The 115,343-nt window shown below is 49.8% G+C and carries 111 protein-coding genes and 1 riboswitch (2 of these 112 only partly in view); of the genes, 13 read left to right on the top strand and 98 right to left on the bottom strand.

The features are described from left to right. The 7 genes from ACTL32_RS12545 to ACTL32_RS12515 form a co-directional block, all read right to left on the bottom strand. A protein-coding gene (locus tag ACTL32_RS12545) for a response regulator transcription factor (protein WP_204892365.1) crosses the window boundary here: on the bottom strand, nt 1-120 show its 5' end (the start). Its footprint begins 597 nt before the window's first position; 120 of the gene's 717 nt are visible here — the first part of the coding sequence; the start codon lies at nt 118-120; its stop codon lies off the left edge, out of view. Nucleotides 121-317: 197 nt separating this feature from the next. After that, a complete protein-coding gene (gene ccsB / locus ACTL32_RS12540) occupies nt 318-1,502 on the bottom strand; it encodes a c-type cytochrome biogenesis protein CcsB (protein ID WP_441341796.1) in 1,185 nt (394 codons plus the stop codon). Beyond that, nucleotides 1,499-3,154 carry a cytochrome c biogenesis protein ResB gene (gene resB, locus ACTL32_RS12535; protein WP_441341795.1) on the bottom strand — a complete coding sequence of 552 codons (1,656 nt, stop codon included), beginning with the start codon at nt 3,152-3,154 and terminating at the stop codon, nt 1,499-1,501. The genes ccsB and resB overlap by 4 nt, the downstream gene beginning before the upstream one ends. 13 nt (nt 3,155-3,167) lie before the next feature. Continuing rightward, nucleotides 3,168-3,716 carry a thiol-disulfide oxidoreductase ResA gene (gene resA / locus ACTL32_RS12530; protein ID WP_441341794.1) on the bottom strand — a complete coding sequence of 183 codons (549 nt, stop codon included), beginning with the start codon at nt 3,714-3,716 and terminating at the stop codon, nt 3,168-3,170. Between the two features lie 90 nt (nt 3,717-3,806). Beyond that, entirely contained in the window at nt 3,807-4,538 is a 732-nt protein-coding gene (locus ACTL32_RS12525) for a pseudouridine synthase (RefSeq protein WP_204892368.1), read from the bottom strand. A gap of 195 nt (nt 4,539-4,733) precedes the next feature. Beyond that, on the bottom strand, nt 4,734-5,321 hold the full coding sequence (gene scpB / locus ACTL32_RS12520) for an SMC-Scp complex subunit ScpB (RefSeq protein ID WP_441341793.1): 588 nt from the start codon (nt 5,319-5,321) through the stop codon (nt 4,734-4,736). Beyond that, entirely contained in the window at nt 5,299-6,072 is a 774-nt protein-coding gene (locus ACTL32_RS12515) for a segregation/condensation protein A (RefSeq protein WP_441341792.1), read from the bottom strand. The genes scpB and ACTL32_RS12515 overlap by 23 nt, the downstream gene beginning before the upstream one ends. A 79-nt stretch (nt 6,073-6,151) precedes the next feature. On the opposite strand from ACTL32_RS12515, the gene ACTL32_RS12510 reads away from it, so the two are divergent. Then, on the top strand, nt 6,152-6,658 hold the full coding sequence (locus tag ACTL32_RS12510) for a DUF309 domain-containing protein (RefSeq protein ID WP_441341791.1): 507 nt from the start codon (nt 6,152-6,154) through the stop codon (nt 6,656-6,658). A gap of 150 nt (nt 6,659-6,808) precedes the next feature. On the opposite strand, the gene ACTL32_RS12505 is transcribed toward ACTL32_RS12510, so the two are convergent. The 7 genes from ACTL32_RS12505 to ACTL32_RS12475 all read right to left on the bottom strand — a co-directional run bounded on the left by ACTL32_RS12505 (nt 6,809) and on the right by ACTL32_RS12475 (nt 13,583). Next, nucleotides 6,809-7,168 (bottom strand): GNAT family N-acetyltransferase, encoded by a 360-nt coding sequence (locus ACTL32_RS12505; protein WP_441341790.1) that lies wholly within the window; start codon nt 7,166-7,168, stop codon nt 6,809-6,811. Nucleotides 7,169-7,350: 182 nt separating this feature from the next. After that, a complete protein-coding gene (lysA, locus tag ACTL32_RS12500) occupies nt 7,351-8,670 on the bottom strand; it encodes a diaminopimelate decarboxylase (RefSeq protein ID WP_441341789.1) in 1,320 nt (439 codons plus the stop codon). A 78-nt stretch (nt 8,671-8,748) separates the two neighbouring features. Then, nucleotides 8,749-10,053 carry a pyrimidine-nucleoside phosphorylase gene (locus tag ACTL32_RS12495; RefSeq protein ID WP_441341788.1) on the bottom strand — a complete coding sequence of 435 codons (1,305 nt, stop codon included), beginning with the start codon at nt 10,051-10,053 and terminating at the stop codon, nt 8,749-8,751. Between the two features lie 65 nt (nt 10,054-10,118). After that, nucleotides 10,119-11,315 carry a phosphopentomutase gene (gene deoB / locus ACTL32_RS12490; protein WP_441341787.1) on the bottom strand — a complete coding sequence of 399 codons (1,197 nt, stop codon included), beginning with the start codon at nt 11,313-11,315 and terminating at the stop codon, nt 10,119-10,121. 176 nt (nt 11,316-11,491) lie between these two features. Then, complete coding sequence (gene xerD, locus ACTL32_RS12485) at nt 11,492-12,415, bottom strand: site-specific tyrosine recombinase XerD (protein WP_441341786.1); 924 nt, start codon at nt 12,413-12,415, stop codon at nt 11,492-11,494. 52 nt (nt 12,416-12,467) lie between these two features. Then, nucleotides 12,468-12,929 carry a ferric iron uptake transcriptional regulator gene (gene fur / locus ACTL32_RS12480; RefSeq protein WP_441341785.1) on the bottom strand — a complete coding sequence of 154 codons (462 nt, stop codon included), beginning with the start codon at nt 12,927-12,929 and terminating at the stop codon, nt 12,468-12,470. An 84-nt stretch (nt 12,930-13,013) separates the two neighbouring features. After that, complete coding sequence (locus tag ACTL32_RS12475; RefSeq protein ID WP_441341784.1) at nt 13,014-13,583, bottom strand: NUDIX hydrolase; 570 nt, start codon at nt 13,581-13,583, stop codon at nt 13,014-13,016. 79 nt (nt 13,584-13,662) lie between these two features. Here ACTL32_RS12475 and ACTL32_RS12470 point away from each other — a divergent pair, with 79 nt between their 5' ends. Next, a complete protein-coding gene (locus ACTL32_RS12470) occupies nt 13,663-14,565 on the top strand; it encodes an aldo/keto reductase (protein ID WP_441341783.1) in 903 nt (300 codons plus the stop codon). Between the two features lie 308 nt (nt 14,566-14,873). On the opposite strand, the gene ACTL32_RS12465 is transcribed toward ACTL32_RS12470, so the two are convergent. The 3 genes from ACTL32_RS12465 to ACTL32_RS12455 form a co-directional block, all read right to left on the bottom strand. Further along, nucleotides 14,874-16,076, bottom strand: coding sequence for an aminotransferase-like domain-containing protein (locus tag ACTL32_RS12465; RefSeq protein WP_441341782.1), 1,203 nt, complete (start codon nt 16,074-16,076; stop codon nt 14,874-14,876). 108 nt (nt 16,077-16,184) lie between these two features. After that, entirely contained in the window at nt 16,185-17,693 is a 1,509-nt protein-coding gene (locus ACTL32_RS12460; RefSeq protein ID WP_441341781.1) for a DUF1846 domain-containing protein, read from the bottom strand. A 619-nt stretch (nt 17,694-18,312) separates the two neighbouring features. Further along, nucleotides 18,313-18,996: a hypothetical protein gene (locus tag ACTL32_RS12455; RefSeq protein ID WP_441341780.1), complete on the bottom strand. Its 684-nt coding sequence runs from the start codon at nt 18,994-18,996 to the stop codon at nt 18,313-18,315. Between the two features lie 261 nt (nt 18,997-19,257). Here ACTL32_RS12455 and ACTL32_RS12450 point away from each other — a divergent pair, with 261 nt between their 5' ends. The 3 genes from ACTL32_RS12450 to ACTL32_RS12440 all read left to right on the top strand — a co-directional run bounded on the left by ACTL32_RS12450 (nt 19,258) and on the right by ACTL32_RS12440 (nt 21,923). Beyond that, on the top strand, nt 19,258-19,617 hold the full coding sequence (locus tag ACTL32_RS12450) for a hypothetical protein (RefSeq protein WP_441341779.1): 360 nt from the start codon (nt 19,258-19,260) through the stop codon (nt 19,615-19,617). A 524-nt stretch (nt 19,618-20,141) separates the two neighbouring features. Continuing rightward, nucleotides 20,142-20,963 (top strand): alpha/beta fold hydrolase, encoded by an 822-nt coding sequence (locus tag ACTL32_RS12445; protein ID WP_441341778.1) that lies wholly within the window; start codon nt 20,142-20,144, stop codon nt 20,961-20,963. Nucleotides 20,964-21,377: 414 nt separating this feature from the next. Beyond that, complete coding sequence (locus ACTL32_RS12440) at nt 21,378-21,923, top strand: TVP38/TMEM64 family protein (RefSeq protein WP_441341777.1); 546 nt, start codon at nt 21,378-21,380, stop codon at nt 21,921-21,923. Nucleotides 21,924-21,978: 55 nt separating this feature from the next. Here the strand turns inward: ACTL32_RS12440 and ACTL32_RS12435 are convergent, their stop codons facing one another. From ACTL32_RS12435 to ACTL32_RS12415, 5 genes are all read right to left on the bottom strand, one after another. After that, entirely contained in the window at nt 21,979-22,926 is a 948-nt protein-coding gene (locus ACTL32_RS12435; RefSeq protein ID WP_441341776.1) for a cation diffusion facilitator family transporter, read from the bottom strand. Between the two features lie 98 nt (nt 22,927-23,024). Continuing rightward, nucleotides 23,025-24,122 (bottom strand): diguanylate cyclase, encoded by a 1,098-nt coding sequence (locus ACTL32_RS12430; RefSeq protein ID WP_441341775.1) that lies wholly within the window; start codon nt 24,120-24,122, stop codon nt 23,025-23,027. 175 nt (nt 24,123-24,297) lie between these two features. Then, complete coding sequence (locus tag ACTL32_RS12425; protein WP_441341774.1) at nt 24,298-24,888, bottom strand: class I SAM-dependent methyltransferase; 591 nt, start codon at nt 24,886-24,888, stop codon at nt 24,298-24,300. 24 nt (nt 24,889-24,912) lie between these two features. Further along, nucleotides 24,913-25,275 carry a hypothetical protein gene (locus tag ACTL32_RS12420; protein ID WP_441341773.1) on the bottom strand — a complete coding sequence of 121 codons (363 nt, stop codon included), beginning with the start codon at nt 25,273-25,275 and terminating at the stop codon, nt 24,913-24,915. A 104-nt stretch (nt 25,276-25,379) separates the two neighbouring features. Further along, on the bottom strand, nt 25,380-26,204 hold the full coding sequence (locus ACTL32_RS12415) for a hypothetical protein (protein WP_441341772.1): 825 nt from the start codon (nt 26,202-26,204) through the stop codon (nt 25,380-25,382). Nucleotides 26,205-26,353: 149 nt separating this feature from the next. On the opposite strand from ACTL32_RS12415, the gene ACTL32_RS12410 reads away from it, so the two are divergent. Beyond that, nucleotides 26,354-27,538: an MFS transporter gene (locus ACTL32_RS12410; protein ID WP_441341771.1), complete on the top strand. Its 1,185-nt coding sequence runs from the start codon at nt 26,354-26,356 to the stop codon at nt 27,536-27,538. 25 nt (nt 27,539-27,563) lie between these two features. On the opposite strand, the gene ACTL32_RS12405 is transcribed toward ACTL32_RS12410, so the two are convergent. From ACTL32_RS12405 to ACTL32_RS12395, 3 genes are all read right to left on the bottom strand, one after another. Next, complete coding sequence (locus ACTL32_RS12405) at nt 27,564-27,953, bottom strand: DUF4181 domain-containing protein (RefSeq protein WP_441341770.1); 390 nt, start codon at nt 27,951-27,953, stop codon at nt 27,564-27,566. Nucleotides 27,954-28,088: 135 nt separating this feature from the next. Next, complete coding sequence (locus tag ACTL32_RS12400; protein ID WP_441341769.1) at nt 28,089-29,423, bottom strand: FAD-dependent oxidoreductase; 1,335 nt, start codon at nt 29,421-29,423, stop codon at nt 28,089-28,091. 54 nt (nt 29,424-29,477) lie between these two features. Further along, complete coding sequence (locus ACTL32_RS12395; protein ID WP_441341768.1) at nt 29,478-29,924, bottom strand: MarR family winged helix-turn-helix transcriptional regulator; 447 nt, start codon at nt 29,922-29,924, stop codon at nt 29,478-29,480. Between the two features lie 180 nt (nt 29,925-30,104). Between ACTL32_RS12395 and ACTL32_RS12390 the strand changes: the two genes are divergently transcribed. Beyond that, nucleotides 30,105-30,452, top strand: a complete 348-nt coding sequence (locus ACTL32_RS12390) for a rhodanese-like domain-containing protein (RefSeq protein WP_441341767.1) — start codon at nt 30,105-30,107, stop codon at nt 30,450-30,452. Nucleotides 30,453-30,458: 6 nt separating this feature from the next. Here the strand turns inward: ACTL32_RS12390 and ACTL32_RS12385 are convergent, their stop codons facing one another. The 12 genes from ACTL32_RS12385 to ACTL32_RS12330 all read right to left on the bottom strand — a co-directional run bounded on the left by ACTL32_RS12385 (nt 30,459) and on the right by ACTL32_RS12330 (nt 42,525). Then, on the bottom strand, nt 30,459-31,004 hold the full coding sequence (locus ACTL32_RS12385) for a sugar O-acetyltransferase (protein WP_441341766.1): 546 nt from the start codon (nt 31,002-31,004) through the stop codon (nt 30,459-30,461). Further along, nucleotides 31,001-32,566 (bottom strand): AMP-binding protein, encoded by a 1,566-nt coding sequence (locus tag ACTL32_RS12380; protein ID WP_441341765.1) that lies wholly within the window; start codon nt 32,564-32,566, stop codon nt 31,001-31,003. Before ACTL32_RS12380 ends, ACTL32_RS12385 begins: the two co-directional genes overlap by 4 nt. After that, nucleotides 32,553-33,395 carry an SDR family NAD(P)-dependent oxidoreductase gene (locus ACTL32_RS12375; protein WP_441341764.1) on the bottom strand — a complete coding sequence of 281 codons (843 nt, stop codon included), beginning with the start codon at nt 33,393-33,395 and terminating at the stop codon, nt 32,553-32,555. Before ACTL32_RS12375 ends, ACTL32_RS12380 begins: the two co-directional genes overlap by 14 nt. Nucleotides 33,396-33,582: 187 nt before the next feature. Beyond that, nucleotides 33,583-34,542 (bottom strand): hypothetical protein, encoded by a 960-nt coding sequence (locus tag ACTL32_RS12370; protein WP_441341763.1) that lies wholly within the window; start codon nt 34,540-34,542, stop codon nt 33,583-33,585. Continuing rightward, on the bottom strand, nt 34,542-35,768 hold the full coding sequence (locus ACTL32_RS12365) for a glycosyltransferase (RefSeq protein ID WP_441341762.1): 1,227 nt from the start codon (nt 35,766-35,768) through the stop codon (nt 34,542-34,544). The genes ACTL32_RS12370 and ACTL32_RS12365 overlap by 1 nt, the downstream gene beginning before the upstream one ends. Continuing rightward, nucleotides 35,768-36,526, bottom strand: a complete 759-nt coding sequence (locus tag ACTL32_RS12360; protein WP_441341761.1) for a hypothetical protein — start codon at nt 36,524-36,526, stop codon at nt 35,768-35,770. The genes ACTL32_RS12365 and ACTL32_RS12360 overlap by 1 nt, the downstream gene beginning before the upstream one ends. 221 nt (nt 36,527-36,747) lie before the next feature. After that, nucleotides 36,748-38,067 (bottom strand): DUF4179 domain-containing protein, encoded by a 1,320-nt coding sequence (locus ACTL32_RS12355; protein ID WP_441341760.1) that lies wholly within the window; start codon nt 38,065-38,067, stop codon nt 36,748-36,750. Beyond that, a complete protein-coding gene (locus tag ACTL32_RS12350) occupies nt 38,060-38,575 on the bottom strand; it encodes a sigma-70 family RNA polymerase sigma factor (RefSeq protein ID WP_441341759.1) in 516 nt (171 codons plus the stop codon). The genes ACTL32_RS12355 and ACTL32_RS12350 overlap by 8 nt, the downstream gene beginning before the upstream one ends. Before the next feature lie 325 nt (nt 38,576-38,900). Next, the gene (locus ACTL32_RS12345; protein ID WP_441341758.1) at nt 38,901-39,506 is read right to left on the bottom strand and encodes an NADPH-dependent FMN reductase; all 606 of its coding nucleotides are present in this window, start codon (nt 39,504-39,506) and stop codon (nt 38,901-38,903) included. 16 nt (nt 39,507-39,522) lie between these two features. Continuing rightward, nucleotides 39,523-40,506: a ring-cleaving dioxygenase gene (locus tag ACTL32_RS12340; RefSeq protein ID WP_441341757.1), complete on the bottom strand. Its 984-nt coding sequence runs from the start codon at nt 40,504-40,506 to the stop codon at nt 39,523-39,525. Nucleotides 40,507-40,739: 233 nt separating this feature from the next. Beyond that, nucleotides 40,740-41,759: a potassium channel family protein gene (locus ACTL32_RS12335; protein WP_441341756.1), complete on the bottom strand. Its 1,020-nt coding sequence runs from the start codon at nt 41,757-41,759 to the stop codon at nt 40,740-40,742. Nucleotides 41,760-41,982: 223 nt separating this feature from the next. Next, nucleotides 41,983-42,525 carry a GNAT family N-acetyltransferase gene (locus tag ACTL32_RS12330; protein ID WP_441341755.1) on the bottom strand — a complete coding sequence of 181 codons (543 nt, stop codon included), beginning with the start codon at nt 42,523-42,525 and terminating at the stop codon, nt 41,983-41,985. Between the two features lie 152 nt (nt 42,526-42,677). Here ACTL32_RS12330 and ACTL32_RS12325 point away from each other — a divergent pair, with 152 nt between their 5' ends. Both ACTL32_RS12325 and ACTL32_RS12320 read left to right on the top strand, forming a co-directional pair. After that, nucleotides 42,678-43,916 (top strand): serpin family protein, encoded by a 1,239-nt coding sequence (locus ACTL32_RS12325; RefSeq protein ID WP_441341754.1) that lies wholly within the window; start codon nt 42,678-42,680, stop codon nt 43,914-43,916. A gap of 190 nt (nt 43,917-44,106) precedes the next feature. Beyond that, nucleotides 44,107-45,015, top strand: coding sequence for an iron-hydroxamate ABC transporter substrate-binding protein (locus ACTL32_RS12320; RefSeq protein ID WP_441341753.1), 909 nt, complete (start codon nt 44,107-44,109; stop codon nt 45,013-45,015). A 72-nt stretch (nt 45,016-45,087) separates the two neighbouring features. Here ACTL32_RS12320 and thiW read toward each other — a convergent pair whose 3' ends face one another. The 8 genes from thiW to ACTL32_RS12280 form a co-directional block, all read right to left on the bottom strand. Beyond that, nucleotides 45,088-45,576 carry an energy coupling factor transporter S component ThiW gene (gene thiW / locus ACTL32_RS12315; protein ID WP_441341752.1) on the bottom strand — a complete coding sequence of 163 codons (489 nt, stop codon included), beginning with the start codon at nt 45,574-45,576 and terminating at the stop codon, nt 45,088-45,090. Then, nucleotides 45,573-46,220: a thiamine phosphate synthase gene (gene thiE, locus ACTL32_RS12310; RefSeq protein WP_441341751.1), complete on the bottom strand. Its 648-nt coding sequence runs from the start codon at nt 46,218-46,220 to the stop codon at nt 45,573-45,575. The genes thiW and thiE overlap by 4 nt, the downstream gene beginning before the upstream one ends. Then, nucleotides 46,213-47,043, bottom strand: coding sequence for a bifunctional hydroxymethylpyrimidine kinase/phosphomethylpyrimidine kinase (thiD, locus tag ACTL32_RS12305; protein ID WP_441341750.1), 831 nt, complete (start codon nt 47,041-47,043; stop codon nt 46,213-46,215). The genes thiE and thiD overlap by 8 nt, the downstream gene beginning before the upstream one ends. Next, nucleotides 47,030-47,824 (bottom strand): hydroxyethylthiazole kinase, encoded by a 795-nt coding sequence (gene thiM, locus ACTL32_RS12300; RefSeq protein ID WP_441341749.1) that lies wholly within the window; start codon nt 47,822-47,824, stop codon nt 47,030-47,032. Before thiM ends, thiD begins: the two co-directional genes overlap by 14 nt. Continuing rightward, nucleotides 47,814-48,509: a thiaminase II gene (gene tenA, locus ACTL32_RS12295; RefSeq protein WP_441341748.1), complete on the bottom strand. Its 696-nt coding sequence runs from the start codon at nt 48,507-48,509 to the stop codon at nt 47,814-47,816. Before tenA ends, thiM begins: the two co-directional genes overlap by 11 nt. Nucleotides 48,510-48,595: 86 nt before the next feature. Then, nucleotides 48,596-48,698: riboswitch (TPP riboswitch) on the bottom strand. A gap of 109 nt (nt 48,699-48,807) precedes the next feature. Continuing rightward, the gene (locus ACTL32_RS12290; protein ID WP_441341747.1) at nt 48,808-50,343 is read right to left on the bottom strand and encodes a BCCT family transporter; all 1,536 of its coding nucleotides are present in this window, start codon (nt 50,341-50,343) and stop codon (nt 48,808-48,810) included. A gap of 165 nt (nt 50,344-50,508) precedes the next feature. Beyond that, entirely contained in the window at nt 50,509-50,718 is a 210-nt protein-coding gene (locus ACTL32_RS12285; RefSeq protein WP_441341746.1) for a DUF3886 domain-containing protein, read from the bottom strand. Nucleotides 50,719-50,730: 12 nt separating this feature from the next. Continuing rightward, entirely contained in the window at nt 50,731-51,918 is a 1,188-nt protein-coding gene (locus ACTL32_RS12280; protein WP_441341979.1) for an acetyl-CoA C-acetyltransferase, read from the bottom strand. A 77-nt stretch (nt 51,919-51,995) separates the two neighbouring features. On the opposite strand from ACTL32_RS12280, the gene ACTL32_RS12275 reads away from it, so the two are divergent. Both ACTL32_RS12275 and ACTL32_RS12270 read left to right on the top strand, forming a co-directional pair. Then, the gene (locus tag ACTL32_RS12275) at nt 51,996-52,895 is read left to right on the top strand and encodes a hydroxymethylglutaryl-CoA lyase (RefSeq protein WP_441341745.1); all 900 of its coding nucleotides are present in this window, start codon (nt 51,996-51,998) and stop codon (nt 52,893-52,895) included. Between the two features lie 12 nt (nt 52,896-52,907). Continuing rightward, nucleotides 52,908-53,861, top strand: a complete 954-nt coding sequence (locus tag ACTL32_RS12270) for an alpha/beta hydrolase (RefSeq protein ID WP_441341744.1) — start codon at nt 52,908-52,910, stop codon at nt 53,859-53,861. A gap of 319 nt (nt 53,862-54,180) precedes the next feature. Here the strand turns inward: ACTL32_RS12270 and ACTL32_RS12265 are convergent, their stop codons facing one another. The 5 genes from ACTL32_RS12265 to yneA form a co-directional block, all read right to left on the bottom strand. Then, nucleotides 54,181-54,417 (bottom strand): YneF family protein, encoded by a 237-nt coding sequence (locus ACTL32_RS12265; RefSeq protein ID WP_204892433.1) that lies wholly within the window; start codon nt 54,415-54,417, stop codon nt 54,181-54,183. A gap of 132 nt (nt 54,418-54,549) precedes the next feature. Further along, entirely contained in the window at nt 54,550-56,553 is a 2,004-nt protein-coding gene (gene tkt, locus ACTL32_RS12260) for a transketolase (protein WP_441341743.1), read from the bottom strand. A 152-nt stretch (nt 56,554-56,705) separates the two neighbouring features. After that, nucleotides 56,706-56,939 (bottom strand): DUF896 domain-containing protein, encoded by a 234-nt coding sequence (locus ACTL32_RS12255; protein WP_204892435.1) that lies wholly within the window; start codon nt 56,937-56,939, stop codon nt 56,706-56,708. 58 nt (nt 56,940-56,997) lie between these two features. Continuing rightward, nucleotides 56,998-57,651 carry a YneB family resolvase-like protein gene (locus tag ACTL32_RS12250; protein WP_204892436.1) on the bottom strand — a complete coding sequence of 218 codons (654 nt, stop codon included), beginning with the start codon at nt 57,649-57,651 and terminating at the stop codon, nt 56,998-57,000. Further along, complete coding sequence (gene yneA / locus ACTL32_RS12245) at nt 57,648-57,965, bottom strand: cell division suppressor protein YneA (RefSeq protein ID WP_441341742.1); 318 nt, start codon at nt 57,963-57,965, stop codon at nt 57,648-57,650. The genes ACTL32_RS12250 and yneA overlap by 4 nt, the downstream gene beginning before the upstream one ends. Nucleotides 57,966-58,130: 165 nt before the next feature. Between yneA and lexA the strand changes: the two genes are divergently transcribed. Beyond that, nucleotides 58,131-58,751 (top strand): transcriptional repressor LexA, encoded by a 621-nt coding sequence (gene lexA / locus ACTL32_RS12240; protein WP_204892438.1) that lies wholly within the window; start codon nt 58,131-58,133, stop codon nt 58,749-58,751. Between the two features lie 420 nt (nt 58,752-59,171). Here the strand turns inward: lexA and ACTL32_RS12235 are convergent, their stop codons facing one another. The 7 genes from ACTL32_RS12235 to ACTL32_RS12205 all read right to left on the bottom strand — a co-directional run bounded on the left by ACTL32_RS12235 (nt 59,172) and on the right by ACTL32_RS12205 (nt 64,273). After that, on the bottom strand, nt 59,172-59,906 hold the full coding sequence (locus ACTL32_RS12235; RefSeq protein ID WP_441341741.1) for a class I SAM-dependent methyltransferase: 735 nt from the start codon (nt 59,904-59,906) through the stop codon (nt 59,172-59,174). A gap of 72 nt (nt 59,907-59,978) precedes the next feature. Next, nucleotides 59,979-60,176, bottom strand: coding sequence for a hypothetical protein (locus ACTL32_RS12230; protein WP_441341740.1), 198 nt, complete (start codon nt 60,174-60,176; stop codon nt 59,979-59,981). A 55-nt stretch (nt 60,177-60,231) separates the two neighbouring features. After that, entirely contained in the window at nt 60,232-60,657 is a 426-nt protein-coding gene (locus ACTL32_RS12225) for a hypothetical protein (RefSeq protein ID WP_204892441.1), read from the bottom strand. Between the two features lie 139 nt (nt 60,658-60,796). Further along, the gene (locus ACTL32_RS12220) at nt 60,797-60,997 is read right to left on the bottom strand and encodes a hypothetical protein (RefSeq protein ID WP_441341739.1); all 201 of its coding nucleotides are present in this window, start codon (nt 60,995-60,997) and stop codon (nt 60,797-60,799) included. Nucleotides 60,998-61,162: 165 nt separating this feature from the next. Next, nucleotides 61,163-62,497 carry a type I glutamate--ammonia ligase gene (glnA, locus tag ACTL32_RS12215; RefSeq protein WP_204892443.1) on the bottom strand — a complete coding sequence of 445 codons (1,335 nt, stop codon included), beginning with the start codon at nt 62,495-62,497 and terminating at the stop codon, nt 61,163-61,165. A 39-nt stretch (nt 62,498-62,536) separates the two neighbouring features. Continuing rightward, nucleotides 62,537-62,920 carry a MerR family transcriptional regulator gene (locus tag ACTL32_RS12210; RefSeq protein WP_441341738.1) on the bottom strand — a complete coding sequence of 128 codons (384 nt, stop codon included), beginning with the start codon at nt 62,918-62,920 and terminating at the stop codon, nt 62,537-62,539. A gap of 120 nt (nt 62,921-63,040) precedes the next feature. Then, the gene (locus tag ACTL32_RS12205; RefSeq protein ID WP_441341737.1) at nt 63,041-64,273 is read right to left on the bottom strand and encodes a methionine gamma-lyase family protein; all 1,233 of its coding nucleotides are present in this window, start codon (nt 64,271-64,273) and stop codon (nt 63,041-63,043) included. 109 nt (nt 64,274-64,382) lie between these two features. Between ACTL32_RS12205 and ACTL32_RS12200 the strand changes: the two genes are divergently transcribed. Next, complete coding sequence (locus ACTL32_RS12200; RefSeq protein ID WP_441341736.1) at nt 64,383-64,988, top strand: trimeric intracellular cation channel family protein; 606 nt, start codon at nt 64,383-64,385, stop codon at nt 64,986-64,988. A 40-nt stretch (nt 64,989-65,028) separates the two neighbouring features. Here the strand turns inward: ACTL32_RS12200 and ACTL32_RS12195 are convergent, their stop codons facing one another. The 41 genes from ACTL32_RS12195 to ACTL32_RS11995 form a co-directional block, all read right to left on the bottom strand. Beyond that, a complete protein-coding gene (locus ACTL32_RS12195; protein ID WP_204892447.1) occupies nt 65,029-65,328 on the bottom strand; it encodes a rhodanese-like domain-containing protein in 300 nt (99 codons plus the stop codon). Between the two features lie 97 nt (nt 65,329-65,425). Continuing rightward, nucleotides 65,426-65,650 (bottom strand): RNA chaperone Hfq, encoded by a 225-nt coding sequence (gene hfq / locus ACTL32_RS12190; RefSeq protein ID WP_204892448.1) that lies wholly within the window; start codon nt 65,648-65,650, stop codon nt 65,426-65,428. A gap of 20 nt (nt 65,651-65,670) precedes the next feature. Next, nucleotides 65,671-66,618 (bottom strand): tRNA (adenosine(37)-N6)-dimethylallyltransferase MiaA, encoded by a 948-nt coding sequence (gene miaA / locus ACTL32_RS12185; protein WP_441341735.1) that lies wholly within the window; start codon nt 66,616-66,618, stop codon nt 65,671-65,673. After that, nucleotides 66,611-67,528, bottom strand: coding sequence for an alpha/beta fold hydrolase (locus ACTL32_RS12180; RefSeq protein WP_441341734.1), 918 nt, complete (start codon nt 67,526-67,528; stop codon nt 66,611-66,613). The genes miaA and ACTL32_RS12180 overlap by 8 nt, the downstream gene beginning before the upstream one ends. Continuing rightward, the gene (locus ACTL32_RS12175; protein WP_441341733.1) at nt 67,525-69,186 is read right to left on the bottom strand and encodes a glycerol-3-phosphate dehydrogenase/oxidase; all 1,662 of its coding nucleotides are present in this window, start codon (nt 69,184-69,186) and stop codon (nt 67,525-67,527) included. The genes ACTL32_RS12180 and ACTL32_RS12175 overlap by 4 nt, the downstream gene beginning before the upstream one ends. A 61-nt stretch (nt 69,187-69,247) precedes the next feature. After that, complete coding sequence (mutL, locus tag ACTL32_RS12170) at nt 69,248-71,137, bottom strand: DNA mismatch repair endonuclease MutL (protein ID WP_441341732.1); 1,890 nt, start codon at nt 71,135-71,137, stop codon at nt 69,248-69,250. Nucleotides 71,138-71,141: 4 nt separating this feature from the next. Next, a complete protein-coding gene (mutS, locus tag ACTL32_RS12165) occupies nt 71,142-73,667 on the bottom strand; it encodes a DNA mismatch repair protein MutS (RefSeq protein WP_441341731.1) in 2,526 nt (841 codons plus the stop codon). A gap of 106 nt (nt 73,668-73,773) precedes the next feature. Next, entirely contained in the window at nt 73,774-74,199 is a 426-nt protein-coding gene (locus ACTL32_RS12160; protein ID WP_204892454.1) for a RicAFT regulatory complex protein RicA family protein, read from the bottom strand. A 156-nt stretch (nt 74,200-74,355) separates the two neighbouring features. Further along, entirely contained in the window at nt 74,356-75,153 is a 798-nt protein-coding gene (locus tag ACTL32_RS12155; RefSeq protein ID WP_441341730.1) for a TIGR00282 family metallophosphoesterase, read from the bottom strand. 66 nt (nt 75,154-75,219) lie between these two features. Then, the gene (gene rny, locus ACTL32_RS12150; RefSeq protein ID WP_441341729.1) at nt 75,220-76,779 is read right to left on the bottom strand and encodes a ribonuclease Y; all 1,560 of its coding nucleotides are present in this window, start codon (nt 76,777-76,779) and stop codon (nt 75,220-75,222) included. Between the two features lie 692 nt (nt 76,780-77,471). Continuing rightward, complete coding sequence (gene recA / locus ACTL32_RS12145; protein ID WP_204892463.1) at nt 77,472-78,527, bottom strand: recombinase RecA; 1,056 nt, start codon at nt 78,525-78,527, stop codon at nt 77,472-77,474. A 175-nt stretch (nt 78,528-78,702) separates the two neighbouring features. Continuing rightward, on the bottom strand, nt 78,703-79,956 hold the full coding sequence (locus ACTL32_RS12140) for a competence/damage-inducible protein A (RefSeq protein WP_441341728.1): 1,254 nt from the start codon (nt 79,954-79,956) through the stop codon (nt 78,703-78,705). A gap of 293 nt (nt 79,957-80,249) precedes the next feature. Beyond that, nucleotides 80,250-80,828 carry a CDP-diacylglycerol--glycerol-3-phosphate 3-phosphatidyltransferase gene (pgsA, locus tag ACTL32_RS12135; protein ID WP_441341727.1) on the bottom strand — a complete coding sequence of 193 codons (579 nt, stop codon included), beginning with the start codon at nt 80,826-80,828 and terminating at the stop codon, nt 80,250-80,252. A gap of 47 nt (nt 80,829-80,875) precedes the next feature. Continuing rightward, nucleotides 80,876-81,757, bottom strand: a complete 882-nt coding sequence (locus ACTL32_RS12130; protein ID WP_441341726.1) for a helix-turn-helix domain-containing protein — start codon at nt 81,755-81,757, stop codon at nt 80,876-80,878. Nucleotides 81,758-81,765: 8 nt separating this feature from the next. Beyond that, a complete protein-coding gene (locus ACTL32_RS12125; protein WP_204892467.1) occupies nt 81,766-82,563 on the bottom strand; it encodes a YmfK family protein in 798 nt (265 codons plus the stop codon). A 119-nt stretch (nt 82,564-82,682) separates the two neighbouring features. Beyond that, entirely contained in the window at nt 82,683-83,402 is a 720-nt protein-coding gene (gene ymfI, locus ACTL32_RS12120; protein WP_441341725.1) for an elongation factor P 5-aminopentanone reductase, read from the bottom strand. Continuing rightward, nucleotides 83,399-84,700, bottom strand: a complete 1,302-nt coding sequence (yfmH, locus tag ACTL32_RS12115; protein WP_441341724.1) for an EF-P 5-aminopentanol modification-associated protein YfmH — start codon at nt 84,698-84,700, stop codon at nt 83,399-83,401. Before yfmH ends, ymfI begins: the two co-directional genes overlap by 4 nt. Continuing rightward, entirely contained in the window at nt 84,693-85,967 is a 1,275-nt protein-coding gene (gene yfmF, locus ACTL32_RS12110; RefSeq protein ID WP_441341723.1) for an EF-P 5-aminopentanol modification-associated protein YfmF, read from the bottom strand. Before yfmF ends, yfmH begins: the two co-directional genes overlap by 8 nt. Before the next feature lie 172 nt (nt 85,968-86,139). Then, the gene (locus ACTL32_RS12105) at nt 86,140-87,099 is read right to left on the bottom strand and encodes an ABC transporter permease (protein WP_441341722.1); all 960 of its coding nucleotides are present in this window, start codon (nt 87,097-87,099) and stop codon (nt 86,140-86,142) included. Nucleotide 87,100: 1 nt separating this feature from the next. Next, nucleotides 87,101-88,147 carry an ABC transporter permease gene (locus ACTL32_RS12100; protein ID WP_441341721.1) on the bottom strand — a complete coding sequence of 349 codons (1,047 nt, stop codon included), beginning with the start codon at nt 88,145-88,147 and terminating at the stop codon, nt 87,101-87,103. Then, nucleotides 88,137-89,702 (bottom strand): ABC transporter ATP-binding protein, encoded by a 1,566-nt coding sequence (locus tag ACTL32_RS12095; RefSeq protein ID WP_441341720.1) that lies wholly within the window; start codon nt 89,700-89,702, stop codon nt 88,137-88,139. Before ACTL32_RS12095 ends, ACTL32_RS12100 begins: the two co-directional genes overlap by 11 nt. 181 nt (nt 89,703-89,883) lie before the next feature. After that, on the bottom strand, nt 89,884-90,963 hold the full coding sequence (locus tag ACTL32_RS12090) for a BMP family lipoprotein (protein ID WP_441341719.1): 1,080 nt from the start codon (nt 90,961-90,963) through the stop codon (nt 89,884-89,886). A 48-nt stretch (nt 90,964-91,011) separates the two neighbouring features. Further along, entirely contained in the window at nt 91,012-91,740 is a 729-nt protein-coding gene (locus ACTL32_RS12085; protein WP_441341718.1) for a GntR family transcriptional regulator, read from the bottom strand. 175 nt (nt 91,741-91,915) lie between these two features. Further along, nucleotides 91,916-94,186, bottom strand: coding sequence for a DNA translocase FtsK (locus ACTL32_RS12080; protein ID WP_441341978.1), 2,271 nt, complete (start codon nt 94,184-94,186; stop codon nt 91,916-91,918). Then, a complete protein-coding gene (locus tag ACTL32_RS12075; protein WP_441341985.1) occupies nt 94,167-94,319 on the bottom strand; it encodes a hypothetical protein in 153 nt (50 codons plus the stop codon). Before ACTL32_RS12075 ends, ACTL32_RS12080 begins: the two co-directional genes overlap by 20 nt. A gap of 10 nt (nt 94,320-94,329) precedes the next feature. Beyond that, entirely contained in the window at nt 94,330-95,997 is a 1,668-nt protein-coding gene (locus ACTL32_RS12070; protein WP_204892477.1) for a ribonuclease J, read from the bottom strand. A gap of 126 nt (nt 95,998-96,123) precedes the next feature. Next, a complete protein-coding gene (locus tag ACTL32_RS12065) occupies nt 96,124-97,161 on the bottom strand; it encodes an aspartate-semialdehyde dehydrogenase (RefSeq protein ID WP_441341717.1) in 1,038 nt (345 codons plus the stop codon). Nucleotides 97,162-97,364: 203 nt separating this feature from the next. Next, nucleotides 97,365-98,588 (bottom strand): M16 family metallopeptidase, encoded by a 1,224-nt coding sequence (locus ACTL32_RS12060; RefSeq protein ID WP_441341716.1) that lies wholly within the window; start codon nt 98,586-98,588, stop codon nt 97,365-97,367. Nucleotides 98,589-99,004: 416 nt separating this feature from the next. Continuing rightward, nucleotides 99,005-101,119, bottom strand: coding sequence for a polyribonucleotide nucleotidyltransferase (pnp, locus tag ACTL32_RS12055; protein ID WP_441341715.1), 2,115 nt, complete (start codon nt 101,117-101,119; stop codon nt 99,005-99,007). Nucleotides 101,120-101,267: 148 nt separating this feature from the next. Then, a complete protein-coding gene (gene rpsO, locus ACTL32_RS12050; protein ID WP_204892481.1) occupies nt 101,268-101,537 on the bottom strand; it encodes a 30S ribosomal protein S15 in 270 nt (89 codons plus the stop codon). 897 nt (nt 101,538-102,434) lie between these two features. Then, the gene (locus tag ACTL32_RS12045) at nt 102,435-103,397 is read right to left on the bottom strand and encodes a bifunctional riboflavin kinase/FAD synthetase (RefSeq protein WP_441341714.1); all 963 of its coding nucleotides are present in this window, start codon (nt 103,395-103,397) and stop codon (nt 102,435-102,437) included. Between the two features lies 1 nt (nt 103,398). After that, nucleotides 103,399-104,328, bottom strand: a complete 930-nt coding sequence (gene truB / locus ACTL32_RS12040) for a tRNA pseudouridine(55) synthase TruB (RefSeq protein ID WP_441341713.1) — start codon at nt 104,326-104,328, stop codon at nt 103,399-103,401. Nucleotides 104,329-104,404: 76 nt separating this feature from the next. Further along, entirely contained in the window at nt 104,405-104,758 is a 354-nt protein-coding gene (gene rbfA / locus ACTL32_RS12035; protein ID WP_204892483.1) for a 30S ribosome-binding factor RbfA, read from the bottom strand. Between the two features lie 18 nt (nt 104,759-104,776). Further along, on the bottom strand, nt 104,777-105,055 hold the full coding sequence (locus ACTL32_RS12030; RefSeq protein ID WP_441341712.1) for a DUF503 domain-containing protein: 279 nt from the start codon (nt 105,053-105,055) through the stop codon (nt 104,777-104,779). Then, nucleotides 105,052-107,397, bottom strand: coding sequence for a translation initiation factor IF-2 (gene infB, locus ACTL32_RS12025; RefSeq protein WP_441341711.1), 2,346 nt, complete (start codon nt 107,395-107,397; stop codon nt 105,052-105,054). The genes ACTL32_RS12030 and infB overlap by 4 nt, the downstream gene beginning before the upstream one ends. A gap of 4 nt (nt 107,398-107,401) precedes the next feature. Further along, nucleotides 107,402-107,737, bottom strand: a complete 336-nt coding sequence (locus ACTL32_RS12020; protein WP_377339401.1) for a YlxQ family RNA-binding protein — start codon at nt 107,735-107,737, stop codon at nt 107,402-107,404. Further along, nucleotides 107,737-108,018 (bottom strand): RNase P modulator RnpM, encoded by a 282-nt coding sequence (rnpM, locus tag ACTL32_RS12015; protein WP_204892486.1) that lies wholly within the window; start codon nt 108,016-108,018, stop codon nt 107,737-107,739. The genes ACTL32_RS12020 and rnpM overlap by 1 nt, the downstream gene beginning before the upstream one ends. Before the next feature lie 20 nt (nt 108,019-108,038). Continuing rightward, nucleotides 108,039-109,169, bottom strand: a complete 1,131-nt coding sequence (gene nusA / locus ACTL32_RS12010; RefSeq protein WP_204892487.1) for a transcription termination factor NusA — start codon at nt 109,167-109,169, stop codon at nt 108,039-108,041. A gap of 22 nt (nt 109,170-109,191) precedes the next feature. Beyond that, the gene (gene rimP / locus ACTL32_RS12005; protein WP_441341710.1) at nt 109,192-109,677 is read right to left on the bottom strand and encodes a ribosome maturation factor RimP; all 486 of its coding nucleotides are present in this window, start codon (nt 109,675-109,677) and stop codon (nt 109,192-109,194) included. A 124-nt stretch (nt 109,678-109,801) separates the two neighbouring features. After that, the gene (locus tag ACTL32_RS12000; protein ID WP_441341709.1) at nt 109,802-114,115 is read right to left on the bottom strand and encodes a PolC-type DNA polymerase III; all 4,314 of its coding nucleotides are present in this window, start codon (nt 114,113-114,115) and stop codon (nt 109,802-109,804) included. 203 nt (nt 114,116-114,318) lie between these two features. Beyond that, a protein-coding gene (locus tag ACTL32_RS11995) for a proline--tRNA ligase (RefSeq protein ID WP_441341708.1) crosses the window boundary here: on the bottom strand, nt 114,319-115,343 show its 3' portion. Its footprint extends 679 nt past the window's final position; only the last 1,025 of its 1,704 coding nucleotides appear in the window; its start codon lies beyond the right edge, outside the window; the stop codon is at nt 114,319-114,321.

Genomic DNA, 115,343 nt, shown 5'->3' with positions numbered 1-115,343 from the left:
CGCCTGGGTGCCGTTTTCAGCTTCTTCCACCAGGTAGCCTTCGCGTTCTAGATACATTTTCAGCAATCTGCGGATTCTTTCCTCATCGTCCACAACTAGGACTGTGATTTCCTCTGACATCTTAACCCCTCCAACTTTTTCTCTCGGTTTCATTGTACCGTCTACCTACTTAAAAATAAATAAAAAGCCTTTTCCACTAGCTGAAAAGGCTTAGGTTGCATTGACCGGCCCGCAGCTTTTCCGGAATCATCGGAAACTGGCATAACTCGCCTTATAAGGCAAAAGCCCTTTCCGTTTCCGGAAAAGGCTTTTGGAGTTTAAGCGTATGAGTGCAGCCCTGCAATGATCAAGTTGACTGCCACCAGGTTGAACATGATGATCGCGAAGCCGACCACGCCGAGCCAAGCGGATTTCTCCCCCTGCCAGCCTTTCCCAAGGCGCAGATGCAGGTAGGCGGCGTAGAAAAGCCATGTGACCAATGCCCATACTTCTTTCGGATCCCAGCCCCAGAAGCGGGACCAGGCAATCTGTGCCCAGATCATGGCGAAAATCAGCGCCCCCAGTGAAAACAGCGGGAAGCCGATGATGACGGCCCGGTAGCCGATTTCATCCATGAGCTGCAAATTGACGTTTTTGACAAAAGGCTTGAAAATTGCGGCAATCCTTTTGCGCGCCACCAAACGGATCAGCCAGTAGAGCACTGTCCCCACAAGGAAGGACCACGCGACCGTCGTCAGTTTGCTGGCGTTGACAACTGCCGGCGTTTCTGCCAGCGGCGTCATGGTGCCTTCGGTCAATTGAGTGTATTCATTCATGCCGAAGATCGGCGGCATTTTATACGTGATTGCGGCTTCAGCGCCGTCTTTATCCACGTAACTGAATTCGGCTTCATAGCCGGTCGCCGTGAAATACGTGCTGGCGATGACAAAGCCCATCACCACAACAAGCGAGTACATGATGGCTTCAAGCCAGAAGCGCTGCTTCGACTTTTTCGTCATATCCACTTCTTTCAGCAGAAAGGCCAAACCGGCAGCCGCGCTGATGGCGAGGATTCCTTCTGCGATTACGACGGTGCTGACATGGATTGCCAGCCAATTTGATTGGAGCGCCGGGATGAGCGGGCTCACTTCGCTCGGGAACATGCTGGCGAACGCAATGATCAGCAATGCGATCGGCAGGACGATCATTCCCACCACTGGCGTTTTATATAAGGCATAAATGATGATAAATCCGCCGACAAGCGTCATGCCGAATGCCGTCGTGAATTCGAACATATTGCTGAGCGGTGCATGTCCGGTTGCGCCCCAGCGGGTAAAGAAATACCCAAGGTTTGCCAGGAAGCCGAGGACTGTGATCGCATATGCGATTTTCCCCCACCGGCCTTCCGATTTGAACGAACCGGATTTATTGCCTTTTACCGCTCCACCGAAAACGAAAGTCGCAATCAGGTAGGCGATAAAGGCCACGTATAATAAATTCGCGCTAATGTCAGCTAAACTCATGACGTCAGTTCACCTTCCTTTTTCTCCAGTTTTTCCATTGCTTCCTGTTGGTCCCGATAGGCAGGAAGCGCCGCATATTCGGTTACCTGATCCAGGTCTTTCTTCAAGCCGAACCAGTTCTTATTGGTATGTCCGGCGAGCATGATGCCGCCGTCCGCTTTTTGCTGGATCCAGAATCGGCGGTGGTTGAAGTACATCCCTTGTGCGACCCCGATCATGAATATCAGGCCGCCCAAGCCCAAGATCGGCAATGTGCGGTCCTTGCGGATGGTCAAACCGGAAACATCGCGCGTTTCCGCGCTTTGGAAGGCCAGTTTGTACTGGTTATCCCCAAACGGCTCCACTGTGTTCTGGATGGTGATAAAGCTGGTTTCCCCTTCCGGCGTCTCCGGGGTGGTCATTTCCACCAACAGTCCGGGATTGTTCGGAAGCGGCGTAGCCGTCTGCGGTTCACCATTTTCGAAGCCGGAGAAATCCGGATAATAGCCGAGCAATTTGACTTTGCTGCCATTTTCCAATTCATATTCTTTGTCCGGATTGACCAGATCAACCGTCAAATCGCCGAACGTTTCTTCCGTTTCCTTGTTCAACAAAGAAAATGTCATCGATTTCAATTCGTTCTGTTTGAAATCCATCTGATAAACCGCATAGCCGTCGAATTTCAACGGTTCGTTGACGCGGATCGGATACTCTTTCACTTTTTCCATATCCGTTGCCCCAGGCAGGCTGTCTTCAGGCTTTTTATAGAGGACAATGTCCGTCTGGTAGTTTTTCGCGACAGACCCTACGCGGTCCAGCGCTTCACCGAACTTCGCCTCTTCATCTTCGCCTGTGTAATTTTCGACGACAAACCCTTTGTTCTCGAGGGAATAGCCGGGAGCTTCCGGAATCGCACGGGTTTCGCCTTCGCGCAGCCAGAGCGTTTCATCAACATAGAACCCCGGCATCATGCGAAGCATGACACCGAACAGGAAGATGATCAATCCGATATGGTTGACGTAAGGGCCCCAACGGGAAAAGCGGCCCTTCTCTGCAAGAAGCCCGTTTTTATCGGTCGTGACATTGTACTTCAATTCTTTTAATTTTTCTTCAGCCAACTTCATGGTATCCGCTGAAGCGGGCCCTTCCGCGAAGATGCGCTGTTTGTTCATGAAACTGGCATGCCGAAGCACGCGCTGGTTTTTCAATGAACGGTAAAGCGGCACAAAGCGGTCCAAACTTGCGACAATAAGCGAAATCGCGAGCATGCCGACAAGGATAATGAACCACACGGATCCGTAGAGGTCATGGAAGCCAAGGAAATGATAGACTTTCCCGATGCTTCCATAGACATCCGAATAATAAGCTTCAATCGTTTCAGGTGTTCTGACCGGCACATCGACGTATTCTTCCTGCGGCAGAATGGTGCCGATGGCTGCTGCTACGAGAAGCACGATGATAATGCTGACGCCGACTTTTACGCTGGAGAAGAAATTCCAGATCTTGTCGACGATCGATTTGTTATAAGTTTGCGACCTTCTCGCCGTTCCCTCGTAGCGCATATCGACGAGTTTGCTGTTTTGTTCTTTTTCAGTCAAAGACCGCCCGCACGATTCACAAAGAACAGTTCCGGGCGGATTCATATGGCCGCACTTGCATTGCATTTTCTCCATCCGAAAAAACTCCTTATTCAGGTTTGATTGATTCCATATAGCCTTGGATGTCTTGTTCTGTCATCTCACCCGTTATGATGCGTTCGATATTGCCTTCCGGGTTCACGAGAACCGTGGTCGGCAGCGGACGGATGTTATAGGCGGTCATGACGTCTTTGGTCTTATCGATGACGACAGGGAACGTGAGGCCGTACTGGTCGGCGAAACTCTTCACTTCGAAATCCGATTGGGCGATGTTCACGGCAAGCACTTGCACGCCTTTGTCCTTGTAGTCGGCATACTGGCTGGCCATAGCCGGCATCTCTTCCTTGCACGGCTCACACCAAGTGCCCCAGAAATTCAGGAAGACGCCTTGCCCTTTATAATCGGACAATTTGTGCTGGTTCCCTTGCAAATCGGTGAGCGAGAAGTTCGGCGCTTCGTCGCCCGGCTCCAGGATCGTCACGTCTTTAGCCGTGACGCTATTGTAGATGGTATAAACGATCGCCGCAATCAGCACCAATAGAATGGCAGAGCGCATGATCAGACGGTTTTGTTTTTTCTTGTTTTTTTTCTCGTTCAATGTACTTCCTCCTTCGAGGTCTGGATGCAAATCCAATTATAGCAAAGTTTCCGAGGCGAAAAAAAACCACATTTGAAGGGTTTGTGAACGTTAAACCCGCTTCCCGGTTTCAGCCATGACGCGGAGAAGCTTGACTTCATGCGCTGATAATTCCCGCGATTCGCCGGCATTCAGCCCTTTCAAGGTTAAGAAAGCGAACTGCTCGCGGCTCAGTTTCTGCACCGGGAACCCGATGGCATCGAACATTCTGCGCACTTGCCGGTTGCGGCCTTCGTGGATGGTGATCTGGACGATCGCTTTGCCGGTTTTCTTATCGCCCGACAGCAGCTTCACTTTTGCCGGCGCGGTCATGCCGTCTTCCAGTTTGATGCCGCGTTCCAGCTTCTTCAGATCCTCTTTTGTCGGGATCCCTTTCAAGCGGGCCACATACGTCTTGTCGATTTCAAATTTCGGATGCGTCAGCAAATTGGCGAATTCGCCGTCATTGGTCATGATCAACAAGCCCGACGTGTCGTAATCCAGACGGCCGACCGGGTAGATCCGTTTTTCGATATCGCTGAAGAAATCCGTCACCACTTTGCGGTTTTTATCGTCCGTAACGGCCGAAATGACGCCGCGCGGCTTGTAGAGGAGATAATAGACTTTCTGTTCTTTCTCCAATTGGACCCCTTCGACTTCAATCGTATCGTTCTGGGTTACTTTCGTGCCTAGTTCCTTGACCACTTTCCCGTTGACTCTGACTTTCCCATCCAATATTAACTGCTCCGACTTGCGTCGGGATGCTACACCTGCATGCGCAAGCATTTTCTGTAATCTCTCCATAAGTTCACCTCATTGATAGTTTTGCTGGAAAGCAGCAGTACCGCCAAACAGGCAGCTGCTGCCTCCCATAGAAAAGCGGAAGCGCGATTGCTGTAAACATTCTTGTATCCGTTCGTCTCTCTCGGAATTATGTCACATTTTCGCAAAAAGAGAAAGAAGACTGTTTGGCATCCACAGTCTTCTTCCACAGGCTTTTTAAACTTCAACTTCCTCTTTGAATGTTTCCTGGAATTTCGTCATGAACAGATCTGTCTCTTCCTCATCTGCCGCCTCTTCCTCCGGCAACGGCGGAAGTTCGCCCAGATCCTTCAAACCGAAATAGTCTAGGAATTCCATCGTTGTGCCGTAAAGGATGGCGCGTCCGGCGCCTTCCGCCCGGCCGGTTTCCTGGATCAACCCTTTAGCCGCAAGGGTATGAAGCGGCTTTTCGCTCTTCACCCCGCGGAGGTCTTCAACTTCAAGGCGCGTGATCGGCTGCTTGTATGCAACAATCGCCAGCACTTCCAGCGAGGCTTGCGAAAGGGCCTGGGGGGTCGGATTCTCCACCAGCTTCTGGATCGTCTCCGCCATTTCCGGCTTGGTCACCAGCTGATAAACCCCTGCCAATTCCTTCAGCATAATGCCGGTTTCCGGGCTTGAATATTTCTGTGTCAAACTATCGACACTTGCTGATATCTCGTGTGCTTCCGCTTCCGTCAAAAATTGGAGCTGGCTCATTGTCAGCCCGTCATCTCCTGCGACAAACAATAACGCTTCTATTTTACTCGAAAGAGTCGTCATCATAATCCCACGTCTCCTTTTTCAGTTCCACCATCAGGTCGGTGAAATTTTTCTCCTGCTCCACTCCGATCACTTGGCGCTTCATCAGCTCCAGGACCGACAGGAACGACACCACCAACACGGTCCGGTCGTCCGAAGGAAACAGCTCAGTGAATTTCGTTCGCCCTTTATTGGCTTTCAGCCGGCCGACAATGGACGTCATCTGGTCTTTGATCGAAACTTCCTGCCTCGCCACCCGGGCAGCAAGCGGCGCCTTCAGCTGTTTGCGGCGCAGCATCTTCTGGAAGGCGCCGAGCATGTCGTAGGCATTGACCTCCAAGTCAATGTTTTCTGGAGGGGCAGCAGTCTGCAGATCGGTCAAATCCATCGGGGCTTTTGTGTAGATCGCCGAGCGGTGCGATTCCATTTCCTTCAGGGCAAGTGAAGCATCCTTGAATTTGCGGTATTCCACAAGCCGCGATACAAGCTCCTCACGCGGGTCCTGTTCGTCGAATTCGAAGGAGATATCGTCCATATCGCCTTCGTGGACCGGCAGCAGCATTTTGCTCTTGATCGCAAGGAGCGTTGCCGCCATGACGAGGTATTCGCTCGCTTCGTTCAGTTCCAGCACTTGCAGTGCGCGGATATGTTCCATATACTGTGTAGTGATTTGAGAAACCGGTATATCGTAAATATCAATTTCCAAACGGTGTATTAAGTGCAATAATAAATCTAGCGGGCCTTCAAAAGCCTCTACTTTCACTTCGTATGACATGATTCGCCACCTGACTGTATATTTGACTCGCAATCCAAAAAGAAACCATTCACTTTATTATAGTAGAAAGGGGTTCAAAATGCACCCACTCCAACACAAGCTCTTTATCCAATACATTATTCATTTCAATATAGAGAAGGATTATTTTGAATGCCATGAAGTCGGCGAGGAGTATTGGAAGGCACTGGCACCGAAAGACAAGATGCACCCCTTGACCGGCTGGATCCAAGTGGCTGTCGGCATGTATCACTGGAGAAGGAGCAATTATCCGGGGGCACTCCGCTCGTTCATCCGCTCCAAGGCCAAACTGTCGGATGCCGGCATTTGGGTGGAGGGCTTCGACCGCTCGGAACTCATCGATCAGATTTCCTGCGCCATCAAGGCCGTAACCGAACGAAAACCTTTCCAGCCGTTTCAGCTGCCTGTCATTTCCAAGGAACTGCAGGAAAGCGTTGCGGCATATATGCTTGAGCACCCGTTAAAAGAGCAGGACCCGCATTTCATCATGCATAAGCACCGGCTGCGCGACCGCTCTTCGATCATCAATCTGCGCGAGCAGCGGAAAAAGCGCAATTTGGAACTCTAATAAAAAGCCTGCTTCGAAAGTTGCAAAAGCAGCGCCCCTTTTTTCGGGGACGCTGTTTTCTTTTGGCTGCTGCCAACGCAACATCATTATATTTATATAACATAAAAAAGAGTGCCGAAACCCGGCACTCTTTCATAAGTTTTTGCAGGATCAAATTTGCGCTTTTTTCTCTAGGCACTTCTGTATAAACGCCGCTGTTTCATCTGTTGTGCGCATTTCTTTGCCCTGCATAATCTGCTGGATCTTCTCGATCATCGCCTGTCCGACGCCTTCCCCGCGATGGGAAGGGTTGACCGACACATGATGGAGCGTGAAGAAGTCGTCGCCGACTTCCACTCCGAGGAGCCCGACAAAATCATCGTCTGTTTTCCAAAGGAACAATTGCCAATCAGGATTTTCTTCGTAAATATGCATCGTCTGCTGCAATTTTTTCAGCTCTCGCTCTTTAGGCATGAACGAGAGAAGCCCCATTGCGATTTTCTCAAAAGATTTCTTATATCTGAATAACATATTCAATCCCTCATTTTCGTCTTTAAGCGGCTTTTTCCATCCTACTATAGATCGGGAAATAACTCAAGTTTGCCGGAGCCGCCCCTACATCACGTTTTCGGCGAAAAAGAGCCAGTAAACGACGCCCCATCCGATAGCCATTAGCAGCAGAATGATCAGCAGCGTAACATTGACGCGGTTCATCAGCTTTTCACCTGTTTCCGGTAAGACATGTCCTGTCCGATGAGATCTTCAAGCGTTTCACGCTTCACCACCAGCTGATGCCCGCCATCCTCCGCAAACACGACAGCCGGGCGCGCCAAGCGGTTGTAATTGCTCGCCATGGAATAGCCATAGGCGCCGGTGCAGAAGACGCTCAGGATATCCCCGGCTTCCAATCGTGGCAGTTCGGCATCTTCGATGAGTTTATCGCCGGATTCGCAGCATTTGCCGGCAATCGTATAATGCTCGGTCAAAGCTGCCTCCGCTTTGTTGGCGACCAGCGAACTGTATTTCGCCCCGTAAAGCGCTGGACGGATATTGTCCGACATCCCGCCATCTACAGCCGCGTATTTGCGCGTCCCTGGCACTTCCTTCATCGATCCGACGGTATAAAGCGTCGTGCCGGCGTCGCCGACAAGCGACCGGCCCGGTTCAATCCAGATTTCCGGAAGCGGGAACCCGGCTGCTGCTGCGGTTTCCTTGACCGTTTCAATCATCCCTTTGACATACACGGACGGTTCAAGCGGTTCGTCTTCTGCGGTATAGCGGATGCCGAAGCCGCCCCCAAGATTCAGGACCGGGCACAGATAGCCGGTTTCCTGGTGCCATGCCGACATTTTTCCGATCAGCTTTTCCGCTGCCATGCGAAATGCCGCCGTATCGAAAATTTGGGAGCCGATATGGCAATGCAGCCCCAGTAAATTCAGATACTCGTGCTCATGCGTCTGCCCGAAAGCGTCGTCTGCTTGCCCGTTGTTCAAGTCAAAGCCGAATTTCGAATCTTCCTGGCCGGTAGTGATATAGTCGTGGGTATGCGCTTCAATGCCAGGTGTCACGCGCAGCAGGATATTCATCGGTTGTTTCCGGTCTTCGGAAATTTTCTTCAACTGGCCGATTTCATGGAAATTGTCGACCACGATGCAGCCGATCCCTTCTTCGAACGCCATCTCCAGTTCTTCCAAGCTTTTATTGTTGCCGTGGAAATGGATCTTTTCTTTTGGGAAGCCCGCTTTCAACGCAGTATACAATTCTCCCCCTGAAACGACATCGAGCGACAGGTTTTCTTCTGCTGCAACCTGATAGATGGCAATGCTTGAAAACGCTTTGCTTGCGTAAGCGACCTGATAGCCGATGCCGGCTTCTTCGAACGTTTTCTGGAAAGCCTGTGCCCGTTCACGGAACAAGGCGATATCGTAAACAAAAAGCGGCGTGCCGTAGGTTTTAGCTAATTCAACTGCATCCGTTCCGCCGATTTCCAGATGCCCTTGCTCGTTGATTTTCTGAGTGCCATATAAATGCATGATTTCCCTCCTATAGATGACGAACGGCCCGTTCACGGATATAAAAAAACTTGCTGAGAATAAACCCAGCAAGCCATTTTAATCGGTGATCAGCGCTGAAATCAGCGGTGTCTTCTCAACCGGTTCGCTTGTATATTCTATACTATTATATATCATATTTATGCAATCTGCGAGTTCTTCTGTATTGGCATAGATTGTGGCAAGCGTTTCGCCTTCCGCTACATAATCGCCGACTTTCTTGTTCAACACGAGGCCGACAGCCAAGTCGATTTCCGATTCCTTCGTCGCTCTTCCGGCTCCAAGCACCATCGCAGCTGTCCCGATTTCATCCGCTTCCATGAAGGAAATGTAACCGGCCTGCTTCGACGGAATCTCTTTTACGAACTTCGCCTGCGGCAGCAAACTGACATCGTCGACGATTGCGGGATTGCCGCCTTGCGCTTTGATGAATTGCTTCATCACTTCGAGCGCTTTGCCGTTGGCAATGACTTCTTCCAGCATCGCGCGGGCTTCCTCGAGGGTTTCCGCTTTTCCGCCGACAACCACCATCTGGCTGCCGAGCACGAGGCAGAGCTCTGTCAGGTCTTCAGGGCCTTTTCCTTGAAGGGTTTCGATGGCTTCTTTCACTTCCAAGGCATTTCCGATTGCAAAGCCGAGCGGCTGGCTCATATCAGAGATGATTGCCATCGTCTTGCGTCCAGTGGCATTTCCGATGCCGACCATCGCATGGGCCAGCTCTCGTGCATCTTCTTCTGTCTTCATGAATGCGCCTTCCCCGATTTTCACATCCAGGACGATGGCATTCGCACCGGCTGCAATTTTCTTGCTCATGATCGAGCTGGCAATCAACGGAATGCTGTTGACGGTTGCCGTCACATCGCGCAGTGCATAGAGCTTCTTGTCGGCAGGCGTCAAATTGCCGCTTTGGCCGATTACCGCAAGTTTGATGTCATTCACTTGCTTGATAAAATCCTCTGTCGATAATTCCACGTGGAAGCCTTCAATCGCTTCGAGCTTATCGATTGTCCCGCCCGTATGGCCGAGCCCGCGCCCGCTCATTTTCGCTACCGGCACGCCGCACGCTGCAACAAGCGGCCCGAGGACGAGCGTGGTCGTATCGCCGACGCCTCCTGTCGAATGCTTGTCCACTTTGATGCCGTCGATTGCAGACAAATCGATCTGGTCTCCAGAGTTCGCCATCGCCATCGTCAAATCAGCGCGTTCCCGCTCCGTCATGTTCTGGAAATAAACCGCCATCAAAAAAGCACTCATCTGATAATCGGCAATTTCCCCTTTTGTATAGCCGGCGACGATAAACTGGATTTCTTCAGTCGTCAATTCCAGGCCGTCACGCTTTTTCTCGATCAAGTCGACCATTCTCATGGCAAATACCCACCTTTTTCAATCTGATTTGATCTATCCATTTGCTGTGTTCAGGTTGCTGCGTTTCAGCGATCCGCGCCATCCAATTTCGACAGGAAGCTCGTGCCGAATTGCGGCATCGGTGCTGAAAAGTTATCCGCGATCGTTGCGCCGATGTCGGCGAAAGTTTTGCCAAGCGCCAGTTCTTTGCCGCCATCAAAACACGGTGAATATGCCAGCAGCGGCACAAATTCGCGGGTATGGTCCGTACCCGGGAATGTCGGATCGTTGCCGTGGTCGGCTGTAATGATCAATAAATCATCCGCATTCATCCCTTCGAGCACTTCCGGCAATCTGCGGTCGAACGCTTCTAGCGCTTCCGCATAGCCCTTCGGATCACGTCTATGGCCGAACAAGGCATCAAAATCGACGAGGTTCAAAAAGCTCATGCCCGTAAAGGATTCCCCGGCAACTTGTGCTAATTTGTCCATTCCGTCCATATTGTCTTTCGTGCGCAGCGCTATTGTCACGCCTTCGCCGTTGAAAATATCATTGATCTTGCCGATGGCGATCACATCTTTGCCAATGTCCTTCAATTCGTTCATGACCGTGCGGCCAAATGGCTTCAAGGCATAGTCATGGCGATTCGATGTCCGCTTGAAAGCCCCTTTTTCGCCCAAGAACGGACGGGCGATGATGCGGCCCACCAAAAATTCAGGGGACAATGTCAGTTCACGTGCGATTTCGCAGATCCGGTAAAGTTCTTCGAGCGGGATGATTTCTTCGTGCGCTGCAATTTGCAGAACAGGATCGGCAGACGTATAGACGATAAGGGCGCCGGTTTCCATATGCTCTGCACCCAGTTCATCCAGGATCTCCGTGCCGCTCGCCGGTTTATTGCCGATGACTTTGCGGCCAGTCTTTTCTTCCAGCTGTTCGATCAATTCCGCCGGGAAGCCGTCCGGATAGACCTTGAACGGCGTATCGATGTTGAGGCCCATGATTTCCCAGTGCCCGGTCATCGTATCTTTGCCGACAGAAGCCTCCTGTAATTTGCCGAAATGTGCTAGTGGCTCTTCCGCCGGCGTAAGCCCTTTCACGGGAACGATGTTTGCCAGCCCAAGCTTTTCCATGTTCGGCATCGAAAGTCCGCCAACTGCTTCCGCAATGTGCCCAAGTGTATCGGACCCTTTGTCGCCATAGGCTTCAGCGTCCGGTGCTTCCCCGATTCCGACAGAGTCGAGCACCACGAGGTGAATTCGTTCAAAAGGTTTATTTGTCATTTGTGTTCCTCCTTATTTACGATTCTATATTACCACAAACTGCGCTCTTGTCAGAAGTCAGACCTATTTTCTAAGATTTATTTTTTATCTATACTCCCGGCCACTGGACAGCGTTGCTCTGGAGCCTGGCACCGCTGTCTGGCAAGGGCATAAACCGTCCGTCTGCGCCGCTTTTTCTACGCCCGCGGATGGAACTGGCTATAAACGTCTTTCAATCTGGTCTTGCTGACATGCGTGTAGATTTGGGTCGTGGAAATATCCGCGTGCCCAAGCATTTCCTGGACGGCCCGGAGGTCCGCCCCATTCTCGATCAAATGCGTAGCGAAAGAATGGCGCAAGGTATGCGGTGTCAATTCCTTCTGGATTCCGGCTTTTTGGGCATGCTGCTTGAGCAATTTCCAGCAGCCTTGCCGCGTCAGCCGCTTGCCCCGCTGGTTGATGAACAGGGAATCGGTTGCTGCTCCTTCTTTCACCAATTGGCCCCTGGCTGTCTCCAGGTAGCTGCGGCATGCATCGAGGGCCGATTTGCCAAGCGGGATAATGCGTTCTTTGCCGCCTTTGCCGAAACAGCGGACAAAGCCCATCGTCAAATTGATGTCTTCTATATCCAAATTGATGCATTCACTGACGCGCATGCCGCTTGCATAGAGCAATTCCAGCATCGCACGGTCCCGTATGCCGTTCGGTTTGTCGCGGGCAGGCGCTTCGATGAGCGCATCCACTTCTTCGATCGACAGGATGTTCGGCAGTTTCTTTTCCATTTGTGGCATTTCGAGATGCACCGTCGGGTCGTTGTCGACCACCCGTTCCCGGATCAGGAATTGATGAAACGAGCGGATCGATGAAATGTGCCGTGCAACGGTACGCGAGGTCTTCGTCGTTTCCTTCAAATGGCGCAAGTGATTCAAAATATGTACACGCTCCACTTTCCGCAAAGAATCAAGCTGTTCGACTTCTTTCAAATACTGCAAATAACTTTTAAGGTCCCGTTCGTAAGAAACGAGCGTGTTTTCAGCTAACTGCCGCTCCACCCGCAGAAAATGCAGGTAATCATCCAGTGCATCTTTAGCGTACTTCACCGTAAATCCCTCCCTTTGCATAAATAGAAAAAGGAGGACTGCCTTTCTGGGGCGTCCTCCTTTTTCTCACCGGTCATTCCGTTTGGTCTTGTGAGCCGCGATCATGACAGCGCCAGCAGATGCCATGAAAAGTAAGACGGTGGTCTTTTATTTGGAAATTCCATCGCTTTTCAACAACGGTTTCCACATCTTCAAGCAGATCTTCCTGTATTTCATCTACAGCGCCACATTCTATGCACACAAGATGGTGGTGGAAATGCGCCGCGCCTTCTTGGCGCAAATCGTAGCGGGACACTCCATCACCGAAATTTATTTTATCGACAATTTTCAATTCAGTCAGCAATTCCAATGTCCGATACACAGTTGCCAGCCCGATTTCCGGCGCAATGTCTTTCACCAACAGGTAGACGTCTTCCGCACTTAAATGGTCTTCTTCGTGGTCTAACAGGACTCGGACAGTCGCTTCACGCTGTGGCGTCAATTTATAGCTCGCAGCATGCAATTGTTTTTTTATACGGTCTATCCTAGTTTCCATGCGACGCCCTCCCTAAACTGCCTTCATTATATCAAAAGACCGTTCTCATTTACAAGATATATAACCGTTCTTTGATTAGAATGATTATAATTTAGGGGACTTGCTATTCTCATTTAACAATTTCTGTTTTGCCCAAAGCACAGCAAACGCCGTTTTCGCATCATAAATGCGGTTGTCTTTCATCATGTCTTCCGCTTCTTCGATTGTCACTTCCATCAATTCGACGAATTCATCTTCATCAAGGACAGCGCCGGATTCCGATTTTTTCAATCCGATCGCGGCATACACATGAATCACTTCGTCCGCAAATCCCGGAGAAGTCGAGAACGACTGGATCAGCTCCAGCTTATCCGCCGTATAGCCGGTTTCTTCTTCAAGTTCACGCATCGCCGTATACGCCGGGTCTTCCCCTTTCTCAATCTTGCCCGCAGGGATTTCAATGATGGATCGCTCCAGCGCTTTGCGGTATTGCTCGACCAGGATCAATTTGTTTTCAGCGGTAAGGGCCACCAGCGCTACTGCTCCAGGATGCTCGACCAGCTCCCGTTTCGACGAGTGGCCATTTGGCAATAAAACCTCATCCACTTTCAGATTGATGATTTTTCCTTCATAGATACGCTCCGAATGCGTGGTTTTTTCTTCGAATTTGCTCATGCGGATCCTCTTTTCATTTGTGGTTTCTCTACCGCAAAGTATACCATAAGAGAAACGACAAACTAAACGAGGTGGCAGTGTGAAGAAGAATATTCTAGGAAATAGCGGAATCGAGGTAAGCGAAATCGGCTTGGGCTGCATGTCCTTGCCGTTGGATCTCCAGGAATCGAAGGCGATCATCAAAGAAGCGCTCCATCACGGCATCAATTATTTTGATACAGCTGACCTGTACAACAAAGGGAAAAACGAGGAATTGGTCGGCGAACTCTTGAAAAATTACCGAAAAGATATCATCCTCGCGACGAAGGTCGGCAACCAATGGAGCAGCGGATCCGACGAAGTCCGCTGGAATGCATCAAGAGCTTACATCCGGGATCAGATCCATAACAGCCTGATGCGCCTTCAGACGGATTACATCGATCTGTACCAACTGCACGGCGGAATGGCGAGCGACGATACCGAAGAGACGATCGATGCATTCGAATCACTGAAAAAAGAAGGGCTCATCCGGGCATACGGCATTTCGTCCATCCGCCCGAATGTCATCCGGCGCTTTCTGGCAAAAAGCGATGTGGCCAGCATCATGATGCAATACAGCCTGTTGGACCGCCGTCCGGAAGAATACCTTGAAGAAATCGGCGCTAGCGGCCGTTCTGTCGTCACACGGGGCACCTTGGCAAAAGGGCTCTTAACAAACGACGGGCTGAAGCGGGCCGAAGGGGCAGACGGGTATCTGGCGTACGGAGAAGCAGAATTAAAAGAAACCCTCCGGAACCTGATGGACATCAACAGCAACCTCCACGCGCTTGCACTCCACAGCGTGCTCGGCCAGCCGGCTGTCGCGTCTGTCCTCGCCGGCGCCAGCTCCGCTGAGCAGCTTGCTGCTACAGTATCGGCTTATGAAACTCCGGTATCCGGCGAAGAGATTGCACAGGCGAAGCAAGCGACAAAGCAAACCTTTTACGAGCAGCACCGCGATTAAGTGCATGACTCAAACGGAGATTTTTTCGAAGGTTGGTAAAGTGGAAGCTTTATGCAACTGACCATAGCTTTTAAAGCAATGTAAAACCTCCGCAATCTTCTATATAGAAGATTGCGGAGGTTTTTTCGAACGGGTTACTTCCGACAATCGCATGATACGCCAACTAATTTTATGAATACTTTTTTGTCGTATTTGAAATGCCCTTCGAGAAGGTAACCTATTTTCTGAGGAACTCAAGTTTCTAACGAACTTTTTCATTACCATTATCGTTCATACTGCCCAACCTTCGAGAAAAAGCAAAAGGCGGGTTATTTCACCATAGCTTCTGTTCTTAATTCCTGATGCAGTACTTCTCCGATGCGCTTCATGCCCTCAACAATTCGTTCTTCTGAAGAGTTTGAGAAGTTTAACCGAAGCGCATTTCGTTGTGAGCCGGTTGCGAAAAAGGCGTCTCCCGGCAATACAGCGACGCCGTTTTCAAGACAGGCAATCGAGACCTTTCTCGCGTCTAAATTGGCGGGAAGTTCCACCCAAATAAACAATCCCCCTTCGGGTCTCACACAGGAAACCGCGTCGGGAAAGTATTGATTGACGCAAGCAAGCATCGTGTTGCATCTGTCGTGATAAGCGGCATTGATCTTTTCAATATGCACATCGATATCATTCTGTTCCATGTATTTCGTAGTGATCCGCTGCGCAAAGCCATCGGAATGCATATCCGCGGATTCCTTGAATCCCATGTATTTTTCGATGATCACTTCATCGGCACAAATCCAGCCAAGCCGAAGCCCTGGTGCGAATATTTTAGAGAAAGAACTCATGTAAATGACACGGCCTTCTTTATCAAAATGCTTGATCGGCGGAATTGGTGTTCCGGAAAAGCGGATGGCACCGTAAGGATTATCTTCCAGAATCAATACGTCGTATTGTTGAGCCAGCTCCAGCATCCGCTTTCTTCTATCCAGGCTCAGCGTGCGGCCAGTGGGATTTTGGAAATCAGGAATCGTATAGATGAATTTTGCATGGGGATTTTCTTGAAGCCTTTTTTCCAATTGTTCCATAAGCATGCCGTTCTCATCCATCTCAACGTCTACAATATTGGCATTGCAGATGTTGAAAACGTTAAGCGCCGCCAGATAGGTTGGGCTTTCGCAGATGACTGTATCCCCCTCATCCAGAAAAAGGCGGCCCGTTAGGTCAATCGCCTGCTGGGAACCGGACGTGATCATGACTTGGTTCAAATTCGCCTGGATGCCAATTGCTTTCATTCGGTCAAGCGTTTTCCGGCGAAGAGGGGCATGCCCCTCGGTCGGGCTGTATTGAAGGGAAACCGGTCCGTCTTCATTAAGAACAGCTTCACTTGCTTTTTTCAGGGCCTCCATAGGAAACAGTTCTGGTGCTGGAAGTCCGCCGGCAAAAGAAATCAATTCGGGTTGTTCTGAAGCGGTTAAGATGATCCGCATATCCGAAGGTTTCATCGCGTTGGCTCTCTTGGTGAATTTATGAATCATAATGTGATCCTCCTATATTCTGTGAAATGAAAAAAGCAACTTTAGCATATGAAAAAACACCTGCCTTAGGCTTCTATGAAAAAGAAAAAGGCAGGCGTTTTTCAAAACTTAATTGTAATACAGGTTCTCAGTTGGATATACCGGATCATTGGTGATGTCGATTCCAAGCTTCTTAAAGGTCTGTTCGTTTTCCCTATTTAATATAACCGTGGAATGCGCTTGTGTATCTCTTAAATTTGGCAATTGCTTATAAGCCAATTCAGAAGTAGGGTTGGTGACAGCACTAATTGCCAGTGCAATCAGCACTTCATTGGCGCTTAATGTCGGGACTCGGCTGTTCAAATCATCGGTTTTCAACCGTTGAATCGTCTGCAGAATCACCGGCGATAACAAATCAATTTCATCGGAAATATTGGTCAATTTCTTCAACCCATTCAGAATCGCGGCTGCCGAAGCATCCATCAAAGTGGTCGTTCGACCGGTGATCATCTCGCCATTCGGCAGTTCTAACGCAATTACGGCTTGTAAATTCGTGCTATCCATTTGCGCTTGGATTGCTTTCGCGTACTTACGGGCCGGCAATACAGGTGCCCGGTCCTCTTTCTTTAAACCGGTCTCTTCCAGAATCACTTGCATGTGGCGTACACTATCTTCATCAGCAAGCCCTTTTTTATAGTCGTTCTCTACGATGAAACTGCGCCGAATGATTTCCTGCTTGGCAGCTTCCTGGACAACGCTATCGTCAGTGATGCCCGATTTCAGACGATTGACCCCCATATCAGTCGGTGAGCTGTAAACAGAGTCTTTGCCGGTAATCCGTTCAATAATCCGTTTGATGACAGGAAACGTCTCAATATCACGATTGTAATTGATCGCTACTTTCCCGTATGCTTCATAGTGATAATTATCAATCATATTTACGTCTTTTAAATCGACGGTAGCCGCTTCATAAGCGATGTTTACCGGGTGCTTTAACGGCAAGTTCCAAACTGGAAAAGTCTCAAACTTGGCATAGCCGACTTCATTTCCCAGTTTATTCTCATGGTACATTTGGTTAAGGCAGGTGGCAAGCTTCCCGCTGCCTGGGCCAGGGGCCGTTACTACCACGATTGGCTTTATCGTTTTAATATAGGGATTCGTCGCAAATCCTTCTTCCCCAAGGACCGCGTCCACGTTTGTCGGATAACCTTCGATTTCGCGGTGAATACAGACGCTAATTCCGCTTCTCTCAAGCTTTGTCATAAATACTTTGACTGTTGGTTGCCCTTGATAACGAGTGATCAACACACTATTGACAGAAATGCCATATGCCCGGTATTCATCGATTAAGCGCAAGACATCTTGGTCATAAGTGATGCCATAATCTTCACGGACTTTGTTTCGTTCGATGTCTCCAGCGTACACACAGATGATGATTTCCGCATTTTCTTTCAGTGTATGCAATAGTTTGATTTTGGCATCTTCATCAAATCCAGGCAAGACACGCTTGGCATGTTTGTCGCCTATCAATTTTCCGCCAAATTCCAAGTAAAGTTTATCGTACTGCTGTACCCGTTCTAGGATGTAGGCTGATTGTTCTTGCAAATATTTCTCTGAATCAAATCCAATTTTTTTCATTAATTTAAGTCCCGCTTTCTATGCTTCAAGCTTTCTCTTAACCCAGTATTTAAAAATGCCTTAAGAGAAAAACCCAAATAAAAATTCATCTTTTATCATTATAAAGCTTTGAAAAAAAAAGACAAAGGAAACTCGGCCCAATCATTTCAATGATTGGGTTATTCTAATATGTACAGTGGCTATATCATGAATGCATTCAACCAAAATAACAGAATCTAGACCGGTGTTTAGCAATCGACAAAACCCTATTTACTTTGGATAGGTTTTAATAACTGAGTTAATTTGATTTATCGACGTAAGAACACATTAGGATTTGATTTCATAACTGTATATCTTTAATATTTGCACAAAACATGCATAAGTTAGAGTTTATTTAATATTGTCAACCTCAGTTACTTATGATACGGTTCTCCTTCTTGTTATATCGATTACGTTCTAAAAAGCACACTTATATAGACAAAAGAGAAAAATCAGTGCCGACAGCACTGCTCTTCCCCTCTTTATATTTTGCTATTAGGATTACTGCTACTTCCGATAATCCCCTCATATATTAACTCATAAAAACCTTGGCTAAAAGCTTAAGAACTTAACGCCTAGTGACCCTTTGCACTTATATGTGTCAGTACAGTCCCGTGCCACTCAATTGAACCAGGGTTTTAATAATGTACCTTTTTCCAAGCTCCTCATCATCAAAATTCTTTTCGTCGAATGTCTGGCCTCTCTCCCTGAAAAAAGTATGCCATTTGCCGTCTTTTTTATAATAATGGAAGCCTTCAATCAGCATATCTTCGCGTGTCGAGCCACTTTGCGGAAGACCATGTTTCAATGCATAGGCATACACTTCATCCATGCTAACTGTAAAAACTTCGGAGTATTCACGAATTCGCATATCTTTCACGCCCAATGTTTCACAAGCAAATTGTAAGGCGTTCCCCTGGAGTAAGATTTGTATTTGGGTTTCTTTATCAACTAAATTTCTCAACTTCTTTTTTGACGCTTCCATGATCCAATGACTTTCTGGCAATGCGGTTTCGTCAAACAAGCCCCGAAGATGTCCATTTGCCTCATGCCAAGTAGAAAACACCGTAAATGGATATGGCATTTCTCCCTCTTCTATCCACACCGCCCATTGACCGTCAGGAAGTTCTGTCGCAAACCAACAGTCATCCGCTTGCGTAAAGAAAATGGCATAGGTATTCCCTTGAGCTTCCTTCCATGTTTTATAGCCTAATAATGTGGCAAAATCTGTTGCTAATAGGCCGTAATCTCTAGAAAAAAATTTCTTAAATAGTTTTCCAATCATTCCAAAAGCCCTCATTTCATTTTTGTGCTCTTTATATGAATTACGAAGGTGAATATTCCAGTACAATCAATTACATATGAAACTGGGACAATTAACATGCGCGACTTAAACTTTGCAAGTCTCATTAAGTTTATAGGAGTTGATTCCGTTATGGTACTGTGTACTTATCAGTAAACGTTCCTGTTTTGAACAACCAATTTCGTTTTAGGTGAACGAAATGTATTAGTAACTACACCAACAGAGCTTTAGGGGAGGATAATGATGAACTTATTTTCGAAATTCAATGAAGCGAAAGTAAAAAAAATGACGAATAAGAAGTTGTATGAGCGACTAACACGATTGAACAATGAAAAGAGTCCGGATCTGAAAGCACTAACACTAGTTCAAAGCGAAATTGCTCAGCGAGATCCAGCAGAGTATGAATTGGGAAAAATCGAAGCAGAAGTGGAAAAGTCCCACCGGCATGCCGTTAGGGAGACTACCGACATTCTCTACCTAGAAATCAAGTATAACGAGGACTATCTTGCCAAGCCAGTATCCGAAACGGATCCATACGAGCGCAAGCTTCGATCCGCCCAGCTTGAGATGATTCAGAAAGAATTAGGCCGTCGGACAAGTTAGGACAATGGCTAAACGAAGATAAAGACACTTTCTGAAAAAGCACGTGGCGTTTAAAAATATGTATTCCATTTGAAAAAAAGAACGTACTTAATTCAACTTTTTAAAAGTGCTTGTCAAAGTACACTTTTTCAGATGAAAAGAAAGAGAAAAGCTCAATTCTCGCTTTTCCCTTCCAATAACTTCATGCTATGTAAACTGAATACATTCAGATTATTTAAAAAAGCTTTTAAGTTTTATATTTTTAGGAATAAAACAAACGGGTCTTTCTTTTAGTTGAAATTCTATAATAGCGCCTATTCATTTACGCAAAATATTTTACGCTATGTCATTGATGGTACAATATAAAGAGTTCTAAAAGTATTAATATTCTTCACAAATAAGTTATTATAAGTACTTTATTTTTGGAAAAATAGAGAAATAAAGTAAATCTAATTTAATAAATCTTGTTATTCAATAAGTTTTTAGTAGGCTCTACTTCTATTCACTTATAAAGATGATCTAATAGCAAAAGGAGGCGATATAGTTTGACGGCAACAAAGAAAACAGCTGCACAAATACTTAAGAGAAATAATGTAAGGATCAAGGGGCAGACTGAGAAGGTTCTGGTGTTTGCGCATGGCTTCGGTTGTGACCAATATGTCTGGGACAAGATTGCCCCAGCTTTTGAAATGAAATATCGAGTCGTGCTGTTTGATTATGTCGGTTCCGGTAAAAGTGATAAGTCTGCTTATGAAAAGGAACGGTATCGGACATTGAATGGTTATAAACAGGATTTACTGGAATTATGCGATGCCTTATCCCTTGAAAATATCGTGTTTATCGGCCATTCGGTTAGCAGCATGATCGGTGCACTGGCGGCGATTGAGCGTCCGGAATTGATGAAGAATCTAATTATGATTGGGCCTTCGCCGTATTTCCTGAATGAACAGGACTATCAAGGCGGGTTTGAAAAAGCGGAAATCGAAGGTATGCTGAAAATGATTAAAATCGACTTTAAAGAATTTGCGGGTTTTTTATCGCCGGTCGTTATGCAAAACGCAGAACGCCCTCATCTGATAGCTGAATTTGAGCAACTATTATGCGACAATGGTCCGGATGTCATCAGCAATTTTGCGGAAGCTACTTTTCTATCGGATGTCCGTGAGGAATTGAAGAAAGTCACTGTTCCGACATTGATTCTGCAGACACGCAATGATGCGGTCGCCTCAGAACGTGTTGGTGAGTATGTGCATAGCCAGATAAAAGACAGTGAATATCACCTAATGGATGCCGAAGGCCACAGTCCCCATATCAGTGATCCGGAGGAAACCATCAGCATCATATCCGAATATCTCTCGCTTTCCTAAAAAACGGAATGCTTTAGTGCATGGAAAAGGAACAATTAACACGCGCCTCAAAGCATTCCTCAAAGCATAAGTGATTTACTAACTGAGGCATGAATTCTAAATTATTGGGCTAATCCAAGTAAATATAAACGTTCGTAAAAGTACACTTATACGAACGCTTTAAAAAGGCCTGAATATGACCGAAAAGAGCGTTCGCAAACGTATTAAATGACTTTACGAACGTCCGCGAATTTACATGCACTTTTCCGGACACTTTCCGAGTATAGTTAAGAGTATAAACCCCTTTCTACCTATTCCATTTATCGATACGGCGCAATGCAGGGAACCTGGAATTTCAATAAAAAATAAATACCATATTTGCTATAAAATATAAACTCACTAAAAGATACGATAAAGAGTCTTAGGAGGCCTTTAATGACGGAAATATTCATCACACTTGGGGGATTCTTGCTGCTTCTTGCCGCAAACATTTTATCCGGGGCACTCGGATTTATTCCAAGTTTTATCATGACCGCGGTGAACATTAAAAATTTCGGCCTCCAAGGCGGCGCCGCACTGACCCTGCTCGGGGAAATCTTTGGGGCTTTGGCTGGTTTCCATCTGTACCGGTTTGGATTCTCCAAGGCAGCGTCCTCTTGGCAGCGCCATCGCTTCTGGAACTTCTGGCATGGGCAACCTGACAGCCGGGTGTTTAAAGCCGTTATATTGATGCGGCTCTTGCCATTTGTGCCGTCCGGCCTTGTGACAGCTGGGGCGGCGCTGACGAACATCCGCGCCTGGCCGTTCATGGCCGCGAGCACCATCGGCAAGGTTCCGGCGGTCTTTCTTGAACTGGCTGCTGTCTACGGCTTTGTTCAGGTGGCCCCTCCCGTTCTCCAGTATGCCGCTTTTGGCGCTGTGCTCATCTTTATCGCATGGACGTGGCACAAGCGCCGGCTGGAAACGATTGAAACTGAATAAAAAACAAGAAAATCCTCCAGGGCTCGTACAGGCGCCGGAGGATTTTTCTCTCGTTCTAATGGTGTTCATGGTGGTGCAGCTCTTCTAGCTGCCCGCTGTTTTGGCAGATCGCCGCTTCGGAATGGGGGTGTTCTTGGTTTTCCAATTGAATGGTGACATGCCCGATTTTCTGTTCTGCCATAGCCTCTTCAATCTGCCTTAGCAGAGGCTGGCATTCATCGAACGAGATGCCTTTTTCCACCACGACGTGACCCGACATCGCGTTCTGGCCGCTCGTGATGCTCCAGATATGCAAATCATGGACATTCGCGATTCCTGGAATCGCTTCGATTGCCCCAATCACCTGATTGATTTCCACGTTTCTGGGCGTGCCTTCCATCAAGACATGGATGGCTTCCCTAGTGACTCGCCAACCGCTTAGGAGCACCAGAACAGCAACGGCGATGCTTGCAAGCGGGTCTGCCAGGCTCCAGCCGAAAAACAAGATCAGCAACGCTGCTATGATGGCACCGACAGATCCGAGCATATCGCTCAGGACATGAAGAAAAGCTGCCCGGAGGTTCAAATTCTCCCGGGTGTCTCCTCCCCTCATCAAGATCCACGCCACCAGCAGATTGACTGCTAATCCCACCACCGCTATGGCCAGCATCCCTTCTGACGCTACTTCCGGCGGATCCCAAAAACGCTGGAACGCTTCGTAGAAGATGTAAAGCGAGATGAGCACCAGCGTAGCACCGTTAAAAACAGCTGCCAGAATTTCAAAGCGTTTATAGCCATACGTTTTTGAATAATCCGCCGCCCGTTCCCCGAGCGTGAAAGCGAGGACGCCTACGCCTAAAGAGACCGAATCGCTCAGCATATGGCCGGCATCTGCTAGAAGCGCAAGACTATTGGTCAACCAGCCGCCGATTGCTTCGACTGCCATGAAAAGCGTTGTAATGAGAAACGCGATTTTCAAAGTTCTTTTATTCTTGCCATGTGAATGATTGTGTCCATTTCCCAAAGGGTTCCCCTCCATGGCTTTTATTCAAATTTTACCACGGAAACAGCTTTTTTTAATAGAAAAAGGCAAAGGGGAAACTTCCCTTTGCCTTCGCAACGTTATGAAGCGGCCGCCTGGAAAATGGTCACCCGGTTTCTGCCTTGTCGTTTGGATTGGTACAGCGCATTGTCTGCTTCTTCAATCAGGTGGTCGAGCGGTTTGTGGCCATTCGAGAAGCTGATTCCCATGGAGACGGTCAGTTTCCCTTCCGGCTGCAGGGCTTCCCCGTCAAAATGGAAGTCCTCGATGTTCTGGCGGACGGACTCGGCCATTCGGAGAGCTTCGTGTGCAGTTTCCGGATCAGCGAAGCAAATAATGAACTCTTCTCCCCCGTACCTTGCGACAAAGTCTGTTTTCCGCGTCGAATCTTTCATGATCTGTGCGATGGACCGCAAGACCGCGTCCCCTTTTTGGTGCCCGTGCGTATCGTTGTAAACCTTGAAATAATCCACGTCGAGCATGACGATCGCCAGCGGTTCTTTTTGTGCCACCAAGCGGTTGACGTTATTTTTGAAAAAGCGGATATTCGGCAAATGTGTCATCGGATCCTGATTGGAGTAGAACTCCAGCTCTTTCCGCAGGATCAAATTGCGGTTTTCGCCGTTCAGGATGAGCGCCATCGAGAGGACCGCGATTGTCGCAAACAGGAACATCGCAATGATGATCAACGGCGTCGCCGGTGTTGTCACTAGCATCCAGACCGACTTGATGGTCTCAAAGACGAAGAAGCCGAGCATCATCCGCCGCAGGTTCAACAGGATGAACTGCTTTCCAATCGTTTTGCGGTCATGGAAAAGCGAACCGATAATTATCGGCAGAATGATGGCTTGGATGATGCCGAGCATGACGGTCGGCCCGCCCATATAGCCCCGGTAGGCGATCGGAAAAATTGCCGACAGGATGCCGAATTGCCAGCCGCCTGCAAAACTGATGAAATAAATCGGCACTTCCCGCAAATCGAGCCTCATGCCCTCAAAAGGAAAAGCATTATACATGATTGAAAAAGTCAAAAAGCTTACGAATAAGGAAATCATCCACATATCCCGGATCGGGTTCGTCAAGTCGATAAAAAGGGCTTCTTTTGCTCTCAAGCCCAAATACATAAGCGCGATAATCAAAGCCATGTTTTCCAAAAAGAAAAAAAGTAACGCGTCCATTCTTACAACTCCAATGCAATCTCTTCTTCAACAGTTTATCAGGAAACCAGAAAAAAGGAATCTCTTTTTACTAATAAATGGATGTTATGCAGGAGATTCTTCTTCTGATGTTGAAGACTCTGGCATGGCCGCAGAAACGCGTCTTATTGTGCCTCGCAGCACGACTGGCTGTTCATTATGCATTGATGCACTCGATTTTCTGAAAAAGCCCTTTATAAAGAGGGGTGACTTCGACAACCGCCAGCCCTGATTCCCGGATCAGCTTAAGTGTATTCCGGTTCAGCTGGCAGCCGCCGGCCACTTTTTCCCACAAGGGAGTCAGCACATCCTGCAGCATAGCTGCCTGCTTATTGTCGACCCGGACATGTTCAAAGAAATGGATGCGCGCACCGGGCTTGCTGACCCGCCGGATTTCCTGCAGCGCTTTTTCCGGTTCCAGGATCGTGCAGAAAACAAGGGTCGCCACCACCTCATCAAACACATTATCTGCAAAAGGCAGCCCTTCCGCTTTTGCTTCATACGTCCGGATGGGAACTTTCGCTCCTTTGGCACGCATGATCGACGCTTCCCGCATAGCGGGGTCGGGCTCAATGGCATGGACAACATCCGCCCTTTCGTAAAGCGGGAAGTTGGCGCCCGTGCCCGAGCCGATTTCCAAAACAACGCCGGCTGCCTTTCCGGCGATTGATTTCCGGATCCGCTGGATACGGGATTTTTCCAAAGGTTTCATTCCCAAGTCATACAAGCGCGGCTTCAATCCGGCCATGTTTTCCACCTCTTTCCCAATTTTTTAGAGATATTGTTCTTGGAGCGCCATCTGAAATTTCGGCTTGAATGAACATGCGAGCGTATGGATGTAACTTTCCGACCGGCCGTGATGAATACGGATCATCGCCGCCTCCTGCGGTTCTTCAACGATTTCAATTTTCTCCACAGACCGGAGCTTTAATTGCAGCACGGACTGCTGTTCTTTTATAGCTGCTACTTCCAGCACAAACTCATTGTAAAAAGGGGATATGACCACTTTGAACGATTCGATGCCATTATCGAACCGGAATGTTGCTGTGTCCAAGGCGAACTCGACGGTTTCGTCTTTCCGTTCAGGCGGTGCACCAAAAAATGCGGCTAACTCTGTTTCGTTCGGCGTTTCCATATAATCTCTCCTAGCTCCAGGTATTTGAGCAGTATTGAACGACTCTTGATCAGCCCGAGGCAGACCCGTGACAAACTGCCATTTCTAGCATCTTACCGGTATACTTAAGTGTCGAATAAAGTCCCTTCAAGGGCGGCCACATACCGTTCTGCAGATTGCTGCACCGCTTCGTCCGCACGGTCCGGAATCCTCCGGTTAAAGGCATCATACATCCGGTTGAACGGCACACCTTTCATGTAGGCAGCGATCCGCTGGACCGTTTGGGACGGGAGCGGAATAAAATTGGGGTAGCTGTACATGAATGTCACCCATTTTGGATCGCCCACGACACGGATGATGTCGCCGGCAAACACCACGCCTTTTCCGCTGTCCCCGTTCTGCCAATGCGCAATTGCAGCTCCTTTGAAGTGGCCGCCGATGCGGTGGAGCGTGACGCCTTCATGGAGTTCCAAACGGTCTCCTGACCAAAAGACGATGCGCTCACTCATCCGCACCACCCACCGCCGGTCGTCTTCATGGATATAGATTTTTGCATCGAACGCTTCCGCCCATTCCACCTGCGTGGAATAATAATGCGGATGGGACAGGGCTATCGCATCCACCCCGCCTATGGCTTTGATTTCTTCAATCGTTGCCGGATCCAGATACGTGACGCAATCCCATAACAGATTGAACCCTTCCGCTTTTGCCAAATAAGCTGTCTGTCCAATGGCAAATTTCGGTGTGGTGCGGATGCTGTATAGCCCTTCCTCTTCAGGATGGATGGCATTGATCCAATTGCCGTTTTCGAGCATCTCTTCCAGCGTGGTCCAGGTTTGGCCTTCGGGATTGATGTATTGGCGCTCCTCGTTGCAGATTGTGCATTCCGGAGGAGCTTTCTCGGACAAGCCATACTGGACTCCGCATGTTTCACAGATAAAATATTCCATTGCTTTCTCTCCTTTATCTGGCTTTTTTTCGCATGTTCTCGCTCTCGGGAAACCGGTTAGATGCTTTTGTGTAAAATGATGCAAAAAAAATTGTAATGAAAAGAAAAAGTTCATCTATAATATTATGTATCTAAAGGAGGTGTGCCGTTATGATTACAAGGAAAACCGTTTTGCTCCTGGGTTTTTCGCAGCTGATCTGCTGGGGAATCTCCTATTACTTGATCGCCGCTTTCGGGGAACGGATTGCAGAAGACCTCGGCTGGAGCGGCACGCTCGTGTATGGCGGTTTTTCTGCAGCACTGGTCGTCATGGCCATCACGTCGCCGGCAACCGGCAGGCTGATTGATGCTCACGGCGGCCGGTTGGTCATGGCTTCCGGATCCGTATTAATGGCGGCGGGTTGCCTCGGCATCGCCTTTTCGCATTCGATTGCGGTCTATTACGTTTCATGGGTGATTCTCGGAATCGCGATGCGCCTGACTCTCTACGATGCAGCTTTTGCAGCCTTGGCCCGAATCGGCGGTGCAGGCGCGAAGCGGCCGATTTCCCAAATTACGCTTCTTGGCGGACTCGCTTCTACCGTCTTTTGGCCAATCGGCTTTTTTCTGGCCGATGCTTTCGGCTGGCGGCAGGCCCTTTTGGTGTACGCCCTTTTTGCGCTATTGACCGTGCCGCTCCATTTGGCCATCCCTCAAGTGAAATTTGCGGAACCTCGGCATGAAGGCGGCGCGGGTCCGGCACCCCGTCAAGCCCCAGCAAAAGAAGGGCGTGAGCTGGCAATTGCCGGCGCTGTCTACGCATTCATTTTCATGGTGCTGAACTTCCTCAATTCCGGCATGTCTGTCCACATGATCAATATTTTGGCAGGGCTTGGCATTGCTGCAGCGGTCTCTGTCTGGGCATCGACTTTACGCGGCATCGGCCAGTCTTTGGCCCGAGTATGCGAAGTGCTTTTCGGAGCGCGCATCCATCCGTTCACCTTGACCATCTTCGCTTCTGCCATTTTGCCGTTCTGCTTCATCCTCGGCATCGCCAGCGGAAAAGCGGTCCTGGCGGCATTCATCTTCGCTTTTTTGTTCGGTGCAGGCAACGGATTGCTGACCATTTCCCGCGGCACTTTGCCGCTCGTGCTTTTCGACCATCAGACTTACGGAGTGTTCGTCGGCAAATTGCTGATTCCGAGTTTTCTGTTGTCGGCTGCATCCCCGATTGTCTACACCATGATCATCGAAAAATGGGGCGAGGCCGCTTCCTTAGGGTTCTCCGCATTGCTGGCGCTCCTGGTTTTTGCCGCTTCGGTCTATCTGAAAAGAAGGTTTCCTATCGCAGATTGAACGAAGCCTTTCCCCTCCTGAAGAGTCAGCTTACTTCACTCATTATAATCAAAAACACGGCCGCTATCACAGCGGAATCGAGCAGTTCATAATAATACGCTTTGGCTTTCCGGTTGGTCATCCACTCCTCGGCCGCATGGACAATCCCAAGCAGGAATAACAAGCCGAATAAAGGCGTAGCTGGATTCAAAGCAGCCGCTTTTTCCGCTCCTTCCTCAGCACTCAAATCAAACATTGCAGCGATTAAAAGGATCAGAATGATGCCGTCTATCAACATGAACCCTTTTTTCCGGTCCTGGGGGAATATGCCGATCCTTCTTGGCTTGATGCCCAGCTTTTTGTTCAAATAGAAATAGCTGATTGCTGCATAAATTATCAGCGTAAGGAGCAGCCCGGTAATAATAGATCCGCTCAATTCATCCCTCCATTGCTCATTCGGTTCTCTTTACCTTATTCCCCGTGCGGCTCTTTTTTCCTGCCAAATGAAAAAAGCCCGGGGAAAGACCCCTGGGCTGAGCTTAAGTTAAATGTTAGTCAACTGATTGCGCCATTAACAGCAAGCGGTTGCTGCAGGGCTCCGGCTTATGCTGCAGACGCCGGTTTCCGGCAGTTCCAGCTCCACTTTCTGTGAAGCTTCGAGGTCGCCCGAGAGATAAGCGACGATTGAACGGACTTGTTCGTAGCCGGTAGCCATCAGGAATGTCGGTGCACGACCATAGCTTTTCATGCCGGCAATATAGAAGTTCTTTTCCGGCTGCCGCAGCTCGCGTTCCCCGTGCGGGCGGACCGTGCCGCAACTGTGCAGGTTCGGATCGATCAACGGCGCGAGCGCTGCAGTGCTTTCCGTCACCGGGTCGATGTCCAGGCGGATTTCACTCAATATCGAGAAGTCCGGCCGGCTTCCTGCATTGACAAAGAGTTTGTCGATTGCAGGGATCACAAAGCGTTCGCCTTTCCATTCCCCTTCGATGGAAAGCACTTCCCCGCTTCTTTGGACCTGTTCGATCCGGAACGGGGTGTAGACGTCCACTTTTCCTGAATCCACAAGCTCATGGATGCGGGCGCCGAGCTGCCCACGCGCTTCCAGCGCATCTTTTTCTTCTCCGCCATAGGCTTCTTCAACCCGTTTTTTCCGCAGAATCCAGCTGATTTTAATCCCTTCCAGTTCCGAAAGCTCCAATATCGTGTTGATTGCGGAATGGCCGCCTCCGGCTACGGCGATGTGCTTGCCGCTGAAACTCTCCCCTGAGAAGGTTTGAATGTCCGCTATATTGTAGACGATTTTGTCTTGCAGCTCTTTTTCCTGCTGCGTCCAGATTCCTGAAGCGTTTGCCGGATTCGGCTGGTTCCATTTCCCGCTTGTGTCGATTACCGCTTTCGCTTCGATGCGCTCCACCAAGCCGGCTTTCCCTTTAATCAGGACAATAAACGGCATGCTGCTGCGTTCGCCATTCTTCATTTTGTCGTGGCCTTTTTTGCCGACGCCCAACACCTTGGCATTGGTCCGGATGAACGGTTCGAGTTCAGGCACTCTTGCCAACGGGAGGAGATAGGAGCCAACCAGCTCATTCCCGGTCGGCAGCCTGTCTGCATCCGGTGCAGTCCACCCTGACTTTTCGAGCAGTCCCTGTGCAGCTTTATCAATGTTGAATCGCCAAGGCGAGAACAGCCTGACGTGGCCCCATTGGCTGACGTTGTGGCCGATGGCCGGCCCGGCTTCCAGCACCATGAAGCGCTGGCCCGCTTTGGCCAGGTGGGCAGCTGCCGCCAGCCCTACCGGACCTCCGCCAATGACAATGACCGGCAGATTCGATTCCGCTTTTTTCGGCAATTCGAAATGGACTGGTACAGAAACCGTTGAACAGCAAGAAGTTTGATTTTCCATTTTTATTCCCTCCTGTTTGATTACTTGATAATTGCAACTATTAATTGGATAGATTTAAAAGATCGGTTTGCAGCAAACGCTCGATTTGGCCATCGCTTCATTGAGCAGCTTTAACGAACGCATGACCGTTTCCTGTTCGAATGCATTCATCCCCGAAAAGATCTCGTCCAGGTGCGCTTCCATTTCCCGGCCGATTTTACGGGCTGCTGCCTGGCCAGTTTCGGTCAGCGCCAAAACATAGATCCGGCGGTCTGCAGCAGAAGGCGTTTTTGTCACCAACTGCATCTTAATTAGGTTTTGCACTTGCCGGCTGAATGTCGAGATATCCGTGCCGAGCGATTCAGCAATTTCCTGCATCGAAGGCGATTCCCGCTTTTCAATTTCATAGAGGATCTGGCTTTGGTTCATGCTAATGTCCAACTCGTCCGCTTCACAACAATTGCGGTTCAGCAATCCGAACCGCTTGAACAAACTTTGGAACACTTCTCTTTTTTCGTTCATGTCGATCACCTCAATAACAGTGTATTCTTATTACTTGCAAAATGCAACTAATAATTTGAATGTTTTTTATTTTTTATTCTTATCCTACTTTCATATGGACAAGCAATAGCCATTTCCCTCTGTTTCTCCGCGAAGTATACTAGGGTTAAGCAATCATTTTAGAAAAAGGAGTGGAAGAATATGAACTTGCTGAATCTTTTCCGAAAGCCGGCCGGATTGAAGGAAGTAAAACCTGCAGCGCTACAGCAAAAAATAGATGATGCTGAGAAGCCCGTCCTCATTGATGTCCGAACAGGGATGGAATACACTGCCGGGCATATCCACGGTGCGCGGTCCTTTCCACTCGGCAAAGAGACGGTCGCCGCCAAAGGGCTGAACCCGGACACCCCCGTCGTTTTGATCTGCAAAACCGGCCACCGGAGCCAAGCTGCTGCCCATACCCTTGCCAAAATGGGGTTCCGTGACCTCTCGCATCTTTCAGGCGGTATGGACCGGTGGAAAAAAGAAAAGCTTCCGCTCGAAAAGTGAGGGAAGCTACTCGATCATTTTGATGATCCGTGCCGGATTTCCGCCGACCAAGGCGTTGTCCGGCACGTTTTTGGTGACGACGGCGCCAGCTGCCACCACCGCGTTATGGCCGATGGTCACACCGGGGGCAATGACGCAATTTCCGCCAAGCCAGACGTTGTCCCCGATCACCACCGGTTTGCCGTATTCCAATCCGGAATTGCGGGTTTTTGCGTCCAAGGGATGCGTTGCTGTATAAATGCAGACGCGCGGCCCCATCATGCAATTGTCTCCGATGGTCACCTTGCAGACGTCCAAAATGATGCAGTCGTAATTCGCAAAGAAGTTTTCGCCGACTTCGATATTGAAGCCGTAATCGCAATTGAAGGTCGGCTTGACAGTGAAGTTTTCACCCGTTCCGGCAAAAAGCTCTTTCAACAGAACACTTCTGTCCTCCACCAGCTCCCGGTTGAACTCTGACAGCACATGCCGGGCGTGCCGGTGAAGGGCTGTAAGTTCTTCGTCCTTTGCATCATACAGCCTGCCCTCCAGCATTTTCTCCTTTTCTGTCATCCCTGATCCACTTCCTTTCTTTGTCCGGTTCCCTTCAAAACCTTCCGGTCCAATTTGCCGATGTCCGTGTAAGGAAGCTCGCTGACAAATTCAACTGATCGCGGCAACTGGTATGTCGCAAGCATCGGCCGCAGCCATTCTACTACCGCGGCCTGATCCAGCGTGGACCCTTCGGTTTTTTGGATGAACGCTTTCACAATTGCGCCATACCGCTCTTCAGGGACGCCGACCACAGCCGCATCTTTGATGGACGGATGGGCAAGCAGAGCCTGCTCGATTTCGGCCGGATAGATGTTGACGCCTCCCGAAATGATCAGGTCATCCGTTCTTCCGGCTAAATAATAATAGCCCTTTCCGTCCCGCCAGCCAAGATCGCCCGTTTGGATCCAGCGGCTTTTGCGGTTGTTCATCGACCAGCCATTTCGCACGCATAATTGGCCGATTTCGCCAGGTTTTCTAACATTTCCATTTTCAAGGACCGCCATTTGAGTCCCCCGGATGCTTTTGCCGACAGTGGCAGGGTTATAGGCCAAGTCTTGTGGACCGGCAATAAGATTCAACCCCGCTTCCGATGTTCCGTATAAATTGAACAGCACGTCCCCAAGCGAATCTGCCACTCCTTTGGCGAGTCGCGGATTCAGAACCGCCCCTCCGGAAGCGATGCATTTCAATGTCCCCAATTTTTCCGGTCCTGCCTCCAGCATTTCCCCTATCATCACCGGCACTACCGTAATGACGTCTACAGCGTGCCGGTGGACCAGTGTGCAGGCTGTCGCTGCATCGAAGCGCTCAGCGATAACCACTTTTTTCCCGAGCGCCAGCACCGTGAGCAGGATGGCGATGCCGTATCCGTGGAAAATCGGCGTGGCAATATAAGCAGCTCCCCTTTTTTGGAGCTCGAGTTTTTCCATCAATTCAGAGAAAGGATTCAAGTAATGGAACAGTGATGGCCGGTGCACCGCTTCCTTCGGTTTTCCGGTTGTGCCGCCCGTCAACAGGACAATGCGGCTTGCCGATGCCCTTTTCAAGTGCGCGGAGCCTTTCCATTCTTCCTTCGCCAATCCTTCCGCTGACAGCAGATCGGAATGCCTGCTCACCAATGTCTTTTTCCCATAAGGCGACCCGTGGACAAGGGCTTGGAATTCCGCATCGTAGATCAACAGGTCAAACGCATGTTCAGCCGCCAGCGCATCGAACTGCCGCTGGCTCATATCCGGATTCAATAAATAGAGGCTTGAGCCGGTCCGTGAAGCGGCAAAAAGCGCTTGGATCATCACTGCATGGTTGCGGCAAAGAAAAGCCGTTTTGGCTCCCTTTCCCAACCCGAATCTTTCACTAAGCCCGTAGGCCAAGGTTTCACTGCGCCGCTTTAATTGGCTGTACGTCAGGCTTTCTCCTCCGGCGATTAAAGCGGTTTTATTTCCGTAAACCAGAGCGGCCATTGTCAATAACAGCATGATATTGATGCCGTCTCGCCAGACCGACCCGATAAACCGCAAGAAGCCTTTTGGCGACAGAAAACCGATTTTGCGCATCACTTTCAGGAGATCAATCGCGGCCATGGGCATTCCCTCCTTGTGCCGATGCCGGCGCATGCCGGACAAAAACCGATGCCGCTCCGGCAGCAAGCATCCACCACGGCCGGACCGTGCGCTTCTGCGTATACAGTGTTCTAGCAATGAGACCGGCTGCGTGGGGCGCAGTTAATGCCGGTGCGTTCCGATAGTTCCGGGTCGGTTCGATCATCGGCGTCCGGACCAGCGGCAAATAAACGCTCGAAACCGCAATGCCTCGTTGCTTCAGCTCCGGTGCGGCTGAGCGGAGCCACGTGTCAAACGCCGCTTTCGACGCCTGGTATGCCGCCCAGTCCGGCATGGGGGTCATCAATGCGTTGATTGTCGATACATTGATGATTTGCCCCTTGTTTTTCTCCAGAAGCGGAATGGCCGACAGGAGCAGCCGGACCGGCGCAAAATAATTGATTGCCATCGTCCGGCTGAAGTCATGCGGACGGTCCAGCGATTGGAAGATGGTGCGGTTGATCGAAAGTCCTGCATTGCTGACCATAACATCGAGGCCTTCAGGCAGCGCATGGAGCCCGGCTGACACTTTTTCAAGTCCTGCATCTTCCCGCAAATCGGCCGGGATCACCGTCACTTTTGCAGCTTTAGGTGCTATTTCTTGCTGAAGGTCCGTTAGCAGCACTTCCCGGCGGGCCGTCAAGACAAGATGGACATCCGCATCCGCCAGCAAAAGAGCCAGTTCTTTGCCGATGCCCGAGCTTGCACCGGTGATCAGAATCGTTTTTCCGTGCAAATGTTTATAAAGGCGTTCCAGATTACAGGGGATTGCGGGAAACATTGCGGCATCCAGCCATTTGCCCGATTTCATATCAATCATTCCTTTTTGGCAATTCCGCCATTTTTCAATGGAGCTTTTTACAATATCTTACTGATACCAGTGTAACATTCATCCCAATGCGGTTGGTTCATTATCTTTATTGGTATAACCGCTTTTTTCGCTATTCATTTTTTTCCGGTCAAAATTTAAAAAGGAATGAAGGCTGCCTTCGGCGTCCTCATTCCTCCGTTCTATGTTTTTGCAGCATGAGCTGGTAATGGATGTAATCGAAAAAATGGGATTTTTCCAGCAGGTCATCTGTAGCCAGTTTCTCTGCGTACCTGAATACTTCATCTGCCGGTCCCGTTTCGCCGATTGCCTGAAAATAGTCGTACAGGTAATAATAGACCGCCAGCGATTCATACCCCACAGCCGGTTCGGATGATTCGCGGCTATACCTTCCGTACAGCTTTTTCTCCGACTTCCACTCTTCGGCCAGCCATCTGTCGAACTCGGATGACTTCACACCAATTTTTGCCCGATTTAGCGCGATTAGCAATTGATCGATCATGTGGATCTCTGCCGCTTGAACAAAGGATTTTTTATTGTAATCGTAGTATTCCGGGAAAAAAACCGGCTCGCCGTCAGCCTTGCGCAAAAGGTCCAAAGTTTCTTCCGGGACTGATTTCCCATCGATCAAATAACTGAGTGTTATGCGTTCTGCCGGCAGTTCCAATTCCCAATCGTAGAAATCATGCAGATAGCCATCCCTTGTCTGCTTTCGGGCTATCGACTCCTCAAGCCTGTCAGCGGTCAAGGCATAGTCCTCGTTTCCGAACTTTTCACTAGCGGCTTCCATGGCGCCGATAATCCGCAAGTCATCGATCAGCGCATTTACTTGCGTGCCTTCAACCAGCTGCCAGCGGATAAAAACATCGTCTTCTTTCCTAGCTGCAAAATGACGTTCAAGCTTTTCCGCTTGCTGCCCGAATGCCTCCGCCTCTTCTTCTTTCACCAAGTATTCCATATACAGCCCGATGCTTTCGGATAAATACCCGGAGCCTTCATCATGAGCATAAGAGCGGATCAGACCTTCTTCGTCCATAAAATCTTTTACAGTTGTCTTATGCGTGGGTTCGATGCCGCACCCTCCTAACAGAACGAGCAATGCCGACAGGCAAAGCATGTTTTTCTTCATCAGCCTACGCCTTTAAAGCGCTTTGTTTTATCCCAGCTGATGGCCTGCCCTTTGAACCGGCTCCAAAAATAAAGCGCAAAGCTCCGCAGCAGGAGGATGATGAACAATTGGGCATAGGTGAAATACATAACGAAGACAAGGGCAACATTCTTCGGCGAGACGTTTTTGTCCACGACCAGTGCGCTTAATAATTGGGTCGTGTAGACAAAATAGCTCATAAACCAAAGCATCAGCATTGGGACTTCCGCTTGCGGCAGCTCCTGCCCTGTGAGGCCCATGATGAAGAAGATATCAGAAAACAGCAGGACGACGACAAACACCAAGTAAGTCAAAACATGCTGCAACGACAGGAAAAATGTCTTGCCTTTCCAGTGGCCAAGTTCGCTCAGTGATTTCTCAAGCAGATAGATATTGCCCGTCAGCCACCGTGTGCGTTGTTTGATGAACGTCCGGAACTGTTCCGGCTCCTGTTCCCAGGTGCGGGATTCGGGCACGACCGGCAGAACATAGCCAGCTGCCGACAGCCGCACCGTCAATTCTGCATCCTCCGCGAGCGCATGTTCATCATAGCCGCCCAGCTCTTCGATGATGGATCTTTTCAACAGCATATTGGTGCCTGCCAATGACCCGAGCTTCAAGAAGGCCCACCTGCCGCATTGCATCAGCAATTGGAACACTTGAAATTCCAAGGCGATCATGCTGGTCAATAAATTGGCATCTGCATTTTTCGTTTTGACATAACCTACCGCACCTGCTGCATTTTTCACCGCGACAGCTGCTTCCACCAATTTTTCTACCGCGTCCGGTTCTGGTTCATTGTCTGCGTCGTAGACGACAAAATACTCCGAATCGGAAATGCCGAGCCCGTAATTCAGGACACGCGATTTGCCGGACAGTTTTCCAGCCGGTACAGGAATGTAATGGATCTTTGAAAACACCTCTGCAAATTCTTTGGCGATCGCTGCCGTGCCGTCCCGTGAATTATCATCGAGCAAAAAGATATCCATCTGTCCTTTATAGCGAAGCCGCCCCATGGCACGGAGTGTATTCTCAAGGACGATCTCCTCATTGCGCGCCGGCACCAGAACGGCAACGCTCGGGTAATTTTCCAGAGCCTGGACTGGCTTTGAAGAAACCCGGTACCAGACACCGGAAACAGTCAGTACCGAATAAAATAAAAGAAGCAGCCAGAAGAAACCCATGATGATCATCATAAGGGCCATCATCACGCTTCACCCATCAGTCTGGCCAATTGTTTCACATCGGCCACACGTCCCTTTTCTGTCGTAAATGGCGGCTCTTGGAATGCCACATCCTTCTGCGCTTTTTCCCAAAACCGTTCCAATACTCTTTCCACGCCCTGGGCATGGGTGTTTTTCAGCAGCAAAAAGATGATTCCGCTGTCGCTGGTGACCAGATCGAATTTATGGCGGATGGTCCGGAGAGCGGCTGTTTCGAACATTTCCAGCAGGTTTTCTTTGGTCCGGCGATTCGGATAGGCTAAATTGATTTTCAAAAGCCAGGCTTCCTCTCCGTTCCGCTCACTGGCTTTCAGGAGCCAAGTCGCTTGTTCTTTGAATTCGGCAACCGTAAGGACCTGAGTTTTCCCGTTGTATTTTTGCAGCAATTGCACTTGGGCCTTCAATTCACTGTTTTCATAACCGGTATTTTTAAGGATGTTCAACAGGATCCAGAACAACAGAAGAAAGGCTGTGAATAGCAGGTGGCTGTACATATACTGAACCTGTGTGGCCGATTCAAGATTTTGGTTGAATGCCTCTGCCGTCAAAAACGCACCCAAAACCAACGCTACGATGACCGCATACAAAAAAACGAACCGTTCATGCAGCAGCGTCATCAAGAGCAGCGATAATGCGCCCATCGCCAAGGTGATTTGGTAATACGGAAACTGAAAATACATGATCGCCCATCCGCTTGCCAGCATTCCTAAAAGAATCAAAGAAAAAACGACGTTTTTAGCCATCAAAAGAGCCCCCTTTTGTTGTTCAAATTTTTACCCAATATAAAACAAATATTTATTGTAAATATACTATAACCGTGCCAACAAGACTAGATAAATATTCACATATTTTTAATTCCGTTTTTCACGATATGACATTACACCCAACCTGCACATCATAAATTGTATTTTTAGCAAGCAAAAAGCAGGCGTAGCCCAGTTTTGGCCAGCCTGCTCTGTAATGATCACCGTTCCAACTCAATGTCTCCTTCTCCTGTGATATAAGAAGGATAAGCAAAAAGTTTCATTTTTATCGGGTTTTTATACTGAACATTCTCAAGTTCAATCAACCATTCGCGCTCATTGTTTTCCTTGAAAGCCATGGATTCAGAAGATACGTGAAGCTTCTTGCCATCAGCATCAACAATTTCTGAAATCAACCCGTAATTGAATTCCTTCTCCGGCAACCCATTCAGGACAAATCGGACGGTTTTCTTGTCCGCTTCCGCCAAATTCAGCTGTCCGTCACTCGGGCTCCGCAGCAGCTGCTGTTTTTCCACGTCGACAAGCAATGAGGCCTCTCCCTTATCGACAGCCTGCAGTTCGTTGAACCGGAGGTGCAGTTCTTCCGGCTCTTTAAAATAATTGCTCTGCAGATAGTAGACCATCTTTTCGCCAGGCTCGCCGTGGCTGCTTCTGCCATTCCTTGCCGAACCCCAGATTTCCCCATTCTCATCTTCCAGGCGCAGATCTTCAATATGAAGAATCTTTTTTGAATTGGCTGGATCAAAAGAGATCACCACTTCTGTGCGGAGTGGGTGGATCGTCACTTCATGGATGGTCATTTTTTGCGATTCGATTTCGACGTTTTCATTCAGCACGAATTTCTGGCCTTGCCGGACATTTTCACTGAGTTCGAATGGCACCGCAAACTGCGCACTTTTTCCTTTCACGCCTACATCCAATTTGAAGGTGAAGTCCAACTCCTCAAATCGGATCGGATTCTCGAAATGGAACGCGACATAATCGCTGTATTCGCTTCCTGCCGCTTCGCCTGCCCCCATGGAAATGCTGCTGGGCGGAATGGGCGTCTTGTTTTCGATTTCGGCCTTGCCGAGGGCTAATCCCTCCAAGGGTTCATCGGAACTGATTTTGTAGTAGATGTTCATTCCCGATTCATCCAAAATTACCCCTTCGATGGCAAGCGTCAGCCCGTCTATGGTTTGTGAGGCTTCGATTTCCTGGTAAAAGTCGTTCTCGATAATGGAGGCAAGCCCTTTATCGTTCCGGATCATCTCAACAATTCCGGCAACGCCCGGAATCCCAGAAACCGTCTGTGCAAAAGCGGGCGATGCCCGTATCGTCGAAACGAGCACGATCATGGCGATGGCTGCAGCTGTCAGACTCCAAAAACTGCGCTTTGCCAATACCCGTCTTTTCTGCTGCTCCTTTTTGGCTTTCCGGATTCCCGAAGCTATGGCGTCATCTGCTCCATCCAACGGCAAATGGACCTCTTCAATTTCCTTCCGGTAGGCTGCCAGCTGTTGTTCTTCCCGCTCAAACATGGTCCGCCGCCTCCTTTTCAGTAAAATGGCCGCGCAAAGTCCGCAGCGTTTTATGGAGCCGCGATTTCACGGTTCCTTCCGGAATGTTTTCCATGGCTGCAATGTCTTTGATTTTGACGTCCTGAAAATACTTCAGGTGAATCAGCTGCTGTTCAGCTGATGGCAGGCAGCTGAGCGCCTCCGAAATCTCAAGCCGGTCAGGCATATCGCTTCCCGCCTCTTTATGCGCTTCTCCGAACACCAGCCGCCTGTTTTTTTTCAAATAATCGTTACAGTAATTCATCATGATGCGGATCAGCCAGGTTTTCAGATAATCCGGCTGCTTGACCGTATGTATTTTCTTATACGCCCGGTACGTCACTTCCTGGAGCGCTTCGAGCGCATCATGCTCATTTTTCAAAAAAGCCAACGCTGTCCGCAGCAGCGCTTCTTTATGCAAGTGCATCAATGCCAGGAAGGCTTCATCATTTCCGGCAATTGCCCTTCGGTTCAGCTCATGTTCATCCATTCTGCCACCTCAATTTCCCTGTTCTTATACATTAGACCCTCGGCTTCCGAAAAAGTTCAACTCACTTTGGCAATAAATTAAAAAAGTACGTATTTTTATTTAAGTAACCCTTTCTTGGCAAACTCCGGAACCTGCCGGAGCATAAAATCTTCAATAAAAATTTTTTACTGCCCTGTCAAAAACGTTTTTTCTATATATTACCAATATTATCTGTATAGAGCCATGCTATATTTCTGCTGCCTTCGATAACGCAAAAAAAAAAGGCAAGGAGAGAAAAGCACCGGATGTCCGGCGCCTTGCTTTCCTTGCTGTTATTTCTGAAATTTTATCGGATGGTCTTCAATGCCTTAGACCACGGAATCACCTGGTCCAGCATTTGGTTGACTGAATCAGCCTGTACAGCTGCCGGTTTGAATTCCGCTCCGTTCACGAAGTCCGTGAACAGCGACAATGCCGGATGTACGCGGACGTCTGCGACTGACAGTTCCCCAAGGATGCCGCGCAGGTGTTCAGCTGCACGCGCTCCGCCGACAGAACCGTAAGATACGATGCCGGCTGCCTTGTTGTTCCATTCCGCACGCAAATAGTCGAGTGCGTTTTTCAGCGACCCCGTGATGGAGTGGTTGTATTCCTGTGTGATGAAGACAAAGCCGTCCTGTGAAGCGACCGCTTGCGACCAATCGGCAGCACCGCTCGCATCACCGCCGTTTTCGCCCAGGAGGGGCAATTTGTAATCAGCGATGTCAATGACCGTGTAGTTTGCGTCGCCGCGCTGGTCTGCCAATTCCTTGACCCATTCGCCGACTTGCGGGCTAAGGCGCCCTTCGCGTGTTGATCCCAAGATGATGCCGATGTTCAATTTTGTCATGTGTGTTTCCTCCTCTTGTTGTGGCTGTTGCTGAGTACCGAATAATTTACCGAAGAACCCCATATTGACTATCTCCTTTTTACAAATATTCTTTTTCGAATGTCCGTGTGCTTCGCACGGTATCGATCGGGCGTACCATGCCTTCGATCTGTGCACGTTTGGATTCCAAGAATGGCGGAAGTGATAATTTCTCACCGACTGTTTCGTAAGGTTCGTCTCCCATGAAGCCCGGACCGTCCGTAGCCCATTCAAACAAGATCCCCGGTGCCACCCGTGCGTAAAGCGATTCGAAGAAGAAGCGGTCCACATAGCCGGAAGTTCCGAAACCGGCTGCCTGCATATGGTCGATCCATTCATTCAAAGCATCTGTGTCTGCCACACGGAATGCCGCATGGTGTACAGTGCCGAACCCTTGGCGGCCAGCCGGCAAGACCGTATTGTATTCTACGATGACTTGGGCGCCGTTGCCGCCTTCGCCGACTTCAAATAGATGCAGTGAGCCTTCTTTTGCTGTTTCGCGCATCATCATCACTTTTTCCAAAACTTCTTTCAAGTAATCGAATTGAGCGATGCGGATATGGATCGGGCCAAGGCCGGTAATTGCAAATTCCAAAGGAACCGGCCCGTTCTGCCAAGGGGTGCCCGATGCCACGCCTTCATTGAATTCATCCGACACCAGCATGTATTGCTGGTCATCAAAATCGGTGAAGGACAGGGTTTTCTTGCCGAACAACTCCTGGATGCCTTTGTGCTTCACTTCGTATTTATCGAATCGCTTGACCCAATAATCCAATGCTGCATCTGTCGGCACCCGGAACGCTGTTTTGAAGATTTCATTCGTTCCGTGCACCCCTTTCTGGATGCCCGGAAAGTCGAAGAATGTCATATCGGTTCCAGCAGATCCCTTGTCATCTGCAAAAAACAGATGATATGTCTGGATATCGTCCTGATTGACCGTTTTCTTGACAAGCCGCATTCCCAGGACGTAAGTGAAAAACTCATAGTTTTTTTCTGCACTGCTGGTGATGGCAGTTACATGGTGGATCCCTTTGATTTCGTTCATTGAAATTCGCTCCTTTGAATGGCGATTTATATCTCGAATTCGAGATATATAGTTAAAAAATTTTAGGTCTTGCATTTGTTTTCCCTTTTAAATAATATCTTTAATTCGAGATAATCATAACATAGGTTTTTTAATGAAGTCAACCCTTCTGCTTTTTTCTCTTTTCGTACGTCTTTTTGAGCTGGAGGAAAGGACAGACGAAGCGCTACTTCGAGCTTTGCCTGTCCCCCGTTCTATTCCTTCAGTATTAAATTATTATAGGACGCTTCATCTGTGAGGATGTAAAGGCGGGCGCCAGGCGGGATCGGGTCATCCATCCTGCGGATGATCGTGAAATCTGAGCCGTCGGCAATCAGGTTGGCTCCTTGCTCGCGCAAGGCATCGAACGCTTCCCTGTACGTTCTCCATGAAGGTGCCGGCTTGATTTCCCAGATATTTTCCCCGTAGGTGTGATTCAGCATCTCCATAAACAGACGGGTCGATCCGTGGTGAAGCAATGCTTTGGCCATCAAATGCGGAAAGGCTTCATTGGAAAGGACAAACTCATTCACGCCCGCATGCTGGAACATGCCGATATGGTCCTGATGCGATATTTCCGCGATGGTGTAGATCTTTTTCTGATGTTCGATGGCATAGCGTTCAATGGCGGAAGCGATGAGCAGCGTCCGGCCGTCTTTTAATACATCGCTTGAGTTGTCCAGCGCAAAAACCGACACTGAGCGGGCATTGTCTATGCCGGCTTTCCGGAGCACTTTCTGGTCCGTCGGGTTGCCCTGGACATAATGGAATCGGTCATGCCGGAACGGCGCCTCCTGCACATGGTCGATCAGCACAACGTCCGTCTCGATATCCCGGCTCAATAAAATTTCTTCAATGGTTTTTTGGACGCTCTTCGACCAGCCGATGATGATGAAGTGGTCTTTTCCTGTGTAATCCAGTTTCCCTTCCATTTTAAGCCTCCCGAAATAAGTATAGAAATCCACGATTTTCCCAAGGATGATCCCGATCAATCCGATGCCGATCAGATACAGGACCATGCCATATACCATGCCTGGCAACGTCCTCGGGACATAGTCCCCGTAACCGATTGTGGTCACCGTTGTCATGACCCACCAAAACGCATTAAATGGCGTTTGGAAATTATCGGGCTCCAAAAAGTACATGATGAATGCACTGGCAAGGTAAAACAGAAACGTGAACAGCACCAATTTCGGGGTGTTGATCTTCACAATCTTTTTCATAATTTCAAACATGGCCCGTTCACCCCCTCCACTCAAGGCCGTTTTTTTCTATCTATATCCATGCCCCTTGCATCCCCTGCTTTAAACGTCGGATCTTGTTAATATGCAAGAACTTTACCGCTAAGAATGGGTTGGCTGTATGTAAACGTCCGCTGGGCAAAGGAGTAGGATGGAAGCCGAAGGTTATTAAAATATTTCATTCAATTTGGCCGATCGGAGCATACCTGGTTCGCAGCTAGCTGAACCTGCCCATTATAACCGTATGATGGAATTGCCCATCCGCTAATTTCTTGTCGTTTACAAGAAGGCCTTCTTTTTTGAATCTGAGTTTCTCATATAGGGAAATCGCTTTTAAATTTTGTTGGAGCACGTTCAAGGTGATTTTCCGTATGCCGGCCGCTTCACTCCAGGCGATGGTTTCATTCAATAGATTTTTTCCGATGCCATATCCCCAATATTCCTTTAAAATGCCCACGCCGAATTCCGCCTTGTGGGCGAACCTTTTTAACGAGTTTCCTTCACATCTTGAAAACCCTACGATTCTGCGATCAGCCAGCGCTACTAAGAACAGATTTTTTTCATTTCGCGAGTCCATGACAATCAATTCCTCAAAACCCGATTCATCGATAAACGCCTCCCCTCGTTCCCGATCCAGATATTGCGTTTCCCCGTCGATCTGCAGCCGTACTTCGGATAATTCTTTCGCATCTTGGTGCTCGGCTGTCCTGATCCGGTATGTTTTTCCGTTTTTCGTAAATTCCTGCATGATTGTATGCATTTTCGCTCCTCCTCTTCTTGGGCATTCCGAAAATAGAATGTTTTAATACGCTCATTGTATGGTATTTAGCGCTTTTTTAACCATTATTTTATAGAATATCTGTAACTTTTCCTTCTTTTTTCCAGTCTACTTTTTTAAAGGGGTGGAAATCCGTGAAAAAAATAGCAAAGCTCTTTATCCTTCTATCATTGCTCATCGCTTCAGCCTGCAGTTCTTCATCCGGCAATGGCAATCCCGGCATGGCAATAGCTGATGGCGTAGAATACGGCAAAAAAGATTACGAAAAGATATCCGGACCTAACAACCGTCTCGGCTTCAGGCTGATGGACGACCTCACCCAAACCGAAGACGGGAATACATTCATTTCGCCGCTCAGTTTGTACATGGCCCTTTCGATGGTCTATAACGGAGCGGCTGGCCCCACAAAAGATGAGCTTGCCAATGTGCTCGGCGCAGAAGGGATTCCCCCGGAAGAGATGAACCGTGCGAACGCTTCGCTTTCCATGCAATTTGCGGACCGTCCGGAAGGGATTGAATTGAATATCGCCAATTCGATCTGGACCAAAGAGGAATACCGCTTTCTGGACAGCTTTTCAGAAAGCAACAGGGATTATTACAATGCCCAAATCGAAGAAATCGATATTTCAGACCCGGCTTCAGCGGATCGGATCAACGATTGGGTGAGTGACGCGACAAACGGCAAAATCAAAAAAATGGCCGCCAAACCGCTCAGTCCGAATTTGGCAGCAATGCTTTTGAACGCCCTCTACTTCAAAGGGGATTGGCAGTACCCTTTTCCTGAAGGAGAAACAATAGATCAGCCTTTTACACAAAGCGACGGTTCAGTAACGGACGTGCCGCTCATGAACTTGCAGAGCCGGCTTCCTTATTTGGAAACGGATGACTTCCAGGCAGTGTCGCTGCCGTATGGAGACGGCGAAATGAGCATGAACATCTTCCTGCCAGCCCCCGGCACCGAACTTGATGAACTGGCGACTGGCCTGACGGAAGAAAAATGGGATCAGTGGATGAAAGGCTTCGAACCGAAGGACGGCACGCTGATGATCCCGAAGTTCAAGATGGAATACGAAGTGATTTTAAACGAGGCGTTATCGCGCCTCGGAATGGAAACGGCTTTCCGGAGTGCCGACTTGTCAAATATGTTTGAAACTTCGAGCGGCCTCTATATCAGTGAAGTCAAACAAAAAACGTTCATCGATGTTAATGAGAAAGGGACTGAAGCGGCCGCTGCCACTTCGGTTTCAGTGGCAGAATCAGAATCTGTTGACTCTTTCCGAATGATCGCCAACCGGCCGTTCTTTTTCACCATCACGGATTCAGAAACTGGGGTCATTCTTTTCATGGGGACGTTGGAAAACCCAGCTTCATGAAGGGGCAAAAAGGCTGCCTTTGCCGGCAGCCTTTTTGTTTGTTCCATGACATATTTTCAGTCGGCTTCAGATTTATTATTTGTCGCTTTCCAGATTCCAATTGACAACCGTTCTCAACTATTTTAGTATAAAAGATGCATGCAATTGAAAATGATTATCAATATCGATGGTGCAGAAGGAGACACTCATTATGAAAAACGCAATATTGCCATTCCTGCTTTTATTGTCGCTCGTGCTTGCCGGCTGTGGAAACGGCGAGGCGGCTCCGAAAGAAGCAGCAGAAGAAACAACTGAAACAATTACATACCAGTCCGAATCCGGACCTGTCGAGGTTCCCGCAGACCCACAGCGGATCATCGCATTGACGAATGGGCCGAATGTCTTGGCTTTAGATGGCCAGGTTGTCGGCATTGATGAATGGACGAATACCAACCCTCTTTTCGAAGAAAAGCTGGCTGGTGTAGAGGTCGTATCTGAAGACAATCTTGAAGCAATCATTGAATTGGACCCGGACTTGATCATCGCAGGCACCCATATGAAGAACCTTAAGAAATTGAATGAAATAGCACCGACAGTAGCCTTCACATGGGGAAAGCTGGATTATCTGGACCAGCAGGTTGAAATCGGCAAGTTGTTGAACAAAGAAAAAGAAGCAACGGATTGGGTTGCAAGCTTCACGGAAAAAGCGGAAGCTGCAGGTGAAACGATTCGTTCGAAAATCGGCGAAGATGCCACTGTATCCGTCATCGAAAGCGGAAACAAGGAATTTTATGTGTTCGGCGATAATTACGCCCGCGGCACAGAAATCCTCTATCAGGCAATGGGCTTGAAAATGCCCGAAAAAGTGAAGGAATTGGCATTGGAAGCGGGCGTCTATACATTCTCCGCTGAAACACTTCCGGAATTTGCTGGGGACTATATCGTCTTCAGCAAAAATCCGGATGTCGATAACTCTTTTACAGAAACAGCTGTATGGAACAATATACCGGCCGTGGAAAAAGGGCAGGTCATAGAAATCAATACCAAAGCCTCCACTTACAGCGATCCGATCACACTTGATCACCTATTGACCGTTTTTGAAGAGTCGTTTCTAAAATAATAAAGAAATGAGCAAAGGACAAGCTGCCGCTTCAGGCTGCTTGTCCTTTTTATTCGTGTTCAAGTCTCAGCGTCAATAAAGTTCGCTTTTGATGTAGACATTCTTCAGTTTATAGACGAGAAGAACCCCAAGCACAGCACCTGTAGCACTTGATACCAGAAACGGCGGCATGAAGAAAAACGCGGCGCTTTCTGTGCCCATCAAAAATTTTGCATACGGTACAGCCACAAGCGAAGCAAGGATTCCCGTGCCGATTATTTCCCCTGCTGCGGCAAACCAGAGTTTCCCGGTACCCATATAGAACAAACCGGCCAGAAGAGCGCCGATCATTCCGCCGGGAAATGCCAGCAAGGAGCCGGTCCCGGTCAACACGCGGACCACCCCTGTCACGAAAGCGATGACGACCGCCGGAAGGGGCCCGAAAAGGACTGCCGCCATTACGTTGATCGCATGCTGTACAGGATAAGCCCGGGCTATTCCGGCAGGAAACGATACAAATGCGGATCCTGCCACTGCAATCGCAACGAACATTGCCATCAGGACGAGCTTTTTCGTTTTCATATCATCTGCCCTCTTTCAAATGAATCTCGGAGCCGGCCAATTTCTGTGGAAACGTCCCTCGCTTTTGCAATTGCGGAAATAACGGCTACTCCAGCTGCGCCCGCCTGCCAGACTTCGCTTGCATTTTCCGATGTGATTCCGCCAATGCCGATGACCGGAACTTTGGGGTATTGCCTGGCAACTTCTATGATTTTCCTGACCCCAGCCGGCGCTTTCGCATCGCTTTTCGAGCTCGTAGCGAATACCGGCCCCATGCCAAGATAATCAGCGCCGCGTGCAATAGCCTGTGCTGCTTCTTCCTCGGAATGGACTGAAACTCCCAGCACTTTCTCTGCGCCGATCAGCGCGCGTACATCGCCGGAATGCATATCCTCTTGCCCGACATGGACGCCGTCCGCTCCGATTGCAAGCGCCAGTTCTACATCGTCGTTGATGATGAACGGCACGCTATACCGCTTGCATAGAGCCTGGCATTCCCGTGCGAATCTCTCCAACGCTTCCCCCCGTAATGCGGTCTCCCCTTTTTCACGCAGCTGAAAATGGGTAATCCCGGCTGCCAGAGCTTCATTAAGCAAAAAATGCGGCTCTTTTTCCTTTGCATTCGACGTACCCATGATGAAATAAATTGATGGTCTGCTAAACAAGCTGGACTTCCCCCTTTCCGCTGAAGTTTCTGAAGGCTGCGTGATTGGTCGGTCCATGGCCTGATCCAATATTCAAAGGATGGCCAAGTGCTGCTTGGACAAATTGCTTGGCAGTGAAAAGCGCTTCGTTCATTGGAGCGCCTTTTGCCATTTCAGCTGTCAGGGCCGCTGCGAATGTGCAGCCGGTGCCATGTGTCTGACGGGTGCGGATCCGGTTTGAGCGCAGCATAAGCGATGCGCCGCCGCTATGGAGGTAGAAGTCCTCGGTAAAGTCCGGATCGCTGCCGTGGCCGCCTTTGATGACGACCGACTCCGCTCCGTAATCCAGAATGCGTTTTGCTGCCAGGAGCCGTGTTTCCGGGTCGCGGATTTCAATGCCGCTCAATACTTCCGCCTCCGGAATGTTCGGAGTAATAACCGTGGCGAGGGGCAAAAGCTGGGCTTTCATCGCCTCCACCGCCTCTTCCTGCAAAAGTGCGGCCCCTCCTTTTGCAATCATGACCGGATCGACAATGACATACTTCCATCCGTATCTCCGGATTCCTTTAGCCGTTTCCTCGATGATCGAGGCATCAAACAGCATGCCGGTTTTGACTGCTGCAATGTCAAAGTCGCTGCCCACCGCATCGATTTGCTGCCGGACTGTTCCCCTTTCCACCGGGAAAATGCCGCTGACGCCCCGGGTATTTTGAGCCGTTACCGCCGTAATGGCAGAAGTTCCAAACACGCCGAGTTCCTGAAATGTTTTGATGTCCGCCTGAATCCCGGCGCCTCCGCCGGAATCAGAACCGGCAATCGTCAGCACTTCCTTAATCGCGCCCATACAACATCCCTCCCATTTTGCTTGCTTCATCAATGTTCTGCTGTTCCGTGCTTGCAAGAAGGTCCAAAAATTGGGCGCTGAAACTCCCCGGCCCCGGGGCTTCGGCAGCTGCGTTTTCGCCGGCAATGCCGTAATAACGGAGCGCTTCCGCGGCTATCGTCATGGGCGGCCCTTCCACTGATGCAAGGAAAGCAGCTGCGACTGCGCTCAATAGGCACCCCATGCCCGTTACCTCTGCCATTTTCGGACTGCCATGGGGGATGTACTCCACCGTTTGGCCATCCGTCACGATGTCCGTTTCGCCCGTTACCGCTACGGCCAATCGATAGCGGCGTGCCACTTCCATTGCCAATGGTTCAATATCGGCATCGCCTGCTCCGGCATCCACGCCCTTTGCCTGCCAATCGGCTCTGGCAATCGCGGCCAGCTCCCCGGCATTGCAGCGCAGCAACGTGATTTCCACTCCTTGAAGCAATTGGTTTACAGCCGAAAGCCGGAACCGTGTCGCGCCTGCCCCGACCGGATCCAGCACGACCGGTATCCCTTTCCGGTTCGCTGCTTTCCCCGATATCAGCATGCTGTCGAGGGAACGCTGTGAGAGTGTCCCAATATTCAGCGATAACGCATCTGCCAGAAGGGTCAGTTCTTCTGCCTCTTCCACTGCATCTCCCATGATCGGTGATGCACCTAATGCGAGCAGCCCGTTTGCCTGGAAATTTGCGGCGACCTGGTTGGTGATGCAATGAATGATCGGCTCCTTTGACCGGACCTCAATCAACATACGCATTCTCCTCTCCCACTTGCGGCGCAACTTCCCAGCTTTCCATCGTCCACGCCTGCTGCCAAAAATTCCATTCGTAATAGCTGCTCCGGCGGAACCGGTCTTTCAACTGTTTAAGCCGTTTTTCAGAAAGCCCTTCTGCCAACCGGTCCATGCGCTCTTTCTGCTCATTGACCAGTTCGCCGAACCACTCAGAACCGTATGTGCCAATCCACCGGTCGTAGATGGGATGACCGGGTGCGGCATCTTTCAAGCGCTCTCCGATTTCAAAATAAAGCCAGTAGCACGGCAGAATGGCAGCCAGTACATCCGCCAAGTCGCCTTCTGCAGAACGGTACATATGCGAAACGTAAGCATAGGCACTCGGAGAAGGTTCGAACAACTCCCAATCGCTCTTCGTGACACCGAGTAAATCCATGAACGATTCGTGGAGTGCCATTTCTGCTGCACATGTCTGTTCGGCATGATGCGCGAAGCTTCTCGTCGTCTCAAGGTCCGCCGCCTTTACCGCTCCGATTGCCTGTACTTTGGCAAAATGCGTTAAATAATAGGCATCCTGCATGACGTAATACTTGAATATGCCGAGCGGCAACGTGCCGTCCGCGATCCCTTTCACGAACGGATGCTCAAAACTTGCCTGCCACAATCCATCACATTCCAACCGTACCTCTTTGCAAAAAGCCATTTCTCCATCTCCTTTTTTGAGCAAATAAAATACCGCTTTCCAGTAAAGGAAAGCGGCGATTGTCAGCTGCACAAAAAAAGAGAGGAGCATCCATTCGCCCACTTCCCTCCGCTGGTATGATCCAGATCAGGTTCAAAGGGTCCGAGCGTTGCTCGTCTCAGCCGGTAACCGGCTCCCCTAGTGGATTGCGATATTCATGTTGTCGGCATCACTATACCATAGATAAAATAATAATTCAAAATTTCTTGCAATGAATTTTTCAGTATCAATTATGATATCTGATCAGAAGCTTGAAATTCTATTTACGGATATTGTGTTTCCATGCTTCGTCGTTATCCAGCATCTTCTTCGCTGCAAAAAGCATCAGGAAAGTGATCAAAATTATCGGCAAGCCCATCAATCCGGAAATGACTTCCAGTGGAGCAAGCCCTCCTATTCTCATCAATACCAAAGCCAGAACGGTTATAATCGCTGCAATGATGAGGCGCAATGATTTTGGTGGTTCATGATTGCTCATATCCCGTGTACTTGTATAAGCGGCGACCGTATACGTTGTCGAATCAAGCGTTGTTGTCAGGAAGACAAGCGAAACGATGATGAAGACGACAATGGCCAGTCCGCTTAACGGCAAGGTTGAGAGGATTTCAGGAATGACCGCCATCCGATCTTCAGTCTGGACCAACTCCAGTATGTTCAATTGTCCGGTCAGCTGTCGGTGAACTCCCAATCCGCCTAATACACCGGTCGCAATCCAAGACAACAATGTCGGCGCCAGCATATAGGTGAGAATCATCTCTTTGATCGTCCGGCCTTTTGAAATCCGGGCAGCGAATACGCTGTGCAACATGGCCCAAGTCGCACTATAAGCAAACCAGAAAACGGTATTGCTTTGTACATGCGAGGCTTCTCCTTGATAGACTGAATCGGTGCTTAGCGAGAACGACAGATAATTAGCGAACAAATACGAGACACTGTCCGTAAAGAAATTCATGATGAATACGCCAGGGCCTGCCAATACAATGAATATACCGAATGCAGCGGCAAGATAGACATTGAACGTACTAAGCCGTTTGATTCCTTTTTCAATGCCGAGGTAGGCGCTTGCTGAAAACAGCAGAACCCAGACGACCGTGACGATGAGCGTTAGCCCGAAGCTGACATTGATGTTCAATAAAGCGGCTAAATTATATGTAACAATCGGTGCCCCAAGACCTAGTGTGACAGCTGCCCCGGTCAGAATACTAAGAAGGAATAAAACATCGAGCAACTTGCCTGCCCAACCATCTGTCAACTTATCGCCAAGAATAACACGGGCTGCCTCGGAAATCCGCATGAGCGGGCGTTTTTTGACGTGCAGAATATAAGCCATGGCCGGTGCAATCATGACGAAAATCGCAAACACCTGAAATCCCCACAGGAACATGCTGTAAGCATTGCCCATCAACATAGCTTCAGGCGATCCCGCTTCTGTACCGGCAGGCGGATTGTTAGCAACCGACGACCATTGAAGCATCCCGGTCCGCATGATAGTAGACCCGATGCCCATAGCTATTAGAATTGAAGCATATTCGAACAACGAGAGGCGTGGCTTTTCCTTTGGATTTCCTAATACGACTTTTCCATATTTGGAAAATGAAAAGAATAGGGCCGCTCCTACTAGGATGATTCCGTACCAAAGGTATCCCCAACTAAACATTTCCACGATTGAAGTGAAAATTGAATTGAGCACTTCAAGCGACCGTGTTTCATACAGGCCTAGCGGTATACAAAGCGCCAAGATAATGATGATTGCCGGTATGAATATTTTGTATTCAATTAGCTTTTCTTTCTTCATAAAATCCCCCTCTATGTATGGTGTCACTCTTTACTCTTACCCAAAATTCTTCCCGTTATGCTGCAATTGTGAAATCATTTGATAGTTACTGCAAAAAAATAAAAGCCGGAAACTGGTTGATATGCTCAACAGCTTCCGGCATTCCGTATTTAATGATCCATGAATTTAATATTTGTTTCCTTTATCGCCATGCCGTTCAAGCAGCTCTGCAAATGACAGGTTCTTTTCACGCTCTTTGCGTTCGAACAATTCCTTGGCGTGCTTTTCCTCAGCGCGCTGCTGCTCTTCTTTCAAAAGTTTCGCTTTTGTCACCTGCAATTTTGCTAGGATATCCTGCGGCAGATTGCTTTCGGTTTCTTGTTTTTTCTTGCTCATCGCTCTCTCTCCTTACGGGCGTTTTACGATCGTTGCCACGCCTTGGCCGCCGCCGATGCAAAGTGTTGCAAGTCCGGTTTTGACATCGCGTTTTTGCATTTCATGCAGAAGTGTTACAAAAACCCGGGCGCCGCTTGCCCCGATTGGATGGCCAAGTGCGATTGCACCGCCATTAACATTCAGAATATCGTGATTGAATTCTAATTCACGGTCCACAGCGATTGATTGGGCTGCGAATGCTTCGTTGGCTTCGATCAATTCGATGTCAGCCATAGCCATTCCAGCTTTGTTCAATACGTTCTTGACCGCCTGGACCGGACCGATGCCCATAACCGCCGGATCTACGCCAGCGTGTCCGTTCGCGATGACGGTAGCAATTGGCGTCAAACCCAGTTCTTCGGCTTTCGCTTTGGACATCACGACAACAGCGGCCGCTCCGTCGTTGATGCCGGAAGCATTGCCGGCAGTTACGCTGCCTTCTTTTTTAAATGCTGGGCGCAATTTGCCAAGTTTTTCGGCAGTGGAATCGCGCTTCACATATTCGTCCGTATTGAAGATCACCGGCTCGCCTTTGCGCTGCGGAATCTCCACTGGAACGATTTCATCATCAAAGCGGCCGGAATCGATTGCCGCCGCCGCCCGTGCCTGCGAACGCGCAGCAAATTCGTCCTGCTCTTCGCGGGTGATTTCATAGCGGTCGCAGAGGTTCTCTGCAGTGACGCCCATATGGTAATTATTGAATGCACACATCAGGCCGTCCTGCAGCATGCTGTCGACCACAGTCTGGTCGCCCATGCGGTAACCGGTCCTTGCTTTCGGCATCAAATATGGCGCCAAGCTCATGTTCTCCATGCCGCCTGCCACGACGATATCAGCGTCTCCTGCATAAATTGCTTGGAAAGCCAGGTGGACCGATTTTAAGCCGGAACCACAGAGTTTATTGATGGTCATTGCCGGAACCGTCTCCGGAAGCCCAGCTTCAATTGCCGACTGGCGGGCCGGGTTCTGCCCAAGCCCTGCCTGAAGCACATTCCCCATGATGACTTCAGATACCTGCTCAGGTTTGATTCCTGCGCGCTGGACAGCTTCTTTGATGACAATCGCCCCTAATTTTGTTGCAGGAACATCTTTAAGCGCTCCTCCGAAAGAACCGATCGCCGTGCGGACAGCGCTTACAATTACGACTTCTTGTGACACAATGATTTCCCCCTTGTTTGGTTGTTTGCAAGTTGCTCTTTTCTCCTACTCCTGGATACAATGGTATTGGGAGGGATACTATGTTAAGTTTACCAAAGAATGCAACAATAATCGAGGTTGGCCCGCGGGACGGCCTTCAAAACGAAGGAAAAACCGTTTCCACGGAAGCGAAACTCGAATTCATCAAAGGACTTCAAGCAGCAGGGGTGCAAGAAATGGAGCTGACGTCGTTCGTGTCGCCAAAATGGGTGCCGCAAATGGCCGATGCCAAAGAAATCATGGCGAATGTCGAGAAAACCGGACGCCAGTTTGTCCTGACGCCGAATGAAAAAGGCATCAATGCCGCACTCGAATCTGGCGCAAAAGCTGTCGCAGTTTTCGTTGGCGTGTCCGATTCGTTCAATAAGAAAAACATCAACAAAACCACTAGGGAAAGCATGGATGCGCTCCAACCGCTCATCCTCCAATTAAAAGAAGACGGCATTTTCGTCCGTGCCTGCATCTCCACCGCGTTCTATTGCCCGTTCGAAGGGGCCATCAACCCGGAAGGCACCTTGTCGCTTTGCCGGACCTTCGCCGACTGGGGAGTCGACGAGTTGAGTGTCGCTGATACGATCGGCATGGCAACGCCGCTTGAGAGCTATAGACTGTTCAAAAAATTGAAAGATGCATTTCCTGATGTGCTGATGACCGCGCATTTCCATGACACACGAAAAATGGCGCTGGCCAATATCTTCGCAGCGCTCCAGGCAGGAGTCGACCGGTTTGACGCGTCCGCCGGCGGCTTGGGCGGCTGCCCGTTCGCACCTGGTGCCACCGGCAACGTCGCAACCGAAGACGTCGTCAACATGCTGCACCGCATGGACATCAGCACCGGAATCGACCTTGATCTGCTGTGCGAAGCTGTCGCTGCGATTGAACCCCATGTCTCAAACCCGGTCCAGACAGGCATGTACCGCCTTTATAAGAACCGAAGATAGGGAGGCTCTCCTTTGAAAAAACGCATTTTCCAAATTTCTGCTGTCGTTTCCAGCACCTTTTCCCTTTTGGCTGCAGCGGTCGGCATTGCTGCCAGCAACCGGCTGATGTATGTGAAGAAAAAAGACGAAGCTTTGATTTTGGAGCGCGAAACATCCGCCAAACGGTATGACGAAGTCTGGTATGCCAACGTGAAAAAAAGCGAACAGTGGATCCGGTCGGAAAACGGCTATGACGTCAAGGCCATTTTCCTGGAACCGTATGATACAAACCGTTATGTCGTCATTTGCCACGGGGTGACCGAAACGAAAGTCAATTCCTTTAAATATGCCCGTATGTTCGAGCGCCTCGGCTTTAATTCGGTCGTCTACGACCATCGGCGCCACGGTGATTCCGGCGGCAATACGACCAGCTTCGGCCATTACGAGAAATGGGATTTAAAAGCAGTCATCGAAGCGCTCAAACAGCATGTTGGCCCTGACTTGCGGTTCGGCATCCACGGCGAATCGATGGGGGCTGCTACGACGCTCTTGTATGCAGGCATGCAGGACGATGCCGATTTCTATATTTCCGACTGCGGGTATTCAGACATCTCGGAGCAGATCCGGCATGTCATGAAAACCACAACGCCGCTCAAGACGCCGATTGCGCTGAAGCTGGCTCAAGTGTTCATGAAATGGCGGGACGGCTATGCGATGAAAACTGTATCACCCCGTAATGCGGTCCCTTTGATCCGGAAACCGGTCCTGTTCATCCACAGCCTCGAAGACACATTTGTCCTTCCGAAAATGAGCAGCGAGATGCATGAGCTGAAAAAGGGGCCGAAAGCTTTGAAGCTGTTCGAAACCGGCGCGCATGCCCAGTCGTATAATTTGTTCCCGGAAGAATACGAAGAGGCGGTGGCGGATTTCCTAAAAGAAAACGATTTGCTGCCGCAGGAAGCGCAGCTAGCTGAATCCATTAAGTAAGAAGGCGCCGGTCCTAATAGGACGGCGCCTTCTTTTTACAATTCACTTTTCAGCCTTTCCACTTCCTTCTCCAAATCAGCGATCCGTTTGTGAATCCGATAGAATATCGGTATGTAGGCAACCACAACCAGTATCATCCACCCCACAGCCCCAGCTCCTTTCCTAGAAGATCGAACCTGCCAAACTTTTACCATTACGTTTATATTCTTTTAAATTAGAGGAAATTCCTTCTCGCCGTTTAAGAACGACCATTTTCACTTTAATATTTTTATTATGTAAACAAATGGACTAAGAAAAAAAGCACTCAGCATGAGCGCTTTTATTTTTTAGTTGGTGGTTTAGTTGATGCTTTATTCATTTGTGTCATCATTTGATTGATTTTCTTTTGAGACGGTTTTTGTCCCATTTGCATCATCATGATACGCAGCATATCTTCGTTGATCGGTGGATTGTCTTTCAAATACTTCATCATATATTGACGAGCGATGAAAAAGCCAAGCGCAACACCCGCGATTAAAGCCACGATAACGATTACGATCCAGATCCATGTAGCCATTCTTGTTACCCCCCTCGTGTTGCATAAATAAGTAGTGCACCACAATGGATTATACTATAAATTTCAGCATGTGACCATATGCACAAAATAATAAAAGGCGGAAGCCGTCTAGCGCTTCCGCCTCTTCTCAAATTATTGTTCGTTGATCAGATTCTTGACTCTCGCCACGACGTTCTCTGGCGTAAAGCCGAATTCTTGCATGATCCGTTCGCCTGGTGCGCTGGCGCCGAAACGGTCGATTGCCAAGATATCGCCTTCGTCGCCTGTGTAGCGTTCCCAGCCGAATGGAGAGCCCATTTCGATGGCCAAACGTTTTTTGACGGTCTTCGGAATGACCGACTGCTTGTATTCTTTATCCTGTTTTTCGAAGCGGTCCCATGACGGCATGGAAACGACCGACACGGAAATACCTTCTTCAGCCAATTGTTTCTGGGCTGCTACTGCGAGGCTCACTTCAGACCCCGTTGCCAAAAGCAGCGCTTGCGGGTTTTCAGCAGGCGAAACGACATACGCGCCTTTTTCCACTCCGCTGTCCGCCAACTCGCCGCTCTGTTCAAGCACCGGCAGATCCTGGCGTGAAAGCACTAGCAAAGTCGGGTGAGACTTGGCAGTCAATGCCAATTTCCAAGCGGCTTTGGTTTCGTTGGCATCCGCTGGGCGTACAACGCTCAAATTCGGCATTGCGCGAAGCGAAGCCAAATGCTCGACCGGTTCGTGGGTCGGACCGTCTTCCCCGACAGCCACACTGTCATGTGTGAACACATATGTGACCGGAAGGCCCATCAATGCTGACAGACGGATAGCCGGGCGCACATAATCGCTGAAGACAAAGAATGTTCCCCCGAATACATGAAGGCCGCCATGAAGCGCCATACCATTTAACGCAGCACCCATTGCGAATTCACGCACACCGAACCAGATATTGCGTCCGGCCGGGTTTTCAGCGTCGAAATCGCCGCCGCCTTTGATGTTTGTTTTATTCGATCCTGCCAAATCAGCGCTGCCGCCGAAGAAAGAAGGAACCGCTTTGGCGATGGCATTGACCATATCGCCTGAAGAAGCGCGCGTCGCCTGTTTTTTGCCTACTTCATATTGCGGGAAGTCAGCATCAAAATCTGCTGGCAACTCGCCTTTGATTGCTTTTTGAAGCTGTTCTGCAAGTTCCGGATGTGCAGCTTGGTATTGATCGAACAATTCGTTCCAAGCTTTCTCGGCATTTCCGCCCAGCTCTTCTGTCGCTTGCTTGAACGTTTCATATACTTCGTCCGGCACATGGAAGTCCTGTTCGAATGTCCACTTGTAATATTCTTTCGCCAATTTCATTTCATCTTCGCCAAGCGGCGCGCCGTGGGCATCCGCTTTACCGGATTTGTTCGGTGCACCATAGCCGATGACCGTCTTGACTTCGATCAATGTCGGCTTGTCCGCAGACTGTTTCGCTTGCGCGATTTTTTCAGACAGATCGTCCAATTCATTGCCGTTATCAACGCGCAAATAATTCCAGCCGTAAGATTCAAAGCGCTTTTTGATGTCTTCAGAGAAACTCATCGAAAGGTCGCCATCCAATGAAATGTCATTGCTATCGTACAAGATGACCAATTTGTTCAATTGAAGATGGCCTGCAAGTGAAATGGCTTCCCCTGCAACGCCTTCCATCAAATCGCCGTCTCCGCAAAGTGCGAATGTGTGATGGTCGACCACATTCATGTTCTCTTTATTGTAAGTAGCGGCTAAATGGCGTTCTGCCATTGCCATGCCGACAGCCATGCCGATCCCTTGTCCAAGAGGGCCTGTTGTCGCTTCAACACCCACTGTGTGGTGGTATTCAGGGTGGCCCGGAGTTTTGGAATCCCACTGGCGGAAGTTTTTGATTTCCTCCAATGATAAGCCATATCCGCTCAAATGAAGCAGGCTGTATAAAAGCATTGAACCATGTCCAGCTGAAAGCACGAAACGGTCACGGTTGAACCAGTTCGGGTTCTTCGGATTGTGGTTCATATGTTTTGTCCACAAGGTATATGCCATAGGCGCTGCGCCCATCGGCAAGCCAGGATGTCCGGAATTCGCTTTCTCGATTGCATCGATTGAAAGCGTGCGAATCGTTGTTACTGCAAGTTGATCTGCGTGGTTTGACATAATAACATCCTCTCACTATCTTTTTTAATCCTATTCTAGTGTAGTCAACAATAGAAAAGAATACAACTAGAAAAGCGCCAGCTGGCTACTCAATCCGGAATGTGCCGGAAGAATGGCGCTAAACTTTGGCGCATCAAAAAAGAGAATAAGCATTAATTCAAATACTTATTCTCCCGGATATTTTTGATTTTCTCCGGTGTCACATCTGTGCCTTCCGGATCGATCACTTTTACATTTTCAATCGTGCCGCGCATGCTCGTGCGGAACGTTTGCAAGTATTCCTGCCGAAGCGCTGATTGCTCCTTGGCTTCTTCGATTGATAAACCGGCCGTTTTGGATTTGCGCGCCAGCTCGTTGATGCGTCTGATTTTTTCAGGAGATAACAAATAGAACCCCGCCTTTCTCTTTCATATCGTACAAAAGAAGCGGAATTTCTGCAATGATTTAGCCCTGTTTCATGCCTTGGAACTCTTTGTAGCGGCGATGGACCGTCGCTTTGCTGGCCTGGTAGCCGAAGCCTTGAAGCGTCACGGCGATTTCATGGAACGTCAAGCCGTTCTCCTTCAGGCTGACAATCTGGTCAATCGGCAAATCCAGGCGCTCCCGCCCTTCCGGATTGCCTTTCCCTTTCAGGTTGCGCTCAGGTTTGTAGCCGTTCTCCACTGCCCGTTTCATGCCGCGCTTGATCTTGGCGTTATGTATTTTGCGTTGGTATTCTTCGACAATCGCCAAGATTTCCAACACCATATCGTCCATGTCATTGAGCGCAATCGGCCCTCCATCAGACAGTGTAAAAACTTCGACGCCGTACTTTTTCATGACATGCAGCAAGGCAATGCGGGCATGCCCGCGGCCAAGGCGGGTTTCATCCTGGATAAAAACCGCCGCAATTTTGTCCCGCTTGATGCTGTTGAGCATTTCCAACAGGCCTTCACGGTCCATTTCATAGCCGCTGTGCTGGTCCGAGAAGACCTGGTCGACCATATAGCCTTGTTCAAATGCGAATTTCAGCAATTCTTCCTCCTGGCGTTCGAGCGAACTTTCCTGGGTGTCTTTCGTGGTGCTGACGCGGCAATAAACCAATGCAGTCTTCTTCATTCTGCATCACCTGCCAGCTTTATGGTTTCATCTGGGGCGAATTTCAGTTGTTCGCTGGGAATCTTGATCGACTGTCCTGCGACGATTTTCGGAGTGTGTAGATTATTCTCTTCCATGATAGCTTCTATCCACTCCTGATGCGGTGTATTGCCGCTGAATGATTCTGCCAGCGTCCACAGCGTGTCGCCTTCTTCAATCTGGACAAGGCTCATCTGTGGTTCCTGGTTGTTATGGGTGAAGACCGAGTAGAACGAAAATGAAAGGATAAGGGCAAATAATAGAGTTAGATAAGAATTTCTGCGGATGAATGTCATATAAAACGCCTCCTAAGAATGTGTGTTCGGAATATATGTTCTTACTTTAATGCGAACAAGTGTTTTTGTCAACAAATAAATTCGAACCTATGTTTGCATTTCATAGCCCAAGTTGGTATACTATGGGTAGAAAACATACTGAACAACTAAAAAGAGGTGAAACTGTTGAAAAAAGTATCGAAGCGCCAAGAAGATATTTTAACTTTTATAAAAGACGAAGTCCGGGCTAAAGGCTATCCGCCATCCGTCCGCGAAATCGGGGAAGCAGTTGGCTTGGCATCAAGTTCGACTGTCCATGGCCATCTTGCCCGTCTCGAAAGCAAAGGCCTGATCCGACGGGATCCGACCAAACCGAGAGCTATCGAAATCATCTCTACAGATGAAGCGTTGATTGAAAAAAGCCCGGTTCTGCATGTACCTTTGATTGGTAAAGTTACAGCCGGTGTTCCGATTACAGCGATCGAAAATGTTGAAGAGTACTTTCCGCTTCCCCAGTCCTACGGCACAGAAGACGACCATATTTTCATGCTCGAAATCATGGGTGAAAGTATGATCGAAGCCGGAATTTTCAACGGTGACTACGTTGTGGTGAAACAGCAGCAGACAGCGAACAATGGAGATATCGTCGTGGCCATGACGGCAGAAGATGAAGCGACAGTAAAACGCTTTTTCCGCGAAAACAATTATTTCCGCCTGCAGCCTGAAAACTCATCAATGGACCCGATCATCGTTGACCAGGTCACCATCCTGGGCAAAGTGGTAGGCGTTTACCGCCAATTGCATTAAAGGCTCGAACAAATAGGAAAAGGGGCTTTTTAAAAAGCCTAAATTGAAAAGGCCAGAGAAGAAAAAGCAATGCTTTTTCTCCTCTGGTCTTTTCTTTATTCTATAACGGCTGCTGGGAATGAAGGCGGCGAGCAAGTTGGCCGAACTGCCGTCGGCCAACTTGTTTGCGACGAAGCAGCGCAGCGATGCAACGCCCTTTCATGTCTCGAAGCTAGCGCAGCGACGGTTTTTCATGCACCGAAGCTAGCGTAGCGATGCAGGTGCAATGCAGAGACAGGAGCATCGGTTTTACCAGGGGGCAGCGTAGCGACGAAGTGCCGAAATCCACTCGGACGCAAGTCCGAATTAATTCGGCGCAAGCCCGCGGAAAGCGTCCGCCGCAATGGACCGCAGCCATTTTGGACACTCCTTTTTTTCCCTCTATTCTTTCACCCCTGAAAAGATCAGCATCAGCGGAATGCGCTGCCGTCGGTTAAACTCTTGTTCACTGCTGAAATTGGCACGGACCGGCATGCCTTCCCGCAATGCCGCTACGTTGAATCCGGCTTCCATCAATGCGGTGAAGTAGCTTTCAGTGGTCCGGTGGTGCTTGATGACGGTTTTGTTGATCCAAGGCTCCCGGCGCTCCCCTTCCATGAAATAATCATCGACCCGCCAATCGCCGCGCCTGTCTCCAAGTTCTTTGCTTCCAAACGAGGAAGTCGTCAATGGATGCTGGACGGTGAAAACGAATTTTCCGCCCGGCTTCAATGCTTTGTGAATTTCCTGGAACAATGCATTGATATCGGCTATGTAATGAATGACAAAACGTGAAGCCACTATGTCATAAGCAGCTTCCGGAAAGGGGAAAGACGTGATATCCTTATGAAAAATCCGGCTGTTTGTTCCTGCTAGGACAGCTTCCGCCTTCTTCATCATTTGAACTGAAGCTTCAATGCCGGTATAGGATCCTGCGCCTCCTCCGAGCAGCTCACTTCCAAAAGAGCCGTCTCCGCAGCCGAGGTCAAGGATTTCCGCACCCGCGAAGTCCCCGAGCAACTCTAAAAAGATCGGCCTTTCGATGGCGTTGTTCGGGCTTTCGTTCCGGTTCCGCCTTAACAGGTATGCCGCTAAAAAATCTTCTTCCTCATAAACGCTCGAACCCCTGTATTCCATTTTTATACCGCCCCTTTTTTATCGATTTCTCTCATTCCTCAAAAAAAAGCATCCACAAGTTGCGGATGCAGCCTATCGCAGTTGATAGACGGTGATGTATTTGATTTGGCTGATGGTGATTCGGTAAATCGTATCATTTTGATCATCTGTAATTTCATAGGTGCCGTGTGTCGGAATATTGGCCAGTGCCGCTTCTTTGCTTTCCGCTTGGGCAGTCAGCACAACCGTATTGCCTTGGTCGAAGAAAAATTCAATCTGAAATGTTTTCATTCGCGGGCCTCCTCAAATTCAGCGTATTAGCTTCCTCCTTCATCATACCCGAAATTTATTCGTTTTTGTAAAGTTCTTTATAGGCAATCACTTTTAAAGCCAGCATTTCCTCTTCGGACAGTTCGCCTTCAAGCTTAGCGATGGCTTCCTGCTGGGAGATAGTGCCGTTCTGAACGCCTTGCTGAAGAGACTGCAATTCGCCGATGCCTACTTTCTGGATCAGCACGCGCGTCGCTTCGCCTTTTGTCTGGAACGGCAGCTGGCTTTCATCGGCAGATTTCGCTTCTTCGATATAGCCTTTCAGTTCCGGGTCGTTCTCGACGTACGTTTTGATGCTGTCCATCTGGCCCGTCGCTTCCAGTTCAGCTGTCGCATCCTCCACAACTTTTTCCGATGCAATATTGGTGCCGGCGTAATAGATGGCAATAGCTCCGGCAGCGATAATGACCAATAGGACGATGATGTATTTCAAAAACTTCATGAATGGTGCCTCCTCTGCTTTGTCTAGAATACAGGACGTTTCCGGCCTTTAAAAGTTACTTCCGCCTTATACACGGGCAAAACCCCGGATACGGACTCATGTGAGCCGAATCCGGGGTTCCGGTTTTCTGAAGAGCTTATTAAGTTTTGTCTTCCAATTTTTTCTGTTCCGTTATCCACCAATCGATATGCTTCAAATCAAAAAAGATCGTATTAGCATAGGACCGGCTATGCGGAATAGTCCGCTTTGCAATGCAGTCGTTAATATGTTCTTCAGTCATCGGGTAGTCCACTGAGTGAAAATACTTCAGCAGATCTCTTACCCCTTGAACCTTTTTCATTTTAATCACCCCCACAAAATCTTCTTTTCATCAAATGCGAAAAGAAAATTCAGTACCGGTTACTAAAGTCCAATGGTTCTCTAAATTATACCCGGCTCTTCTCTTTGCAAAACCTGTTTTCGCCGAAAAAAAGCCTGGCCGCAGGGGCCAGGACCATTTCTCTTCTTAATACATTTTCAGGTATTGCTCGCGCTCCCATGGGTGCACGGCAATGCGGAACATATCCCACTCGATTTCTTTCGCTTCAACAAAGTTGTTCAAGATATGTGATCCAAGCGCACCTTTCATCACTTCATCTCCCTGAAGCTCTTGAAGGGCTGCATACAATGTCGGCGGAAGGTCTTCGATGCCGACAGCTTCGCGCTCTTTTCTGTTCATCGCATAGATGTTGCGGTCAACTGCTTTTGGCGGAGTCATCTTGTTCTTGATGCCGTCAAGGCCGGCTGCCAATAGGACGGCCATTGCCAAATACGGGTTGGCTGCTGGGTCGACCGAGCGCACTTCGACACGCGTCGACAAGCCGCGGGATGCCGGAACCCGGATCAGCGGGCTACGGTTCTGTCCTGACCAAGCTACATAGCAAGGCGCTTCATAGCCTGGGACCAGGCGTTTGTAAGAGTTGACAGTCGGATTTGTAATTGCAGTAAAGCCTTGAGCATGTGCCAGGATCCCGGCAAGGAATTGATAAGCTGTTTCGCTCAGTTTCATTTCGCCGTCTTCATCAAGGAAAGCATTTTCATTGCCTTTGAACAGGGATACGTTCATGTGCATCCCGGATCCGCTGACACCGAACAATGGCTTCGGCATGAATGTCGCATGCAATCCGTGCTTGCGCGCAATCGTCTTGACGACCAATTTGAACGTCTGGATATCATCGCACGCTTTTAGCGCAGCTGCATACTTAAAGTCGATTTCGTGCTGGCCGGGAGCCACTTCGTGGTGGGAAGCTTCGATTTCAAAGCCCATCTCCTCCAGTTCAAGCACGATGTCGCGGCGGCAGTTTTCGCCAAGATCCATCGGTGCTAGGTCGAAGTATCCGCCATTGTCATTCAATTCAAGTGACGGTTCGCCGCGCTCATCCAATTTGAACAGGAAGAATTCCGGCTCCGGCCCAAGATTGAAATGCGTGAAGCCAAGTTCTTCCATCTCTTTCAAAACGCGTTTCAAGTTATTGCGCGGATCTCCTTCAAACGGAGTACCGTCCGCACGATATATGTCGCAAATTAAACGTGCCACTTTCCCTTTGCCTGTAATCCACGGGAAGACGACCCATGTATCAAGGTCCGGGAATAAGTACATATCCGATTCTTCGATGCGGACAAATCCATCAATTGAAGATCCGTCGAACATCATTTTATTGTCGAGTGCTTTGTCCAATTGGGAAGTCGGTATTTCAACGTTTTTGATAATGCCCAGAATATCCGTAAATTGCAGGCGGATAAAATTCACTTCTTCTTCTTTTACCAGTCGTTTAATATCTTCTTTTGAATACTTGCCCATGTTCGCTTCACTCTCCTATGTTTGTTTATGTAACCCGTCTCAATGAAAGAAACGGGATAAATCCCCTTGCCTGTGGACGCCTTGGCCGAATGATTTTGTATTCAGGATTTCTTCCCGCAAAATCTGGCGCAATTCTGCGTCGCTGATTGTGGCTGGCACTGCAGCTTCGTTTTTTGGCTGTGAACGCATCGCATAGATTTTCTTGATGCCTGCCATGTTTAGCCCTTGATCCAAAAAATCTTTGATTTCCAAAAGGACATCGACGTCGTTCAAAGAGAACATCCGCTTGTTTCCTTCTGTCCGGGCAGGGCTGATCAACTCGTGCTCTTCGTAATAACGGATTTGGCGCGCTGTCAGTTCCGTCAGCTGCATTACAATGCTGATCGGCAAAAGCGGCATTGTCCGGCGAACGCGGTTTGTCATGTTTTTCACCCTTTTCACTGATTACTACTCTTTTAGTATATTTCATGTCAGGAATCTTGTCAAACACATGTAAGAAAAAATGACATGAAAAAAATCCGCACTTTACATGCGGAATTCTATTTATAGTAGATTATGCTCTCGAAGCGCCTCGAGCGAATTCATCACAGCAAGCTTGACGTGTTCGTACGTCAGGCCGCCTTGGACAAAAGCGGTATAGGGCGGACGGATCGGTCCGTCAGCCGTCAACTCAATGCTTGACCCTTGGACAAATGTGCCGGCAGCCATGATGACATCGTCTTCATATCCTGGCATATAGGCAGGTTCTGGTTTGAACTGCGCATTGACCGGAGAACTCGCTTGGATCGTCTGGCAGAAAGCGATCATTTGTTCAGGTGTCCGGAAAGAAACGGATTGAATCAGGTCGGTCCGAGGATCGCTCCAATGCGGTGTGGTTTCCATGCCGGCTGAACCGAGCAGAGCGGAAGTGAAAATGGCTCCTTTCAATGCTTGGGAAACGATATGGGGCGCCATGAAAAATCCCTGGTACATATCGGGAAGGGCATTCAGGGATGCACCGGCCTCTCCCCCTATACCCGGTGACGTCATCCGGTAAGCGCATTTTTCCACTAAATCTCTGCGCCCTGCAATATAACCGCCTATTTTGGCCATGCCGCCGCCGGGATTCTTGATCAGCGAGCCGGCAATCAAATCCGCCCCCGCTTCGATCGGTTCCTGTTCTTCAACAAATTCGCCGTAGCAATTGTCGACAAATACGATGGCATCCGGCTTGATCGTACGTAATTTCTTGATCATCGATCGGATTTCCGAAACTGTGAAAGAGGGCCGGGTATCATACCCGCGCGAGCGTTGGATCGCGATCACTTTGGTTCGTTCGCCGATTGCTTTTTCCGCAAGTTCCCAATCGATCCCTTGGTCCTGCGTCAACGGGATATGGCGGTAGCTGATGCCGAAATCCTTCAAGGAGCCTGTGTCTTTTTCGCCGCCTGACACGATGGATTCCAAAGTATCATAGGGTTTTCCGCTCAAGTACAGAAGTTCATCGCCCGGGCGGAGCACACCGAACAGCGAAATGGTGATGGCATGCGTCCCCGAAATGATCTGGGGGCGGACCAAAGCCGCTTCCGCTTTGAAAACATCCGCATAGACCCGCTCCAATGTATCGCGCCCTTCGTCGTCATAGCCATACCCGGTCGATGGATTAAAGTGGTGGTCGCTGACTTTCTGGGCATGGAATGCATGGAGCACTTTTTTCTGGTTGTTGAATGCAATTTCATCCGCTTTTTGCAATTCCGTTTGAATCAATGCTTCTATTTCTTTCATTAAAGTATACATGGTATTCTCCATTCTGCTAGTTTCACTTTCCTATTATGCAGCTAAACTTGAAATTGCGTCAAACTCTGCTACAATTCATAGAGTTGAAGATTTTGGGAGGCAGTACGATATGGCTTGGGAAGTATTGAGCGCCATCGGGACAATTGCGTTTGCGGTGTCCGGGGCGATTATCGCAATGGAAGAAGAATACGACATTTTCGGGGTCTATCTGCTGGGGATCGTCACAGCATTTGGCGGAGGCGCAATCAGGAACCTATTGATCGGCGTGCCGATCTCCGCACTCTGGGAACAGGAAGTGCTGTTCCAGCTGGCATTGTTTTCAATGACACTGGTTTTTTTATTCCCGAACCGGCTGCTGGTCCATTGGAACCGGTGGGGCAATTTCTTTGATGCCATCGGCTTGTCCGCTTTCGCCATCCAGGGCGCGCTGTATGCAGTGAACCTGGGTTTGCCCGTATATGCGGTCGTGGTTGCCGCCGTCCTGACCGGCTCCGGGGGGGGAATTGTCCGGGATTTGCTGGCCGGCCGCAAACCGCTCGTGCTGAAAGCGGAAATTTATGCCGTCTGGGCAGCTATGGCCGGGATCCTCATCAGTTTCGGCCTGGCACAAAGCGATTTCTGGCTGTATGTCTTGTTCATCGCCATAACAGCGCTGCGCATTCTTTCGTTTACTTATAAATGGAGGCTTCCGACCCGGAAAATCCTCACCCGTTAAAAAACCGTACCAGCGGATAGCCGCTGGTACGGTTTCTTTTTTATGCGATGGTTTCCCCGTCCCAGTTCAGCATGCCGCCTTCCACGTTAACGGCTTCTATCCCGTGGGACTCCAGAAATTCACATGCCCGTTCACTCCGTCTGCCTGAACGGCATATCACATGCACAGGCCGGCTCCCGTCTATTTCTTCGATGCGCTCCGGCAAAGTTCCCAGTGCAATATGCTTTGCATCCGGCACCATGCCAGCCGCCACTTCGTCGTCTTCCCGGACGTCGATCACCTGAAGCGGCTGGCCCGCTTCCAATTTTTCCTGCAATTCGGTTGTCGTAATAGTTTTCATCTTGATCGCCTCCTCAAGTCATCTGCTTTTAATCATAAGGAAATTCACCTGCGCCTGCAAATGAAAAGGCCAGCCTGTAACCGGCCGGCCTCTTCTGTCACTCCTGATGTTCAATGGCTACTGCCTTTGCCGGTGAAAACGTGGAGATGGCATGCTTGTAGATCAACTGCTGCTTTCCGTCCGACTCAACAAGAACCGTAAAATTATCGTATGATTTAATAGTTCCTTTCAATTGGAACCCGTTGAGCAAAAACACGGTTACAAAAATATTATTTTTTCGCAGTTGGTTCAAATAAACATCCTGAATATTTACTGGCTTCATGGAAATCCCCCTCATAACCCCTAGTCTGTAATTTTCCGTTCAAAGTATTCAATTCGACGGTCGCGGTCGTTCTCCTGCATGACTTCCTGAATTTGCCGAATGTTTTTTTCCAAATCCTGAAGTGCATCAATCCAGAAAATCGGCAGTTTGTTCTTAAAATACGTAAATTGCCGTTTCGCGTATTTGCGCGAGTTCTGTTTCAACTGGGTGACCGCTTCTTCCAAAGGCAGTTTGCCGTCAAGATAGGCATAGATTTCCTTGTAGCCGATCGCTTGGATGGACTGCACATCCCGGATGCCTCGGGAACGGAGTGCATTGACCTCTTCTAGCAGGCCCCGTGCGAGCATGTCATCCACGCGGGCATTGATGCGTTCATAAAGCACATCCCGGCTGATATCAAGGCCGATGATCAATTCATTATACATTGGGGAAAGCGCCATCGTCCGCTCCCCTTTCGGCTGGCCGCTCCGCGCGATTTCGATAGCCCGGAGGACTCGCCGGGTATTGTTCGGATGGATCTGGGATTCCGGGTCCAATTCGAGCAGCTTCCGGTGCATATGGGCAGGTCCGAACCTTTCGAGTTCGGCATGCAATTCCGCGCGCAGCTTTTCATCGACCGGCTCTTCAGCGAACCGGTAATCGAAAAGCACCGCCTGGACATACAGCCCGGACCCGCCGACGATGATCGGGAGCTTGCCGCGTGAACGGATCTCCGAAATCTTTCCGCGCACCAGTTGTTGATACTCTGCTACCGAAAACGGCTCTTCAGGATCCTTGATGTCGAGCAGGTGATGCGGAACCCCCTGCATTTCATCCGGTTCGATTTTCGCTGTCCCGATCGACATGCAGCGGTAAACTTGCATCGAGTCGCCGTTGATGATTTCGCCGTCCAGCCGTTTGGCCAGTTCGATGCTGAGGGCAGTTTTGCCCGATGCCGTCGGTCCGACGATTGCGATGACGTCAATCATCGTTGAGCATCCATTCTGCAATAGTCTCGAAATGTGCGTGCTTGCCGATTTCATGCAGCAGTTCATGCCGGCCGCCTTCAGCCAGATAAACCTTGACGTCCAGCCCGGCAGCCCGGTATTGTTCGGCCGCGCCGAAAATGCCCTTGCCGTTCCCGCCGACCGGATCTTCGGAGCCGCTGATCAACAACAAGGGAAGGCCGCTCCGGATTTTTGAGACCTCTGCCGGTTTATGGATCAAATCAATGCCGCTGAAAAGGTCTACGTAAAACTGATTAGTCGACGGCGTGCCGCTCATCGGATCCGCTTCGTATTTCGCCACTTCAGATGCATCGCGGCTCAGCCAGGCAAAAGCCGACTCCTCGCCTTTGAATTGCTTCATGAAACTGCCGAATGTCAGCTTTCCGAGCACTTCGCTGATTTCAGTCTTGCCCTGCAGGCGGGCAGCAGACATGGCCAATGCGAGGCCGGCAATCCCGGCTAAACCGGGATTGCCGCCGCTCCCGGACAGCACTGCGCGGCTGACTTCTTCGCTGTAAAGCTGGATATAACGCCTCGCCACGAACGAGCCCATGCTGTGGCCGAAAAGGATGAGGGGCAAATCGCCTGCGTCCGGCCGGAGCTCTTCAATAGTCTCCCTTACATCTGCCACGATCCGGCTGAATCCTTCTTCCTCCGCAAAATAGCCCTGGACACCATTCCGTTCCGCGGTTTTTCCGTGCCCGCGCTGGTCGTGTCCGGAGACGGAAAAGCCTTTGCCCGCCAGAAAATGCGCGAATTCTTCATATCGGCCGATATGTTCCGCCATCCCGTGGATAAGATGGACGTGCCCGATCGGCGCTTCGGGTTCATAAAGTTCAAAATAGACATCATGCCCATCCGACATGCTCAAAAAATTTTTGGTGACTTTCATTGGAGCACACCCTTTCCAAAACGGGTCGCCTGTTTGATATGCCCGATCAATTCATTTTTATAATGCTCCTTCTGTGCTTCGGTATAGCCGAGCTCGTCCGACATGAAATCGAGGACAGCGACCATGTATCTCAGCACATCATCAATATGGAAATACAAATCCCCTGTGCGCCGGACAAAGAAATCCGACGGCGTCAAAGCCATTTCCTCCTCGATGGCAAAGCGGACAATTGCAGCGAGCGCTTTTGGCAGCCCATAGGGGTTCTCTTCCGGCATCGCTTGCAAGATGCCGAACACTTTGCCTGCGTTCGTCCCGAAAAACTGGGCAATCATTCTTCCGTCTTCTGCCGACAAGCCGAATTGCTCCGCCGACAAGGCCGTTTGATGGACGAATCTTGCAAAATTTTTCGATCCGCCGAAATCGCCGCCGGACAATGGCAGATTCTTTGTGGAACCTTCCGGGTACTCCTTGCCGGTCTCTTTGCGCAGGCGCTTCGCCACTTTATCGACGATCGTTTCCGCCATTTTGCGGTAGCCTGTCAATTTGCCCCCTGCAATGGAAATCAAACCATTTGAAGATTCCCAGATTTCATCTCTGCGCGAAATCTCCGAAGGATCCTTGCCTTCTTCGAAAATGAGCGGTCGGACGCCCGCCCATGTCGACTCGATATCCGACGGCGCTAAACGGACCGTCGGGAACATATGGGCAACCGCTTGAATCAAATAATCGACATCCGCTTTCGTGACTTCCGGCTCCACCGGATCTGCTTCATAAAAAGTATCGGTGGTTCCGACGTAGACTTTTGTGTCGCGCGGAATGGCAAAGATCATCCGCTTGTCCGGCGTATCGAAATACACGGCTTGGCTCAGCGGAAATGCTTTCTGGCTGACGACAATATGAGAGCCTTTTGTCAGGCGAAGCTGCTTGCCTGCCTCTTTTGCATTCCTGCCCCGCACTTCATCGACCCACGGGCCTGCTGCATTGACGACGACTTTTGCATCGATCCGGAATGTGCCGCCTCTGACCGCGTCAAATGCATGCACACCGGCCACTTTTTTATTGCGGTAATGGAAGCCCGTCGCTTTTGTGTAATTCAGGCAGACGGCCCCCAGCTCCGCTGCTTTTTTCAGCGCCTCAAGGGTCAGCCGGGCATCGTCTGTCCGGTATTCCACATAGAAGCCGCCTCCAAGCAGCCCTTCTTTCAGCAAAAGCGGTTCTTTTTGCAAGGCTTCTTCCGGTTTGAGCATCGTCCGGCGCTCCTCTTTTTTGACCCCGGCCAAAAAATCATAAGCGCGCAGGCCGAGCGATGTGGAAAGCGGCCCGAACGTGCCTCCTTTATGGAAAGGCAATAGCATTCCCTGCGGCTCTGTGACATGGGCGGCGTTCTCGTAAACGATTTCCCGCTCGCGGCCGACTTCCGCCACCAGCTTCACTTCGAATTGCTTCAAATATCTCAGTCCGCCGTGCACCAGTTTGGTCGACCGGCTAGACGTGCCTGCTGCAAAATCCTGCATTTCGATAAGCGCTACACTCATGCCGCGCGAAGAGGCATCAAGCGCAATGCCTGCGCCTGTAATGCCGCCTCCGATCACCAGGACATCAAATTCGTAATTGGACAGTGTTTCAACTTGCTGCGTTCTCTGTTTAGCTGAAAACATTCCGGTTCCCCCTCTTCCAAAATCCGGTTCCACGACGTTCAAGGTTGAGAAACCGCTCTTCTCACATTACCCGTTTAAACATTTTTTCAACATCATAGGTTTTGAAATGGATGATGACCGGACGCCCGTGCGGACAAGTAAACGGCTGTTCCGCCGCTTTCAGATCTGCGAGCAGCCGCTCCATTTCATGCTTCTGCAAATAATGGTTCGCTTTTATGGACCGTTTGCAGCTCATCATGATGGCTGCTTCTTCCCTGATTTTCTTGACGTCGACTTTCCGCTCATCGAGTACCTGTTCGATCAGTTCTTCTATGATCTCCTGTTCAAACCCTTTCGGAAACCATGCCGGGTGCTCGCGCACGATAAAGGAGGTGTCTCCGAATTCCTCCAGGAACACGCCGCTTTCACTGAGCACTTCCAACGCATCCTTCAAGCGGAGCGCTTCATCACGGCTGTAGTGGAACGTCAGCGGAAGCAGCAGCGCCTGGCGCTCGTCTGCGTCGATGTCGCCCACTTTTTCCCTGAAAAACTCATATTTGATGCGCTCCTGCGCCGCATGCTGGTCAACTAGGTAGAACCCGTCTGTGCTCTGGGCGACAATATACGTGCCGTGGATTTGGCCGACCACTTCCAGCTCGGGAAATTGCGGGCCGGCATCTTCGATTTGTTCCATTTCCTGCCCGCTCTCTTCCCTGGAAAACACTTCCTCGGGCTGAACACTGTCAGCTGGCTGCTCTAGATGTGCCGAAGACTTCCGCAATTCGCCTGACGGCTGGCGGGAATCTACCGGAAGATCGGCGGGGATGCCGGGCAGTGCCGTGTCCGGCTGCTGCTGCATCTGCAGCTTGGGTGCACTTGCTGTCTCGCCAGCCGGCGGCTCCTGCACGGTATAGGACGATTTCCACAAATCGAGCTGCCGTGTCGGTGCGCTTTTCTGGGCTTTGGGCTGTTCAATAACCGGCGCCCTTACCACGGAACTGATCGTCTTCCGGATCGTCGAATGGATGAGCTCCATCAATTCCTTTTCTTTGCTCAGCCGGATCTGCTGTTTTGCCGGATGGACATTGACGTCGGTCAAATATGGGTCGCCTTCGATATTCAAAATCACGATCGGCTGGCGCTCCAAAGGCAAAAAGGTATGGTATGCCTTATGGACCGTATTGGCGATTGCGTAATGCTTCACCCAGCGGCCGTTGACGAACAGCGAAATGTAGTTTTTATTGGCACGGGTGATTTCCGGGAGCGAGGCGAAGCCGGACACTTTGTAATCATTCGATTCGCCTTCGAACGGAATCATTTTCTTGGCGATCGAGACGCCGTAGATGTCAGAAATGACCCGTTTGATTTCTCCGCTGCCTGACGTCTGCAGGACCGTCTTTCCGTCGTGGACCAGCCGGAAAGCGATGCCCGGATAGCTGAGCGCGAGCCGGTTCATCAAATCGATCGTATGCCCGAGCTCCGTCTGCAGCGTCTTCAAGTACTTGAGCCGCGCCGGTGTATTGAAGAACAATTGGTCGATTTTAATGTCCGTCCCTTTGCGGAGTGAACCGGCACGATGCTCGATCAGCCGGCCGCCTTCCATCTGGACGAACGTGCCGGTTTTCCCGTCCGATGTATGGAGCGTCACTTTCGACACCGATGCAATACTCGCCAGCGCTTCCCCTCGGAAACCGAGCGTCCGGATGCGGAACAGATCGTGTTCATTGGCGATTTTGCTGGTGGCATGGCGCGAAAATGCCAAAAGGGCATCATCCGTATCCATGCCGGCGCCGTTGTCGACAATCTGGATGGAGGTCAGCCCTGCTTCCATCAGCAGCACTTCAATTGCCGTGCCGCCTGCATCGATGGCGTTCTCCACCAATTCCTTGACGACGGATGCCGGGCGTTCCACCACTTCCCCGGCAGCTATTTTATTGGATAGCGGTTCGTCCATCAAACGGATCAATCCCATACTGTCACCCCTTTTTGCTCAGCTTCTCTTGCAGATCATTCAGCAGCTGCAACGACTGCAGCGGCGTCATCGCCGCGATGTTCGCGTCATTGATGGCCTGCAGCACTTCTTCACTTTCAGTGTCGCGGTCGTCAAAAAAGCTCAATTGCTCGACCTGGCTGACGTGCTTTTTGTTTTCCGCTTCAAAACTTGCAAGCAGCTCCCTTGCGCGAACAAGGATCGGCTGCGGCAATTCGGCAAGTTCCGCAACATGGATGCCGTAGCTTTTGTCAGCCGGGCCTTTCTTGACTTTATGCAGGAATACCACTTTCCCTGACTGTTCCATGGCGGCGACATGGACATTGCTCAGTTTGTCGAGCGACTGGTCGAGTGCCGTCAATTCGTGGTAATGGGTTGAGAACAAGGTATTCGCCCCGATGTTCTCGTGGATGTATTCAATCATCGACTGCGCGAGCGCCATGCCATCATAAGTCGATGTGCCGCGCCCGATTTCGTCGAACAGCAGCAGGCTGCGTTCCGTTGCATGCGTAATGGCATATTGCGATTCGAGCATTTCTACCATGAACGTGCTCTGGCCGGATACCAGATCATCCGCAGCGCCGATGCGCGTGAAGATCTGGTCGACAATCGGCAAATTCGCGGATTCCGCCGGCACGTACGAGCCGATTTGCGCCAGCACAATCGTCAAAGCGACTTGGCGCATATACGTACTTTTACCGGACATGTTCGGACCTGTGATGAGCAGCATGTTCTGGTTGTCGGTCAACACACAGTCGTTCGGCACATAATGCTGCTTGTTCAGCATTTTCTCCACCACCGGGTGACGGCCTTCGATAATGGAAATCTCCCGGGAGTCATTGAAAGCCGGTTTTACAAAGCGGTATTTCTCCGCCACATTGGCAAAACTCATATAGACGTCGAGTTCACTGAGCGTTGAAGCCAGCTTTTGGATGCGGCCAATGTACTGCTTCACTTCTTCGCGGATTTTCACGAACAATTCGTATTCCAGCGTCAGGCTTTCTTCTTCCGCTGTCAGAATCAGGGTTTCTTTTTCTTTCAGCTCTGGCGTGATATAGCGCTCCGCATTGGCAAGCGTCTGCTTGCGCTCATAGCGTTCCAAGTCCGCCAAATGCATATTTGCTTTGGAAATTTCGATATAATAGCCGAAAATGCGGTTATAGCCGATTTTCAATGATTTGATGCCTGTCCGCTGGCGCTCTTCCTGCTCGAGCTGCGCAATCCAGTCTTTGCCGTTTCGGGAAGCGTAGCGGTACTCATCTAGCTTCTCGTGGAAGCCGTCGCGGATGACGCCCCCTTCTTTCGAAGACAGCGGCGGATTGTCGCTGATCGCTTCGAGCAATTCACACACTTCACCGCAGCGGTCGAGCTTGTCGCTGAAATTCGCGAGTGTGCCATGCCCCGAATTGGCTAATTCTGAAATGATCGCCGGCATTTTTTCAAGCGAACTTCGGAGCTGGGCCAAATCCCGCCCGCTGGCGCTGCCAAAAGCGATCCGTCCGCTTAGGCGCTCCAAGTCGTACACTTCTTTTAACAGTTCTTGAAGCTCTATCCGGACAAAGTATTGGTTGATGAGTGATTCGACAAGCTGCTGCCGTTTTTCGATCAAGTGGCGGTTTGCCAAAGGCTGATGCAGCCATTGCTTCAGTTTCCGGCTGCCCATAGCTGTCACAGTCTCGTCCAACAGCCATAGGAGAGTGCCTTTTGTCTCGCCGCCGCGGATCGACTGCAGCAGTTCCAGGTTGCGCTTCGAGTGGAAATCAATCGACAGCAGTTGTCCGTTTTCATTGAACGTGAACGGTTGGATATGGTCGAGCGACTGCTTTTGCGTCCGGGAAATATACGTCAGCAGGCGCCGGATGCTGAGTTTGAGATCATCCGGGCATTCGGCCATCAACCGTTCAGCCGCCGTGTAGACAAAGTCCATCGGCTCAATCGATAGCACCAGATCCTGCGATTCTTCGTTCAGCAATAAAAACAATTGCTCGGAGACAACCAGTTCTTTAATGTTCAACGACTGCAATTCCTGCAGCAGTGCGTTTTCTGTTCCTGCTATGTATATGGCGCTTGCCTCTCCGGTGCTGATGTCGACATACGACAAAGCAAAGCCATCCATCATCTGTTCAGCCGCCGCCAAAAACATATTCGATTTGGAATCAATGCTTTTGCCTTCGGTGTGCGTGCCCGGCGTAATCAAGCGCACCACTTCCCGCTTGACCATGCCTTTTGTGGTCTTCGGATCTTCCACTTGTTCACAAAGCGCCACTTTATGGCCTTTGGAAATCAGCTGGTCGATGTAATTCTGTGCCGCATGATGAGGGACGCCGCACATCGGAATCCGGTCATCCCCGGTGCCGCCGCGGCTTGTTAACGTGATTTCGAGGATCTGCGATGCTTTCAGCGCATCATCAAAGAACATCTCATAGAAATCGCCTAAACGGAAAAACAGGAATGCGTCCTGGTAGTCGGATTTCACTTGCAAATATTGTTGCATCATTGGTGTAGGAGCCATTTTTTTACCTCTTTCGCGAACTTTTCATTGTTTCTCCATTATAGCAAAAACCAAGGGAGAAAAGAAAAAACTGAAAGAGCCTGGGCTCTTTCAGTTTTGCATGGGATCACTTTTTGTTGGCCGGGCTGTTTCTTACTTGCGAGCCGGTCTCGCCGCGCAGCAAATCGCCGCCCGTCGATGTGATGATGTTGTTCGTCACTTGATTGGCAATCGCTGTCGAGACCATTTGCAGAAGCGAATTGACATCTGTCTGGGATTGCTTGAATTCCTGGACAATCGGCACAGCGTCGATTTCTTCTTCAATTTTCGCGATTTTGCTTTCGATCAATTCAAGTGCCCGCTCTTTGCCGTAATGCTGGAAGTTGACTGCTTGTTTTTGCAGGCTCTTCAAGCTGGCGATCTTCTCGCGGATTTTTTGGTTTTCGTTTATTTGAGCTTCAGCGCGCTTGAAGAATTCCACTTCTTCGGTCTGGGCGATCATGTCCGCCACTTCGCGAGCTTTTGCAACGATTTCTTCTTTTGAATATGTCATTCTTCAGACACCCACTTCTTGGCCGATTGCGGCTTTTACGAGCCCACCGATTATCGACCATGATTTTGTTATCGTGATTCGTACTTATTATACTGAATAGTGCCCGCTGTCTACAAGGCAGAGAGACCAATTGTCGGAGAATCGACAAGAACTGGCTTAGTTCTGGAACGGATAATCCTCATTGATGTAGATGCGTTCACAAGAGAGCGCTTTGCCTGTGCTATCATCGACCTCGGTGAAAAAGCCGCTGACGACCGGACGCCCGCGCTTTGGCACTTCGAAGCGTGTCGGCATATTCGTTTTGAATCGGTAAAGCACCGACTCTTTTGTCATCCCCAGGATTTCATCATAAGGCCCGGTCATGCCGACATCTGAAATATAAGCGGTGCCGTTTGGCAGGATCCGCGCGTCCGCTGTCTGGACGTGCGTATGCGTCCCGACAACGACTGAAGCGCGGCCGTCGAGATGCCAGCCCATTGCGATTTTTTCGCTTGTCGCTTCCGCGTGGAAATCGACAAAGACGAGCGGTGAAATTTCTTTCGCTTCTGCGATCAGCTCGTCCGCTTTTTGGAACGGATCGTCATGCGGCGGCAAGAAGACGCGGCCATGAAGATTAATGACCGATAAGGTCTGGCCATTTTTGGTGACCGTCGCCATTCCGCGGCCCGGAGCTTCCGGCGAGAAGTTCGCCGGACGGATCAAGTAATCGACCTCATCAATAAAATCGAAGATTTCTTTCTGGTCCCACGTATGGTTGCCCATCGTCACCATGTCGACGCCCATGAACATGAGGTCCTGGTAGATGGCTTTTGTGATGCCGCGCCCTGCCGCGGCATTTTCGCCGTTGGCAATCACTACATCGGGTGCATATTTGCGCTTCAGGCGCGGCAGATAGGATTCCAGTGCATCGCGGCCGATAGAGCCGACAATGTCACCAATAAACAAGATTTTCATAACGTTCACCTTTTTCCATAAGAAAAAGGCTTCTTTGAATAGACATTCATCGAAGCCTCACTCCTATTATTTTGCGTATTCAACTGCTCGTGTTTCACGGATGACCGTCACTTTGATATGCCCTGGATAATCCAACTCTTCTTCGATCCGTTTCCGGATGTCGCGAGCCAGTCTATGCGCAGTCATATCATCGATCTGCTCCGGCCGGACCATGATGCGGATTTCGCGTCCCGCTTGAATGGCGAATGATTTCTCGACGCCTTCGTACGACTCGGAAATCTCTTCAAGCTTCTCAAGTCTGCGGATATAGTTCTCCAGCGTCTCGCTGCGCGCTCCCGGACGTGCGGCAGACAATGCATCTGCTGCAGCGACGATAACCGAAATGATCGACGTCGCTTCTGTATCGCCGTGGTGGGAGGCGATGCTGTTGATGACAACTGGATGTTCTTTGTATTTCGTACCAAGCTCCACGCCGATTTCAACGTGGCTTCCTTCCACTTCGTGGTCGATCGCTTTCCCGATATCGTGAAGAAGTCCCGCACGGCGTGCAAGGGTGACATCTTCGCCGAGTTCTGCGGCCATCAAGCCGGACAGGAAGGCAACTTCGACAGAGTGTTTCAGAACGTTCTGGCCGTAGCTCGTACGGTAGCGGAGACGTCCCAGGATTTTGATCAAGTCAGGATGCAAGTTATGGACACCGACGTCAAATGTCGTCTGCTCCCCGATTTCCCGGATCTGCTCATCCACTTCGCGTCTTGACTTCTCAACCATCTCTTCGATGCGGGCCGGGTGGATACGGCCGTCGGACACCAATTTCTCGAGTGCCAGGCGCGCTGTTTCGCGGCGGATCGGATCAAAGCCGGACAAAATGACCGCTTCCGGCGTATCATCGATGATCAAATCGATGCCCGTCAAAGTTTCAAGCGTCCGGATGTTGCGTCCTTCACGTCCGATGATGCGGCCTTTCATTTCATCGTTCGGCAAGTTGACTACCGAAACCGTCGTCTCAGCGACATGGTCTGCCGCAAAACGCTGCATGGCCAATGAAAGGATGTTTTTCGCTTTCTTATCCGATTCTTCTTTGGCGCGCGCTTCCGTCTCTTTCACCATCACTGCAATATCTGTTGAAAGTTCGTTTTCAACTTGCTGCAGGATGATCGACTTCGCTTCTTCGCGGGTCAGAGAGGAAATGCGTTCCATTTCGGATTGTTGCTGCTGGACTAACTCCTCAGCTTTGCTCTCCATCTGTACAATATGCTGTTGTTTTTCTGCGAGCGCTTCGTCCTTGCGTTCAAGGCCAGCCTCTCTTTTGTTCAATGCATCATCCTTGCGATCCAAATTTTCTTCTCTCTGCAACAACCGATTTTCCTGTCTTTGAAGTTCCAATCGGCGTTCACGGATTTCAGATTCTGTTTCAGTACGCAATTTGTGATTTTCGTCTTTCGCTTCTAATAGAGCTTCTTTTTTCAATGCGTCTGCTTGTCTCTTCGCATCTTCAACAATTTGCTCCGCAGAGTGTTTAGCCCCTGCTATATCAGAATCGTTTTGTCTCTTTAACACAAGATATCCAACAACTACACCGACGATGATACCAAGCAAAGCGAAGATGATCTCAGAAATTCCCATTCGAACACCTCCTCTTGCTATTCTTTTTTTAAATTTCTAAAGATGAATTAATGTAACCCCTTATGCATCAATACAAGTTAAAATGTGTAATCTCTGCAGAAAATGCTTGCACAGATACAACTTAATTGTATAGTTGGTCATAAGAAGTGTCAACCCATGGTGCTCCGCCAAAAGCGGAGGCAGCCGTTCAGGTTCGATAGGCATAAGACAGACCGGCGAAGCGGCGCTTTTTGCCGCACAGCCGGGTTGGCTTATGACCCGAGAACCTGGCTGCTGGAGTCTGGACAATATAAAAGCGGAGGTGCCTGTTCGGTTCCGACTAAGGAAAAGTGTAAGTGCCTGTTCAGCTCTGCTAGGCATAAGACAGGTCAATGGAGCGGCGGTTTCTGCCGCGTAGTTGACCTGGCTTATGTCCCGAAGAGCTAGGCACTGAAGTCTGGACAAGCGCTGGAGGGCTTGGCAGTGATGGCGCTTTTTTCCATCGCGGGCAAGACCGAAGCGTCTCGAGGAACCAGGCACCGGAGTCTGGACAATCCGAAAAGCGGAGGCGGCCGTGGAGATTCGCCAGCTATTGGAAAGCTGCTATTAATACCCGACCTTGTTTCCCTCCGGCATAACTTTATATAAAGAAAGGGCCGCAAAGCTGATGCTTTGCGGCCCTTTCTGCCTCCATTGCAATGAAGGCTTGGATTTTATTCTTCGTCAATCAGCAAGTTGAATTCTTCCGGCTCTTCGTCCTTGGCAGCAATCGTGTACGTAGCTGCGGCCATGCCCAAAGATTCGCGGACTTTGTTTGAAATCTCGTTGCGCAATTCCGGATTCGCCATCAAGAACTGCTTAGCGTTTTCACGGCCTTGGCCGATGCGCTCATCTTTGTATGAATACCAAGAACCGCTCTTCTGGATGATTTCCAGATCCGAACCGATATCGACGATTTCCCCTTCACGGGAAATCCCTTTGCCGTACATGATGTCCACTTCCGCTGTACGGAACGGCGGAGCAACTTTGTTTTTAACAACTTTGATCTTCGTTCTGTTACCGATAATGTCATTGCCTGATTTCAATGCTTCAGCGCGTCTGATTTCCATACGTACAGAAGAATAGAACTTCAAAGCACGGCCGCCCGGCGTCGTTTCCGGGTTACCGAACATCACACCAATTTTCTCACGGATCTGGTTGATGAAAATAACGATTGTGTTCGACTTGTTGATGATACCGGATAGCTTCCGCAATGCTTGGGACATCAAGCGAGCCTGCAAGCCCATATGCGAGTCGCCCATTTCGCCTTCGATTTCCGCTTTTGGCACAAGTGCTGCTACGGAGTCGATGACGACGATGTCGATTGCGCCGCTTCGTACCAATGCTTCTGCGATTTCAAGGGCTTGTTCCCCTGTATCCGGCTGAGACAGCAAAAGCTCATCGATGTTTACACCGAGATTTTTTGCATAAACTGGATCAAGTGCATGCTCGGCATCGATGAATGCTGCAGTGCCGCCTGCTGCCTGGGCTTCTGCAATAGCATGAAGCGAAACAGTCGTTTTACCTGAACTTTCAGGCCCGTAGATTTCGATAACCCGCCCGCGCGGGTATCCGCCTATTCCTAGTGCCGTGTCAATTGCCAACGAGCCGCTTGAAATTGAAGATACATTGCGGTCGCTTTTCTCGCCCAATTTCATGACCGAGCCTTTACCAAATTGCTTTTCTATACTTTTTAACGCCATGTCTAACGCTGCTTTACGATCGCTCAAAAGAAATCCTCCTCTAATTAAAACCAATTTTTCTACCTGACTCTAGTATACTAGGTTATTGAGAAATACACAAGAAAAAAGCGAACGTTTATTCGTGTTCTTGTTTTTATTTTTGATTTTTAAATGCCTTATAAGAGCCAAATTCCCGTTTTGCGCATAAAAAAAACACGCAAAATCAAATTTTGCGTGCGTTTCCTTCTGTCAGCGTTCGTATGATGTACGAAAGGGCCAGTTTCACAGCTCTCAGGCGGTTCGTATTGCGCATCCCGGACAATTGGAGCCGGTACGCATCCGTCCCTTCCGCAGTGGCGATGCCGATCCAAACCGTTCCTGCGGGCTGGTCCCCGTGGGCATCCGGTCCGGCAGCCCCGGTCAAGCCGACAGCGATGTCCGTTTTGAACTTCAAACGGGCGGCTTCTGCCATCGCGATGGCGGTTTCTTCGCTCACCACACCGAATTGCTTCAGCAGATCGGGCGACAGCCCAAGCTGGCTGATCTTGGTTTCCTCATTATAGGCAATGACTCCTCCTGACAGGACGGCACTCGCTCCCGCCACTGCTGCAAGCTCCGATTGGAATAGCCCGGCCGTCAGGCTTTCAGCGGCTGAAATTGTTTTCGACTGTTCCTTCAGCAATTCAATCGTTTTCGAAGCAAGGGAATCATCGTCATAGCCGTAGAGATATTCGCCGACTTCATCGAGAATCTCTTTTTTCGATGCGTTGATCAATTCCCATGCCTGTTCTTCGGTATTCGTCTTCGCAGTTATGCGGAGCGTCACTTCCCCGTCAGCAGCGAGAGGAGCGATTGTCGGATTGGTCTGGCGGTCCAGCAATTCCTGGAGCCGGAATTCCAGCTCCGCTTCTCCGATGCCGTAAAAACGCAAGACGTGGCTCAAGATGACATCCGCCTGGTTCAGCAACCGGGCAAGCATCGGCTTCGCTTCGAACTGGAACATCGGCTCCATTTCCTTGGGCGGCCCCGGCAACAGCATATAAACATGATCGTCGGTATTATACAACATCCCCGGCGCCATGCCGTGATGATTGACCAAAACCTTGCTGTCTTTCAAAACGAGCGCCTGTTTTTTATTGTTGTCGGTCATGGGGCGCCCTGCACGTTCGAAGAAAGCCACAATCGACTGCAGCGCCTCTTCATCCATCTCAAGCGTGGTGCCGAGATGGCGCGCGATGGTTTCTTTTGTCAGGTCATCTTTTGTCGGCCCCAGCCCTCCGGTGAAAATGATCAAGTCTGCCCGTTCCTCAGCCTTTGCGATGACTTCCTCCAAACGCCCGGCATTGTCCCCGACCACTGTATGGTAAAAGACGTTGATGCCAAGTTCCGCCAAATGATTCGAGATAAAGCGGGCATTGGTATTGGTGATCTGCCCGAGCAAAAGCTCTGAACCCACCGCAATGATTTCTGCATTCATCTTCGGCCACTTCCTTTCTGCTAATGAACTTTAAAGGTTATATATAGCATAAAATATTCATATATGCTGCTACGCTAAACAGTAATAATGTTCCCATTGATGCGCTTCACCTATCAGAGAGTACCGCAATGAAGAATAGAGTTACTGCTTTCAATGATTTATTTAGCGCCGGTGCGCCTTCGGGCTAGACGAAGCAAGAAGACAAGCTTTCTGTGCCTGGCTTCTTGTGGGAGTCATGCCCAAAGCGCCGAAGCGGTTTACACAATTTATGCTTAGCCTACCGAGCTTGGATTTTATTTCGATGCCATCAATGCTCTGCGGTTGGCGTAGAAATAATCCCAGCCTGACCAGACCGTAAAGATTAACGCAATGTAAAGCATGATTTCGCCGAACGGGATGTTGGCCAACGTAAAGATCGTATTATGGAGCAATAAAGCCGCAATCGCCAGGATCTGCGCAGTGGTCTTGATTTTGCCAAGCCCGCCGGCTGCGACGACTTCGCCTTCTCCTGCCAATACCAGGCGCAAGCCTGTAACGGCGAACTCACGGCTGATGATGATGATGACAATCCAGGAAGCGGCGAAGCCCAGCTCCACCAAAATGATCAATGCGGCCGAAACCAGCAGTTTGTCCGCAAGCGGATCCAGGAATTTGCCGAACGTTGTGACCAGGTTGTATTTGCGTGCGTAATAGCCGTCAATCCAGTCCGTGAGCGAAGCGATGATAAAAATCAGGCCGCCGACAAAATGAGAAACCGGCATTTCTGCGCCGAAAAGCGTCATATTCCCCCAGTTGAAATCCACCAGCATGACAATCATGAAGACTGGAATCAGGAAGATACGGGAAATGGTAATTCGATTGGGAATGTTCATGATGATTCTCCTTTCGTTTTTAAAGAAAAATAGCCATCAAAAGATGGCTATTCTGCAGCAGTAAATTGAATAACGATATTTTGCGTGATTAGATCCTGTGAGTATTCAATCGGTTTTCCGTTGACAGCCAGCTGCACGTTCGGTGATGCTCCGAGGCGGATGCGGACTTGTGAAGTAGACGAAACATCAATCGTCTCGCTTTCATTCGGCTGCATCGTCCGGGCAGGTGCCAATAATTCCTTCTGGGCCTGATCAGTCGCAGAAACCCACGACGCACCGCTCGCTTTGATCGTCAGTTCACGTTTCGCCGGACCGCTCCACTCATATGTAGTCGTCTCGCCTTGTGTGCCTTTCACTTTGACCGCAGCTTCAGGCTCTTTCGGCTCTTCCGGTTTCTCTTCAGCCGGAGCTTCAGCCGGCTTTTCTTCTGCCGGAGGTGGAGTTTCTTCTTCAGCCGGTTCCTCGTAAGGGACGCCCGCTGTTTCTTCCGGTACTTCTTCTGCCGTGTCATTTGTGTCCAGTGATTTATAAAAATACCAGGAAACCCCGAGAATAAGGACAATAAACAACGCGACAATGACTTTCGGCATCACTTCCCCGACGCCACGGGACGAACTTTTGGCAAACGTCTGCCGCCGTGAAGGCGTTGGCGTCGCCATCGGTTTCTTCACTTCTTCCTTCACCGGAACCGGCACTTCCGATTTATGCTGCTCGAGCAATTCATCGGCGTTGAGGCCAACTGATTCCGCATATTGCTTGATGAACGCCCGCACATAGAATGGCCCCGGCATCATACTGTGGTTGCCTTCTTCGATTCCGGCCAAATACCTCTTCTGAATCTTTGTTATGTCTTGGAGGTCTTCCAAACTGTACCCTTTTGCGATTCTCGCCTCTTTCAAACGAGTACCCAATTCACTCAATCCGATCACCTGCCTACTTAAAAGTTAAAACCGCCGAACATATCCGCTTGGTTCTTGTCGTCCATGAAGTTATTCTTTTCCAATACTTCATACGTAATCTTTTCGTCTGGATGATGGCGCAATTCGATAATGTAATCGAAATCTTCTATGCTGTATTCAGATTGCTGGACAAACATGTCGGGATGTTCCACCACTTTTATCGTCGGCATCCTCATCATTTCCCTGACCAGCTGCATATGGCGTTCATCGGAAGAACGGCGCGTCACTATGCCATCTAGAATGAAAATATTATTGGCATTATGTTCGTCGCCCATCAGCTGGTTGCGCACCGTCTGCTTGATCATGGTCGAGGAGAGGAAAATCCATTTCTTATTGGCGCTGACGCTTGCAGCAACAATCGATTCCGTCTTGCCGACACGCGGCATCCCCCGCAAGCCGACCAGCTTATGGCCTTCCTGCTTGAAAATCTCTGCCATGAAGTCGACCAGCAATCCCAGTTCATCGCGCACAAAACGGAACGTGTTCCGGTCATCCGCATCCCGTTGGATATAGCGCCCGTGGCGCACCGCCAATATGTCGCGCAATTTCGGTTCACGGAATTTCTTGACCGCAATTGTTTCAATAGTGGAAACAATCTGCTCAAACCGCTCCAATTGGACATCATGTTCTGCACGCAGCAGCATTCCGCGCCGCCCTTGGTCGACGCCGTTGATCGTGACGATGTTGACCCGGAGCATCCCCAGAAGCGAAGCTATATCTCCTAACAGACCCGGACGATTGACTTGTATTTCGTACTCAAAATACCATTCCTTCACTCATCATCCGACCTTTCAATTCAGTTTATGCTCTAGCGTTCTACCTTCTTAATGATAGCTGATTTGAGCCTGCAAGAAAAGTGTTATTAAAAAAAGAAGGAAAACCTTTCCTTCTTTTTCTACATATGCCATCCTCCGTTTATCCGGAGCGTCTGGCCCGTCATATACTCCGCTTTCCCGCTGGCCAGAAAGCTGACAGCATCCGCAACATCCTGCGGTTTGCCGAGGCCCAGCGGGATCTCTTCTTTGATGGCGCCAAGCTCTTCTTCAAGAAGGCGCCCGTTCATTTTTGTCTGGATAAAGCCCGGTGCTACTGCATTTACACGTGTACCTGCCGATGCCATTTCTTTTGCGTAGGCTTTGACAAAAGAAAGCTGGGCACCTTTCACTGCAGAATACATCGTTTCGAGCGCCGCTCCGGTTTCGCCCCAGATTGATGAAACGAAAATGACATAGGAGGCCGGATGGCGATGGAAAAACTTGGATATCCTTTTAATGGCGGATACCGGATTTTTGACATGCACTCGCCACAGTTCATCCATTTCGCATTCGTCTGTATCGATGAGCATTTTCATGAGCGCATGTCCACTGGCCACCACCACGCAAGAAGCGTCGAAAACATGGGCGGCTAGCAGCTCTCCCCCGTTGTCGCGGGTGAAGTCCGCTTGCACGGCTATGAATTCCTGGCCGGGATACATCTCTTCCAGCCGGTGTACCAAATGCGCTAGGGGCGTTGAATTCCAGTGCAGATAAAGCGACCATCCGCAACTTGCCATTTCATGCGCCACGCTTTCCCCGATTTCTCCGGACGCACCCATGATCACAGCGAACCGTTTCACACATTCGCCTTCTTCGGCGGCATGATGGTGAATGTGGATCGCTGCTGCTCGGAGCTGACGGACGCAAACGCCGCCTGCAGATCTGCAACTTCAATGCTCTCCAGGCACGGCACCACGTCGAATAAATTCATATCATTGAAAGCATATCGGGTGAATTGGTTGGCGATGTATTCCGGCGAATTCAAGGCGCGCAGGAAAAAGCCGATTTTCTTGCGGCGAACGCGGTCAAGATCCGCTTGGCCGAACGGCCATTTTTCAACCGCGCGGTCCAGTGTATGCTGGATTTCTTCAATCAATTTTTCAGGTGTGGCGGTATCCGATCCGATCAAAGCATAACCGAAGCCGTTCTCCAGTGAATAATCGAACGAATAGGATTCATCAATCCAGCCGTTCTCATATGCATGATGGTAGAAATCCGATGTTCGGCCAAACAGCAATTCATAAGCCAATTGGGCAGAAAGCTCATGCTTGAGCATATCGGCGCCGGAAAGGTCCAGGTTTTCAGGTTTGATGCCGACAAAGACTTTCGGCTTTTGGACGCTCATTTCGAGTGTCCGTTCCTTGATCGCCGCTTCGGCCGGTTCATCCGGATAAATGCGGAAGATTTCTTTCGGCTCCTCGAACGTCTTCTGCATCTGGTTGTTTTTGATGAACTCGATCATGCTTTCCGGCTCCACCGAACCGACGATGAACAGCATCATGTTCGACGGGTGATAGAACGTGTTATAGCATGTGTACAGATGTTCTGCTGTAATCTTCTGGATCGATTCGACCGTGCCGGCGATATCGATCTTTACCGGGTGGTTCTCGTAGAGGTTTTCAATCATCCCGAAATACAGGCGCCAGTCAGGCTGGTCGTCATACATCGTGATTTCTTGCGCAATGATGCCTTTCTCCTTTTCCACGGTCTTTTCCGTGAAATAAGGGCTTTGGACAAAATTAAGCAGCGTCTCTACATTTTCTGTCACTTTGTCAGTCGCAGAGAACAAGTAGGCCGTCCGCGTGAACGAAGTGAAGGCGTTGGCGGAAGCTCCCTGCTGGCTGAACTGCTGGAAAACATCGCCGTCTTCTTTTTCGAACATTTTATGCTCCAGGAAATGGGCGATGCCGTCCGGCACTTTGACCGGTTCAGTTTCGCCGAACGGGACAAAATGGTTGTCGATCGATCCGTACTTGGTCGTGAAAGTGGCATACGTCTTCGAAAACCCTTTTTTCGGCAAGATATATACTTGGAGCCCATTGGGCAGTTTCTCATGGTACAGCGTTTCGTCCAATTGTTCGAATTCCACTTTATTCATTGGATTCATCCTCCTTGCCTGATAGGAAATAAGTCATCTCAAGCGACAGCGCTTTTGCAGCGTCTGCAATATCCTCTTTGGTGACGGCTTTCCATTTGCTGATAAGGTAATCCGGCTCAAACGCTTCTGTCAATTCCATATACTGGTCGTAGATGTCGATCTGGCCGCGGGCAGAATCGAGCGCTTCCCGCAATTGGTTGGTCAACAACGCCATCGTCTGGCCAAGTTCGACATCCGTGATATTGCCCTTTTTCACTTCTTCCAGCTGCTCGAGCACGAGTTTCACTGCTTTTTCTTCCAGTTTCGCATCAATTCCGGCCAGCACAAACAGCAGGCCGAATTGGGAAGAGTATGAACTGGAAACGTAATACGCCATGCTTTCCTTTTCGCGGATATTCACAAACAGCTTTGAATGGGCATAGCCGCCAAGCACTCCGTTCATTAGCTGCATCACAGGGAATTTCTCATCCGTAAATGTGATCGGCGTATAAAAAGCCATGTGGAGCTTTCCTTGTTTCATGTCCTCGTATTCGAGGACGCGCGATTGCTCCGGCTTCGCAAGTTCGGTGGACGGGGCTTTGATCGCTTCTTTGCGGTCTTTGAAATGGAAGAACTCCTTGATGTAGCCGGCAATCATTTCCGGTTTGACATCCCCTACCGCGTATATTTCAATTTCATTGTCTTCCATCATCGTCCGGTATTCTTGGAGCAGCCCTTCGTTCGTCACGGCTTCCACAGCTTCGAGCGTGCCGTTCGAAGGAATCGAAGCGGGATGGCCTGGAAGTGCGAGGTCCATCATGCGCTGCTGGGCATACCGGGTCTTGTCGTCAAAAATCGATTCAATGCGGTGTTTGATCGCTTCTTTTTCGCGCTTGAAAATCGATTCCTTGAACAGCCCGTTCTCCAGATTCGGTTTGAACAGGACGATATACATCAAGTTCAGCACTTTTTCAAGGACGCCTTCCTCCGACAGGTATTCATCGTTGACGGTTTCGACGTTCAAGGTCACGATATGCTCATTTCCGCGTTTTGAAGAATCTATGTATAGCGATGTGCCATATAAATCATCAAGCACCATGCGAAGTGCCGTATGCGACGGGTAGACTTCATTGCTGTGCTGCAGGACATTCGCCAGGATCGAGCGTGCTGATGCTTTTTCTTCTGTCAGCTTGTCCTTGAACTTCAGCGAAAAATTAATCGTTTTGAATTGCGTCGTCTCATGGACATGGACATCCACGCCCTTGGCAATGTTTATCGTCTGGAACATAAAGTATCCCCTCTCTTCTATCATAAACTAACTATACCGAACCTTTAATGTAAAGAAAAGCGCAAGCGGCTGGCGTTTGGCTCCGGATTGCGAAGCTGCGCTTCTCCTAAAATAAAAACAGGCGCACTCTGCAATTGCGAGTGCGCCTGTTCCGGTATAAAAATTGCAGCGTTTAGCGCTGGCCTTTGATGTATGGGACACCGTTTGCTTTTGGCGCATTGGCACGGCCGATGAATCCGGCTAAAGCAAGGATGGTCAATACATATGGAAGGATCAGCAGGAACACGCTCGGGATGTCCTTGATATACGGAATGGACGGCCCAACGATGCTCAACGATTGGGCGAGGCCGAAGAACAAGGCCGCTCCCATGGCGCCGAGCGGATGCCATTTCCCGAAGATCATGGCAGCCAAGGCCATAAAGCCCTGGCCATTGATCGTCGCGTGGCCGAAATCGCCGGAAATCGTCTGAGCGTAGATGGCGCCCCCGATTCCCGCAAGAGCCCCAGAAATCATAACCGCGATGTAGCGCATTCTAGAAACATTGATTCCCATCGTATCTGCTGCCATCGGATGCTCCCCGACTGAACGGAGGCGCAGGCCGAACGGCGTTTTGTAAATAACAAACCATGCGATAAAGGCAACTGCAATCGCCAGGATGGATGTGTTGTACATTTTTTCGAAGAACATCGGACCGATGACCGGAATATCCGACAAGATCGGCACGTTGTAGCGCGGGAAGCGCTCCGTGATAAAGTCCGTCTGCCCTTTGTCGAAGATCTTTTTGACCAGGTACAAGGACAATGCGATGGCAAGCAAGTTGATCGCCACACCGGAGACAACCTGGTCTGCACGGAACGAAATCGACGCCACTGCGTGGACAAGCGACAACAGAAGCGCAGCAACCATGGCAGCAATCAATGCCAGCCAAGGAGTCGCATTGCCGAATGTGTCGGCGAACAGCAAGTTGAACAGGATGCCGACGAATGCACCGATGACCATCAACCCTTCAAGGCCGATATTGACGACACCCGAACGTTCCGAGAAAACGCCACCGATCGCTGTGAAAATTAACGGTGCCGCATAGAAAATGGCTGAAGGAATGATGAAATACAAAACTTCCAAGAAACTCATATTACTTCGCCTCCTTCTTTTTAGCCGCTCGCAGCAGGAATAGGCGGATGATATAACCTGAAGCTACGAAGAAAATGATAACTGCAATAACGATTTCTACAATTTCCAGCGGGATTCCGGCAGCATTCGGCATATTCAAAGCGCCGTATTTCAATGAGCCGAATAAAGTAGCGCCGAAGATGACGCCAAGCGGCGTGTTCATGCCAAGCAGCGCGACCGCAATTCCGTCAAATCCAATGCCTGTAAATCCGCCTTTGGAGGACACGTATTCAAACGTTCCAAGTGCTTCCATCGCACCTGCCAAACCGGCGAATGCACCGGAAATGACCATGGCGAGAATGACGTTTTTGTTGACGTTCATCCCTGCATATTCGGAAGCGTTCGAGTTGAAGCCGACCGCTTTCAATTCAAAGCCTAATGTCGTCTTCTCCAGGATGAACCACATGACGGCAACCATTGCGAGTGCAATCAAAATTCCATAATGGAGACGTGAAAAGTCCGTCAGGTTCTGGAAGAATTCCGAGCGGAGCGATGCACTCAAGAAAATCGATTCGGTTCTGTCGCCGCCGTCAGAGACGGTTTTGATCAATGCATTTGTTGTGTGGAGCGCGATATAGTTCATCATGATCGTGACGATTACTTCATGGACATGGAATTTCGCTTTCAAAAGCCCTGGCACGAAGCCCCAGAGAGCTCCGGCTGCAGCCGCTGCCAAAATCGCCAGCGGCAAATGGATGATTTTCGGCAATTCGACGGCAACGCCCACGTAGGCAGCCGCAAACCAGCCGACGATCAGCTGTCCTTCTACACCGATATTGAACAAGCCCGAGCGGAAAGCGAATGCTACGGCAAGGCCGGCCAAAATATACGGAGTGATCTGGCGGATTGTTTCACCGATTGTGTAAAGGTCACCGAAAATCCCGTTCCATAGCGCCGTGTATCCGACTACCGGATTATAGCCTGAAACCAGCATGACAATTGCGCCGACGAGCAGCCCTAAGATTACCGAGATGACGGGGACCAGAAGATTTGTAGCTCTAATTGACATGCTGATCCTCACCTTCTTTCTTTGAATCGTTGCGGCCTCCATGAGATTTGGCAGAATGGCCTGCCATCAAGAGCCCTAGTTCCTGTTCCGTTGTCTCTTCCGGAACCACGACGTCGACGATTTCGCCATCGTGGATAACCGCGATGCGGTCCGAAACGTTCATGACCTCATCCAGTTCAAATGAAATAAGTAATACGGCTTTGCCGTTGTCACGCTGTTCGATCAAACGGCTGTGGATGAATTCAATTGCACCAACATCGAGGCCCCGAGTCGGCAATGCCGCAATCAGCAAATCAGGATCGCGGTCAACTTCCCGGCCGATGATCGCTTTCTGCTGGTTCCCGCCTGACAAAGCGCGTGCAGGGGTATGCGGCCCCTGCGTTCGGACATCAAAATCCTTGATGATCTGCAACGCTTTCTCGTCAATTTTCTTGTAATCGATGATGCCGCCTTTAGAGATCGGCGTCTTGTAATACGTCTGCAGTGAAATATTATGGCCGATCGGGAAATCCAGCACCAAGCCGTGGCGGTGTCTGTCCTGCGGTATATGGCCGATGCCCGCTTCGGTGACTTTGCGCGGCTTCAAGCCGGTGATGTCTTTGCCATCCAGCGAAATGGTGCCGCTTTTCACTTTGCGGAGGCCTGTAATCGCCTCGATCAATTCGCTTTGTCCGTTCCCGTCGATTCCGGCGATCCCGACAATTTCACCTTTGCGGACAGTCAAGTTCAAACGTTTCACTTTCTCGATGCCCCGGTAATCTTCGACTACGAGGTCCTTGATGGACAATGCATCCTCGGTAGGATGCGCCGGCCCTTTGACCGTCGTGAATTCGACTTGGCGGCCGACCATCAACGAGGCAAGCTCTGCAGGATTTGTTTCAGCAGTGGTGACGGTGCCGATCCCCTGCCCTTTACGGATGACCGTAACTCGGTCCGAAACGTCCATGATTTCTTTCAATTTATGCGTGATCAAAATGATCGATTTGCCTTCGGCAATCAATCGTTTCATGATCTGGATCAATTCCACAATTTCCTGTGGCGTCAACGACGCAGTCGGCTCATCGAAAATAAGGATTTCCGCTCCGCGGTAAAGCGTTTTCAAAATTTCCACACGCTGCTGCATCCCGACGGAGATATCTTCGATCAAAGCATGCGGATCCACGTTCAGCCCGTATTGTTCAGATACCTCTTGTACCCGTTTCGCTGCATCTTTTTTATTGGTAATGCCGTATTTGGTCGGTTCACTGCCTAAAATGATGTTTTCGGTAACGGTGAAGTTCTCGACCAGCATGAAATGCTGATGGACCATCCCGATTCCCAGCTCATTGGCGATATTCGGGTTAGCGATATCGACCTTTTCGCCGCGCACTCGGATTTCGCCGCCTTCAGGCTGGTACAATCCGAAAAGCACGTTCATCAATGTCGATTTCCCGGCTCCGTTTTCGCCAAGCAATGCGTGAATTTCGCCTTTTTTCAATTGAAGCGTAATATTATCGTTGGCGACGAATGAACCGAATTCTTTCCGGATATTGAGCATTTCAATAACATGTTCCATTGTTCTCACTCCCTCGAAAACTGGTGGCTTATTTTTAGATAAATCAACTTTGCATCACGTGGAAAATTGATACAGGAAAGGCTTCCATTACAAAAGCCTTTCGTCTATCAATCCTTTTTTGAGCAAAAAAAATCATAAAGACCGGTTGAACCGGTCTTTATGATGACCGTACAGACTGAATTTATTCTGACAACGTTTCTGGAACTGTAATTTCGCCGCTTGCGATTTTCTCTTTGAATTCTTCGATTTTAGCCATTTTATCTTCTGGAATCGCTCCGCGGGAATCCGCAAGGCCGACGCCATCATCAGCTAGACCGTAAGTAGTCGTTTCGCCGCCTGGGAAGTTGCCTTCTTTGGCCTTGTTCGAGATATCCATAACAGCCTGATCAACGCGCTTAAGAACTGAAGTCAAGGTAACATTCGCATCTCCGACTTTTCCTTCATCGTATTGGTCAGCATCTACGCCGATAACCCATACGTTCGCATCCGGATCAGCTTCTTTGCGTTCCTTGGCTTCGGTGAATACACCGTTACCAGTTCCGCCAGCTGCGTGGAAAACGATATCTGCGCCTGAATCGTACATAAGGGCAGCCGTTGATTTACCTAATTCCGCTTTATCAAAAGCACCTGTGTACTGGGAATCAACAACGATTGATTCGTCTACTGCTTTAACGCCTTCTTTGAATCCGGCTTCAAAACGTTCGATTACAGGAATGTCCATACCGCCGACAAATCCAACTTTTTTCGTTTCAGTCATCAAAGCAGCTGCAACGCCTGCAAGGTAAGCTCCTTCTTGCTCTTTGAACAATACGCTTGCTACGTTCGGTGCATCAACAACTGCATCGATGATCCCGATTTGAGCGTCCGGCTGCTGTTCAGCGATTTCCTTAACCGCGCCTTCCATCAAGAACCCGATTCCGAATACGACATCAAAGTCGCGGCGGATCAAGTTGTTCAAGTTCGTGTTGTAATCAGCGTCAGATCCGGACTGAAGGTAATCGATGCCGCCATCGCCTTTTTCAAGGCCATTTTCTTCACCGAAAGTCTGCAAACCTTCCCAAGCTGATTGGTTGAACGATTTATCATCCACACCGCCGACATCTGTAACCATCGCAACTGAGAAGTCGCCTTTTTCTTCTGTAGCGCCATCTCCGCCGCCAGAACCGCCAGTTGAAGTTTCTTCTTCACTGCCGCATGCTGCAAGCATCGTGCTGGCTGCAAGCATTACTGAAAGGCCTAAAGCAAATTTACGTTTAATCAATGTGATAACCCCCAAGGTAATTTTTGATAGTAGCAGGAATTTGCCGTTTTACACACGTTTTCGAACTACATGGAAACTGAATTTATCAGCCCGGAAGTAGTTCTTTGAATAAAGGACCATTCGATCGTCTTCATCGTAATGGTACTGTTTTAATTCGAGTAGAGCAGTTTCCGGATCGCATTCCAATATCGGCGACGCTTCATCGTGGTACCCGATCGGATCAATGAACGTGACCGCATATGAAATCCGAACAGCTCCGGATTCTTCTATTGCGGAGAAGATGGAACTTTCTTTGCGTCCGAGGAAATCGGCCGGCAAGTACTTTGACGGCACCTTGTCGATGCAATAGACGACAGGTTCGCCATTGGCCGTGCGGACGCGTTCAATAACGATAATAGCTTCATCGGCATCGCAATGAAAGCGTTTTATATCATCCTCAGAAGGAGGAGCCTCGTTCGTGCTCAAGTAAATGGCACCGGGCTCCATGCCTGCTTGGCGGATCATGTCCGAAACACTCGTCAATTGCTCTATCCCCGATGAGAATACCGGCTTTGCATTGACGAACGTCCCGACGCCATGGCGCCTCACGATGATATTATCCTCTTCCAACAGCCGCAGCGCTTCTCTTAGAGTGGCGCGGCTGACTCCAAGTGTCTTGGCTAATTCGAATTCGGATGGCAGCTTCTCTTTCTCTTTGTACAATCCGGCAGCGATATCCTGCTTCATTCGGTCAATCACTTGAAGATACAATGCGCGATGATCCGCTTTAATTGTCATACGATTCACCACCAATGACAGAGATCAGACATCTGATGTAAAACATTCCTACTAATCAAAATTACTATAACATTAATTTTAAATGAAATAAATAGTCTTTTGTCGAATTTCGCGATTTTTCATTTCAAACATTACATTTCCTGTAATCAATTTGACATAAAAAAAGCAGAAAGACTTAATAGTCTTCCTGCTTTGGAACTAAAACTGTGCGGGGTTTACTGCCTTCATAAGGCCCTACGACCCCCCTCTGCTCCATTTGGTCTATGATGCGCGCCGCTCGCGAGTAGCCGACGCGGAACCGCCGCTGGAGCATCGAGACGGAGGCTGTCTGCATCTCGGAGACAAGCTGGACGGCTTCGTCGTAAATTTCGTCCGTTTCGTCGTCGATCGCATTTTCTTCCACTTCCGTCGGGATCATATCTTCCTGGTATTGCGCCTTCTGTTGTTCAATTGCAAAATCCACGACTTTTTCCACTTCCTGATCGGACAGGAACGCGCCTTGGACCCGTACCGGCTTGGATTGGCCGGCTCCGAGGAACAGCATATCGCCGCGGCCGAGCAGTTTTTCTGCTCCGCCCATGTCCAGGATAGTACGGGAATCGATGGCCGAAGATACGGCAAAAGCGATCCGTGACGGAATGTTCGCTTTAATGACGCCCGTGATGACGTTGACGCTCGGGCGCTGGGTCGCGATGATCAAATGGATCCCTGCTGCCCGCGCCATTTGCGCAAGCCGCGTGATGGCGTCTTCCACTTCATTCGAAGCGACCATCATCAAGTCCGCCAGCTCATCGACAATGACGACGATGAACGGCAGCTTCGGATGCTTTTCTTCGTTTTCTTCATTAAAGATCCGGACATACTCGTTATACCCTTCGATATTGCGGGTGCCGGTATGCGAGAACAGTTCATAGCGCCGTTCCATTTCTGAAACAATTTTTTTCAATGCCTGCGCCGCTTTTCTCGGATCGGTGACAACCGGCGCGAGCAGATGCGGAATGCCGTTATAGACATTCAGCTCCACCATTTTCGGGTCGATCATCATCATCTTCACTTCATGGGGCTTCGCCCGCATGATGATGCTTGTGATGATGCCGTTGATGCAGACCGATTTCCCGCTTCCTGTGGATCCGGCTACAAGCAAATGCGGCATTTTGTTCAGCTGGGTCATGACAGCTTGCCCAGTAACATCCCGGCCTAGGCCGAACAAGAGCTTTTGTTCAGGTTTATTGTTCTCTTCCGACTCCAGAACTTCCCGCAAGGAAACGATCGCCACTTCGGAGTTCGGTACTTCGATGCCGATGGCGGATTTCCCGGGAATCGGGGCTTCGATCCGGATATCCCGGGCAGCGAGCGCCAAGGCCAAATCATCATGCAGTGCGACGATTTTACTGACTTTCACCCCGGTGTCCGGCAGCACTTCGTATTTGGTGACGGCCGGCCCCAGATGGACTTGCGTGACTTTGGCGCGGACGCCGAAGCTCTGGAAAGTCTTCTCGAGTTTTTTTGCGTTTTTCTGGATGCCGGAATATTCCCCGCTTTGGTCGCTATGCGGCGGCAATGTCAATAGATCCATCGGCGGCAACTGGTATTCTTCGTTCTCCAGCTCTTCTGCCGTGCTCATCAAAGGCACGTCCGCCAGATCGGCAGTGCCTGCATCTGGAACTTCTTCTGCCGGTTTCTCTTGCGGCGTTTCCATTTTCCGCGGCTTCACGTTTTCGGTGAATGCGGAAATGATCGGTTCTTCCGGCTGCATGGCAAAAACGGCCTCTTCCGGCATCTCGTCGTCCACTTCGTCATACTCAAAGGTATTATTCGCTTCCAGTACCTGTTCCGGCTGGGACTTCCGCCGCGGCGCAGCGATGCGCTTCGGTTTGTCCCGCTTGAACCGTTCCATCACCCCGCCCAGGACAGGGCGAAGGCTCGGCACTTTTTCAGCTAGATACGGCGCTGCTGTCTTGCCGGTCAAAATGATGGCGCCGATCGACAGGAGCAGAAGGGCGATAATCCAGGTGCCTGCCGTGTCGAATAGGACATGGAACATCGCATAAAGCCCGGCGCCTAATAATCCTCCGCCGCTCGCTGTATACGTCTGCCAGATGGAGCCGCTGACTTGGGTAGCCTTGATCGTTTCAGCCACCGCATTTCCGGTGGTGATCGGCAAAATTGAGCCTGCTGCCCAAATCAAATGGCAGATCAGCAAGACGCCCGTCAGCAAAAACAGCCCGCTTACGGCCAGTCGCGGCTTCGGCTTCGGCCAAGTCCGCTTGACCATCACATAGACGGCTAGCGCAGCCAGGACAACCGGCACCAATATCGCAAGATAGCCTGTGAACAATTCGGCTGTATTCATCAGGAATTTGCCGATGATGCCCAGCTGGAACGCCATCAGAACTGCCATGCCGATCATCAAGAGGCCGATCACTTCATACCAGATCATCGGCATCGGCTGCTTTTTTTTCGTAACCGGCTTTTTCTTTATCTTTTTCTTTGCCTGTGCCCGTGGCATGTAAATCCCTCGTTTCCTTAAAATTGAAAAAAGGATTTCCGCCGATAGATCGGTTTGGAAATCCTTTCACTTTGTCTCTCTTAATATTCCATAATAATCGGAATGATCATCGGACGGCGCTTGGTTTGCTGGAATAAATAAGAATTCAGTGTGTCGCGAATTTCCTGTTTGATATTATTCCATTCAAAAGCATCTTTGACGACGTACTTCTCGACGATTTTCCGGACCAATTGAGTGGATTCTTCCATCAGCTGTTCTGATTCGCGCACATAGACGAATCCGCGCGAAATCATTTCAGGTCCCGATGCGATTTTCTTTTCTTTGCGGTTCAGCGTCACAACGACGATGAAAATGCCGTCCTGCGACAGGAGCTTGCGGTCGCGGAGAACGATGTTTCCGACGTCTCCGATGCCGATGCCGTCGATCAATACGTTGCCTGCAGTGACACGGCCGCTCATGCGGACTTTCCCTGCTTTGTATTCAACGATATCGCCTTTGTCGGCAATGAAGATATCCGACTTGTGCATGCCGACTTGCTGGGCAAGTTTCGAGTGCCCAATTAACATCTTGTATTCGCCTTGGATCGGGATGAAATATTTCGGCTTCATCATGTTGAGCATCATTTTCAGGTCTTCCTGGCTGCCGTGTCCCGAAACGTGGACTTTCTTGTTCGAAGTCAGTACGTTTGCGCCGGCTTTCGCCAATTTGTTCATCGTCTGGAACATCGGGACTTCCATTCCAGGAGACGGAGTGAAAGTAATCAAAACGGTGTCCGTTTCTTTGATTTTCACGTCTTTATGCTGTTTGCGGACCATCTTGTCCAGTGCTTCAAGCGGTTCGCCCTGGTTGCCTGTGACAATGATGACGACTTCTTCGTCGCGGTATTGTTCAAGGTCCTTCAAGGAAATCACTGTATCTTCTTGGACAGTCAGATAACCCAACCGCAATCCCACTTCGTAGCTGCTTTCAAGGCTTCTGCCGGCTACAGCCACTTTTTTCCCTGTTTTCTGTGCCAGGTCGAATACTTGCTGGATCCGGATAAAGTTGGATGAATACAGCGATACCAAAATACGCCCTTCAGCGTTCAGAAAAGCGGAATGCAGGTGGTCATAGATGACCGTTTCAGACGTTGTGTAGCCCGGGCGTTCAGCTTCTGTCGAATCCGAAAGCAGGAACAGGACCCCGTCATCGCCAAGCTTCGCCATTTTCGAAATATCCGGGCGGTAGCTCCCTTTGGCGGATTGGTCGAATTTGAATTCCCCGGTATGGACAATCGCTCCTTCAGATGTATGGAAAGCGATTCCCAAGGCGTCCGGGATGCTATGTGTCGTATGGAAAAACGTCACGTGCGTCTTGTCGAAGTTCATGCGGCTTTTATTGGTCACTTCGAAGAATTTCACATGCTTCAGCGAGCCTTGCTCTTTGATATGCTCTTTCGCAAGCGCGATCGTCAGCTTCGAACCGTAGACAGGCGCCTGAATTTTCTTCATCAAGTAAGCGATCGAACCGATCGCGTCTTCATGGCCGTGCGTCAGGAAAATCCCTTTGACACGGTCTTTGTTTTCTTCAAGGAACGTCATGTCGGGAATGACGATATCAATGCCAAGCATTTCATCTTCCGGGAACATGAGTCCGCTGTCCACTACGAACAGGTCTTCATCAATTTCAATGACGTACATCGCTTTACCGACTTCGCCGACTCCGCCAAGCGGAATGATTCTAATAACTTCATTTTTAATTTTACTCAATTTATTTCCTCCTAAAATTTACCCGTACACATCCATAGACTCCATTATACGGGAATCCGGGTAAACAGTCCAAAGAAAAAAACAAACCGGCGCAACGGCCGGTCTGTTTCAGGGCTTGTTTCCATCTTAAATGATGTTTTGCTGGATCATTGATTCTGCAATCTGGACGGAATTGAGAGCGGCGCCCTTTACGAGGTTGTCGGAGACGACCCACATATGGAAGCCTCTCGGGTTGTCCAGGTCCTGGCGGATCCGGCCGACGAACACTTCATCCAGGCCGGCAGCCATCAATGGCATCGGATACACCTGGTTTGACGGATCGTCCATCAATTCCACGCCAGGCGCGTTGGCGATGGCCTGTTTGACTTCCTCTACTGTCGGCGCGGCTTCAAGTTCCACATAGACCGACTCCGAATGGCCGGTCACAACCGGCAACCGGACGCATGTCGCAGCGACAGCAAGTTTTTCGTCATGCATGATTTTCTTCGTTTCGTTGATCATTTTCATTTCTTCGAACGTGTAGCCGTTTTCCGTAAATTTATCGATTTGCGGAATCGCGTTGAAAGCGATTGGATAATGGCGTTCAGCGGATTTCACCGGCAGCATTTTGGCTTCGGCATCTTTTGCCTGGTCAAAGTCGGCTGCTGCCTGCTCCTTGAGCTCATTGATGGCTCCGACGCCGGCGCCTGAGACGGCCTGGTACGTCGAAACAACAATTTTTCCGAGCCCGAACTGGGCCTTCAGCGGCTGCAGTGCACAGACCATCTGGATGGTGGAGCAGTTCGGGTTCGCGATGATGCCGTTATGCTTCCCGATATCTTCCGGATTCACTTCCGGCACCACGAGCGGCACTTCTTCGTTCATGCGGAACGCACTTGTGTTGTCGATGACAACCGCACCACGCTTGACGGCTTCCGGGGCGAATTGCTCCGAAATGCTGCCGCCTGCACTGAATAGCGCGATATCCACGCCTTCAAACGATTCAGGCGTTGCTTCTTCCACTATATAAGTTTTCCCTTTGAATTCGATTTCCTGCCCTGCTGAACGGCTCGACGCCAAAAACTTGATGGTGCCCACCGGAAAGTCCCGCTTTTCAAGCTGCTCTTTCATTTGTTGTCCTACCGCGCCTGTGGCGCCCATAATTGCTACATTATATGATTTCAAACAACTCGCTCCTTCAAAGATGATTGGCGTAATTGTACCATAATTCACCGTGCTAGAGAAATGAATCAGCGGAAATTCTGTGGTTTTATGGCAACTTCCAAAGGGAATCCGGTTCGCCGCTCCTGGAAATTTCAGAAAGAAAGCCCGGCTTAAAGTTCAGCCGGGCTTTCTTGCGTTCCTATTTCAGTTTATGCCGCGGCCTGCTATTCCGCTTCTTCCTTGGAGCGGATAATGGAAATGGCCGGTTCGCCGGCAAACACTTCCGAAAGCGCCTCCACCCTTTCGAGGGAGACTTCGTCGATCCGTTTGAGGATGTCGTCATAGGAAGGATGTCTGCCAAGCAGCAGTTCGTTCTTGCCGTTGCGGTTCATCCGTGCGCTGGTGCTCTCGAGGCCGAGCATCATATTGCCTTTCAGCTGCTCTTTCGAGTCCGTCACTTCCTCGAGCGTTGGCCCGCTGTGGCGGATGCTCTGCAGCGAAGCGGCAATCACTTCCTGAAGCTCATCCATTTGCTCGTTCGCCGTGCCGCCGTAAATCGCCAGCGTCCCGTGGTCTGAATAAGCTGAATGGTAGGAGTAGACCGAATACGCCAAGCCCCGCTCTTCCCGGATTTCCTGGAACAGGCGGGATGACATCGATCCGCCGATGATGTTGTTGAGGACCGTGAAATTGAACAGGTCTGCGTGCTCGATCGACATTCCCGGATAGCCGAAGCTCAAATGGCCCTGTTCGGTGTCCTTGTTCTTGTAGGAGTAACCAGGCGTGAAGACAGGGAACTTGTAATTCTTCGCGGTCGTCGAGCGGCTGAACGTCCCGAAAAGCGCTTCGATTTTCCGGATCAATGCAGGCGTGATATGGCCGGCAACGGAAATGACCGTATTTTCCGGCGTATAATGGTGCGACATGAACGATTCAATTTTTTCGCGAGTAAAACTTTTCAGCGTGCTAACTGTCCCAAGGATCGGCGCACCCATCGAATGGTGCGGATACATGACGCGCCATAGCTGTTCCTGCACATCGTCATCGGGCATATCCTCGGTCATGCTGATTTCTTCCAAGACGACCTGTCGCTCTTTTTCAATCTCCGCTACATCCATCTTCGAATTGAAAAACATATCCGCCAAGACCTCTACGGCCAGCTCCGCATGATGGTCGAGTATCTTCGCATAATAGCACGTATATTCCTTTGAAGTATAGGCATTGATATCGCCCCCGATGCGGTCGAATTCCTGGGCGATTTTCTTAGCCGATCGCGTCTCGGTGCCTTTGAACAGCATGTGCTCGATAAAATGCGTAATGCCGTTTTCTTCCGGCGACTCATCGCGCGATCCTGCTTTAACGAATACCCCGACCGCTACAGATCGGAAATGGGGGATCGATTCGGAAACGATGCGAAGGCCGTTTGTGCATGTATATGTTTGAACCACTTCACATTCCTCCTATATATATTGAAATAAAGAATATTCATCACCGATATTATGCAAAACAGCTACATAAATCCCGTGTGTTCCTATCCCTGCAACGCTACGCTAGCTTCGGTGCATGAAAAACCGTCGCTGCGCTAGCTTCGGGACATAAAAAACCGTTGCAACGCTATGCGCTTCTTCGCAAATAAATCAGATAGCACTTCTAAAACGGATAAAGTTATTAGCTTTTAAAGAGCTATCCAGCGCCGGCGCGTCCACGGGCAAGGCGGAGCTATGAGACGGGTGTCTTTCCCGGCTCATGGCGTAAGCCATGCCCTAAGCGCCGAAGCGGCATATGATATGTTGACTTTCAAGCTCAACCTACATAATAAGAAAAAAATTGCCAACGTGAGCTGGCAATTTTAGATTGTTTGATTTTATTCAGCTGCTTTTTCTGCTGCTTCTTTTTCTTCCTTCAAAACGATCTTGCGGGAAAGGTTGACGCGCCCTTGGCGGTCGATTTCAATGACCTTTACTTTGACGACATCGTCAAGCTTCAGGACATCTTCCACTTCCTTCGTCCGTTCTTCCTGGATTTCAGAAATATGGAGAAGGCCGTCTTTGCCTGTGAACAACTCGACAAAGGCACCGAATTTCTCAATGCGCTTCACTTTGCCTTCGTAGTATTCGCCGACTTTCGCTTCGCGGACGATATTTTCGATCATCGCTTTCGCTTTCGCGTTCATTTCTTCGTTGACGGAAGAAATGAAGATCGTGCCGTCTTGCTCCGTATCGATCTTCACGCCGGTTTCATCAATGATTTTATTGATGACTTTACCGCCTGGCCCGATAACATCGCGGATTTTGTCCGGATTGATCTTGACCATGATGATTTTCGGCGCAAATTGAGATAGGTGAGTTCTTGGCTCAGCGATTGTCGCAAGCATGGATTCCAGGATGTGGATACGGCCCACTTGCGCTTGAGTCAACGCTTCGTCAAGGATTTCGCGTGACAGCCCTTCGATTTTAATATCCATCTGAAGTGCTGTAATGCCTTTTGCTGTTCCAGCTACTTTGAAGTCCATATCGCCAAGGTGGTCTTCCATGCCTTGGATATCCGAAAGGACAGTGTAGTTTTCGCCTTTTTTGACAAGGCCCATCGCAATACCGGCAACCGGCGCTGTGATCGGTACCCCGGCATCCATCATCGCAAGCGTGGATGCACAAATGCTCGCCTGTGAAGTGGAACCGTTCGATTCCAGAACTTCCGCTACCAGGCGGATTGTGTAAGGGAATTCTTTTTCGCTTGGCAGAACCGCTTCCAACGCGCGTTCTCCAAGTGCTCCGTGCCCGATTTCCCGGCGTCCGGGACCGCGGAGGAATCCGGTTTCACCGACCGAGAATAACGGGAAGTTGTAATGGTGCATGAAACGCTTGGACTCTTCGATGCCAAGGCCGTCGATGATCTGGACGTCGCCCAGTGCACCCAGCGTACAGATGCTCATTGCCTGTGTCTGGCCGCGTGTGAACAATCCCGAGCCGTGGGTACGGTTCAAGATGCCGACTTCAGAGGACAATGCACGGATTTCTGACGGCGTACGGCCATCCGGACGGATTTTTTCGTCCGTGATCAAACGGCGCACTTCGTCTTTTACCATCTTGTCGAGGATCTGGCCAGCCTGTTTTTTCACATCATCGTCGGAATCTTCGTAAGCAGCCATGACGCGCTCTTTGACAGCCGCAATCGCTTCGTTGCGTTCCTGCTTTTCGCTGATTTGGACAGATGCATTCAAGTCTGCTTCAACAGCGGATTTGATTTCTTCTGTTAGGATCGGATCCAATTCATACAATTTGATTTCGGTTTTTTCTTTGCCGACTTCAGCAGCAATCTCTTCCTGGAAGGCGATCAATTTCTTGATTTCTTCATGGCCGAACATGATCGCTTCTAGAATGACTTCTTCCGAAACCTCTTTCGCGCCTGCTTCCACCATGTTGATTGCATCTTTCGTACCGGCAACCGTCAAGTTGATCGAGCTCTTTTCCAATTGCTCGTTCGTCGGGTTGATGATGTATTCGCCATCGACCATACCGACAATCACGCCGGCAATCGGACCGCCGAATGGAATATCCGAGATCATCAATGCCAATGAAGAACCGAACATTGCAGCCATTTCTGACGGGCAGTCCTGGTCTACGGACATGACCATGGAAATAACCTGGACTTCATTGCGGAAACCGTCCGGGAATAGCGGGCGGATCGGGCGGTCGATCAAACGGCTGATCAACGTCGCTTTTTCAGACGGGCGCCCTTCGCGCTTGATAAAGCCGCCAGGGATTTTCCCTACAGCATATAGGCGCTCTTCATAATTGACTGTGAGCGGGAAGAAATCCAAGGATTTCGGGGTTTTAGAAGCTGTGGCAGTCGAAAGCACTGCTGTATCTCCGTAACGGATCAAAGCTGCTCCATTTGCCTGTTTTGCTAACTGACCGACTTCGACCTGCAATGTGCGGCCGGCCCAATCGAGTGTATAGACTTTTTTCGTTTGCTCCATAATCGAGCTCCTCTCTCTTACAATGTATAGACAGTTTTATGTATCCATTAATAGTAGTGTATCAAAAAAGCATTCTCTATGCGATTGGATGCTGAAACTTTTATCCATAAAGAAAAAGCGGGACGAATCCCGCTTTCACTGTTTGCTATTATCGGCGTAGGCCAAGTTTTGCGATTAACTCACGGTAGCGCTGTACATCGTTCTCGCGCAAGTATTTAAGCAAGTTACGACGGCGTCCAACCATTTTGAAAAGTCCACGACGTGAGTGGTGATCTTTCTTGTGGGTACGCAAGTGCTCGTTCAAGTTGTTGATTTCTTCTGTAAGAATGGCGATTTGAATATCTGCAGATCCAGTATCAGTATCGTGCACTTTGTATTCATTGATCAATTCATTTTTACGTTCTTGAGTGATTGCCATGCTGTTCCACCTCCTAATCTCTGATATCCCCAATTACCGAGCAAACGTTGGTGATTCGATTTGCCAAGCAACGGTTCGTACTTTTCAGTACTTGTAAATCATAGCATACGCCTTTTTCAAAATCAACAATCCGACTTAGATAAGTTGGAAGACGGCAAAATAAATAGGGGCTGCCGGAATTCCACCTCTTATACGAAGAGGTACAGCATTTAGCAGTTTGTCGAAAAACCTCTTTGAAGCTGATTAATGTATAGAAGAAAGTAGTTATGCCGCTTTAGGTAGAGCAAAGACGATTGCTCCTGCGCAAGCTCGTCGCAAAAGAGGTGCCCAAAAACTTTTGTGCACCTCTTTGGCTCACGCCATGAGCCGGGCAAGAACACCCGTCTTATAGCTCCGCCTAGCCCATGGGCGCGCCGGCGCTAGTGTCGTTCTTTAAAGCTGATAGTTTACTTATTTAGCAATACTATTTGAGATATGGAGCAAAACAGCGGAGAAAACCGTACTGCTCCTGTCCCTGCATTGCATCTGCATCGCTACGCTAGCTTCGGTGCATGAAAAACCGTCGCTGCGCTGGCTTCGGGACATGAAAAACCGTTGCAGTGCTGCGCACTTCGTCGCAAAGTACCGGCCAAATGCAGTTCGGCCGGTACTTGCCTGCGGGAAAGCGAGACAGCCGAGACCCCGCAGGGAATGGTGGAGCAAATTTTATTTGCTCCACCATTTGCGACGAAGCTAGCAAAGCAATGCAGGAGCACAAGGTTTTCGAAGCGACTGAGGAGGTTTAGACGCGAGCCCGCGGCCGAAACATATGCTCCTGCAGCGCTATGCGCTTCGCAGCTGTTTTGCGGAATATCGGTTTAGGGACAAGTATTATAAATCTTTCTCAACAATCTACAATTAGCCGGGCTGCTGGTTTTCAGCTTTGAAAAAACCGATGGCCTGCTCCTTATCCCGCTGAATCTGGGCTTTCAGTTCATCGATGCCTGAGAACTTCTGCTCGTCGCGGATGCGGGTGTGCCACTCGACATCGACTTTCTCGCCGTAGATCGACTTGTCAAAATCGAGGATGTGGACTTCAATGCTCAGCATCTTCTCGTCCGGGTTGTTGAACGTCGGCTTATAACCGATATTGCAGACGCCGTCGTATTGCTGTTCCTGCACTTGGATCCGGACGGCATAGACGCCCCGCCCCGGAACGAATGTACCGATTTCCGGTTCGACGTTGGCAGTAGGAAAGCCGATCGTCCGACCCCGTTTGTCGCCGTTCACCACAGTACCGGATATCCGGAAAGGGCGCCCGAGCAGGCGGCAAACCGTGCCGACTTCCCCCGCCTTCAGAAGGCTGCGGATGCGGGTGGAACTGATTTTCTCTTCGCCGTCTTCCTGTTTCGCAATGACGGTGACGCCGAACGAGCCTTCACTTTTTTCTTCCATCAATTCCATATTGCCCTGGCCTTTGCAGCCAAAGGAATAATCAAAGCCCGCCGTGACATGAACAACGCCCAAGTCCTTGATAAAGTGTTGGATAAACTGTTCCGGCGTCAGCTGTGCAAAATCGGAAGTGAAGCGGACGATGAAGCAGACGTCCACCCCCATCTCTTCGAGGATGTCCATCTTCTCCTGCATTGGAGTGATGTAGAAGACTTCCTCTTTCCTTCCGCCGAGCACCAAGGACGGGTGCGGATCGAACGTCATGACGGCAGAGCGCGCATCAAGCAGTCGGGCGCGATCGATCGCTTCCCGGATGACACGCTGATGCCCTTTATGTACGCCGTCGAAAAAGCCGAGCGCAAGCGAAATCGGTCCCAGCTCTTCCGAAGGTTTTATTTGGTTCGGGTAATTCAAATGAATGATTTTCATCTTACACCTCATCGATTGTCGGGAATCCGAACATTTTTTCCGGCTTCATCTTCTCCGCCTTTTCTGGATGCCGCTTGTAGACCGCTACAGGTTCACCGCCTACTGAAAAGACCATCATGTCATGCTCCTCGAGCACGGGATGGCGGTCCATCACTTGGCCGTTCTTCAGGGCGAACCAGTCTTCCTTGCCGGCTTCCGCTGAAGGGAACCCGCTCAAGCCATAGTCTAACGGTTTCAGAACCTTGCCGATATCTCCATTTTGGGCAAGTTCCGCCACTTCGGCAAGTGTTACGCAATCTTTTTTCGCAAATTTCCCGGATTCCGTCCGTGTCAGTTTTGACATATGCGCCGGATAGCCGAGGGCTTCCCCGATCTGCACAGCAAGCGTGCGGATGTATGTGCCTTTCCCGCACCGGATACGGATTGAGAACTTCAGCTCTGTTCCGCGCCATTCCTCTTCCTTGCTCAACAACTCGATCGAGTCGATCCGGACGGTCCGGGCCGGGCGCTCTACGGCAATTCCTTGGCGCGCGTATTCGTAGAGCTTTTTGCCGTTCACTTTCACCGCTGAATAAATCGGCGGAATCTGGGTGATTTCCCCTGTCAATCCTTTAAGCGCCTCTTGGAGCTCCGCCCTGGTCACGATTTTGTCGCGTTCGTCCCTGTCGACCACTTCCCCGGTCGCATCTTCCGTTTCCGTCGAAAAGCCGATGGTCACTTCCGCTTCGTAAGTCTTCCCCTGATCTGTGATGTATTCTGCCACTTTAGTGGCGCGTCCGATGCAGATCGGCAGCACGCCGTCCACTTCTGGATCCAGTGTGCCGGTGTGGCCCACTTTTTTGGTTTTCAGGATTTTTCTTAATTTAAATACGCAATCGTGGGAAGTCATGCCTTTTTCTTTCCATAACGGTAGTACACCGTTCAATTCCATGCAATTCAACTCCTGGCTTTTGATTTCCTGCGTAAAAAAGCCTGCTCATCTAATTGATTAGACAGCAGGCTGTGGATTATTGGTCTTCTTTCGGTTCTTTGATCTCGCGCAATAGGGAGTCGATCCGGTTGCCGTAAGCAACAGAGGAATCGAATTCGAACGACAATTCCGGCGTCTTGCGCAGTCGGATCCGCTGCCCGATTTCCGAACGGATAAATCCTTTTGACTTCGACAAGCCGAGCAAAGTCTGCTCTTTCACTTTATCATCGCCCAGCACACTGATGTATACCGTCGCCTGCTGAAGATCGCCTGTCACTTCAACATCCGTAACCGTTACAAAACCGATCCGCGGATCTTTCAGTTTCCGGCCGATGATATCGCTGAGTTCCTTTTTCATCTGCTCGCCTACACGATTAGAGCGCATAGTCATAATTCTTTCACCTCGTTCTTACAAATATTCTTGGTGAACTTCAAGGCACTCCCAAGAAGGATTGCTTTCCAGGAACTGCAGGACCCGCGCCATCTCCTTGTCCGCCATATCTTTTGAAGAAGATACGGTGACAAATGCGAGGCGCGTCCGCTGCCAAACGTTCTGGTGGTCAATTTCCGCTCCTGAAACGTTGAATTTCTGTCTTGCCCGGGTCAGCATGCTTTTGACAACCGCCCGTTTTTCTTTTAGCGAATGCGCAACCGGAATGAAGAACTCACATTCCATGTATACGATCATTTGCGTTCGATTTCTTCCATTACGAACGCTTCGATAATATCGCCTTCTTTGACATCATTGAAGTTCTTGATCGTAATTCCGCATTCATAGCCTTTTGCGACTTCTTTTGCGTCATCTTTAAAGCGTTTCAATGTGTCGATTTCGCCTTCGAATACGACGATGCCTTCACGGATAACACGCACGCCGCTGTCGCGGGTGATCTTGCCTTCCGTTACATAGCTTCCGGCAATTGTACCCACTTTCGATACTTTGAACGTGCTGCGGATTTCCGCTTGTCCAATGATTTTTTCTTCGAATTCAGGGTCAAGCAAGCCTTTCATAGCGAACTCGATTTCCTCGATCACTTTATAGATGATGCGGTGCAGACGAATGTCGACGCCTTCAGCTTCTGCCGCACGTTTCGCATTGACATCCGGACGTACGTTAAAGCCGATAACGATGGCGTTGGATGCTGCTGCAAGCGATACATCCGATTCCGTGATGGCGCCGGCGCCTGTGTGGATGATCTTGACGTTTACGCCTTCAACATCGATTTTCATCAATGAAGCAGCCATCGCTTCAACGGAGCCTTGGACATCCGCTTTAACGATCAAGTTCAATTCTTTCATTTCCCCTTGTTTCAACTGGTCAAACAAATTGTCCAATGTTACGCGGGTTTTTTCTGAACGCTGAACTTGAAGAGCGGAAGTTGCACGGGTTTCGCCGACTTGGCGAGCCGTTTTCTCATCTTCAAACACCACGAAACGGTCGCCAGCTTGTGGCACGTCGTTCAAACCGGTAATCTCTACTGGTGTTGATGGACCAGCGTCTTTAACGCGGCGGCCCAGGTCATTGACCATCGCACGTACTCGGCCATATGTGTTACCGACAACAATCGGATCGCCGACATGGAGCGTTCCATCCTGGACAAGAAGGGTCGCGACTGAACCGCGTCCTTTGTCCAGTTCTGCTTCGATGACGGTACCGATGGCACGGCGTCCCGGATTGGCCTGCAATTCGCCTACTTCTGAAACCAAAAGGATCATTTCAAGCAACGAATCGATGCCTTCGCCTTTAAGTGCAGAAATCGGAACGAAAATCGTTTCGCCGCCCCAAGCTTCCGGCACTAGGCCGTGTTCGGTCAATTCCTGCATTACCCGGTCCGGGTTAGCGCTCGGCTTGTCCATTTTGTTCACGGCGATGATGATCGGTACTTCTGCAGCTTTTGCGTGATTAATCGCTTCGACGGTCTGGGGCATTACGCCGTCATCAGCCGCTACAACGATAATCGCGAGATCCGTCACTTTCGCTCCACGTGCCCGCATCGTTGTAAAGGCTGCGTGGCCAGGAGTATCCAGGAACGTGATTTTCTTGCCGTTTTCGACGACTTGGTAAGCGCCGATATGCTGTGTGATCCCGCCGGCTTCGCCAGCTGTCACTTTCGTGTTGCGGATCGAATCCAGCAACGTTGTTTTCCCGTGGTCAACGTGCCCCATGATCGTAACGACCGGTGGACGTTCTTGCAGAAGCGCTTCATCTTCAGCTTCGAAATAGACTTCAAGATCCGATTTATCCACCAGGATCTCTTCTTCCACTTCAACTTCATATTCCGCACAGATCAATTCAATTGCATCTTTATCAAGCTCTTGGTTGATGGTCGCCATCACGCCGAGCATGAATAATTTTTTGATGATTTCAGAAGGCTCGCGCCCTAATTTTTTCGCCAATTCACCGACCGTCAGCGATTCGCTGAACGTGATTTTCGCCGGCAGTTCTTTCTCTCTTTTCGGCATTGGCGGCAGCGGATTTACCGGCTGCTGGTTTTTGCCTTTGCGGTTGCGGTTTTGGCCGCCGCGGCCTGGTCCTCCGCCGCCTGGACGGTTGTTGCGCTGTCCTGGGCCTGCAGACGGTTTAGCTGCTTTCGGCGTGAAGTTTGAGCCTTTTGCAGGTGCCGCTGAACGGCTCTGCCCTTGCCCGCCGCTTTGCGGACGGGATTGCCCTTGGCCAGCAGGACGCGATTGCCCGCTGCCTTGTGGACGGGATTGCCCTTGGCCTGCCGGACGTGATTGTCCGCCGCCTTGTGGACGGGATTGTCCCTGTCCAGCAGGACGCGATTGTCCGCCGCTTTGTGGACGCGACTGCCCTTGCGGACGGGACTGTTGGTTCTGCGGACGGCTCTGCGCCTGCGGACGCTGTCCTTGTGCAGGTTTTTTGTAAATGCCGTCCAATTTTGAAACAGCATTGTCCTCTAATGTTGCCATATGGTTGGCCACTTCAATATTCAGCTTAGATAACTGGTTGATAATCTCTTTGCTCGGTTTGTCTACTTTTTTAGCGTATTCATGTACTCGAATTTTGGTCATCTGCTCACCCCCGGTTAATTTCTTCAAACAGACTCGATAGTTTTTTCGCAAACCCCTGATCGGTGATTGCAACCACTACACGTTCTGTTTTGCCTATTGCATGCCCAAGCTCGAAACGCGTTCCGAAAACTTGGAGATCCACGTTGTACGAATTGCATTTATCGTGCAATTTCTTGCTGGTATTTTCTGAAGCGTCTTCGGACAATATGACCAATTTCGCATTGCCGCTCCGGACTTCAGCCACTGCCATCCCTTCCCCGGACGTTGTCATCCGGGCACGGGTAGCCAATCCTAGAATTTGCAGGATCTTCTCTTTTGTTTTCATTTGTTCTGTAGACATTATTTTTTCAACTGCTCTCTTTGGACCACGCGAATCAATTCGTCGTAGACTTCAGCCGGCACTTTCGCCTCCAGCTGGTTATCCAGTACTTTCTTCTTGCGTGCCAGTTCAATCGCATCTTCCGACTTGGAAACGTAAGCTCCACGGCCTGACTTTTTGCCGGTCAGGTCAACGGATACTTCGCCTTCTTTCGTACGGACGACCCGGATCATTTCTTTCTTAGGATGCATCTCGCCTGTAGCCACACACTTCCGAAGCGGAATTTTCTTTTGCAGTGCCAAAGGACATCACCTTTTCCCGGTTATTCTTTCTCTCCATAAAAATCGAAGTCTTCAAAGTCTTCTTCATTCGACTCCGCCAACTCGATCGATGCATTTTCATTCGGGTAGATTCCCATTTCGCGTGCATCAGTCTCACTCTTGATGTCGATTTTCCAGCCAGTCAGCTTGGCGGCAAGGCGGGCGTTCTGGCCCCGTTTGCCGATTGCCAATGACAATTGATAGTCAGGAACGACAACCGTCGTCGATTTTTCATCTTCATTCACTTGGACATCAAGCACTTTCGAAGGGCTAAGCGCATTGGCCACAAAGACCACAGGCTCTTCAGACCATTCGACAATGTCGATTTTCTCACCGCTCAACTCATTGACGATTGTTTGGACGCGGGCGCCTTTAGCTCCGACACACGATCCGACGGGATCGATGTCTTCGCGGTGGGCGACTACCGAGATTTTCGAACGGTCGCCTGCTTCGCGTGCGATCGATTTGATCTCGACGATGCCTTCGTAAATTTCAGGAACTTCGTTTTCGAACAGGCGGCGCAGCAATCCCGGATGCGTTCTCGATACGAACACCTGCGGTCCGCGCGTCGTGCGCTCGACTTTCGTGATGTAGACTTTGATGCGGTCATGCGGCTGATAGGATTCGTTCGGCATTTGCTCCGTCTGCGGAAGCACCGCTTCCACTTTCCCGAGGCCGACGTAAAGATTGCGTGCATCCATGCGTTCAACGATGCCGTTGACAATGTCATCCGCACGGTCGACGAATTCTTCGAATATCAAGCCGCGCTCCGCTTCGCGTACGCGCTGCGTGACGACTTGCTTGGCTGTTTGTGCTGCGATGCGCCCGAAATTGCGCGGCGTCACTTCTTCTTCCACTACATCGCCAAGCTCGTATGCCGGGTTGATCGCTTTCGCATCTTCAAGCGAGATGTGCAGGCGCTCATCTTCCACTTCTTCAACGACATCTTTCCGCGAGTAGACCAGCATCGTGCCTGTACCCAAATTCAAATCCACACGCACGTTCTGCGCCTGGTTGAAATTGCGTTTGTAAGCTGTAACCAAAGCGGCTTCAATCGCCTCGATCAATACATCCCGTGAAATCCCTTTTTGCTTTTCCAATGCATCCAATGCATCCAATAACTCGTTGCCCATTATTTTATCACTCCTAAGTTCTTCAATCAGGTTTTGCAGAAAAATCAATGGCGAGCCGGATGACTGCAATTTTCTTGCGGTCAATGACAATCGTCTTTCTGCGTGTCTTGATCTTGATTTCTATTTCGATTTCTTCGTCATTGTAAGACAGCAAATACCCTTCAAATTCTTTTGAATCCTCAATCGGTTCATACGTCTTGATGTAGATGAATTTGCCGCGTGCCTTCTCGAAATCCTTCTCCTTCTTCAGCGGGCGCTCTGCGCCTGGCGAAGAAACTTCAAGGAAATAGTTCTGCTCGATCGGGTCGAGCTTATCCAGGATTTCGCTCAATTTTTCGCTGACCAGCGCGCATTGATCGATGTCGATCGGCGCTTCCGGATTGTCCACGTAGACGCGGAGGAACCAGCTGCGGCCTTCTTTTACGAATTCCACATCCACCAGTTCAAGTCCAAGTTCTTCCGTGATGGGCAATGCGATTTGTTCGATTTGTTCTGTAATTTTACTCATACATGCCTCCCGCCAATTTTATGCCATAACAACAGAAAAGAGCGGGAGAACCCACTCTTCTGTGACAGAGCTATCAATAAATGTTACTACAATAATACCATGAATCCCGGTGCAGTGCAAATCCTTAGAACAGCGAAAGCTGGTTGGCATCCGGCATGCCTTCTAGGCAGCCGTGGTCATCCATGTATTCGATGATTGTCTTCGATACACGCCCGCGCTGCTGGAGGTCCTCTTTCGACAGGAACGTCCCTTGTTCGCGTGCCGCAACGATGGATTTGGCCGCATTCGTCCCGAGTCCCGGTATGGCGTTGAACGGCGGAATCAAGCTTTTGCCGTCAATGATGAATTCATCCGCAGATGATTTGTACAGGTCCACTTTCTGGAAGGTGAACCCGCGTTCCACCATCTCGAGCGCCAATTCCATGACCGTCATCAAGTTCTTCTCTTTTGTGGAAGCTTCCAGCCCTTTGGCGTTGATTTCATCCACTTTTGCCCGGATCGAGGACGACCCTTTCGCCATGGCGTTGACATCGAAATCTTCAGCCCGCACCGTGAAGTACGCTGCGTAATAAAGGATCGGGAAATGCACTTTGAAATAAGCGATTCGCACCGCCATCAATACATAGGCAGCCGCGTGGGCTTTCGGGAACATGTACTTGATCTTTTTGCACGATTCGATGTACCAGTTCGGCACGCCTTCTTTCTTCATGGCTTCTTCCATTTCAGGCGTCAGCCCTTTCCCTTTCCGGACCGACTCCATGATCTTGAACGCAAGTGATGATTCAAGGCCCTGATAAATCAAATAAACCATGATATCATCCCGGCAGCCGATTACATCGGAAAGCTGGCATGTGCCGTTTTGGATCAATTCCTGGGCATTGCTCAGCCATACGTCAGTGCCGTGTGAAAGCCCTGAAATCTGGACAAGTTCCGAGAACGTTGTCGGTTTGGTTTCTTCAAGCATCTGGCGCACAAAGCGCGTACCGAATTCAGGGATGCCGAGCGTCCCCGTCTTGCAGCCGATCTGCTTTTCCGTCACGCCGAGCGATTCGACGCCCGAGAAGATTTTCATGACCTCCGGGTCGTCCGTCGGAATCGTCTTCGGATCGATGCCGGAGAGATCCTGCAGCATGCGGATCACTGTCGGATCATCGTGCCCGAGGATATCGAGCTTCAACAGGTTGTCGTGGATCGAATGGAAGTCGAAATGTGTTGTTTTCCATTCGGAATCCTGAGCATCTGCCGGAAATTGAATCGGCGAGAAATCATAGATGTCCATGTAATCAGGTACAACGATAATGCCCCCCGGGTGCTGGCCGGTGCTGCGCTTAACGCCGGAGCAGCCTTGGACCAGCCGGTCGATTTCTGCTCCCCGGAGCGTCATATCGCGGTCATTGGCATAGCCGCGGACATAGCCGTAAGCCGTTTTCTCGGCAACCGTGCCGATCGTTCCTGCACGGAACACATTGTCTTCCCCGAACAATTCCTTCGTGTAATTATGGGCTCTTGCCTGATAGTCGCCACTGAAGTTCAAATCGATATCGGGAACCTTGTCCCCTTTGAATCCGAGGAACGTTTCAAAAGGAATATCCTGTCCTTCTTTTTGGAACGGGATGCCGCAGTCCGGACATTCCTTGTCCGGCAAATCGAAACCGGAGCCGACAGAGCCGTCATCGAAGAACTCGGATTTCTTGCACTTGGAACAGATATAATGCGGCGGCAAAGGATTGACTTCCGTGATTTCCGTCAACGTCGCCACAAGCGACGACCCGACGGATCCGCGTGAACCGACCAGATAGCCGTCATCCAGCGACCGTTTAACAAGTTTATGGGAAATCAGGTAGATGACCGCGAAGCCGTGGCCGATGATCGATTTCAATTCCTTCTCGATGCGCGCTTCGACAATTTCGGGAAGCACTGGCCCGTATATCTGATGCGCCATATTATAGCTCAGTTCGCGGACTTCTTCATCGGCACCTTCGATTTTCGGTGTATACAGGTCGTCTTTGATCGGTTTTACCGTGTCGATCATATCGGCAATTTTATTGGAATTCACAATGACGATTTCGCGTGCCGTCTCTTCTCCGAGAAACTCGAATGCATCCAGCATTTCATTGGTCGTGCGGAAATGCACTTTCGGCAATTTATGCCGGTTGAGCGGATTGGCCCCGCCTTGGGAGCCGATCAGCACCTGGCGGAAAATCGCATCTGTTTCATCCAGGTAATGGACATTGCCCGTCGCAACGAGCGGGATTTCCAGTTTCCGGCTGACTTTCACAAGTTTGCGGATAACATCTTCCAGATTCCATTCATCGCGGATCAGTTCCCGCTCGATCAGATGCGAATAGACTTCTTTCGGATGCACTTCCAAGTAATCATAGAACCCTGCGGTCGCTTCGACTTCTTCCATCGACTTTTGCATAACGGCTTCGAACACTTCGCCTTTGTCGCAGCCAGAGCCGACAAGAAGCCCTGCCCGGTGGCGCTGCAGAAGCGAGCGCGGAATGCGCGGCACGCGGTAGAAATAGTTGATGTGAGAAGCCGAAACCAGCTTGAACAAGTTTTTCAGGCCTTCGTCGTTTTTGGCGAGCAGCGTGACGTGCGTCGGACGGGCCCGCTTGTAAGCGTCGCCGATTCCAACGTAATCATTCAGCTGGTCGTGGTAAAGGATGCCTTTTTCGTGCGCTTCCTTCAATAGATGCGTCAGCAAATAGGAAGTTGCTTCGGTATCGTAGATCGCCCGGTGATGCTGGGTCAATTCGATGCCGAATTTCTTCGCCAAAGTGTTTAGGCGGTGGTTCTTCAATTCCGGATGCAGCATCCGCGCGAGTTCCAGCGTATCGATGGTTGCATGCTTCTTGTCGATGCCGTATTTTTTATAGGCGACATACAGGAAGCCCATATCGAACGAGGCATTGTGCGCGACCATGATGTGGTCGCCTGCCCATTCGTAGTAATTGCGGATCACTTCTTCCACTTCGGGAGCGTTTCTGACCATATCATCCGTGATGCCGGTCAGGTCGATTGTCGTCGCTGACAGCGGATGGTGCGGATTGGCAAAGCTTTCAAATTTATCGATGATGTTGCCGCCTTTGATCTTAACGGCAGCGAGTTCGATGATCGTGTCGTAGACGGCCGACAAGCCGGTCGTCTCCAAGTCGAATACCACAAAGGTCTCTTCTTCAAGCAGTGCATGCCGCTCTTCGTATGCGATCGGCACGCCGTCATCGACCAGGTTCGCTTCCAAACCAAAAATCGCTTTGATGCCGTGCTTTTTGCTTGCGGCATAAGCGTCCGGGAATGACTGTACGCCCGCATGGTCGGTGATGGCGATGGCCGGATGGCCCCATTTCGCTGCTTGGGCGACAAGTGAATCAACAGACGATACGGCGTCCATTGCACTCATCGGCGTGTGCAGGTGCAGCTCAACGCGCTTTTCGTCTGCCGTGTCCTGCCGGCGGGCAGGGTTCACTTCCACCATGTCCTGTGCCATCATGACCAAGTCGCGCACGAACGTATCCATCTGGATCGAGCCGCGCGCTTTCAGCCACATGCCTTTTTTGACGCCGGCCATGAGCTCTGCATCTTCTTTGTCGCGGGAGAACATTTTCACCAGGATCGAATCGGTGTAATCGGTCATCTTCACCGTCAATAGTGAACGGCCGCTCCGGAGTTCACGTACTTCCACATCAAATACAAAACCTTCGATCGTGATGCGGCGCTCTTCTTCCGTGATGGATTTGATCTCGGCAATGGTTTCGTCCGGCTTGATGGCAATCCCCATCTGGAACGGGCCTGATGGTGCGCCGTTCTCTTTCCGGTCGGTTTCCCGTTTTTTCATATCGGCTACGGCTCTTTTCGCCATAGCCTCTTCTTCCGCCAAGCGCTCTTGCATGAACGCCTGATGGGCGGCTTCAGCCTCGCCGTTTTCTTCGGCTAATTTAAAAGCGACCGCGACATGCGGAAACCCGAATTGCTGATAGGCCGCTGCCAGTTTATCGCTGTATTTCGACGTCAATGCCATCATTTCATGTTCATGGCTGCAGCACAGAATCAGCTTATTGCCGTTCCATTCCGGCACTTGCGCAAGCAGCTGATTGCGCAGCGGCGGCGCCATGTCCGAGAATTCTTCCACCACATAACGCCAATACTCCATGACGAGTTCGCCATCCGCTGAAGAAGATTCGCTTTCCAGCGAAAGCTGGACATTGGCAATGGTGGCAAAAGTAGCATTTAAACGCTCTTTCAATAAAAGAAATAATTTCAGCGGCAACGTCTCTTTCACCTTGATGAGAAAGCGCCATGTACGCTCTTTTTTATGCACTGTCATCCGTGTCAGTTCAGCCTCTTCGAAAAAAGGCATATGTACATCGTCTGTTAAGTCGAGATGCTGCAGCAGAAGGTTGAATCGCATCTTTGGATCTTGCTCGTTTGTCATAATTATCCCCTTCGATACAGATTTTTTAAAAGGTGCTGCTGTTTTATGGGATATCAGCTGACACTCTTATATATTCGTATTGAAAACATTGCCCTATATGCGCCGTTCCTGCGCTCCAAAACTTGTTCGGATGGACAAGTATAACAGAAAAAATAAAGGAAAGTACAAGTTGTACTTTCCTTTAATCATATCAGATTATCCGATTATTTTTTAAAGAATTGCTGCAGATGATCGAGCAGTTCTTCACGTTTCCACTCGAAAGTCTCGCCCGTCCGGCGATATTTCACTTCCAGAATTCCTTCAGAAGCTTTTTTGCCGACTGTGATCCGCACCGGCATGCCGATCAGATCCGCATCTGCGAACTTGACGCCTGCGCGTTCAGCCCGATCATCCAGAAGGACTTCGTAGCGGTAGGATTTCAACAATTTGTACAAGTCTTCCCCTAATTCACGCTGGGTTTCGTCTTTCATGTTCACAGGCACAATGTGGATCTCGTAAGGCGCGATTACATCCGGCCACGTGAATCCTGCATCGTCCTGGAATTGTTCAGCTACTGCGGCCATGACGCGTGAGACACCGATTCCATAGCAGCCCATGATGTAAGGCATTGCTCTTCCCTGGTCATTGAGGAATGTCGCCTTCATCGGCACACTGTAGGTCGTGCCCAATTTAAAGATATGGCCGACTTCAATCCCTTTGGCAAATTGGATCGTCCCTTCGCCGTCCGGTGACGGGTCTCCCTCTTGGATAAAGCGCAGGTCGGCATAAGTGTCGACCGAAAAATCTTTTCCTGGCGTGACGTTTGCCAAATGCTGGCCGTTTTCATTCGCTCCGGCCACACCGTTGACAATTGCTTTGACGGCATGGTCCGCATAAACGCGTACTGCCGGCGGCAAGCCGATAGGACCGAGTGAACCGATTTCACAATTCAACAGCTCTTGGACTTCTTCCGGTGCAGCAAGCTCCACGATTTTCGCTCCGGTCGCATGCTTCACTTTCACATCGTTGATGTCATGGTCGCCTCGTGCCAGGACAACGACAAAATCGTCATCTGTCTTGAAGACCAGGGTTTTGATGCATTTTTCCGGTGTTGTATTCAGGAATGCAGCAACATCCGCAATCGTTTTTTGATCAGGCGTTGCCACTTTCTCCATCTCTTTCGGCGCTTCCTCCGACTTTGGATAGTCGACATTGACCGCAGCCATTTCAATATTGGCGGCATAGCCTG

Origin of the sequence: Planococcus sp. FY231025, from assembly GCF_052078085.1 — a bacterium.
Lineage (GTDB): Bacteria > Bacillota > Bacilli > Bacillales_A > Planococcaceae > Planococcus.
This window is presented reverse-complemented; position numbering and strand designations above follow the sequence as displayed.

Bases quoted from the DNA above. Each gene is read 5' to 3' on its own strand.
- ccsB (WP_441341796.1), bottom strand. From the start codon at position 1,502: ATGAGTTTAGCTGACATTAGCGCGAATTTATTATACGTGGCCTTTATC.
- resB (WP_441341795.1), bottom strand. From the start codon at position 3,154: ATGGAGAAAATGCAATGCAAGTGCGGCCATATGAATCCGCCCGGAACT.
- ACTL32_RS12525 (WP_204892368.1), bottom strand. From the start codon at position 4,538: ATGGAGAGATTACAGAAAATGCTTGCGCATGCAGGTGTAGCATCCCGA.
- scpB (WP_441341793.1), bottom strand. From the start codon at position 5,321: ATGATGACGACTCTTTCGAGTAAAATAGAAGCGTTATTGTTTGTCGCA.
- ACTL32_RS12515 (WP_441341792.1), bottom strand. From the start codon at position 6,072: ATGTCATACGAAGTGAAAGTAGAGGCTTTTGAAGGCCCGCTAGATTTA.
- ACTL32_RS12510 (WP_441341791.1), top strand. From the start codon at position 6,152: ATGCACCCACTCCAACACAAGCTCTTTATCCAATACATTATTCATTTC.
- ACTL32_RS12505 (WP_441341790.1), bottom strand. From the start codon at position 7,168: ATGTTATTCAGATATAAGAAATCTTTTGAGAAAATCGCAATGGGGCTT.
- lysA (WP_441341789.1), bottom strand. From the start codon at position 8,670: ATGCATTTATATGGCACTCAGAAAATCAACGAGCAAGGGCATCTGGAA.
- ACTL32_RS12495 (WP_441341788.1), bottom strand. From the start codon at position 10,053: ATGAGAATGGTCGACTTGATCGAGAAAAAGCGTGACGGCCTGGAATTG.
- deoB (WP_441341787.1), bottom strand. From the start codon at position 11,315: ATGACAAATAAACCTTTTGAACGAATTCACCTCGTGGTGCTCGACTCT.
- xerD (WP_441341786.1), bottom strand. From the start codon at position 12,415: ATGCAAAGGGAGGGATTTACGGTGAAGTACGCTAAAGATGCACTGGAT.
- fur (WP_441341785.1), bottom strand. From the start codon at position 12,929: ATGGAAACTAGGATAGACCGTATAAAAAAACAATTGCATGCTGCGAGC.
- ACTL32_RS12475 (WP_441341784.1), bottom strand. From the start codon at position 13,583: ATGAGCAAATTCGAAGAAAAAACCACGCATTCGGAGCGTATCTATGAA.
- ACTL32_RS12465 (WP_441341782.1), bottom strand. From the start codon at position 16,076: ATGATTCATAAATTCACCAAGAGAGCCAACGCGATGAAACCTTCGGAT.
- ACTL32_RS12460 (WP_441341781.1), bottom strand. From the start codon at position 17,693: ATGAAAAAAATTGGATTTGATTCAGAGAAATATTTGCAAGAACAATCA.
- ACTL32_RS12455 (WP_441341780.1), bottom strand. From the start codon at position 18,996: ATGATTGGAAAACTATTTAAGAAATTTTTTTCTAGAGATTACGGCCTA.
- ACTL32_RS12450 (WP_441341779.1), top strand. From the start codon at position 19,258: ATGAACTTATTTTCGAAATTCAATGAAGCGAAAGTAAAAAAAATGACG.
- ACTL32_RS12440 (WP_441341777.1), top strand. From the start codon at position 21,378: ATGACGGAAATATTCATCACACTTGGGGGATTCTTGCTGCTTCTTGCC.
- ACTL32_RS12430 (WP_441341775.1), bottom strand. From the start codon at position 24,122: ATGGACGCGTTACTTTTTTTCTTTTTGGAAAACATGGCTTTGATTATC.
- ACTL32_RS12425 (WP_441341774.1), bottom strand. From the start codon at position 24,888: ATGGCCGGATTGAAGCCGCGCTTGTATGACTTGGGAATGAAACCTTTG.
- ACTL32_RS12420 (WP_441341773.1), bottom strand. From the start codon at position 25,275: ATGGAAACGCCGAACGAAACAGAGTTAGCCGCATTTTTTGGTGCACCG.
- ACTL32_RS12415 (WP_441341772.1), bottom strand. From the start codon at position 26,204: ATGGAATATTTTATCTGTGAAACATGCGGAGTCCAGTATGGCTTGTCC.
- ACTL32_RS12410 (WP_441341771.1), top strand. From the start codon at position 26,354: ATGATTACAAGGAAAACCGTTTTGCTCCTGGGTTTTTCGCAGCTGATC.
- ACTL32_RS12400 (WP_441341769.1), bottom strand. From the start codon at position 29,423: ATGGAAAATCAAACTTCTTGCTGTTCAACGGTTTCTGTACCAGTCCAT.
- ACTL32_RS12395 (WP_441341768.1), bottom strand. From the start codon at position 29,924: ATGAACGAAAAAAGAGAAGTGTTCCAAAGTTTGTTCAAGCGGTTCGGA.
- ACTL32_RS12390 (WP_441341767.1), top strand. From the start codon at position 30,105: ATGAACTTGCTGAATCTTTTCCGAAAGCCGGCCGGATTGAAGGAAGTA.
- ACTL32_RS12385 (WP_441341766.1), bottom strand. From the start codon at position 31,004: ATGACAGAAAAGGAGAAAATGCTGGAGGGCAGGCTGTATGATGCAAAG.
- ACTL32_RS12380 (WP_441341765.1), bottom strand. From the start codon at position 32,566: ATGGCCGCGATTGATCTCCTGAAAGTGATGCGCAAAATCGGTTTTCTG.
- ACTL32_RS12375 (WP_441341764.1), bottom strand. From the start codon at position 33,395: ATGAAATCGGGCAAATGGCTGGATGCCGCAATGTTTCCCGCAATCCCC.
- ACTL32_RS12370 (WP_441341763.1), bottom strand. From the start codon at position 34,542: ATGAAGAAAAACATGCTTTGCCTGTCGGCATTGCTCGTTCTGTTAGGA.
- ACTL32_RS12365 (WP_441341762.1), bottom strand. From the start codon at position 35,768: ATGATGGCCCTTATGATGATCATCATGGGTTTCTTCTGGCTGCTTCTT.
- ACTL32_RS12360 (WP_441341761.1), bottom strand. From the start codon at position 36,526: ATGGCTAAAAACGTCGTTTTTTCTTTGATTCTTTTAGGAATGCTGGCA.
- ACTL32_RS12355 (WP_441341760.1), bottom strand. From the start codon at position 38,067: ATGTTTGAGCGGGAAGAACAACAGCTGGCAGCCTACCGGAAGGAAATT.
- ACTL32_RS12350 (WP_441341759.1), bottom strand. From the start codon at position 38,575: ATGGATGAACATGAGCTGAACCGAAGGGCAATTGCCGGAAATGATGAA.
- ACTL32_RS12345 (WP_441341758.1), bottom strand. From the start codon at position 39,506: ATGGGGTTCTTCGGTAAATTATTCGGTACTCAGCAACAGCCACAACAA.
- ACTL32_RS12340 (WP_441341757.1), bottom strand. From the start codon at position 40,506: ATGAACGAAATCAAAGGGATCCACCATGTAACTGCCATCACCAGCAGT.
- ACTL32_RS12335 (WP_441341756.1), bottom strand. From the start codon at position 41,759: ATGTTTGAAATTATGAAAAAGATTGTGAAGATCAACACCCCGAAATTG.
- ACTL32_RS12330 (WP_441341755.1), bottom strand. From the start codon at position 42,525: ATGCATACAATCATGCAGGAATTTACGAAAAACGGAAAAACATACCGG.
- ACTL32_RS12320 (WP_441341753.1), top strand. From the start codon at position 44,107: ATGAAAAACGCAATATTGCCATTCCTGCTTTTATTGTCGCTCGTGCTT.
- thiW (WP_441341752.1), bottom strand. From the start codon at position 45,576: ATGAAAACGAAAAAGCTCGTCCTGATGGCAATGTTCGTTGCGATTGCA.
- thiD (WP_441341750.1), bottom strand. From the start codon at position 47,043: ATGGGCGCGATTAAGGAAGTGCTGACGATTGCCGGTTCTGATTCCGGC.
- thiM (WP_441341749.1), bottom strand. From the start codon at position 47,824: ATGTTGATTGAGGTCCGGTCAAAGGAGCCGATCATTCATTGCATCACC.
- tenA (WP_441341748.1), bottom strand. From the start codon at position 48,509: ATGGCTTTTTGCAAAGAGGTACGGTTGGAATGTGATGGATTGTGGCAG.
- ACTL32_RS12290 (WP_441341747.1), bottom strand. From the start codon at position 50,343: ATGAAGAAAGAAAAGCTAATTGAATACAAAATATTCATACCGGCAATC.
- ACTL32_RS12285 (WP_441341746.1), bottom strand. From the start codon at position 50,718: ATGAGCAAGAAAAAACAAGAAACCGAAAGCAATCTGCCGCAGGATATC.
- ACTL32_RS12275 (WP_441341745.1), top strand. From the start codon at position 51,996: ATGTTAAGTTTACCAAAGAATGCAACAATAATCGAGGTTGGCCCGCGG.
- ACTL32_RS12265 (WP_204892433.1), bottom strand. From the start codon at position 54,417: ATGGCTACATGGATCTGGATCGTAATCGTTATCGTGGCTTTAATCGCG.
- tkt (WP_441341743.1), bottom strand. From the start codon at position 56,553: ATGTCAAACCACGCAGATCAACTTGCAGTAACAACGATTCGCACGCTT.
- ACTL32_RS12250 (WP_204892436.1), bottom strand. From the start codon at position 57,651: ATGAAGAAGACTGCATTGGTTTATTGCCGCGTCAGCACCACGAAAGAC.
- yneA (WP_441341742.1), bottom strand. From the start codon at position 57,965: ATGACATTCATCCGCAGAAATTCTTATCTAACTCTATTATTTGCCCTT.
- ACTL32_RS12235 (WP_441341741.1), bottom strand. From the start codon at position 59,906: ATGGAATACAGGGGTTCGAGCGTTTATGAGGAAGAAGATTTTTTAGCG.
- ACTL32_RS12230 (WP_441341740.1), bottom strand. From the start codon at position 60,176: ATGAAAACATTTCAGATTGAATTTTTCTTCGACCAAGGCAATACGGTT.
- ACTL32_RS12225 (WP_204892441.1), bottom strand. From the start codon at position 60,657: ATGAAGTTTTTGAAATACATCATCGTCCTATTGGTCATTATCGCTGCC.
- ACTL32_RS12220 (WP_441341739.1), bottom strand. From the start codon at position 60,997: ATGAAAAAGGTTCAAGGGGTAAGAGATCTGCTGAAGTATTTTCACTCA.
- glnA (WP_204892443.1), bottom strand. From the start codon at position 62,497: ATGGGCAAGTATTCAAAAGAAGATATTAAACGACTGGTAAAAGAAGAA.
- ACTL32_RS12210 (WP_441341738.1), bottom strand. From the start codon at position 62,920: ATGACAAACCGCGTTCGCCGGACAATGCCGCTTTTGCCGATCAGCATT.
- ACTL32_RS12205 (WP_441341737.1), bottom strand. From the start codon at position 64,273: ATGTATACTTTAATGAAAGAAATAGAAGCATTGATTCAAACGGAATTG.
- ACTL32_RS12200 (WP_441341736.1), top strand. From the start codon at position 64,383: ATGGCTTGGGAAGTATTGAGCGCCATCGGGACAATTGCGTTTGCGGTG.
- ACTL32_RS12195 (WP_204892447.1), bottom strand. From the start codon at position 65,328: ATGAAAACTATTACGACAACCGAATTGCAGGAAAAATTGGAAGCGGGC.
- hfq (WP_204892448.1), bottom strand. From the start codon at position 65,650: ATGAAGCCAGTAAATATTCAGGATGTTTATTTGAACCAACTGCGAAAA.
- miaA (WP_441341735.1), bottom strand. From the start codon at position 66,618: ATGATTGACGTCATCGCAATCGTCGGACCGACGGCATCGGGCAAAACT.
- ACTL32_RS12180 (WP_441341734.1), bottom strand. From the start codon at position 67,528: ATGAAAGTCACCAAAAATTTTTTGAGCATGTCGGATGGGCATGATGTC.
- ACTL32_RS12175 (WP_441341733.1), bottom strand. From the start codon at position 69,186: ATGTTTTCAGCTAAACAGAGAACGCAGCAAGTTGAAACACTGTCCAAT.
- mutL (WP_441341732.1), bottom strand. From the start codon at position 71,137: ATGGGATTGATCCGTTTGATGGACGAACCGCTATCCAATAAAATAGCT.
- mutS (WP_441341731.1), bottom strand. From the start codon at position 73,667: ATGGCTCCTACACCAATGATGCAACAATATTTGCAAGTGAAATCCGAC.
- ACTL32_RS12160 (WP_204892454.1), bottom strand. From the start codon at position 74,199: ATGACATATTCAAAAGAAGAAATCGTTGCAAAAGCTCGCGAAGTGGCG.
- ACTL32_RS12155 (WP_441341730.1), bottom strand. From the start codon at position 75,153: ATGAAAATCTTGTTTATTGGTGACATTGTCGGCTCTATCGGCCGCGAT.
- rny (WP_441341729.1), bottom strand. From the start codon at position 76,779: ATGGGAATTTCTGAGATCATCTTCGCTTTGCTTGGTATCATCGTCGGT.
- ACTL32_RS12140 (WP_441341728.1), bottom strand. From the start codon at position 79,956: ATGAATGCAGAAATCATTGCGGTGGGTTCAGAGCTTTTGCTCGGGCAG.
- pgsA (WP_441341727.1), bottom strand. From the start codon at position 80,828: ATGAACATTCCCAATCGAATTACCATTTCCCGTATCTTCCTGATTCCA.
- yfmH (WP_441341724.1), bottom strand. From the start codon at position 84,700: ATGAATAAAGTGGAATTCGAACAATTGGACGAAACGCTGTACCATGAG.
- yfmF (WP_441341723.1), bottom strand. From the start codon at position 85,967: ATGTTCCAGACGATAAACATTGCCAAGGGCGTGGATGTCCATGTCCAT.
- ACTL32_RS12105 (WP_441341722.1), bottom strand. From the start codon at position 87,099: ATGAGTTTCTTGGAAGTTTTGTATTTCATCATTCCTTCAGCCATTTTC.
- ACTL32_RS12100 (WP_441341721.1), bottom strand. From the start codon at position 88,147: ATGTCAATTAGAGCTACAAATCTTCTGGTCCCCGTCATCTCGGTAATC.
- ACTL32_RS12095 (WP_441341720.1), bottom strand. From the start codon at position 89,702: ATGGAACATGTTATTGAAATGCTCAATATCCGGAAAGAATTCGGTTCA.
- ACTL32_RS12085 (WP_441341718.1), bottom strand. From the start codon at position 91,740: ATGACAATTAAAGCGGATCATCGCGCATTGTATCTTCAAGTGATTGAC.
- ACTL32_RS12080 (WP_441341978.1), bottom strand. From the start codon at position 94,186: ATGCCGATGATCTGGTATGAAGTGATCGGCCTCTTGATGATCGGCATG.
- pnp (WP_441341715.1), bottom strand. From the start codon at position 101,119: ATGGAGCAAACGAAAAAAGTCTATACACTCGATTGGGCCGGCCGCACA.
- rpsO (WP_204892481.1), bottom strand. From the start codon at position 101,537: ATGGCAATCACTCAAGAACGTAAAAATGAATTGATCAATGAATACAAA.
- ACTL32_RS12045 (WP_441341714.1), bottom strand. From the start codon at position 103,397: ATGAAAATCATTCATTTGAATTACCCGAACCAAATAAAACCTTCGGAA.
- truB (WP_441341713.1), bottom strand. From the start codon at position 104,328: ATGGAATTGAACGGTGTACTACCGTTATGGAAAGAAAAAGGCATGACT.
- rbfA (WP_204892483.1), bottom strand. From the start codon at position 104,758: ATGACTATGCGCTCTAATCGTGTAGGCGAGCAGATGAAAAAGGAACTC.
- ACTL32_RS12030 (WP_441341712.1), bottom strand. From the start codon at position 105,055: ATGATCGTATACATGGAATGTGAGTTCTTCATTCCGGTTGCGCATTCG.
- infB (WP_441341711.1), bottom strand. From the start codon at position 107,397: ATGACCAAAATTCGAGTACATGAATACGCTAAAAAAGTAGACAAACCG.
- ACTL32_RS12020 (WP_377339401.1), bottom strand. From the start codon at position 107,737: ATGTCTACAGAACAAATGAAAACAAAAGAGAAGATCCTGCAAATTCTA.
- nusA (WP_204892487.1), bottom strand. From the start codon at position 109,169: ATGGGCAACGAGTTATTGGATGCATTGGATGCATTGGAAAAGCAAAAA.
- rimP (WP_441341710.1), bottom strand. From the start codon at position 109,677: ATGAGTAAAATTACAGAACAAATCGAACAAATCGCATTGCCCATCACG.
- ACTL32_RS12000 (WP_441341709.1), bottom strand. From the start codon at position 114,115: ATGACAAACGAGCAAGATCCAAAGATGCGATTCAACCTTCTGCTGCAG.